Source organism: Allobosea sp. GW821-FHT09G06, assembly GCF_059416005.1.
Map to the genome: position 1 here is coordinate 1 of NZ_JBWKOI010000008.1, position 111,960 is coordinate 111,960.

General features: G+C 66.0%; 104 protein-coding genes (1 of these 104 only partly in view). 60 read left to right on the forward strand and 44 right to left on the reverse strand.

What is annotated here, in order from left to right:
* The first annotated feature begins 364 nt into the window (after window positions 1-364).
* The 21 genes from AC07NY_RS24720 (at window position 365) to AC07NY_RS24820 (ending at window position 23,464) form a co-directional block, all read left to right on the forward strand.
* A complete protein-coding gene (locus AC07NY_RS24720; RefSeq protein ID WP_494585930.1) occupies window positions 365-1,384 on the forward strand; it encodes an ABC transporter substrate-binding protein in 1,020 nt (339 codons plus the stop codon).
* Window positions 1,385-1,415: 31 nt separating this feature from the next.
* A complete protein-coding gene (locus AC07NY_RS24725) occupies window positions 1,416-3,119 on the forward strand; it encodes an ABC transporter permease (RefSeq protein WP_494585931.1) in 1,704 nt (567 codons plus the stop codon).
* Entirely contained in the window at window positions 3,116-4,210 is a 1,095-nt protein-coding gene (locus AC07NY_RS24730) for an ABC transporter ATP-binding protein (RefSeq protein ID WP_494585932.1), read from the forward strand. Before AC07NY_RS24725 ends, AC07NY_RS24730 begins: the two co-directional genes overlap by 4 nt.
* Window positions 4,211-4,215: 5 nt before the next feature.
* A complete protein-coding gene (locus AC07NY_RS24735; RefSeq protein WP_494585933.1) occupies window positions 4,216-5,058 on the forward strand; it encodes an inositol monophosphatase family protein in 843 nt (280 codons plus the stop codon).
* Window positions 5,059-5,153: 95 nt separating this feature from the next.
* Window positions 5,154-5,942: a MurR/RpiR family transcriptional regulator gene (locus AC07NY_RS24740; protein ID WP_494585934.1), complete on the forward strand. Its 789-nt coding sequence runs from the start codon at window positions 5,154-5,156 to the stop codon at window positions 5,940-5,942.
* Window positions 5,943-6,786: 844 nt separating this feature from the next.
* A complete protein-coding gene (gene gspG / locus AC07NY_RS24745; protein WP_494585935.1) occupies window positions 6,787-7,455 on the forward strand; it encodes a type II secretion system major pseudopilin GspG in 669 nt (222 codons plus the stop codon).
* Window positions 7,452-8,549: a PilN domain-containing protein gene (locus AC07NY_RS24750; protein ID WP_494585936.1), complete on the forward strand. Its 1,098-nt coding sequence runs from the start codon at window positions 7,452-7,454 to the stop codon at window positions 8,547-8,549. Before gspG ends, AC07NY_RS24750 begins: the two co-directional genes overlap by 4 nt.
* Window positions 8,550-9,110 carry a type II secretion system protein GspM gene (gene gspM, locus AC07NY_RS24755; RefSeq protein ID WP_494585937.1) on the forward strand — a complete coding sequence of 187 codons (561 nt, stop codon included), beginning with the start codon at window positions 8,550-8,552 and terminating at the stop codon, window positions 9,108-9,110.
* Window positions 9,095-9,649 carry a hypothetical protein gene (locus AC07NY_RS24760; RefSeq protein WP_494585938.1) on the forward strand — a complete coding sequence of 185 codons (555 nt, stop codon included), beginning with the start codon at window positions 9,095-9,097 and terminating at the stop codon, window positions 9,647-9,649. The genes gspM and AC07NY_RS24760 overlap by 16 nt, the downstream gene beginning before the upstream one ends.
* Before the next feature lie 232 nt (window positions 9,650-9,881).
* Window positions 9,882-12,209 carry a type II secretion system secretin GspD gene (gene gspD, locus AC07NY_RS24765; RefSeq protein WP_494585939.1) on the forward strand — a complete coding sequence of 776 codons (2,328 nt, stop codon included), beginning with the start codon at window positions 9,882-9,884 and terminating at the stop codon, window positions 12,207-12,209.
* A 50-nt stretch (window positions 12,210-12,259) separates the two neighbouring features.
* Entirely contained in the window at window positions 12,260-14,008 is a 1,749-nt protein-coding gene (locus tag AC07NY_RS24770; RefSeq protein WP_494585940.1) for a GspE/PulE family protein, read from the forward strand.
* Entirely contained in the window at window positions 14,005-15,222 is a 1,218-nt protein-coding gene (locus AC07NY_RS24775; RefSeq protein WP_494585941.1) for a type II secretion system F family protein, read from the forward strand. Before AC07NY_RS24770 ends, AC07NY_RS24775 begins: the two co-directional genes overlap by 4 nt.
* The gene (locus tag AC07NY_RS24780; protein ID WP_494585942.1) at window positions 15,219-15,677 is read left to right on the forward strand and encodes a GspH/FimT family pseudopilin; all 459 of its coding nucleotides are present in this window, start codon (window positions 15,219-15,221) and stop codon (window positions 15,675-15,677) included. The genes AC07NY_RS24775 and AC07NY_RS24780 overlap by 4 nt, the downstream gene beginning before the upstream one ends.
* Window positions 15,658-16,083 (forward strand): hypothetical protein, encoded by a 426-nt coding sequence (locus tag AC07NY_RS24785; RefSeq protein ID WP_494585943.1) that lies wholly within the window; start codon window positions 15,658-15,660, stop codon window positions 16,081-16,083. Before AC07NY_RS24780 ends, AC07NY_RS24785 begins: the two co-directional genes overlap by 20 nt.
* Window positions 16,080-16,712, forward strand: coding sequence for a hypothetical protein (locus tag AC07NY_RS24790; RefSeq protein WP_494585944.1), 633 nt, complete (start codon window positions 16,080-16,082; stop codon window positions 16,710-16,712). The genes AC07NY_RS24785 and AC07NY_RS24790 overlap by 4 nt, the downstream gene beginning before the upstream one ends.
* A 463-nt stretch (window positions 16,713-17,175) precedes the next feature.
* A complete protein-coding gene (locus AC07NY_RS24795) occupies window positions 17,176-19,581 on the forward strand; it encodes a multicopper oxidase family protein (protein WP_494585945.1) in 2,406 nt (801 codons plus the stop codon).
* Window positions 19,582-19,629: 48 nt separating this feature from the next.
* Window positions 19,630-20,595, forward strand: a complete 966-nt coding sequence (locus AC07NY_RS24800; protein WP_494585946.1) for an SCO family protein — start codon at window positions 19,630-19,632, stop codon at window positions 20,593-20,595.
* Window positions 20,596-20,792: 197 nt separating this feature from the next.
* The gene (locus tag AC07NY_RS24805; RefSeq protein WP_494585947.1) at window positions 20,793-21,587 is read left to right on the forward strand and encodes a ComEA family DNA-binding protein; all 795 of its coding nucleotides are present in this window, start codon (window positions 20,793-20,795) and stop codon (window positions 21,585-21,587) included.
* 30 nt (window positions 21,588-21,617) lie between these two features.
* A complete protein-coding gene (locus tag AC07NY_RS24810; protein ID WP_494585948.1) occupies window positions 21,618-22,139 on the forward strand; it encodes a prepilin peptidase in 522 nt (173 codons plus the stop codon).
* A gap of 261 nt (window positions 22,140-22,400) precedes the next feature.
* Window positions 22,401-22,751, forward strand: coding sequence for a hypothetical protein (locus AC07NY_RS24815; RefSeq protein WP_494585949.1), 351 nt, complete (start codon window positions 22,401-22,403; stop codon window positions 22,749-22,751).
* 401 nt (window positions 22,752-23,152) lie between these two features.
* The gene (locus tag AC07NY_RS24820) at window positions 23,153-23,464 is read left to right on the forward strand and encodes a hypothetical protein (protein ID WP_494585950.1); all 312 of its coding nucleotides are present in this window, start codon (window positions 23,153-23,155) and stop codon (window positions 23,462-23,464) included.
* A 498-nt stretch (window positions 23,465-23,962) separates the two neighbouring features.
* Here the strand turns inward: AC07NY_RS24820 and AC07NY_RS24825 are convergent, their stop codons facing one another.
* Complete coding sequence (locus tag AC07NY_RS24825) at window positions 23,963-24,382, reverse strand: VOC family protein (RefSeq protein WP_492287811.1); 420 nt, start codon at window positions 24,380-24,382, stop codon at window positions 23,963-23,965.
* 65 nt (window positions 24,383-24,447) lie between these two features.
* The gene (locus tag AC07NY_RS24830) at window positions 24,448-24,780 is read right to left on the reverse strand and encodes a cupin domain-containing protein (protein ID WP_494585951.1); all 333 of its coding nucleotides are present in this window, start codon (window positions 24,778-24,780) and stop codon (window positions 24,448-24,450) included.
* 79 nt (window positions 24,781-24,859) lie between these two features.
* On the opposite strand from AC07NY_RS24830, the gene AC07NY_RS24835 reads away from it, so the two are divergent.
* Window positions 24,860-25,753, forward strand: coding sequence for a LysR family transcriptional regulator (locus tag AC07NY_RS24835; RefSeq protein WP_494585952.1), 894 nt, complete (start codon window positions 24,860-24,862; stop codon window positions 25,751-25,753).
* Between the two features lie 186 nt (window positions 25,754-25,939).
* On the opposite strand, the gene AC07NY_RS24840 is transcribed toward AC07NY_RS24835, so the two are convergent.
* The 9 genes from AC07NY_RS24840 to AC07NY_RS24880 form a co-directional block, all read right to left on the reverse strand.
* Entirely contained in the window at window positions 25,940-27,520 is a 1,581-nt protein-coding gene (locus AC07NY_RS24840; protein WP_494585953.1) for a sulfite reductase subunit alpha, read from the reverse strand.
* Window positions 27,517-29,313: a NirA family protein gene (locus tag AC07NY_RS24845; RefSeq protein ID WP_494585954.1), complete on the reverse strand. Its 1,797-nt coding sequence runs from the start codon at window positions 29,311-29,313 to the stop codon at window positions 27,517-27,519. Before AC07NY_RS24845 ends, AC07NY_RS24840 begins: the two co-directional genes overlap by 4 nt.
* A gap of 145 nt (window positions 29,314-29,458) precedes the next feature.
* The gene (locus AC07NY_RS24850; protein WP_492287816.1) at window positions 29,459-30,250 is read right to left on the reverse strand and encodes an ABC transporter ATP-binding protein; all 792 of its coding nucleotides are present in this window, start codon (window positions 30,248-30,250) and stop codon (window positions 29,459-29,461) included.
* A gap of 11 nt (window positions 30,251-30,261) precedes the next feature.
* Window positions 30,262-31,170 carry a nitrate ABC transporter permease gene (gene ntrB / locus AC07NY_RS24855; protein ID WP_494585955.1) on the reverse strand — a complete coding sequence of 303 codons (909 nt, stop codon included), beginning with the start codon at window positions 31,168-31,170 and terminating at the stop codon, window positions 30,262-30,264.
* A 41-nt stretch (window positions 31,171-31,211) separates the two neighbouring features.
* Window positions 31,212-33,899: a nitrate reductase gene (locus AC07NY_RS24860; RefSeq protein ID WP_494585956.1), complete on the reverse strand. Its 2,688-nt coding sequence runs from the start codon at window positions 33,897-33,899 to the stop codon at window positions 31,212-31,214.
* Entirely contained in the window at window positions 33,899-35,113 is a 1,215-nt protein-coding gene (locus AC07NY_RS24865) for an NAD(P)/FAD-dependent oxidoreductase (RefSeq protein ID WP_494585957.1), read from the reverse strand. The genes AC07NY_RS24860 and AC07NY_RS24865 overlap by 1 nt, the downstream gene beginning before the upstream one ends.
* Window positions 35,114-35,116: 3 nt before the next feature.
* Window positions 35,117-36,445, reverse strand: a complete 1,329-nt coding sequence (locus AC07NY_RS24870; RefSeq protein ID WP_494585958.1) for a CmpA/NrtA family ABC transporter substrate-binding protein — start codon at window positions 36,443-36,445, stop codon at window positions 35,117-35,119.
* A 284-nt stretch (window positions 36,446-36,729) separates the two neighbouring features.
* Complete coding sequence (locus AC07NY_RS24875; protein WP_494585959.1) at window positions 36,730-37,803, reverse strand: CmpA/NrtA family ABC transporter substrate-binding protein; 1,074 nt, start codon at window positions 37,801-37,803, stop codon at window positions 36,730-36,732.
* Window positions 37,800-38,384, reverse strand: a complete 585-nt coding sequence (locus AC07NY_RS24880) for an ANTAR domain-containing response regulator (RefSeq protein ID WP_492287822.1) — start codon at window positions 38,382-38,384, stop codon at window positions 37,800-37,802. The genes AC07NY_RS24875 and AC07NY_RS24880 overlap by 4 nt, the downstream gene beginning before the upstream one ends.
* A gap of 483 nt (window positions 38,385-38,867) precedes the next feature.
* Here AC07NY_RS24880 and AC07NY_RS24885 point away from each other — a divergent pair, with 483 nt between their 5' ends.
* From AC07NY_RS24885 to AC07NY_RS24905, 5 genes are all read left to right on the forward strand, one after another.
* Window positions 38,868-39,911: an ABC transporter substrate-binding protein gene (locus AC07NY_RS24885; RefSeq protein ID WP_494585960.1), complete on the forward strand. Its 1,044-nt coding sequence runs from the start codon at window positions 38,868-38,870 to the stop codon at window positions 39,909-39,911.
* A 26-nt stretch (window positions 39,912-39,937) separates the two neighbouring features.
* Complete coding sequence (locus AC07NY_RS24890; protein WP_494585961.1) at window positions 39,938-40,795, forward strand: ABC transporter permease; 858 nt, start codon at window positions 39,938-39,940, stop codon at window positions 40,793-40,795.
* Window positions 40,792-41,538: an ABC transporter ATP-binding protein gene (locus AC07NY_RS24895; RefSeq protein ID WP_494585962.1), complete on the forward strand. Its 747-nt coding sequence runs from the start codon at window positions 40,792-40,794 to the stop codon at window positions 41,536-41,538. The genes AC07NY_RS24890 and AC07NY_RS24895 overlap by 4 nt, the downstream gene beginning before the upstream one ends.
* A gap of 26 nt (window positions 41,539-41,564) precedes the next feature.
* Window positions 41,565-42,914, forward strand: coding sequence for an LLM class flavin-dependent oxidoreductase (locus tag AC07NY_RS24900; protein WP_494585963.1), 1,350 nt, complete (start codon window positions 41,565-41,567; stop codon window positions 42,912-42,914).
* 153 nt (window positions 42,915-43,067) lie between these two features.
* Entirely contained in the window at window positions 43,068-44,087 is a 1,020-nt protein-coding gene (locus tag AC07NY_RS24905; RefSeq protein ID WP_494585964.1) for an ABC transporter substrate-binding protein, read from the forward strand.
* Between the two features lie 110 nt (window positions 44,088-44,197).
* Here the strand turns inward: AC07NY_RS24905 and AC07NY_RS24910 are convergent, their stop codons facing one another.
* Complete coding sequence (locus AC07NY_RS24910) at window positions 44,198-44,536, reverse strand: hypothetical protein (protein WP_494585965.1); 339 nt, start codon at window positions 44,534-44,536, stop codon at window positions 44,198-44,200.
* A gap of 208 nt (window positions 44,537-44,744) precedes the next feature.
* On the opposite strand from AC07NY_RS24910, the gene AC07NY_RS24915 reads away from it, so the two are divergent.
* The 6 genes from AC07NY_RS24915 to AC07NY_RS24940 all read left to right on the forward strand — a co-directional run bounded on the left by AC07NY_RS24915 (window position 44,745) and on the right by AC07NY_RS24940 (window position 52,911).
* Entirely contained in the window at window positions 44,745-45,749 is a 1,005-nt protein-coding gene (locus AC07NY_RS24915; RefSeq protein ID WP_494585966.1) for an HlyD family secretion protein, read from the forward strand.
* Window positions 45,746-48,478 (forward strand): ribosome-associated ATPase/putative transporter RbbA, encoded by a 2,733-nt coding sequence (gene rbbA / locus AC07NY_RS24920; protein WP_494585967.1) that lies wholly within the window; start codon window positions 45,746-45,748, stop codon window positions 48,476-48,478. Before AC07NY_RS24915 ends, rbbA begins: the two co-directional genes overlap by 4 nt.
* 1 nt (window position 48,479) lies before the next feature.
* The gene (locus AC07NY_RS24925) at window positions 48,480-49,613 is read left to right on the forward strand and encodes an ABC transporter permease (protein WP_494585968.1); all 1,134 of its coding nucleotides are present in this window, start codon (window positions 48,480-48,482) and stop codon (window positions 49,611-49,613) included.
* A gap of 98 nt (window positions 49,614-49,711) precedes the next feature.
* Window positions 49,712-50,833: an alpha/beta fold hydrolase gene (locus AC07NY_RS24930; RefSeq protein ID WP_494585969.1), complete on the forward strand. Its 1,122-nt coding sequence runs from the start codon at window positions 49,712-49,714 to the stop codon at window positions 50,831-50,833.
* Between the two features lie 9 nt (window positions 50,834-50,842).
* Window positions 50,843-51,790, forward strand: a complete 948-nt coding sequence (locus tag AC07NY_RS24935) for a bifunctional enoyl-CoA hydratase/phosphate acetyltransferase (protein ID WP_494585970.1) — start codon at window positions 50,843-50,845, stop codon at window positions 51,788-51,790.
* Entirely contained in the window at window positions 51,787-52,911 is a 1,125-nt protein-coding gene (locus AC07NY_RS24940; protein ID WP_494585971.1) for an acetate/propionate family kinase, read from the forward strand. Before AC07NY_RS24935 ends, AC07NY_RS24940 begins: the two co-directional genes overlap by 4 nt.
* Window positions 52,912-53,024: 113 nt before the next feature.
* Here AC07NY_RS24940 and AC07NY_RS24945 read toward each other — a convergent pair whose 3' ends face one another.
* Window positions 53,025-54,368 carry a porin gene (locus AC07NY_RS24945; RefSeq protein ID WP_494585972.1) on the reverse strand — a complete coding sequence of 448 codons (1,344 nt, stop codon included), beginning with the start codon at window positions 54,366-54,368 and terminating at the stop codon, window positions 53,025-53,027.
* 183 nt (window positions 54,369-54,551) lie between these two features.
* Between AC07NY_RS24945 and AC07NY_RS24950 the strand changes: the two genes are divergently transcribed.
* The 3 genes from AC07NY_RS24950 to AC07NY_RS24960 all read left to right on the forward strand — a co-directional run bounded on the left by AC07NY_RS24950 (window position 54,552) and on the right by AC07NY_RS24960 (window position 56,275).
* A complete protein-coding gene (locus tag AC07NY_RS24950; RefSeq protein WP_494585973.1) occupies window positions 54,552-54,950 on the forward strand; it encodes a hypothetical protein in 399 nt (132 codons plus the stop codon).
* 534 nt (window positions 54,951-55,484) lie between these two features.
* Complete coding sequence (locus AC07NY_RS24955) at window positions 55,485-55,625, forward strand: hypothetical protein (RefSeq protein WP_494585974.1); 141 nt, start codon at window positions 55,485-55,487, stop codon at window positions 55,623-55,625.
* Between the two features lie 68 nt (window positions 55,626-55,693).
* The gene (locus AC07NY_RS24960; RefSeq protein WP_494585975.1) at window positions 55,694-56,275 is read left to right on the forward strand and encodes a hypothetical protein; all 582 of its coding nucleotides are present in this window, start codon (window positions 55,694-55,696) and stop codon (window positions 56,273-56,275) included.
* Window positions 56,276-56,453: 178 nt separating this feature from the next.
* Here AC07NY_RS24960 and AC07NY_RS24965 read toward each other — a convergent pair whose 3' ends face one another.
* The gene (locus AC07NY_RS24965) at window positions 56,454-57,461 is read right to left on the reverse strand and encodes a SphA family protein (RefSeq protein WP_494585976.1); all 1,008 of its coding nucleotides are present in this window, start codon (window positions 57,459-57,461) and stop codon (window positions 56,454-56,456) included.
* Window positions 57,462-57,640: 179 nt separating this feature from the next.
* On the opposite strand from AC07NY_RS24965, the gene AC07NY_RS24970 reads away from it, so the two are divergent.
* From AC07NY_RS24970 to AC07NY_RS25045, 16 genes are all read left to right on the forward strand, one after another.
* Window positions 57,641-57,886, forward strand: coding sequence for a hypothetical protein (locus AC07NY_RS24970; protein ID WP_492287840.1), 246 nt, complete (start codon window positions 57,641-57,643; stop codon window positions 57,884-57,886).
* Between the two features lie 251 nt (window positions 57,887-58,137).
* Window positions 58,138-58,818, forward strand: coding sequence for a hypothetical protein (locus AC07NY_RS24975; protein ID WP_494585977.1), 681 nt, complete (start codon window positions 58,138-58,140; stop codon window positions 58,816-58,818).
* 140 nt (window positions 58,819-58,958) lie between these two features.
* The gene (locus AC07NY_RS24980; RefSeq protein WP_494585978.1) at window positions 58,959-60,554 is read left to right on the forward strand and encodes an arylsulfatase; all 1,596 of its coding nucleotides are present in this window, start codon (window positions 58,959-58,961) and stop codon (window positions 60,552-60,554) included.
* 73 nt (window positions 60,555-60,627) lie between these two features.
* Window positions 60,628-61,632, forward strand: a complete 1,005-nt coding sequence (locus tag AC07NY_RS24985; protein ID WP_494585979.1) for an HAD family hydrolase — start codon at window positions 60,628-60,630, stop codon at window positions 61,630-61,632.
* 37 nt (window positions 61,633-61,669) lie between these two features.
* On the forward strand, window positions 61,670-62,629 hold the full coding sequence (locus AC07NY_RS24990) for a formylglycine-generating enzyme family protein (RefSeq protein WP_494586033.1): 960 nt from the start codon (window positions 61,670-61,672) through the stop codon (window positions 62,627-62,629).
* Between the two features lie 103 nt (window positions 62,630-62,732).
* Window positions 62,733-63,716, forward strand: coding sequence for an AAA family ATPase (locus AC07NY_RS24995; RefSeq protein WP_494585980.1), 984 nt, complete (start codon window positions 62,733-62,735; stop codon window positions 63,714-63,716).
* A 12-nt stretch (window positions 63,717-63,728) separates the two neighbouring features.
* A complete protein-coding gene (locus AC07NY_RS25000) occupies window positions 63,729-64,730 on the forward strand; it encodes a DUF58 domain-containing protein (RefSeq protein WP_494585981.1) in 1,002 nt (333 codons plus the stop codon).
* A complete protein-coding gene (locus AC07NY_RS25005) occupies window positions 64,727-65,206 on the forward strand; it encodes a DUF4381 domain-containing protein (RefSeq protein ID WP_494585982.1) in 480 nt (159 codons plus the stop codon). The genes AC07NY_RS25000 and AC07NY_RS25005 overlap by 4 nt, the downstream gene beginning before the upstream one ends.
* A 2-nt stretch (window positions 65,207-65,208) precedes the next feature.
* On the forward strand, window positions 65,209-66,225 hold the full coding sequence (locus tag AC07NY_RS25010; RefSeq protein WP_494585983.1) for a VWA domain-containing protein: 1,017 nt from the start codon (window positions 65,209-65,211) through the stop codon (window positions 66,223-66,225).
* Window positions 66,225-67,136 (forward strand): VWA domain-containing protein, encoded by a 912-nt coding sequence (locus AC07NY_RS25015; RefSeq protein ID WP_494585984.1) that lies wholly within the window; start codon window positions 66,225-66,227, stop codon window positions 67,134-67,136. Before AC07NY_RS25010 ends, AC07NY_RS25015 begins: the two co-directional genes overlap by 1 nt.
* A complete protein-coding gene (locus tag AC07NY_RS25020) occupies window positions 67,133-67,765 on the forward strand; it encodes a tetratricopeptide repeat protein (protein ID WP_494585985.1) in 633 nt (210 codons plus the stop codon). Before AC07NY_RS25015 ends, AC07NY_RS25020 begins: the two co-directional genes overlap by 4 nt.
* Entirely contained in the window at window positions 67,762-69,012 is a 1,251-nt protein-coding gene (locus AC07NY_RS25025; protein WP_494585987.1) for a hypothetical protein, read from the forward strand. Before AC07NY_RS25020 ends, AC07NY_RS25025 begins: the two co-directional genes overlap by 4 nt.
* A gap of 194 nt (window positions 69,013-69,206) precedes the next feature.
* Entirely contained in the window at window positions 69,207-70,535 is a 1,329-nt protein-coding gene (locus tag AC07NY_RS25030; protein WP_494585988.1) for a DUF1214 domain-containing protein, read from the forward strand.
* A gap of 42 nt (window positions 70,536-70,577) precedes the next feature.
* Complete coding sequence (locus AC07NY_RS25035) at window positions 70,578-71,612, forward strand: DUF1254 domain-containing protein (protein ID WP_494585989.1); 1,035 nt, start codon at window positions 70,578-70,580, stop codon at window positions 71,610-71,612.
* Window positions 71,613-71,621: 9 nt separating this feature from the next.
* On the forward strand, window positions 71,622-71,882 hold the full coding sequence (locus tag AC07NY_RS25040; RefSeq protein ID WP_494585990.1) for a DUF3302 domain-containing protein: 261 nt from the start codon (window positions 71,622-71,624) through the stop codon (window positions 71,880-71,882).
* Entirely contained in the window at window positions 71,879-72,820 is a 942-nt protein-coding gene (locus AC07NY_RS25045; RefSeq protein WP_494585991.1) for an HlyD family secretion protein, read from the forward strand. The genes AC07NY_RS25040 and AC07NY_RS25045 overlap by 4 nt, the downstream gene beginning before the upstream one ends.
* 103 nt (window positions 72,821-72,923) lie before the next feature.
* Here the strand turns inward: AC07NY_RS25045 and AC07NY_RS25050 are convergent, their stop codons facing one another.
* The 4 genes from AC07NY_RS25050 to AC07NY_RS25065 all read right to left on the reverse strand — a co-directional run bounded on the left by AC07NY_RS25050 (window position 72,924) and on the right by AC07NY_RS25065 (window position 77,783).
* Window positions 72,924-74,183, reverse strand: a complete 1,260-nt coding sequence (locus tag AC07NY_RS25050) for a YeeE/YedE family protein (RefSeq protein WP_494585992.1) — start codon at window positions 74,181-74,183, stop codon at window positions 72,924-72,926.
* Window positions 74,184-74,198: 15 nt separating this feature from the next.
* Window positions 74,199-75,134, reverse strand: a complete 936-nt coding sequence (locus tag AC07NY_RS25055; protein WP_492287857.1) for a sulfurtransferase — start codon at window positions 75,132-75,134, stop codon at window positions 74,199-74,201.
* Window positions 75,135-75,705: 571 nt separating this feature from the next.
* Entirely contained in the window at window positions 75,706-76,614 is a 909-nt protein-coding gene (locus AC07NY_RS25060; RefSeq protein ID WP_494585993.1) for a DMT family transporter, read from the reverse strand.
* 11 nt (window positions 76,615-76,625) lie between these two features.
* Complete coding sequence (locus AC07NY_RS25065; RefSeq protein ID WP_494585994.1) at window positions 76,626-77,783, reverse strand: trans-sulfuration enzyme family protein; 1,158 nt, start codon at window positions 77,781-77,783, stop codon at window positions 76,626-76,628.
* Between the two features lie 126 nt (window positions 77,784-77,909).
* Here AC07NY_RS25065 and AC07NY_RS25070 point away from each other — a divergent pair, with 126 nt between their 5' ends.
* Entirely contained in the window at window positions 77,910-78,371 is a 462-nt protein-coding gene (locus AC07NY_RS25070) for an Lrp/AsnC family transcriptional regulator (protein WP_492287860.1), read from the forward strand.
* A gap of 119 nt (window positions 78,372-78,490) precedes the next feature.
* Window positions 78,491-79,654, forward strand: a complete 1,164-nt coding sequence (locus tag AC07NY_RS25075; RefSeq protein WP_494585995.1) for an AGE family epimerase/isomerase — start codon at window positions 78,491-78,493, stop codon at window positions 79,652-79,654.
* On the opposite strand, the gene AC07NY_RS25080 is transcribed toward AC07NY_RS25075, so the two are convergent.
* The 10 genes from AC07NY_RS25080 to AC07NY_RS25125 all read right to left on the reverse strand — a co-directional run bounded on the left by AC07NY_RS25080 (window position 79,651) and on the right by AC07NY_RS25125 (window position 90,279).
* The gene (locus tag AC07NY_RS25080) at window positions 79,651-80,634 is read right to left on the reverse strand and encodes an ABC transporter ATP-binding protein (RefSeq protein WP_494585996.1); all 984 of its coding nucleotides are present in this window, start codon (window positions 80,632-80,634) and stop codon (window positions 79,651-79,653) included. The genes AC07NY_RS25075 and AC07NY_RS25080 overlap by 4 nt on opposite strands.
* The gene (locus tag AC07NY_RS25085; protein WP_494585997.1) at window positions 80,631-81,611 is read right to left on the reverse strand and encodes an ABC transporter ATP-binding protein; all 981 of its coding nucleotides are present in this window, start codon (window positions 81,609-81,611) and stop codon (window positions 80,631-80,633) included. The genes AC07NY_RS25080 and AC07NY_RS25085 overlap by 4 nt, the downstream gene beginning before the upstream one ends.
* Complete coding sequence (locus AC07NY_RS25090; protein ID WP_494585998.1) at window positions 81,608-83,152, reverse strand: gamma-glutamyltransferase family protein; 1,545 nt, start codon at window positions 83,150-83,152, stop codon at window positions 81,608-81,610. Before AC07NY_RS25090 ends, AC07NY_RS25085 begins: the two co-directional genes overlap by 4 nt.
* On the reverse strand, window positions 83,152-84,048 hold the full coding sequence (locus AC07NY_RS25095; RefSeq protein ID WP_494585999.1) for a polysaccharide deacetylase family protein: 897 nt from the start codon (window positions 84,046-84,048) through the stop codon (window positions 83,152-83,154). Before AC07NY_RS25095 ends, AC07NY_RS25090 begins: the two co-directional genes overlap by 1 nt.
* 12 nt (window positions 84,049-84,060) lie before the next feature.
* A complete protein-coding gene (locus AC07NY_RS25100; RefSeq protein WP_492287866.1) occupies window positions 84,061-84,846 on the reverse strand; it encodes an SDR family NAD(P)-dependent oxidoreductase in 786 nt (261 codons plus the stop codon).
* 12 nt (window positions 84,847-84,858) lie between these two features.
* Window positions 84,859-85,716 carry a nickel transporter permease gene (nikC, locus tag AC07NY_RS25105; protein WP_494586000.1) on the reverse strand — a complete coding sequence of 286 codons (858 nt, stop codon included), beginning with the start codon at window positions 85,714-85,716 and terminating at the stop codon, window positions 84,859-84,861.
* Window positions 85,713-86,639 (reverse strand): ABC transporter permease, encoded by a 927-nt coding sequence (locus tag AC07NY_RS25110; protein WP_494586001.1) that lies wholly within the window; start codon window positions 86,637-86,639, stop codon window positions 85,713-85,715. The genes nikC and AC07NY_RS25110 overlap by 4 nt, the downstream gene beginning before the upstream one ends.
* Before the next feature lie 6 nt (window positions 86,640-86,645).
* Window positions 86,646-88,151, reverse strand: coding sequence for an ABC transporter substrate-binding protein (locus tag AC07NY_RS25115; RefSeq protein ID WP_494586002.1), 1,506 nt, complete (start codon window positions 88,149-88,151; stop codon window positions 86,646-86,648).
* Window positions 88,148-88,927 carry a GntR family transcriptional regulator gene (locus AC07NY_RS25120; protein ID WP_494586003.1) on the reverse strand — a complete coding sequence of 260 codons (780 nt, stop codon included), beginning with the start codon at window positions 88,925-88,927 and terminating at the stop codon, window positions 88,148-88,150. The genes AC07NY_RS25115 and AC07NY_RS25120 overlap by 4 nt, the downstream gene beginning before the upstream one ends.
* A gap of 152 nt (window positions 88,928-89,079) precedes the next feature.
* Window positions 89,080-90,279, reverse strand: coding sequence for an MFS transporter (locus AC07NY_RS25125; protein WP_494586004.1), 1,200 nt, complete (start codon window positions 90,277-90,279; stop codon window positions 89,080-89,082).
* 92 nt (window positions 90,280-90,371) lie between these two features.
* Between AC07NY_RS25125 and AC07NY_RS25130 the strand changes: the two genes are divergently transcribed.
* Window positions 90,372-91,124: an AraC family ligand binding domain-containing protein gene (locus AC07NY_RS25130; RefSeq protein ID WP_494586005.1), complete on the forward strand. Its 753-nt coding sequence runs from the start codon at window positions 90,372-90,374 to the stop codon at window positions 91,122-91,124.
* Between the two features lie 10 nt (window positions 91,125-91,134).
* Here AC07NY_RS25130 and AC07NY_RS25135 read toward each other — a convergent pair whose 3' ends face one another.
* From AC07NY_RS25135 to AC07NY_RS25165, 7 genes are read right to left on the reverse strand one after another with little or no spacing between them, the layout of a single operon-like run.
* Window positions 91,135-92,016 (reverse strand): ABC transporter permease, encoded by an 882-nt coding sequence (locus AC07NY_RS25135; RefSeq protein ID WP_494586006.1) that lies wholly within the window; start codon window positions 92,014-92,016, stop codon window positions 91,135-91,137.
* Between the two features lies 1 nt (window position 92,017).
* Window positions 92,018-92,953, reverse strand: a complete 936-nt coding sequence (locus tag AC07NY_RS25140) for an ABC transporter permease (RefSeq protein WP_494586007.1) — start codon at window positions 92,951-92,953, stop codon at window positions 92,018-92,020.
* Window positions 92,950-93,675, reverse strand: coding sequence for a glycerophosphodiester phosphodiesterase (locus AC07NY_RS25145; RefSeq protein WP_494586008.1), 726 nt, complete (start codon window positions 93,673-93,675; stop codon window positions 92,950-92,952). Before AC07NY_RS25145 ends, AC07NY_RS25140 begins: the two co-directional genes overlap by 4 nt.
* Window positions 93,672-94,664 carry an ABC transporter ATP-binding protein gene (locus tag AC07NY_RS25150; protein WP_494586009.1) on the reverse strand — a complete coding sequence of 331 codons (993 nt, stop codon included), beginning with the start codon at window positions 94,662-94,664 and terminating at the stop codon, window positions 93,672-93,674. Before AC07NY_RS25150 ends, AC07NY_RS25145 begins: the two co-directional genes overlap by 4 nt.
* Window positions 94,661-95,524 carry an ATP-binding cassette domain-containing protein gene (locus AC07NY_RS25155; RefSeq protein WP_494586010.1) on the reverse strand — a complete coding sequence of 288 codons (864 nt, stop codon included), beginning with the start codon at window positions 95,522-95,524 and terminating at the stop codon, window positions 94,661-94,663. The genes AC07NY_RS25150 and AC07NY_RS25155 overlap by 4 nt, the downstream gene beginning before the upstream one ends.
* Window positions 95,521-97,128 carry an ABC transporter substrate-binding protein gene (locus AC07NY_RS25160; protein WP_494586011.1) on the reverse strand — a complete coding sequence of 536 codons (1,608 nt, stop codon included), beginning with the start codon at window positions 97,126-97,128 and terminating at the stop codon, window positions 95,521-95,523. The genes AC07NY_RS25155 and AC07NY_RS25160 overlap by 4 nt, the downstream gene beginning before the upstream one ends.
* Window positions 97,129-97,187: 59 nt before the next feature.
* Complete coding sequence (locus AC07NY_RS25165) at window positions 97,188-98,027, reverse strand: MurR/RpiR family transcriptional regulator (RefSeq protein ID WP_494586012.1); 840 nt, start codon at window positions 98,025-98,027, stop codon at window positions 97,188-97,190.
* Here AC07NY_RS25165 and AC07NY_RS25170 point away from each other — a divergent pair.
* Window positions 98,008-98,904 (forward strand): glycerophosphodiester phosphodiesterase, encoded by an 897-nt coding sequence (locus AC07NY_RS25170; protein WP_494586013.1) that lies wholly within the window; start codon window positions 98,008-98,010, stop codon window positions 98,902-98,904. The two genes, AC07NY_RS25165 and AC07NY_RS25170, sit on opposite strands and share 20 nt — an antisense overlap.
* Before the next feature lie 254 nt (window positions 98,905-99,158).
* On the opposite strand, the gene AC07NY_RS25175 is transcribed toward AC07NY_RS25170, so the two are convergent.
* The 9 genes from AC07NY_RS25175 to AC07NY_RS25215 all read right to left on the reverse strand — a co-directional run bounded on the left by AC07NY_RS25175 (window position 99,159) and on the right by AC07NY_RS25215 (window position 108,049).
* A complete protein-coding gene (locus AC07NY_RS25175) occupies window positions 99,159-99,557 on the reverse strand; it encodes a helix-turn-helix domain-containing protein (protein ID WP_494586014.1) in 399 nt (132 codons plus the stop codon).
* A 249-nt stretch (window positions 99,558-99,806) separates the two neighbouring features.
* Entirely contained in the window at window positions 99,807-100,787 is a 981-nt protein-coding gene (locus AC07NY_RS25180; RefSeq protein ID WP_494586015.1) for a peptide ABC transporter ATP-binding protein, read from the reverse strand.
* Window positions 100,784-101,806, reverse strand: a complete 1,023-nt coding sequence (locus tag AC07NY_RS25185) for an ABC transporter ATP-binding protein (protein ID WP_494586016.1) — start codon at window positions 101,804-101,806, stop codon at window positions 100,784-100,786. The genes AC07NY_RS25180 and AC07NY_RS25185 overlap by 4 nt, the downstream gene beginning before the upstream one ends.
* Window positions 101,807-101,810: 4 nt before the next feature.
* Window positions 101,811-102,719, reverse strand: coding sequence for an ABC transporter permease subunit (locus tag AC07NY_RS25190; RefSeq protein ID WP_494586017.1), 909 nt, complete (start codon window positions 102,717-102,719; stop codon window positions 101,811-101,813).
* 40 nt (window positions 102,720-102,759) lie between these two features.
* Window positions 102,760-103,770 (reverse strand): ABC transporter permease subunit, encoded by a 1,011-nt coding sequence (locus AC07NY_RS25195; RefSeq protein WP_257734634.1) that lies wholly within the window; start codon window positions 103,768-103,770, stop codon window positions 102,760-102,762.
* A gap of 57 nt (window positions 103,771-103,827) precedes the next feature.
* Window positions 103,828-104,034: a hypothetical protein gene (locus AC07NY_RS25200; RefSeq protein WP_494586018.1), complete on the reverse strand. Its 207-nt coding sequence runs from the start codon at window positions 104,032-104,034 to the stop codon at window positions 103,828-103,830.
* A 17-nt stretch (window positions 104,035-104,051) separates the two neighbouring features.
* Complete coding sequence (locus AC07NY_RS25205) at window positions 104,052-105,644, reverse strand: ABC transporter substrate-binding protein (RefSeq protein ID WP_492287886.1); 1,593 nt, start codon at window positions 105,642-105,644, stop codon at window positions 104,052-104,054.
* A gap of 280 nt (window positions 105,645-105,924) precedes the next feature.
* Window positions 105,925-106,590, reverse strand: coding sequence for a GntR family transcriptional regulator (locus AC07NY_RS25210; RefSeq protein ID WP_492287887.1), 666 nt, complete (start codon window positions 106,588-106,590; stop codon window positions 105,925-105,927).
* Window positions 106,591-106,642: 52 nt separating this feature from the next.
* Window positions 106,643-108,049 (reverse strand): flagellar biosynthesis protein FlgA, encoded by a 1,407-nt coding sequence (locus tag AC07NY_RS25215; protein WP_494586019.1) that lies wholly within the window; start codon window positions 108,047-108,049, stop codon window positions 106,643-106,645.
* A 152-nt stretch (window positions 108,050-108,201) separates the two neighbouring features.
* Between AC07NY_RS25215 and AC07NY_RS25220 the strand changes: the two genes are divergently transcribed.
* From AC07NY_RS25220 to AC07NY_RS25235, 4 genes are all read left to right on the forward strand, one after another.
* Window positions 108,202-109,236 carry a 4-hydroxythreonine-4-phosphate dehydrogenase PdxA gene (locus AC07NY_RS25220; RefSeq protein WP_494586020.1) on the forward strand — a complete coding sequence of 345 codons (1,035 nt, stop codon included), beginning with the start codon at window positions 108,202-108,204 and terminating at the stop codon, window positions 109,234-109,236.
* A gap of 70 nt (window positions 109,237-109,306) precedes the next feature.
* Window positions 109,307-110,302 carry a Bug family tripartite tricarboxylate transporter substrate binding protein gene (locus AC07NY_RS25225; protein ID WP_494586021.1) on the forward strand — a complete coding sequence of 332 codons (996 nt, stop codon included), beginning with the start codon at window positions 109,307-109,309 and terminating at the stop codon, window positions 110,300-110,302.
* 171 nt (window positions 110,303-110,473) lie between these two features.
* A complete protein-coding gene (locus AC07NY_RS25230; RefSeq protein ID WP_494586022.1) occupies window positions 110,474-110,962 on the forward strand; it encodes a tripartite tricarboxylate transporter TctB family protein in 489 nt (162 codons plus the stop codon).
* A gap of 18 nt (window positions 110,963-110,980) precedes the next feature.
* Window positions 110,981-111,960: the 5' portion of a tripartite tricarboxylate transporter permease gene (locus AC07NY_RS25235; protein ID WP_494586023.1), read on the forward strand. It continues 532 nt past the right edge of the window; only the first 980 of its 1,512 coding nucleotides appear in the window; its start codon is at window positions 110,981-110,983; the stop codon falls past the right edge of the window.

Here is a 111,960-nt window from a genome sequence, read left to right on the forward strand (position 1 = left end):
ACGGGGTTTTTGCGTTCTCAGAACAAACCGCCAGAATCCACGCCAGGTCGCCGTGGAACTCGAAGGTCGACGCCGCCCAGCGTGCGGCGAAACGACGGGCAGCGCAGCTTGCGTTGATTCTCAGCAGGCGTCCGAAGCTGTCCTCGTGCCGGGCTCAGCGCTCTGCCCCTGCCGAACGCGCAGCGACTTGTCAGCAACTAGTGGCCGGTCGGCCAGTCGGAAATGCGGTCCCACCCATTTCAGCTCTGTAAGCGAGAATGTAGTAAAATTACAATTTACATTCATGCAGAAATTAAACTCCATGGCCGAGACGGACTGTGGGCCGCTTCCTGGACGGCCAACGCTCGAAAACCTCGGGGGATCTATGTTGAAGCGTGTTGCGCTGCCTTCGCTGCTTGCGGTCGCTTGCGTGATGTTCGGGGCGCTCGCTCCCGCATCGGCCGGGCCCCTCACAGTCTATTGCCCGATGTCCGACGAGGATTGCGGCTCGGTGCTGAAGGCGTTCCAGAAGGATACCGGCGTCCAGGCCAGGTTCATCCGGCTCGGCGCCGGCGAGATCCTGGCGCGGATCAGGGCCGAGAAGGCCAATCCGCAGGCCGGGCTCTGGCTTGCGGGCGCGGCCGACAACTTCATCCAGGGCGCCACGGAAGGGCTGCTCGCGCCGCACAAGGCCAAGGGCATCGCGGCGGTCGACGCTAAATATACCGATCCCAAGGGGGCCTGGACGCCGATCTCGCTCTCGCCGATCGTCTTCGCCTATAGCCAGGATTACCTGAAGAACCTGAAGGCGCAGCCGCCGAAGAGCTGGAAGGATTTCGCCGATCCGGTCTTCGCCAAGGCGGTTGCTCTGGCGCATCCGGCCGCCTCCGGCACGGCCTATGTCTCGCTGGCGACGCTGGTGCAGTTGATGGGCGAGGATCCGGCCTTCGCGCTGATGAAGCAGATCGACAAGAATGTCGTGCAATACACGCGCTCGGGCGTGGCGCCATCGCGCATGGCGGCCAGCAACGAGGTCGCGCTGGCGACCGCCTTCACGCAGGATGTCGAGGCCGCGTTGCATCAGGGCTATCCGCTCAGCTTCTCCTTCCCGGAGGAGGGCACGGGCTTCGAGGTCAATGCCGCCGCCGTCGTCGCGAATGCGCCGGAGGACCAGCGCCAGGGCGCGGCCGCCTTCATCGACTGGGTGCTGACCCAGAACGGGCAGAAGGCGATGGGCCTGACCTTCCGCGGCCCAATCGTGCCCGGCTTCAAGAACACCGATGCCAAGATCGACATCAAGAACGTCAAGCTGATCGCCTACGATCCGGTCTGGGCCGGGCAGAACCGCGCCCGCCTGCTGGAGCGCTACGAGAACGAGATCCGCCGCAAGAGCGACGCCAAGTAAACGCCACGCCACGTAAGCGCGAGGCAGCTTCATGGCCGATATCTCGCAGATGCCCGCTGCCGGTCCGGCAGCGGGCTGGCGGCGCCCGGCCGCGATCCGCAAGATCGTGGCCGATCCCTGGCTCTTCGGCATCTACCTGCTGGTCACGATCTCGGTCGTCATCTTCGCGGTGATCCCGATCCTGAGCGTGCTCAGGCAGGCGGTCTGGACCGATCACGGCCTCGACCTGGCGGCGATCGGGGCGGCCCTGTCGAAACCCTATGTCTGGAGCGCGCTCGGCAACACGCTGATGCTCGGCTGCGCCTCGGCCTTCGTCGCGACCTTCGTCGGCTTCGTCTTGGCTTTCGCGCTGACCAAGACCTCGATGCCCGGTAAGGGCTTCGTCCATATGGTCTCGCTGCTGCCGATCATCTCGCCGCCCTTCGTCATGGCGCTGGCGATCGTCATCCTGTTCGGGCGCTCCGGGCTGATCACCAAGGAACTGCTGGGCATCCGCAACAGCAACATCTACGGCTTCCATAGCCTGCTCTTCATCCAGGTCCTCGCCTTCACGCCGATCGCCTATCTGAACATCCGCGGCATGCTGCAGGCGGTCGACAGCGCGCTGGAGGATGCCTCCGCCTCGCTCGGCGCCTCGAACTGGACCGCCTTCCGGCGCCTGACCCTGCCGTTGGCGACGCCGGCGATCCTGAGCTCGATGCTCCTCGTCTTCGTCAAGTCGATCGAGGATCTCGGCAATCCGATGGTAATCGGCGGCAATTTCAACACGCTCGCCGTCGAGGCCTATTCGCAGCTCATCGGCTATTTCAACCTGAGCGGCGGCGCGCTTCTGGCGAGCATCCTGCTCATTCCCTCGCTTCTGGCCTTCATGGTCCAGCGCCACTGGCTGGCCAAGCGCAGCTACGTCACCGTCACCGGCAAGCCGACCGTGCAGGCGATCCGGATCACCAGCCGGCGCGTGGTGCTGCCGCTGACGCTGGCCTGCTACCTGCTCTGCGCCACGATCCTGCTGTTCTACGGCACGGTGCTGTTCGTCTCCTTCACCAAGCTGCCGGGCATCAACAACACGCTGACGGTCGAGCATTACCGTACGATCTTCACGGCCGGCATCGGCACGATGGGCGATTCCCTGATCCTCGCCGGAATCGCGACGCCGATCACCGCCGTCGGCGGCATGCTGATCGCCTATCTCTTGACGCGGCGGGCCTTTCCGGGTTCGGCCCTGCTGCGCTTCGGCACGGTGCTCTCCTTCGCCGCGCCGGGCACCATCCTCGGCATCGGCTATGTCGGCACCTTCAACCAGGCGCCGTTGCTGCTGACCGGAACGGCACTGATCGTCATCGCCGTGATGGTGGTGAAGAACCTTCAGGTCGGCATCGAAGCCGGCTCCAACCAGCTCAAGCAGATCGACGGCGCGATCGAGGAGGCCTCGACCGTGCTCGGCGCCTCCAATACCCGCACCTTCTTCGTCGTCACGCTGCCGCTGCTGCGGCCGGCTTTGTTCACTGCGCTGGCCTATGGCTTCACGCGCTCGCTGACGACGCTTTCGGCCGTGATCTTCCTGGTCTCGGCCAACTGGTCGCTGATCACGGTGACCATCCTCTCGCAGGTCGAGACGCAGCGGCTCGGCGTCGCCGCGGCCTATTGCGTCATCCTGATCCTGGTCGTCCTCGCCATCCTGGCAGTGCTGCAAGCCTTCCTGGCGCGCGGCGTGAAAACGGGGTCCTCCCGATGAGTGAAGTGAATTTCCGTAACGTCACCAAGCGCTTCGGCGGCCCGGGCGGGGCCATCGCAGTGAAGGGGCTCGACTTGCGCATCGAGCCCGGCACGATGGTGACGCTGCTCGGCCCCTCCGGCTGCGGCAAGACCACGATCTTGCGCATGCTCGCCGGTTTCGAGGCGCCGAGCGAAGGCACGATCGCCATCGGCGGCGCCGACATCACCCATGTGCCGGTCAATGCCCGCGGCATCGGCATGGTCTTCCAGAGCTATGCGCTGTTCCCGCATCTCACTGTCCGGGAGAATGTCGAATACGGCTTGCGCTCGCAATCCGTGCCGGCGGCGGAGATCGCCAGCCGCACGCGGGACATCCTGGAGACCATGCACCTCGCCGCGCTGGCGGAGCGCGCCCCCTCGCAGCTCTCCGGCGGCCAGCAGCAGCGCGTCGCGCTGGCGCGTGCGGTGGTGACACGGCCCAAGGTCCTGCTCTTCGATGAGCCGCTCTCCAATCTCGATGCACAGCTGCGCGAGCGGATGCGCGACGAGTTGCGCGCGATCCAGCTCAAGTTCGGCATCACCAGCCTCTACGTCACGCATGACCAAAGCGAGGCCATGGCGATCTCGGACCGTGTCGTCGTGATGCGCAACGGCGTGATCGAACAGGACGATGCGCCGCCGGCGATCTATGCGCGGCCGAAGACGGAATTCGTCGCCCGCTTCATGGGGCGCGCCAATATCCTCTCGGCGCCCGTCACCCGGCGCGAGGGCAACGAGGTCGGGCTCATGATCGCGGGCGAGACCGTCGCGGCGCCGCTTGGCGGGGGCGACTACCGCCCCGGCGACACCGTGCGCTGTGTGCTGCGGCCCGAGCATGCGCGTCTGGATGCCGGCGGAGCGCCGCTCACGGTCAGGCGCGTCGTCTACCAGGGCAGCTATGTCGAATATCTCGTCGATATCGACGGGCAGGACTGCACCGTCCTCGACACGCTCTATCACCGGAACGGCATCGCCGCGGTCGGCGAGACGATCAATGTCTCGCTTGCGGGCGCGCCGCTCTGGATCATCGGACTGGCCTCGGACGAGGCGCAAGCGGACAAGGCGGCCTGAGGCTCATGACCACGAACGACATCCACGCGGCGATCGCCGAGACGGCATGTGAAGCCGCACGCGCCGCCGGTGCCGTGGCGCGCGAGGCCTTCCAGGCCTTTTCGCCGGACACGCTCGCCATCGAGCAGAAGGACGGCTTCTTCGACGTCGTGACCGCGGCCGACAAGGAGGCCGAGGCCGTGGCCAAGCGCATCATCCTGGCGCGCGTGCCGGCCTCGCGCATCCTCGGCGAGGAGGATGGCTGGTCGGGCGAGGGCGACACCACATGGATCATCGATCCGATCGACGGAACCAGCAATTTCGCTTCGGGCCTGCCGATCTTCGCCGTCTCGATCGCGGCCTATCATGCCGGCGAGACGGTCTGCGGCGTGATCTACGATCCCGTGCGCGACGAGTTGTTCATGGCGGCGGGCGGCGTGCTCTCGCTCAACGGCACGCCGTTGAAGCCGGCCTTGCGCGGCCGCACCGACCGGGAGGTCGAGCTCCTGACCAACGCTCCCTATGAGGGCGATCCGATCGGCCGCGAGGTGCTCGATGCCTTCGCCCGGCTGGTCGGCTCGTTCCGCGCCGTGCGCCGCCTCGGCTCCTGCGCCCTGCATCTGGCCTATGTCGCCGCCGGGCGCGCCGCCATCAGCCACGAGACCAAGTTCAAGGCCTGGGACATCGCGGCCGGTATGCAGCTTGTCCGCGCCGCCGGCGGCCGGATTTTCGCCTGGGACGCGCAGGGCCGGCCGGTGGCCGATCCCTTCGCCGAGGTCGAGCGGGTGCGCAGGGTCGTGGTCAGCCATGGCGCCTTCGATTACGAAGGCTCTGCCCTGGCGGCGCTGGAGTGGCGCGCTGCAGCATGAGTCCGCCGCCTGAGGTCGGCGGGGCCGCCTTCCGCGGGGCCGGGCGAGGGGCTACAAACCGCCCGGACGCTGCCGTCCATGCAGGAGCCGTCCCGATGCTGGACAGGATCAGACAGTCCCTCTCGATCTTCACGCCGGCCGAGCGGCGCATCGCCGAGACGATCCTGGACACGCCTTCGACCGCGATCACCTGGTCGGTGGCCGATACGGCGCGGATCTCGAAGGTCAGCGAGCCCTCGGTCATCCGCTTCTGCCGGCGGCTCGACTATGATGGCTTCCCGGATTTCCGGCTGAAGCTCGCCCAGCATCTGGCGACGTTGCAGAAGATCGCCGAACCCGTTCCCGCCGCGAGCGGCGATCCGGCGGCGGACCTCCTCGACGCGGTTTTCGCCAAGGCCGCGAAATCGATCGGCGAGGCGCGGCTGGACATCGACATGGCGAGCCTGCAGCGCGCGATCGGCTTCTTCGCCGCGGCGCGCCGCATCGACATCTACGGCTATGGCGGCTCAGGCTTCCTGGCCTCGGAGGCCCAGCACCGCATGGCCGGGCTCGGCATGGCGAGCGTCGCCTATGCCGACCCGACCCTGCAGATGGTGTCGGCGCCGCACCTGACGTCCCGCGACGTCGTCTTCGCGCTCTCCTATTCCGGGCTGACGAGCTATCTGGTCTCGAATATCGAGATCGCGCGCAAGGCAGGCGCGCGGATCGTCTCGCTGTCGCCGGCCGGCTCGCTGGTGGCCGAGCTCTCGGACGTCAACATCGCGCTCAACGCTTACCGCAAGTCGAAGAGCGACATCTTCATCCCGACCGGGAGGGTCGCGATGTATGTGCTGCTCGACGCGGTGCTCGTGCTGCTCACCGCGCGCGTGCAGCAAGGCTCTTGAAAGCGAGCGGAACGAAGCTCGGAGTGCATGTGCGGGAATAGCCTGTCCGGCAATTCTACGAGGAGCCGCTGCGGCCGGTGCAGGGAGGCGGCGTCTGGCTCTACGATGCCAAGGCCAAAGCCTATCTCGGCTGCTACAACAATGTGTGCTCGGTCGGGCATCGCCACCCGGCGGTCGTCGCGGCGCTGGCCGGCCAGATACCGGCCCTAAATATCCATTCCCGCGACGTCCAGACAGCATCGTCGCCCAGGAGCGACCTGCTCGGAAAGGAGATGAAGTGTCCGTTGGCCGAACGGATTCGCGATCGATCGGCGGCGATCTGTGCCTATCGATCACGCCGGACGTCGCGTCGCCATGATCTAAACCTTTCAAACGATGCGGATATCCGGCTTTCCGGGCGAAGTTTCGAAAACCGCTCCGCAGGCTCGCCGGGTAGGGAAGAATTATCAGCGCCTCTGCCGATGAGACGATTCCGATCTGCTGTTCGGCCGTCAATCCTTTGAAAAACAAGGGAATTACGATTCGGATGCGCTCAATGCGTGAGCCGATAAGCGAGACTAAACAACAGAATCTTTCGTGGTCCTCGGAACCGATCAGCCCGCAGTCGCGCATGGCGGATACGGAAGATTCGAGAGCCCTCCATTTGGCCCGACCAAGGTCGCTACCTAGCATCGCCTCGTAGCGATATATTCGGAAATCGGGGACGGAGATTTCAAGCTTCGATGGCGTCGGCTCTTCAAGTAGCGGGTACCTCGCCATTGGATCGAGGCTTTCGTCTCACGTGACGTTGCTCAGCAGGCCTTGGGGCGTGAGCGGGGCATAGCGGTGTTGGACGGGGAGCATCGTGACAAGGATCGAAGCTTTCGCGCGAGCAAGCTGCCTCGCGGGTAGGAGCAGGTGCTTTAGCACCTCGCAGCAAAGCCGCTCCGGCGATCCCGCGGTGTATCGGATCGCTGCCAATCGCGAGTTCGGCGGCGCGGATCGAAGCGGGAACAGCTCCGGCATCTCGCGCAAGATCGGGAAAGGACCCCGCAAGCCCTTTCCCGTCTCCAGCACGACGTCCCCCTTTTTCGGACGCGAGACAAGCCAGGCTGGTTTCACTCTCGTCGAGGTCCTGGTCGTTCTCAGTATTATCGGCCTGGTCGTCGGCCTGATCGGCCCGCGTGTCGTCGGCTACCTGAGCGATGCCAAGATCGCGACGGCGCGCATCCAGGCGACGACGCTGTCGAATGCCGTCGAGCTGTTCTACATCGATAATGGCCGGTATCCGCTGAATGCGGAAGGTCTCCAGGCCTTGATTGCCCCGCCGACCAATCTGCAAAGCTGGAACGGTCCCTATCTCAAGGCAGCGGCTGTTCCGCGCGATCCCTGGGGCAAGCCTTACCATTACGTCGTGCAGAACGATGGGCGCAGCTTCCTGATCGGCTTCGACGGGAGCGACAGGCGTGGGAGCAACGAGGAGGCTGAGGTCCAGAAGCGCAATTTGGGCACACGGGGGGCGCTGCCCAGATGACTGTGCTGCACCAACTCAGCGTGGGGGCGGCACTCCTGGCGCAATGGTGGGTCAGGGAGTTGCAGATCTCGCTGCCGGTCACGTTGAGGACGTGGGGCAAGGCCAGCCGCCCGATGACACTCACCATTCGCCCTGATGAGGAGCATGTCGCGATTTCGTTTTCCGGCCCTGAAGGCAGGGACAATTTCGTCGAGCAAATCGCATGGGCGGACTACAGCCGTGCGATGCTCGATCGCTGTCTGAAGAGGGCCGCGGCCCATGCGCCCGTGAGCAAGATCCGGATTGTGCTGGCCCTCCGCAAGGCGATCACGCATTCGCAGATCATCCCTGCACGCGCCCAGGGACATGCAGGGGACATCATTCGCGAAAACATCTCGCTGAAAACCCCGTTCAAACCGGACGAGATGTTCATCGGTTACGATCTGAGGACTGCGGGAGTTGGCAGACTGGAGCTGCGCTACCTAGTATTGCCGCGCGCGATCCTCGATCGGCTTCTCGCGCGCCTTGCCGTTGCTCCTTCCGAGGTTACGACATTGGAAGGCCCGTCCATTGTTGGGCTGGAGGCCGTGACGGTGCCGTTTGCGCGCAGGCCGCAAGCATTCTCGCCTTGGCTCAAGAGGCTCGTCATCGCGCTGGTTTTCGTGTCGCTGCTCGGAGCGCTTGTCGGATATGCGGCACTTTTCTGGCGCCAGGAAGCGCTGTTGGCCGAGATGGAGGGGCGTATCGTCGAGATTTCGGCGCTCGACAGGGAGGTGACCGAGCGTTCGAGACCGGCCTCTGCGTTGGCGGAGGATATCGCGGTCTTCGTCGAGCTTCGCAGGGCGCCCGGCCTCGTCCAGGTATGGGACGAGCTGGCGCGCATTCTCCCCGACCCGACCTTTCTGACGGGGCTGGAGATTTCGGGCGGCAATCTGCGTGCGACCGGATATTCCGATGCCGCGGCCGGGCTTATCCAACTTCTGGAACAGTCCTCCGTCGTTCACAGAGCGGCCCTTTCCGGCCCGCTGGTGTTCGATCCTGCCAAGAGCAAGGAGAATTTCTCGCTGCGCGCTTCCTTGAGGAAGGCGCGCCTGCCAGCCGAGGAGCGCCGGTAGATGGGGGGGCAAGTCAGATCTTGGCTTCGCTTCACCGCCTTCATCGCGGCCAACGCCCTGGTCGTGGCCGGCGTCTACATCCTTGCGGTCGAACCGGCGATCGGGACGCTGAGAGAGCGGGAGAGCCAGATTGAGCAGAGCGCGCTGCGGCTCGATCGCCTCAATTCGGCGCTCCAGCGAAAGCAGTCGATCGTCAGGCTCGATCCAGTTGACGTGGAAATGGCGGCGAGGCGTTTTCTTCAGGGCACCAGTGAAAGCCTTGCGACCTCCGATCTGCTGACCCGATTGCGGCAGGTCGCTGACGATCATGCTGTAAGCTTCAGCTCCGTGACCGCCTTGCCGTCCCGCAGCTGGTCCGGTCGCCAGCTCGTTGGAGCACGAATCGAGTTCGCGGCGGCAACGCCACGTGCGGCCGAGGTTCTGGCGGGCATCGAGGAGGGCGTGCCTTTCCTGTTCGTTCACAGTGTCAAGCTGTCGGCACTCGTCGAAGCCGAGAGCACACGCGACAGGCTCGGGGTCATTATCGAGGTCTATGGAGTGACACGATGGTCAGACTCCTGAGCCTCGACCCGAGGACATCTGTCCTGGCGGTCGGCACGGCGGGCCTCGTCGCCACATCAGTCATTGCCGTGAACTTCGCCTGGCGAAGCATCGCAGAGCCACTTGAACCGTCGGCCGGCAGCAGGATCATGAAATCCGCGACAGCTACGAAGAAGCCTTTCGTTCAGATTGTCGAGGAAGCGCCTTTCCAGTTCGAAAGTCTGATTGCCCGCCCGCTGTTCTCGCCGGAGCGGCGCCCGCCGATGCCGGTCGAGATGCGCGCGCCGGTCGTAGCGCCGGTCGTGAGCCCGGTCGTCGAGGTTGCGCCGAGCTATTCGGTCGGCGGCATCATCGTCTCGCCCGATCTGAACAAGGCGTTGCTGCGGACGCAACGGCGTGAGGCTGGATTCTGGGTCGCGCTTGGAGAAAGGACGGAGGATGGATGGGCTGTTTCCATGATCGAGCCGGGTCGGGTGGTCCTGACCCGCGGAGACCGCAAGATGACGCTGCCGTTATACGCAGGCGACAGCGTGTCGCCTGCCGTAGCAGTTCGGCAATGAAACCGCGGTCTGGCTCCGCTTTCGGCCCGGCAGCGAAGTCCGTCGCCTTCAGGGGCTCATTGGGTGTCGTCGGTCGCTCGAGGCGCGCGTCGCGACGTGCATAAGCGCGGAAAACTGTTGATGTTGAACAGGGATTTTAGTGCCCCGAAATCGATTGGCTTTATGCGAATCCTTCGTCAGAGTTAACGCCTGTCGTTGGGTAGCAGGGTTTGGTACAGGCAGGTAGCGCGGTATGATGCGTGCATGCTATGGCGACAAAAGTCGTTCTGTCTTCGAACGCTGTCGGAGCATTGCTTCGGCGCTTGTCGTCTTGACTTGGCTGGCGGCCTGCCAGACGTCCGAGGAGGTTGTCTACGAGGGACAGCCCGATGTTTCCTATTCGAGACGTCTGGAGGATGACGGCAAGAAGCGGCCTTTCGGCCCATACGCCAGCCTGCCCGATCCGAGCGGCGCAGCGCCGGCACAGGCCAGCAAGGTATTCTGGGGAACGCCGTTCACCGGAAATGCCGAGGGGCCCCGAGGGACCGGCAGCACTAGGCCCGCGCCAGGAGGCCAGACCTATACATTGAACCTCGTCGATGCTTCTCTGGCTGAGGCGGCGAAGGCCGTTCTCGCCGACATTTTCAAGGTGAACTATACGGTCGACCCCAAGATCGAAGGACGGGTCACGCTCCAGACCACGAGCCCACTCACGCGCGAGGGTATCGGCGAACTCTTTGAGGCATCGGTGCGAACGATCGGTGCCGCGATCGTCCAGAACGGCAATATCTACCGTATCGTGACTGCCGATCAGGCCGCGACGGGAGCGAGATTGGCGGGGCGCGATGGTGGCTCCCAGGCGATCGGCAACACGGTCAAGGTCGTGCCTCTGCGATTTGTCGCCGCGGCGGAAATGAAGCGCATTCTCGATCCGATTGCCTCGTTTGGCGGCGTCGTGCGCGTCGATACCTCCCGCAATGCGCTGCTGCTCTCGGGTACCGCCCAGGAAATGAGCGCGATCGAGGAGGCGATCTCCGTTTTCGACGTCAATGCGATGAAGGGTACGTCATTCGCGCTGGTGCCGATAAGGGGCGGCGATCCCGATGCCATCGTCGAGAATGTGAACAAGATATTCCTCGCCAATGGCGACGGAGCAATGAGCGGCATGGTTCAGTTCGTGCCGAATACCAGGCTCAAATCGATCCTGATCATTTCCAAGCAGCAGCAATACCTACAGGAGGCGCAGCAATGGGTCCGCCGCCTCGATGATCAGGCTGTCGGTCCGCAGCGGGAAGTCCACAGCTATGTGCTCCGCAACCGGCAGGCCAAGGAGCTGGTCGAAGTTCTGAATTCGATATTTGCGAACGAGGTCGCTCCAGGAGATGCGAACGGCCGGGCGGGAGCGCGGTCACGCACCCAGGAAGCGGAAGCACCGGCCGTTCCCGCACAGCTGGCTCAGGCAACGGGCTCGCCGGCCGGCGGCCAGGGCAATGACCGCTTCGCGGGCGTATCGTTCGGTGGCTCCTCGTCGCGTCGGAGTTTCGATATGATCTCCGGCATGCCTTTCGGCGGGGCGACCCTGGCGAGCGGAGGGCAGGAGACCAGGGCCGAGACGGCGGCGACCGGGTTCGGGGCAGGCGGCCCCTCCGGCGAGCCGCGCATCAAGGTCGTGGCCGACCAATCGCAAAATGCCCTGCTGATCCTGGCATCGCGGGATGACTACAAGCGGATCGCCCGCGTCATCGCCAATCTCGACGTCATTCCCAATCAGGTCCTGATCGAGGCGACGATCGCCGAGGTGACCCTGAATGATGACCTGAAGTTCGGTGTTCGCTGGTTCCTGCAGAACCAACGAGGCAGCCAGTCGGCCACATTCTCGAGTGCCATCGACGGAGCGCTGAACTCCGTCTTCCCCGGCTTCTCTTATGTCTTCCGGGCTGCAAACGCACAGGTGACGCTCAATGCGCTGAACGGGGTGGGACGGGTGAATGTCCTGGCCTCACCGAGCCTGATGGTTCTCGACAGGAAGACCGCGACCCTGCAGATCGGCGATCAGGTGCCGGTCACGACACAATCGGCCGTGAGCGTGTTGACGCCGGGAGCTCCGGTCGTGAATTCCGTCTCCTACAAGGATACCGGCGTGATCCTCAACATCACCCCGCGGGTCAACGAGGCCGGGCGCGTGCTGCTTGAGATCGAGCAGGAAGTCTCCAGCGTGCAGAGGACGACTTCTTCCGGCATCGATTCACCGACATTCGCGCGCCGGCGAGTGCACACGACCGTCGTCGTTAGCGATGGCGAAGGCATTACCCTCGGCGGGCTCATCCAGGACAAGACCTCGCGGATCGCGACACAGGTACCGGTCCTCGGCGATATCCCGATTTTGGGCAATGCGTTCAAGGACAAGCAGGACCTGGTCGAGAAGACGGAGCTCGTCATCATGCTGACGCCGCGAGTCGTGCGCGATTTCAACGAGGCGCGCGCCGTCACCGACGAGTACCGGCGCAAGGTCGAGAGTTTCGCGACGACCCGCGATCCGGGCCGAATCCTGATCAATAACGCGAAGCGCGTGCTGCGATGACGACGGCAGCCTATCTACCGGCTGCCGGGTGAACTTCCTGCGGAGGGAGCATGACCGAGCACCCTCGAGCTACCTTGGCCGAAGGCGCCTCGCAGAGTGGGGCGTTCGCGGAGAAGTTCGGAGCCTTCCTGCAATCGCAAACGCTCCTGGATGCGACGTCGATCGGGCGTGCCCAACGCGCTGCGGCAGCGACCGGCGACCGGTTTGATCTTGTCCTGGCCAAGCTCGGCATCATGGCCGAGCTGGATCTCGCCGTCGCTCTCGCGCGCTTTCTCGATTTGGCGATCTACGCTCCGGGCGATGAAGCCTTGCCGCTGCTGCTCCCTGACAAGCTACCGCCGTCCTTCGTGTTGCAGAACCGCATTCTGCCCGTCCGCCTCGAGGGCGATACGCTGACTCTCGCGGTTGTCGATCCGCTTGACCAGATGCCGCTCGATGCAATCCGTTTTGCCGTCGATCATGCGATCCGCCACGAGGTCATCACGCTCGCCGATTTCGAGCGGGCCGTGGCGGCACTCTACGACGGCGAAACTGCGGTCCCGCGAGCCTCTGCGCCGGCGAGCGAGGATCCCAGCGAGCACGACCTGCAACGGTTGCGCGACAGCGCCAGCGAAGCGCCGGTGATCCGCCTCGTCAGCCAGATCATCTCGGCAGCGGTAGATGCGCGCGCCTCGGACATCTATGTCGAACCAACCGGGCATGCGCTGACCGTTCGATATCGGATCGACGGCATGCTGCGCGTCGCCGAAGAGGTACCGGCACGGCTGCGTGCCGCCGTCATCTCGCGGATCAAGATCCTGGCGAAGCTCGATATCGCAGAGCGCCGCCTGCCGCAGGATGGACGCATCAAACTCGCCATTCGTGGCAACGACATCGACTTTCGCGTCGCAACGATTCCAACCATCGACGGCGAGACGGTTACGATGCGCGTTCTCGACCGCAGTCGGGTCAAGCTCGACTTCCCAAGTCTTGGCTTTGAAGGCGCTCAGATTGCAGCACTGCACCGCGTGATGGAGCAGCCCAACGGCATCATCCTCCTCACCGGCCCGACAGGCAGCGGCAAGACGACGACACTCTATACGATGCTGAAGCACATCAACCGCCCGACGGTGAAGATCTTCACCGTCGAAGATCCTATCGAGTACCAGCTCACCGGCATCAGCCAGGTCCAGGTCCAACCATCGATCAACCTTGATTTCCCGGCCTGCCTTCGCGCCATCCTGCGGCACCACCCGAACATGATCATGATCGGCGAAATCCGTGATATGGAAACGGCGCGCATTGCCGTTCAGGCTTCATTGACCGGCCATCTCGTCTTCTCGACCTTGCACACGAACAGCGCGGCCGAGACCGTGACACGCCTGATCGACATGGGGGTCGAGCACTTCCTGCTCGGGTCCACGCTTCGAGGAATCATGGCGCAACGGCTTGTGCGGCGCCTGTGCGTCGCGTGTGCAAAGCCGCACGAGGTCGCGCATGAGGTCGCCGAGCAGCTGGTCGAGGCCGTTCCGGCGCTGCGACAGATAGGGCCGCCGAAGCTGCTTCAGTCCTGCGGCTGCGAGAGATGCGGGTTCAGCGGCTTTCGGGGGCAATTGCCGATCGCTGAGCTGCTGGTCGTAGACGAAGCAACCCAGCGAGCGCTTCTGCAACGGCTGCCTGCCATCGAAATCGAGCGCATAGCGCGACGGAACGGAGGGGGGTCGATGTATGAGGATGGCGTCGCCAAGGCTTGGCGAGGCCTGACGACAGTCGGAGAGATACTCCGCGTCACGACGGCCCTCGATGCGGGGCCGTCATGAGATTTCACTTCGAGGCATTCGATGGGGCCGGCAATCTCATCGAAGACGATGTCGAAGCCACAACGTCGGAGGAGGCGCGGCGGATCATTCGCGCGCGTGGTGTCACACCCTACGAGGTGCGGGCTTCGGGCGGCAGCGACTTCCTGTTCCGTGAGATCAGCCTGGATCGCTCGCGGCAGATAGGCGATGTCCGCTTTGCGCGCCTGGCTCGTGATCTGGCTGTCCTCCTCCAAGCCGGCCTTTCCCTCGATGCGGCGCTGCGTATCACCGCGACGATCGTCGAGAATCCTCGAGCGCGCCAGCTCGTGCTCGATTTGAGCGATGGGGTCCTGCAAGGCTCCACTCTGGCCGACGCGATGGCAGGAATGGGTAAGACCTTTCGCCCCGAGTTCGTCAGAATCGTCCAGGCGGGCGAACTGGGTGCCGATCTCGGAGGGGCCATGCTGGAACTCGCTAACCTGCTCGATCGGCGCGTCGAGATCGCGAACCGCATCCGTTCCGCAATGGCCTATCCGGCCTTGCTCATCGGGCTGGCTGTCATATCGATTGCGATCGTGCTCGGGCTGCTTGTCCCTGCGGTCACTCCTCTTTTCCTCGAGAACGGCATGCCGTTGCCGGCCATCATCGCCGCCATGGAGGCCGTCAGGCAGAACGCTTCCTGGATTCTGGCCCTGGTTGCGGCCGGGGTGGCAGCACTGGCGCTGAGCATCGTTGTTGCTCGTAGAAGCGTTGCATTGCGGACCCGGCTGGACCAACTCTATCTGTCGGTTCCCATCGTCGGCCGGATAACGGAACTGCGCGAGGCGGGGCGCTTCACGCGGACGCTTGCGACCCTGATCAAGGCCGGCGTCCCGCCGCTGCAGGCGTTTCAGGCCTCCTGTCCCCTTGTCCGGAACCATCATATCCGTGTCAGGCTCGAGCGCTCGCTGGCCGAAATTCGCGCCGGCGTCAGTATCGGCAACGCCTTGTCGACAGCCGAGGCCCTGCCGGCTGTCGTCCAGCAGATGGTCACTGTCGGCGAGGAGAGCGGGCGCTTGCAGGATATGCTGGCCCGGGCGGCCCTCATCCTGGAGCGTCAGGAAGAGTTGCGGACGGCGCGGGCACTCGCAGCGCTGACCCCGGCCATCACGATTCTCGTTGCGGGCATGATCGCGGCGATCATCCTCTCGGTGATGGGCGCCATTCTCTCGATCAACGAATTGGCGCTGCGATGAACACCTTGCGGCGCCCCGTGGCTGCCGATGCCGGGTTCACGCTCCTGGAGTTGTTGGTGCTTGTCGCGGTCGTTTCCGTTGCCACGCTCATTGTAGCGCCGTTGCTGAGCCGCCCCCCGTCACAGGCGCAACTGAGGGCGGACGCAACCCGTCTGGCGGCGGCCTTGCGCGTCACGCGGGCGGCCGCCATGGCGCAGGACCGCGAGATGGTTTTCGTGATCGATAGGGAGCGCCGCACCTATCTCTCGCCGGTGATCGGTGCTTCCCGGATCGATGCCCATATCGGTATCGACACGGACCTCGCGGAGTCGGAGCGCCAATCCCGAGGCATCGGTGGCATCCGTTTCTTTCCCACGGGCCGATCGACAGGGGGCGATATTCGTCTGCACCTCAGCAATGTCGATGCGCATGTGCGTGTCAGTTGGGCCACTGGCCATGTCACGCTCGCGCCCTAGTCATGCCAAGGAGGTGACAGGCGACAGTCGGGCGGGATACGCGCTGCTGGAGTTCCTGATTGCCTTCGCAATTCTGGTGGTCGTCCTGGCGTCGCTTCTCGCCGCGTTGTCGGTGTCGGTGCGAAGCGACCAGCAGGCCATCTTCCTGACGCGAGCGACCATGCTGGCGAAGAGCAAGCTGGCGGCGGCCGGCCAGGATTTTCCCCTCCGCCCTGGAACGTCGGCCGGTCGCTTCGACAATGGCTGGGAGTGGCGCGCCGTGTTGCGCGGCGCCAGTGACGCGTCGGGCGAGACCCGGCAAGTCGACAGCCTGTGGGTCGAGGTGACTGTTTCCGAAGGCCGCGGCACCGGTAGCCGATCGATGACGCTCCGATCGCTCGAAATCGTGCCGAGGCGCAGCCCATGACAGGCGACCGCCGGACGAGCGGCAAGACGGATGGCTTCGTTCTGCTCGAAGTGCTTGTCGGGCTGAGCTTGCTTGCGCTCATGCTGGGGCTCTTCGCCTTGTCTCTCGGCCTGGCGAGCAAGGTTGCAGAGACGGGGCGCGCCCGTGCCGAGATCGTCGAGGCTGCGACGGGGGCGGCGCTCCTGTCGGGGGCGTTGGCCAGCGCGCTGCCACTTGTGCAAGCGACGGCCCAGGGCCCTGGCCGGGTCCTGTTCGAGGGCTCGCAGAAGCAGCTGTCCTTCCTGGCTTTGAGCAACGGGGATGTCCAGGCTGGAGGAATCCGGACGATCTCGATCACCATCGAGGAGCCTGGGGCGCGTCGTGCTGGCGCGGTCGTGTTCCACTCATCGCTCGTTCCGATCGGCACCCTTGCCTTGAAGGCTGGGGGGCGGGGGGAGGTCATCATCCGCGACATTGCCACTGCGCGGTTCAGCTATTTTGGCTCTCCCGGTTCGGCCGCTCCGGAGGAGTGGCGGGAGGATTGGAAGAACGCGGAACGGCCGCCGCGCATCGTCGCGTTGCGCGGAAGGCTATCTGCAAATCAAAAATTGGAAAATTTTGAAATAATTTCCCGAGTTTTTTCTGATTGATAGATTTAATATTTGATTAATTCATAATTTTTGTTTGATTATAACTCAGAATACCGATTTATTCGTGCGCGAATGGAAATATTACTGGCTATTACGCGGATCGTTTTGTGAATAATCCTAGTTTTCACTCTGATTAAAAAATCATCAAGCGCGCTTCGATTTGTAGTGAGCTTGATACCGGAATTCGATGGTGAATTTCGCTGGACTTTTGTCTGTATTCGCGCTCGCCATTGCGAGTTATCCTGCTTTGGGTAATGAAGAGGCGCTCATGGTTTTGGAATCTCACTTTGAAGGAGTCGTGATGCCGTGTCATGAATGTACTCTGAAGTTTCAAGCATAGCGCTGATTTCCTTTGAGGTATCACCCCTGCCGAGGCCGTCCTCGGAGCGAGGGCACGTGCATTTCGAACAGCATTCGAATCACGCCAAACAATGCGGGCCTATACATATCGGGAGCAAAGGGGATGTATCTTCCGCGCGAAACCAAGGGTATCCGTCTGCGCGAAGCCGAACGCGCGCTGGAGAACCGGCTGGAGATCGTCAAGGCACTGTCGGTCGGCCAGATCACGAAGCGCGATCTTCTTCGCTGGGGTTACTTTACGGCAGCTGGACTCCTGGTCGCCAAGAACGGACTCAGCCCTTTCGCCACGAGCGCCTTCGCTCAGGCGCCGGTCGGCGCTCCGCGCAGCCCAACCTTCGGAGCGGCTAAGTTCCACGACCCGATGCCGCGTGCCGTTGTGCAGACACCCGTTCCGCTGCTGCGCAAGGCCAATGGCGATGCCGCCTGGCAGTTCGCCTCCGGAGGCTCGGAGCTGCCGGCGAAAAACCTCTCCTATCACACCGACTACAACGCTTCCGGGCGCACGGCCTTCCGCAATCCGGTAACCGGGGTAGGGCCGTTCGAAGGCCGTCCGCCGGGCGAGTTCTTCGCGCATCAGCGCTGGGAGGAACTTTACCCGAAGAAGGGCTATCTGCTGTCCCTGGGCCAGATCCGGGCCGGCAGCCGCTACTGCGACGGGATGCCCGAGCAGAATGCCAACTCGCTATGGAGCTTCGGCCCGCGGCAACCGGGCCAGGCAGGCAGCCGGGCAGGTCTTCGCACGGGCGTCGCCTCCCCGCTCCTGATCAAGGCCCGCTATGGCGAGCCGATTCTCACCCGGATTTACAATGACCTGCCGGAAGACAGGGGAGCGAACGGCGGATTCGGACGAAACGAGATCTCGATCCATTTGCATAACGCGCATAATGGCGCGGAGAGCGACGGCGCCTGCAACGCCTATCATTTCCCCGGCACCTTCTATGACTATCACTGGGCCATGGCCATGGCCCGTCGCGACATGCCCAGTGTCTGGCCGACGGGCGACCGCGACTATGCGCGCAAATCTTCAGGCCCCGATGACGGGGAGGGGCTCGTCCAGGTGCCCGGCGACTTCCGCGAGATTCAGGGCAGCCTGTGGTTCCACGATCACCGCTTCTTCTTCACGGCTGAAAACGTGCACAAGGGCATGTTCGCGTTCTGCAATATCTATAGTGGGCCTGACCGGGGCCGGGAGGATCTCGACGACGGCATCAATTTGCGCTTGCCGAGCGGTTCGCAGCTGAAATGGGGCAATGTCGATTTCGACGTCAACATGGCAATCTCGAACCCGGCCTTTGATGTCGAGGGTCAATGTCGTTTCGACATTTTCGACACCGATGGCTTCCTCGGCGATATCATCTGCGTCAACGGCACCTACTATCCCTATTTTGAGGTTCTTCCGCGGCGTTACCGTCTACGCTTCCTGAACGCGTCCATGGCGCGTTTCGTCAAGCTGGCCCTTGCAGTCAACAAGAGCAGGAAGTTCTCGCGCGGGACCAAGGTCCCGTTCCACTTCATCGCCAATGACGGCAACTTGGTCGTCAACCCGATCGCCTTGACCGAGCTGGACGAGCAAGGCCCAGCCGAGCGCTACGACATCGTCGTCGATTTCGCGGCGTTCACCCCGGGCGACAGCATCTATCTGACAAACCTGCTGGAGCAGACCGACGGACGCAAGCCGAAGGGTGCGGTGTCCATCGAGAAGGCTTTCAAGGGGCGGGACGATGATCCCTGCGTCGGCCCGATCCTCGAATTCCGGATCGTGAGTTCGCTGCAAAGCGTCGACAATCCCGCCAAAATGTACAATGCGGCCAGCCTCGGCGACAGAGATCGCAGCGTCGATCTGAATGGATCCGACTGGCGGGCCGGGACGAAGACGTTGACGACGCAGATTCCGATCGTGGCGCCTGTCCGCGAGCGGACCATCGAATTCGGCCGGTCCGGATCGGGCGATTCGCGCGATACGCCGGACGGGCAATGCGTCCCCGAATGCGGAGACTATGAGTTTTTCCCCTGGACCATCAAGATCAACGGGGAGAAGGCGCACTCGCTCAATGCCAACCGCATTTCGCTGCTGGTTCCCAAGCCGGGCGAGGTCGAGCACTGGACCCTCGTCAACGGCGGCGGCGGCTGGGACCATCCGATCCACCTCCACTTCGAGGAGGGCGTCACCATCAACCGTGGCGACGGCTCCCTTCCCGCGACGGAACGGCTCGTCCGGAAGGATACGTGGAGGTTGCGGCCGTCCGGGAAGGTGAAGTTCCAGGTCCGCTTCGGCGAGTTCGGTGGTTCTTACGTGACCCATTGTCACAATACGAGCCACGAGGATTTCGCGATGCTGCTGCGCTACCAGCTCTTGTCGGCGCCGCCGGGCCATCCCGATTACAAGGGACAGCCGCAATATGTGGTGACCATGACGCCGATTCCGACCGTGAACGGCGTGGTCTGGAAGCAGCCCGAGATCCTGCCGGAAGGGGACCCGCGGAGGGGCAGGCTCGCAGGAATGCCGTGACGCTCGGAGCGCCGGATTGTGTCGAGGCGGAGCCGGAAGGGGCGGGTCATGTCGGGGCGGCTTTTTTTGATGATCGGTGTAGTGGTTGCGCTCCTCGGCCTTGCCGCCAAGAGTCCCGCGGCCCCTGGCGCTTCGCCTTGGGGGGCTGGTTATCTGCCCAACACATCCGTGACCAACCAGGACGGCAAGACGCTGCGGTTCTACGACGATGCGATCAAGGGCAAGATCGTCGTGATTAGCTTCATCTACACGACTTGCCGGGATATCTGCCCTGTGACGACGGCGCGGCTGGCGCAGGTCAAGGACAAGCTCGGGGCCCTGGTGGGACAGAGCGTCTTCTTCGTCTCGATCAGCATCGATCCGGCCAATGACACGCCGGACAAGCTGAAGGCCTATACGGAAGCCTTCCAGACCGGGTCGGACTGGCTTTTTCTGACGGGGAGCGTCCAGGACATCGCGGTGCTTCGCCACAAGCTCGGCGAACGAAGCCGAAAGGTGTTCGAGCACCGCAGCGACATCATGCTGGTCAATGACGCAACCGGCGAATGGGCCCGGGATTCGGCCTTCAGCGACATCAATACCTTGGTCATGACGATCAGGTCGATGAATCCCGTCCTGCGTAACCAGGAGGGCCGGAGCGAGGACGGCGGCACTCGCGCCGGCGAACAGCGTGCCGCTGGTAACGCGACCGGGCTGCCGGGGCAGGCTCTCTTTATCAAGGCCTGCGCGTCGTGCCACACGATCGGCGGGGGCAAGCGCATCGGACCGGATCTGCAGGCTCTCAGCGCACGCCGCGATCGCAACTGGATCGTCAGCTATCTCACCGCGCCCGAGCAAATGCGGGCCCGGAAGGATCCGATCGCGATAGAGCTTTTCGCGAGCTACAGCGCGCGCATGCCGACCCTCGGGCTCTCGGAGGCCGACGCTGCCGATGTCATCGCCTATGTGGAGGCTCTGACCTACGCGGCCGCGGCCGCCAAGAAGAATTCGCACGACCATCATCACAAGAAATAGGTTTGTCGCAGGGCTTCGTCCGCACCAGTCCATGCTCGTCAGGCATGGTTGCTTCAGGGTCGGTAATGGGATCAAGGCAAGGCAGCGACGTCAGGGGCAGGTCAACGGAAGCTCTGCCCGGGAGTGACGGTCTCCCCAATGGCAAGACTGACGGCTTTGCACTGGTCGTGGTGATCTGGGCCGTCGGAATCCTGACCTTGCTGTTCATGACTTATATCGTCGCCGCCCGCTACCGAGCGATCGAGGCGGCGAGCCTGGCCCGGCATGCACGCGCCGAAGCGATGGCGAACATCGGCGTCAACCTGGCTGTTCTGGATCTGCTGTCCGGCGGGGCTGACGGCAAGGTTCGCAGCCGTCGGTTCGGGGTGGACGGGACGCCGGTCGCCTGCTCGTTGGGCGAAGGGTGGAGTCTCACGGTTTCCAGCGCCGACGAGGGGGGGAAAATCGACCTCAACACTGCGAATATCGAGCTGATCGAAGCGCTGATCCGGAGAATGAGTGCAGAAGCCGGATCGGCCATAGCGATCGTGCAGAACCTCAAGAGCCTGCGCGAAGTCGCGGCGGAGAACGGGGCCGCTCTGGCAGGATCCCGGCCTGCAGCGTTTCGGTCGGTGCTCGAACTCGATCAGGTCACCGGCATGGGCCGCGACCTCTTCCAAGCGCTGGTCCCCCTGGTCACCGTTCATTCCGGGAACGCAGGCCTGGACCCGGACGTCGCGCCGCTGCATCTCCTCGGCGCCGTCTCGCCCGGCGGGCTCGCGCCATCGCGCGAGGCTGCCCGGCGGGATCTGCCAAGCATCTATGTTGCTGAGACCGCGGGCACCGCCTTCCTGATCGGCAGCGAGGCCGTGGAGGCCTCGGGAGCGCGCTTCGCAAGAGAAGCCGTCATCGAGATCTCCCGCGACCACCCGACAGGCCATCGGATTCGGGAATGGCGCGAGCGAGCACCGCGTCGCGCCGACGCTGGCCGTGCCGGACTGCCGCCATGCTGACGCACCGCTTGATCGGGGACGGTTGAACCGATGCCGGGTCTAGCCCAACTCGCCGCGCTCGCCGCCCTTCTCGGGCTGACGGCGTATGCCGCGGCCGTCGATATCCGCTCGATGATCATCCCCGACCCGGTCAATGCGGCCATCTTCCTGTGCGGGATCGTAGTGTCTTTCCTTCCCGGATCCATCGGTCCGATAGCGGCGCTCGCCGGTGTGGCTCTGGGAGGCTGCGGCCTTCTGCTGCTGCAGGCGGCCTTCCGAGCCTATCGTGGCTATGACGGTCTCGGCTCAGGTGACGTCAAGTTCGCCGCAGCTGCGGGAGCCTGGACCGGCGCGGATGAGCTCGCCCTCGCCCTTGCGCTGGCTTCGATGTCCGCACTCGCCTACCTGCTGGTGCGGAAAGTGTTCGATGCCAAATTCGATGCCCGGCATCCGCTTCCGTTCGGCCCCTTTCTAGGATTGGGCGTGGTATCGGTCGTGACGGCTCGGACTTTGATCGGAATGCCTATGATCGACATTCTCGACCTGTGGCTTCTGCACCTCCAGACAGCGTAGCGCCTCGCGAAGAAGGGCTCCATTGTGGCCGCCGGAATCGGTTTGGCGACGCTGAAGGCGTTGAATGTGCCGCCCTCTTTTGCGCCGAACTGCAATCGACCATCGAGAAGAGATGGCACCGCAATCAGAACTGGCGCGCTCATGATGCGAGTGCCTTCTTGAGCGTCGTTATCCCGCGCATCGTTTCGCTTGAACGGTTTGCAAATCGACAGCCGCGCGGGACTGTGCTGAGCTTGTCCATCGTCGGTCTCAGGGGGCTGAATGGTCATGAAATTCCAGGCATTCCTCGCGTTGGCGGTGGGGGTGGGTCTATCGGCCTGCGCCAACTCCGTAATGCTGGACGTTCCTAACGGAATCGACTTTCCGACTGGGCCGATCAAGTACTCATACGATAAAATCGGCCTTTATAAGTATCTTCTGAAGGTCAAAACCGAGCGTGCCTTTGACGAGCCCCGTGCCTCGGTCGTCCTCCGTATGGATTCTTTTGCGAACCGATATGCAACGACGATTTGCCCATTGGGATTCAGCTTCAACGACAATTCTGATCCTCCAGGTGGGTTAACCGATCGCTTGCTGCAGAATTCGAAAACCTATGCGTTCGATTGCTTCTGATCCGCGGTGCTAACCGGAAGGGCTCGTCGATCACCTAACGCGATCGGGATGGTTCGGCTCGGCCGGATTGCAGGAGGTGCGGGAGGAGGCCAGCATATTTCACGATTTCGATGAGGGGCGATTGGCGCTGACCGCGCCGCAGCGCTGATTGCGGCTTGAACGGCTTGGCGGCGCTGGGCTAGACTTCGGCCAAAGGGGCGGCAAGAATGGCCCGACGAGGCGCTGCCATTTTCGCGACAATTCTGCTGGCCAGCTGTGAGCCTGGACTGGCTCAAGGTTTTGAGCCGGTATCGCGCCAAGTATTCGCTGCGCTTTTGAGTTCGTATGTGAAACAGAGAGGTGTTAGCATCTCTGCTCAGACCGACTGTGATCGCGCATGGATCAACTGTAAGGTTTTACGCTTGCCCGAGACGCTGGAAATCTGGCTTCGTCCCGACCGCAATGGGGACCTCGCGAGCGTTCAGGTCAATTTCGACGCTGCCAAAGGTAGCGCCGACGCCGTCTTTGCAAGCGCGCGCGAAATCTGCTCGGCCGCAATCGCTATTCTCGCGATCAGTGTCGTCGAACTCCCATCGCTCGAGCGCCCGTTCGAGCGCGCGCGGACGGTTGGCCATTGGGACGGAGTGATTTCAGGTCAGGCAACTTCAGTATCGATCAACACGATGTACGCGTTCGGCTCTTGCGAGGTTACGTCCGCGCGTAAATTGCATTGATCTAAGTCCTTAAAACGGGATCGCTTTGAGTCAGGGCATTTGTTGCGATCAAGCTGGAGTTGGAGTTCCCCGCCATTGCCGTGAACAGCCCACGAAGCCGGATCAACTTCATCTCTACCTCAGCCATGAACTCATGGCTCGGCGGCTTGTTGAGCGGCCTTGATGTTCTCATCCAGTGGTGTGCTTTTCTTGGTTTAGATTTCGGCTTGCAGCGAGTGTCGGCATCGGTAGTTGCTGGCCCCCGCAACCAATATCACTACCGATACAGAAAGCCCCCGCGTCAGAAATGACACGGGGGCTTCGCGTTTCTACCCGGATCGAGAGATCAGGGAGCGGGCACGAGCGAAACGCGCAAGCAGAGCCGTGTCCCCAGTGAGATAACGGCTGCTGTCGTGGCCAGTCCAACCCGCCAAGTCGGGATGGGCGAAGACCGGGGAGGGCCCTTTATATCGGTGAGGCGTGCAGGGCGCCCGGCAGGTCCGGAGCCGGCTCGCCCCGCTACTCGCCCGCCATGGCGGCGGCTTTGCTCATATCCATCGAAACCAGTTCCAGCACATGGCCGTCGGGATCTTCGACGGCACGGTTGTAGAGAAAGCCCAGGTCGATCGGATCTCGCAGATCGGCTTTCCCGCCTGCCGTAGCGCCTGCATGCGCGATCGCATCGACGTGCTCGCGGCTGTCATGGGTCAGGGCGAGGAGGACCCCGGTGGAGACATGAGCGTCAGCGATCGGCTTGGTCGTGAACGTGGAAAAATAGGCGGTCGACAGCAACTGGAACGTGATGGCATCCGACCAGACCATGCTCGACGCCTGGTGATCGCTGAACTGATCGTTCTTGCTGCAGCCGATCGCTTCGTAGAACTGCGTCGCCGCAGCAAGGTCTTTGACGGGCAGGTTGACGAAAATCATCTTCGACATTGCGTGTTCTCCACTAGTGGAACTTTGCTGACGCCGCAGCGGCGGCGCTGATTGGCGTCGCTGCCCTACAACCAGTCCGTGATGAACCGGCGGCTGGCGTGGATGTCGATCATCTCGACATCGTCGCTGACGCTCGTGAAGCAATGCGGAGTATCGGCCCCAACCACCACGATCTCGCCCGCCACGACGTCCAGGCATTCGTCGCCGACGGTGAAGCGGACGGCTCCCTTCCGGACAAGAAAAGTCTCCGAGTAGGGATGCCGATGCAGTGCCGGTCCGCCGCCCGGCTTGTCCAGCCTGGTGAATACGATCGACACATCCGAGCCAAATCCGCTGCCCTGAAACTCGCCGTTCCAGGGCGCCGAGCCGTCTGACCATTTGATGCCGTTGGTCGTCATGGCCGCCTCCATTGCCTGCAGCGATACTGGGCAGTAAAAATGCAAAAGGGATAGTGCCAGAAATGAAACGCGGGATTACGTGCAGAAGCGACTTCAATGGAACGATCTCAGCCTGATATTGGCGGTCGCCCGGTCGGGTTCATTTGCGGGTGCCGCCGCACGCCTCGGAGTCAGTACGCCGACGGTTTTCAGGCACGCCAAGGCGGTGGAGCATCGACTGGGAACCTTGATCTTTCATCGGGACACGACCGGCGTCTCCCTTACTGCCGCCGGGAGAGAGGCAGCAGGCCTCGCCGAAAGGATCGATGAGGATATCGGTGCTCTCGAGGCGCGCGTCGGCAACGAAAACTCCGATGCGGCCGGAACGGTGCGCCTGGCGACGGTGGATACGTTGATCGCCGGCCCGTTGATGCCGTTGATGCGGCGCTTCAGGATGGCTCATCCAGGGATCTTGATTGACCTGCGATCGAGCGTTGGAATGTCGAACCTGCGCCAGCGGGAAGTCGACGCTGCGCTGCGCGCTGGCGGCGAGCCGCCGGAAAACCTCGTTGGTCGCAAGCTCTGCCGGATCGCGGTTTCAATCTACCGCAAGGCGGGTGGCGACGCCGGTGTTTCAGACGATCGAGCCTGGGTCGTCCCCAACCCTGAGCTCGCGCACCTCGCATCGGTACGCTGGCTAAAGGAGTCGGGCAGGTATGCCGGGGCCGTGCTTCAGGTGAACAGCCTTTACACGCTGGCCGAAGCCGTTGCCAACGGCATTGGATTGGGCATCTTGCCCTGCTACCTCGCCGACCTCGACCCGAGGCTTGCCCGCGTCGGCGAACCCATCGATGAACTGGCAAGCGATCTCTGGTTCCTCACGCATGGCGAGCTGCGTCATACCGGGCGAATAAGGATCCTGTCGGATTTTCTCGGCAAGGAGTTCCAGGCCCTGCGGCCGCTCTTCCAGGGCGAGCGAGCTGCGAAAGGATGAAGTGGTCCTGAGCTTGCCGAATATGATGCGCCTGAGACTGCGCCGCTCCCAACGATAGTGCCGGGCGCGGCAAACGAGGAGAAAACTCAGGTTCTGGCGTCTCCTCGGCCGCGCTATTCTTCGTGATGGGAGGGCGCAGCGGCAAGAGCTTGATTGTCCCTTCGCGGAATCAGGGACGGTGATCTTCTAATAGACATCCGCCTGGTAACGCCCCGCCTTACGCAAAGCAGCGATATAGGCGATCGCATCTTCCGCCGAATGCCCACCATGTTCCGCGACCACGTCGACCAGTGCACGCTCGACATCCCTGGCCATGCGCTTGGCATCGCCGCAGACATAGAAATGCGCGCCCTTCTCGAGCCACGACCATAGCTCGCCGCCGCGCTCGCGCATGCGGTCCTGAACGTAGACTTTCTCGCCATCGCGCGACCAGGCCAGCGTGAGGTTGGTCAGGAAGCCCCGATCCTTCATCGCCTGCAGCTCGTCCTCGTAGAAGAAGTCGCAGGTGCGGCGCTGGTGACCGAAGAACAGCCAGTTGCGGCCCGGCGCCTTCGTGGCTTGCCGGTCATGCAGGAAGGCGCGGAAGGGCGCCACGCCCGTGCCCGGGCCGCACATGATGACCGGCGTCGCCGGATCGGCCGGCAGTCCGAAGCCATGGGCGCGCTGGACATAGACCGCCACCTTGTCGCCGGGTGCGACGCGGTCGGCGAGGAAGGTCGAAGCGACGCCCCAGCGCGGGCGCGAGCCAACCTTGTAGCGCACGGCATCGACCGTCAGCGTGATCCGGCCGGGCGTTGCAAGATGCGAGGACGAGATCGAGTAGAGCCGCGGCTGGAGCGGGTCGAGCGCCTCGACGAAGGCCTCGGCCGAGAGCCGGGCCTGCGAGAATTTGTGCAGCGCGCCGAGCACGTCGAGCCGGTCGAGATCGCCGTCCGGGTCCTCGCCGGCGGCAAGACGCCTCGCCTTGGCGCGGGTCTCTCCGCCGGTGACGTAGGAGATGAGCTGGAACAGTGCGTCCGGCGCCGGACCAAGCGCGCAGTCTTCCATGAGCTTGTCGCGTAGGGACTTGCCGCCGATCTCGGCATCCGGCCGCGCACCCAGCAGCGCGATCACCGCATCGGCGAGGCGCGGATCATTCTGCGCGACGATGCCGAACGCATCGCCGACGACATAGTCGAGCCCGGATTCGGAGAGGTCGAACTCGACATGCCAGGTCTCCTTTTCGGAGCCCTCGCCGTTGAGCTTGCGACGCGAGAGGAAGGTCGCGAGCGCCGGGTTCTCGCGGCAGCGTCCCTTGGGTCCCAGTTCTGTGGCCGGTGCAGCATCGGTTAGGGTGGTCGGAGCGGACGCGCCCGTTTCCTCCACCAGCGCCTTGATCTGGCGTAGGGTCTCCTTGCCGCCGGGCGCACAGAGATTGAGCCGGCCTTCGGCACCTGAGGCGATGGCGGCGGAATAGCTCTCGCAGACATAGCCGCATTGCCCGCAATCCTGCTGGGCCATGGCGGCGTAGAGCTTGCGGGGCAACGGCTTGCCTTCGGCCAGCGTCATGCGCTCGGCCATCTCCAGCGACGGATCGTGCCAGGGCGCGCCGTCTTCCGCCTCCGCCATGACGGCGGCGTTCTCGGCCGGAGACAACGCCGTCACGCCGGCATTGTCGAGCGAGAGCAGCCCGGCAAAGAAGCCGTTGAGCCAGGAGCGCTGCTCCTCGCTGAAGGGGGCGGTTTCGGGCAGCACCTGGACGATCGGGCTCGGGCTCTGCACGGTCATGCCGCGTCTCCGATCTGCTCCACCAGAACTTGAAGCGCTGCGATCTCGTGGCGGCGGGCGAAGGCGACGAAGCTTTCGTCGGGCGCTGCGCGGTGCACCTGCCAGCTGCGCAGGATCGCCTCGACCAGGGCCGGCGCATCCTCCGCCTTCACGTTGGTCCGGAATTCGCGGCCCATGCCGCCCTCGACGCCGAAGCCGCCGCCGACGAAGACATGGTAGCCGGGCACGGTGTCGCCCTCGTCATTGACCGGGACCTTGGCCCCGATCAGCCCGAGGTCGCCGATATAATGCTGGGCGCAGGAATTGTGGCAGCCGGTGAGATGGATGTTCACCGCGGTGTCGAGCGTGATGCGCGGCTCGCAATGGGCGGCGATGGCGAGCGCATCCTCCTTGGTATGGGCGCCGGCGAATTTGCACCCCGTAGCGCCGGTGCAGGCGATCAATCCGGCGCGCAGCACCGAGGTCTCGGCCGAGAGACCGATGGCCTTGAGATTGGCGAGTACGTCCTCGACCTTGGCGCCCGGCACGCCGGAGATCAGCAGGTTCTGCCAGACGGTGAGGCGGATATCGCCGTCGCCGCATCCTTGCGCGATCGAAGCAATGACGCGCATCTGCTGTACGGTCAGCTTGCCGACGGGCAGCGCCACGCCGATCCAGTTGAGGCCGGGCTGGGCTTGGCCGTGGACGCCGATATGGGCTAGCCGGTCATAGACCGGGCGCGGCTTGACGAAGGCGCCATCGAGCCGGATCAGGCGGCGGCCGAGCTTCTCCTCGACGGCGGCGAGGAATGCGTCGAAGCCCCAGGCATCGAGCACGTATTTCAGCCGGGACTTGTTGCGGTCGGTGCGGTTCCCGTTGGCGATGAAGACGCGCACGATCGCGTCCGCGACCGCGATCGCGTCGGACGGGGCGACGATCACGCCGGTGTCGCGGGCGAGGTCCTTGTGGCCGGTGATGCCGCCAAGCGCGAGGCGATACCAGATGCCGGGCGCGACGGGCTGTCCCTCGAAGGTAGCTCCTTCATCGATCTCGATGGCCTGGAAGCCGATATCGTTGGTGTCCTCCAGCGTCGCGATCGAGCCGGCGCCGTCAAAGGCGACATTGAACTTGCGCGGCAGCCCGTAAAGCGAGCGGTCGTTGAGGATGTGATGATGCCAGGCGCGGGCATGCGGGCGTGTGTCGAGCAGCTCCAGCGGATCGATGCCGGCGGTCGCCGAGCCCGTGACGTTGCGGATGTTGTCGGCGCCCGAGCCTTTCGCTGTCAGCCCGAGATCGGCGAGGCCTTCAAGAAACGCTGCGCCGTTCTCGGCAGAAATCTCCCGCACCTGGAGATTGGCGCGCGTCGTCACATGCGAATAGCCGCCACCCAGCGTCTCCGCGAGATCGGCGACGCCTGCGAACTGCCATGCTTTGAGGATGCCATTGGGGATGCGCAGACGGCACATGTAGCTGTTCTGCGCGGGGGCCACATAGAACAGGCCGTGATAGCGCCAGCGGAAATTGTCCTCGGGCTTCGGGTAAGTGCCGGAAGCCGCCTGCTCCTTGAAACGGGCATAGGCGTCGAAGGGATGCTCGGCTGCCTTCCACTTCTCCTGGTCGACGAGCTTTCCGCCGGCCGTGACCATCCGTGCCTGCGCTTCGGCATGCTCCCGGTCGGGACCGCTGGGCTTCGCCGGAGCGCCGCCGGACGTTCCGCCGAGCGGACCCAGACCCCGCGCCGTGCGGGCCGATTGCATGCCGCTGACGAAGCCTTCGAGATAGCGCTTCTGGTCGGGAGTGAAATCGTCGCTCATGGTGATCCTCGGTCATCCCGGACGACGCGAAGCGGCGATCCGGGACCGTCCTCAGAATGCAGCGCCGCTATTGGCGCCCTCTCGTCTTGCGATCCCGCATCTGCGCAGCAGCACTGTCGTGCCGCAGCGCGTGCGGGATGACGCATCACGCTGCCTCCACGAACCTGTGCCGCTCGTAGAGGAATTTCAGCACGGCTTCGCGCGCGGCGATGTAGGTGCGGTCGGAGACCAGCTCCAGCCGCTTGCGCGGGCGGGCGAGGCGCACGTCCAGCACCTCGCCGATGCGGGCGGACGGGCCGTTGGTCATCATCACGATCCGGTCCGAGAGCAGCACCGCCTCATCGACGTCGTGGGTGATCATGATCATGGTGTTGCCGAGCGTGGCATGGATCTGCATCACCGAGTCCTGCAGATGCGCGCGGGTCAGCGCGTCGAGCGCGCCGAAGGGCTCGTCGAGCAGCAGGATCTTCGGCTCCATGGCGAGACCTCGCGCGATGCCGACGCGCTGCTTCATCCCGCCGGAGATTTCGCCGGGGCGCTTGTCCCTGGCATGGCCCATCTGGACGAGGTCGAGATTGTGCATGATCCAGTCATGCCGCTCCGCCTTGCTCTTCTTGCGGCCGAAAACCTTGTTCACGGCGAGCGCGACATTGTCGTAGACGGTGAGCCAGGGCAGCAGGGAGTGGTTCTGGAAGACCACGGCACGGTCGGGGCCCGGCGCATTGACCTCCTTGCCCTCGAGCAGGATCGCGCCCGCGCTGACCGGTGACAGCCCGGCGACGAGGTTGAGCAGGGTGGACTTGCCGCAGCCGGAATGGCCGATGATCGAGACGAACTCGCCCTTGTCGATGACGAGGCTGACGTCCTTGAGCACGTCCGTCGTGGCGGCGCCGCGCTGGAAGCGTTTGTCGACATGGTCGATCTTGAGATAGCTCATCGCCTCGCTCCTCAGTTGGTCGCGGTGCCGCGGGTGACGACATGGCCGACGAGGGCGACGAGGCGGTCGAGCAGGAAGCCGACCACGCCGATATAGACCAGCGCCACAATGATGTCGGACAGGCGGGACGAGTTCCACGCGTCCCAGATGAAGAAGCCGATGCCGACGCCGCCGGTGAGCATTTCGGCCGCGACGATCGCGAGCCAGGACAGGCCGACGCCGATCCTCAGGCCCGTGAAGATGTAGGGCGCCGCCGAGGGCACCATGATCTTGTAGAAGAACTCGATCTGGTTCAGCCGCAGCACCTTGGCGACGTTGCGGTAATCCTGCGGGATGTTGCGGATGCCGACGGCGGTGTTGATGATCACCGGCCAGATCGCGGTGATGAAGATCACGAAGATCGCCGAGGGCTGGCTGTCGCGGAAGGCGGCGAGCGAGAGCGGCAGCCAGGCCAGCGGCGGAACGGTGCGTAGCACCTGAAACACCGGATCGAGGCCGCGCATCGCCCAGACCGACTGGCCGACCAGCGCGCCGAGCAGCACGCCGACGATGGCGGCGAGGCTGAAGCCGATGGCGACCCGCTGGAGCGAGACGAGGATGCGCCAGCCCAGCCCGATATCCTGCGAGCCCGCCCAGTAGAACGGCTCGACGATCAGGTCCTTCGCCTCTTCCCAGATCCTGGTCGGTGGCGGCAGCGAGGATTGTGGGCCAGCCGCCGCGAGCTGCCAGAACAGCAGGATCAACGCGACCGTGATCAGCGGCGGCAACAGGTTGACGAGCGCACTCTTCCCCCAGGGGGCGAGCCTCGTCGCAAAGGGCTTTGCCGAAGCAATCGGCAAGGCGACGACCTCCGGCTGCTTGGCGGGAAGCGTGACGACGGCCGCGCCGGCCGTCGCGCCTTTCAAGACAGGCTGACCCATGTTCCGCTCTCTCCTCTGGCCGAGATTGTCCGTCGCGTTCGTCATGCCGCCTCGCTCGCGCGTGCCTGCGCGCCGATGCGGCGGATTTCAGGAAGGCAGGAGCCGCAATTGGTTCCGGCCTTGAGTTGCTGGCCGATCTCCTCGGCCGTCGCGGCGCCCCCCTCGAAGGCGGCGCGGATGGCGTTCAGGCCGACGCCGAAACAGGCGCAGACGGTCGGGCCCGGATCGGCCCCGCCGGGAACGCGTCCCGAGAGCAGGGCAAGCCGGCTCTCCACGATCGCCGCCGGATCGGCGAAGACGGCCTTGACCGTGTCCCAGAGCGGCGCGCGCCCAGCCGGTGCGAGGAAGAGCGCGGCCTGAAGCCGGCCGTCCCGGAGCACGGCACAGCGATAGCTGCCGCCGTCGCGGTCGATCAGCTCCGTCAGCCCATCCGCGCCGAAACACTCGCGCATCAGGGTCGCTAGGGCATCGATGGAGGCATCCGTGGCGAACAACCGGCCCTCGCCGCCCTGTACGGCAAGCCGCGCCCACCAGCTCTGCTCCGGCAGCGCGAACGGCTCGCGTGACAGGACGAAGCCCTCGAAGCGATAGGCGACCGGCGCGATGGAAACCGGCGTCGCCTTCATCTCGGGCTGGCCGGAGAAAGGATCGCAGAGCGGCTGCGTCAGCGCACCGATCCGCGCGTCCGAAGCGGTTTCGCCCGACCAGTGGATCGGCGCGAAGAGCGAGCCTTCCCCGACACCTGCATCGGCCATGATCCTGAGCACTGCGCCACCATGGGCGCTGGCAAGGCGAGCGAAGCCGCCCTCCGCCAGCCCGAAGCGAGCGATATCGGCCGGATGCGCATAGACCGAAGGCTCGGCGATATGCGCGCTGAGCCGCGGGCTGAGGCCGGTCCGCGTCATCGTATGCCAATGGTCGCGGACGCGGCCGGTGTTGAGCAGCAGCGGAAAGGCTTCGCTCGTTGCCGTGGCCAGCTTCGGTGCGGCGAGCGGGCGCATCTGCGCGCGATGTCCGGGACCGAAGAAGTTGCCATCGCCGAAGAGCCGCGCGGTGCCTTGCGGTCTGGAGGTGGGCACCGGCCACTGCACCGGCGCGAGACCGTCATAGGCGGCTTTGTCGAGGCCGGCATGGGCGCCGATGTCGAAATCGCGGGTGTCGGCGTTCTCGAAGGCGGAGAGAGCCGCATGCTCGGCATAGATCTCGTGCGGGCCGGCATAAGCGAAGGCCGTCCCGAAACCGAGGCGCTTGGCGACCTCGCCAATGATCCACCAATCCGGCTTCACCTCGCCAGGCAGCGGCAGGAAGGCGCGCTGACGCGAGATCCGGCGCTCCGAATTGGTGACGGTGCCGTCCTTCTCGCCCCAGGCTGCCGCCGGCAGGATATAATGCGGCTTTGCCGCGAGCGTGTCGTTGGAGAGCACGTTCTCGGAGACGACGAAGAGATCGAGGCCGGCGAGCGCGGCCTGCGCCTTGTCCGCGTTCGGGAGGGAGACGGCCGGGTTCGTCGCCATCACCCATAGCGCGCGGATGCTGCCCTCGGCGACCGCTTCCAGCATCTGGACGGCTTTCAGACCTTCCCGCCGGGCAATGTTCGGCGCCTGCCAGAAGCGGCTGACGCGGTCGATCTCCTCCGCGCCGTAGCCTATATGGGCGGCGAGCATGTTGGCGAGCCCGCCGACCTCGCGTCCGCCCATGGCGTTGGGCTGGCCGGTCAGGGAGAACGGGCCGCAGCCGGGCCGCCCGATCCGGCCGGTTGCGAGGTGGCAGTTCAGGATCGCCGCGACCTTGTCGGTGCCTTGCGCCGACTGGTTGACGCCCTGGCTCCAGGCCGTGACGACATGGGGCGTGCTGGCCCAGAGTTCGTAGAAGGCGGCGATCTGCGCCTCCGGCAGACCGGTCGAGGCCGAAACCGAGACGATGTCGGGAGCGATCTCGCGCGCATTGGCGAGCGCCTCGTCGAAACCGGCGACATGGCGCGCAACATAGGTGCGATCGACGAGGCCGCGATCGGCGAGATGGACGAGCAGCCCTGCAAAGAGCGCGGCGTCGGAGCCCGGCTTCAAGGCCATCACCATGTCGGCGTCCTCTGCCGTCGCGGTGATGCGGGGATCGAGCACGACGATGCGCGCCCCACGCTCGCGCCGGTTGTCCTGCATCCGTCGGAACAGGACCGGATGGCACCAGGCCGTGTTCGAGCCGACGAGGACGATCAGGTCGGCACTGTCGAAATCCTCATAGGCGCCGGGCACGGTGTCCGAGCCGAAGACCCGGCGCTGTGCCGCAACCGTCGAGGACATGCACAGCCGCGAGTTGGTATCGACATGCGGCGTGCCGATGAAGCCCTTCGCCAGCTTGTTGGCGACATAATAATCCTCGGTCAGGAGCTGGCCGGAGAGGTAGAAGGCGATGGCCTCCGGGCCATGCGTGGCCATGACGGTCCGCAAGCCCCCTGCAACGGCGTCGAGCGCGCCGTCCCAGCCGACCCTGTCGTAGCCGCCGTCCCGATTGCGCCTCAGCGGGTGCAGAACCCGGCTGCCGAGCCCCAGCGTCTCCCCGAGCGCCGAGCCCTTCGAGCAGAGCCGCCCGCGATTGGCCGGATGCTCCGCATCGCCGGCAACAGCGGCACCACCCAACCCGTCCGGTGTCGCGAGAATGCCGCAGCCGACACCGCAATAGGGGCAGGTCGTGCGCGTCGCGGTCGAAGCGAGAGGGGCGTCGTGGCGCATCAGGCGGCTTCCCTGATGCAATAACTCTCGCCGAAGGGCAGGTCCGCGCGGATCGCGCTGATGTCCTGCCCCGAGCGGATCAGTCCGAGATAGAACAGCGCGCCCTGCGTATCGCCGACGAGGACGCACCCGGCGAGCCGGCCTTCGCGCAGCACGAACTTGCGGTAGATGCCCGCTGAGGGATCGCGCAGAACGACGGTCTCGGTGCCGTCGCCGGCCTCGAATTCACCGGCCGAGAAGACACCGACGCCGGAGACCTTCAGGTTGGTCGCGAGTAGCGAGCCCCGATAGGCCGCATCCTGGCCGGCAAGCCGCGCAGCCAGCACCCGCGCTTGCTCATAGGCGGGCTCGACCAGTCCGTAGGCGAGGCCGCGATGCTCAGCGCATTCGCCGATGGCGAAGATCGCGGGATCGTCGGTGGCCAGCCCGTCATCGACCAGAACGCCGCGTCCAACACTCAGGCCCACGGCCCGCGCGAGCCCGGTATTCGGGCGCACGCCGATGGCGATGACCACGAGATCGGCAGGGATCTCCGCTCCGTCGGCGAGTTCGACGGCGTCGACATGCCCTTCGCCACGAAAGCTCTTCGTCTCGGCGCAGAGGCGGACATCGATGCCCCGAGCGGCCATGGCCGCAGCGAGCAGGCCGGCGCCTTCATGGTCGAGCTGGCGTTCCATCAGGCGATCGACGAGATGCAGCAGTGTCACCGATCCCCCGGCTCTCGCGAGCCCATAGGCCGCCTCGAGCCCGAGCAACCCGCCGCCGATGACGACGATGCGGGCGCCGCGCCGGGCATAGGCCTGCATCGCGCCGACATCGGCGGTGTCGCGGAAGGTGACGACACCGGCGAGATCGCCGCCGGGGAAGGGCGGCCGGAGCGGCGTCGAGCCGGTCGCGAGCACGAGCTTGCCATAGGGCAGCGTCGGGCCGCGGCGCAGCGTCACCGTCCGCGCCGCGCGGTCGATGCTCTCGACGGAGCGGCCGTAGAAGGTGGAGATGCCGCGCGCACGCCACCAGGCAGCGGGCTTGAGTTCGATCTCGGGCTCACCGATCTCGCCCGCCAGCAGAGGCGAGAGCAGCACCCTGTTATAGGCCAGGCGCGGCTCGTCCCCGATCACGGCGACGGAGTAGCGCCCGAGCGCGCGCTGGCTGAGCTCGTCGGCCAGTCGCGTCGCCGCCATTCCGTTGCCGACGATGATCAGGGGCTCGGCCATGCGTCAGGCCACCCGCTTGATCTTCAGCGCCTTGAGGTAGTCCAGCGGCGCGGTGGGATCGAACTTCGTGCCGTCGAAGAAGGTCTCGACGCCGCGGGAATCGGCCGTCGGCGCGCCAGTGACGCCCAGCATCTTGGCCGCCTCGCGCCAGAGATCGGCGCGGTTCGTCTTGTCGACCAGCGCCTTGATGTCGATCGTCGGGTCGAACTTGCCCCAGCGGATGTTCTCGGTGACGAACCAGGTGTCGAGGCTCTTCCAGGGATAGGAGCTCGCGCCGCCTTCGCCCCAGAACTTCATGTAGAGACTGGTGCCCTTCGCCTCGCGGCCGTTACCGTAGTTGATGTCGCCGAGCAGGCGCTTGTTGATGTCGTTGGTGGGAACGTTGAACCACTGGCGCTTGCCGACGATCTCGGCGAGTTCCTGGCGGTTCTCCATCCTGTCGGCCCATTGCTGGGCTTCCATCACGGCCATCAGGATGGCCTGCGTCGCCTTCGGGTTCGCATCGACGAAATCGGCGCGCATGCCCAGGATCTTCTCGGGATGGCGGGCCCAGAGTTCGCCCGTGGTCAGCGCGGTATAGCCGATGTTCTGGTTGACGAGCTGCTCGTTCCACGGCTCGCCGACGCAGAAGCAATCCATCGTGCCGACCTTCATGTTCGCCACCATCTGCGGTGGCGGCACGACGATGACCTTGATCTCGGTATCGGGATCGATGCCGCCGGCGGCCAGCCAGTAGCGGATCCAGAGATCGTGGGTGCCGCCCGGGAATGTCATCGCGGCGGTCAGTTCCTTGCCGGCGGCCTTCTTGCGCTCGAAGGCCTGCTTCAGCGGGGATGCGTCCTTCTGGACGTTGAGGTCCTTGTATTCGTTGGAGACCGAGATCGCCTGCCCGTCCTCGTTGAGGTTGAGCAGCGTGTACATCGGCAGGGGCTGGCCGTTCTGCATCACCTTGCCGGTCGCATAGAGATGCGTCTTCGGACGCAGGATGTGGCCGCCGTCGATGCCGTTGTTCTTGAAGCCGAGCGCCATGTTGTCGCGCGTCGCGCCCCAGCTCGCCTGCTTGGCGATGTCCATGTCGGGCAGGCCGTGCTTGGCGAAGAGCCCTTTTTCCTTGGCAATGATCAGTGGCGAGGCGTCGGTGAGCGCGATGTAGCCGAGGCGCGTGCCCTTGACCTCGGGGCCGGTCCCTTGCGCGAAGGCGCCGGAGGGCAGGGCGGTCTTCGCTGCGGCAAGCAAGGCGGTTGCGCCCGACAGGTTGAGGAAGTCGCGACGGCTTGGAGCCGCCAGCCGGGCTGCGACCGCCTTGTTCCGGGTCTTGAAGCTCTGCGTCATCGATCGCCTCTCGGTTGCTGAAAAGCCGCCTGCCCGATCCAGCCCCGAATGCGAAAAACGCCGCGCGAAAGACGCCTTGGCAGGCGCATTCGACAGCGACGTTGCTGTATCGTCCGGATCGGGGGTGGCGCGGGCAGCGTTGGCCGCGTCGGGTCATTCTCTACAAGGATCGTGCCAACCGCTTCGCGGGAGCCCTAGCCTTGAATTGCAATAGATTCGGGAAGGGTGGCGCAGCATCGCTGGCTTGATTGCCTTGCTGCGGTGCACAATCAGTTCGCCTCTGCCTAATCGGTGGGCTGCTCTTGGCTTGCGGCAAGAATGCCTGCGAAAGCGGCAGGCAGGAATACGCTCCGCGCGATATCGCGCATCTGCGGCGTCACCGCGACTTGCCCGGCCCGCTCCATGCCAGAAAGGACCCAGTCGGCGTCATCGGGGTCTGGACGCAAGGCTTCCCGGTCGAAGCGGATGAAACGCTCGACCTTGCGCGCCGGCCGGCCGGCGCCTTGGATCAATTCGCCATGCAGGATGCGTTCGATGAGCGGCGCCGGCAGCGCGAGCCGGTCCGGGGCCGAGAGATGTTGCGCCATGCGCGCGAAATTCTCCGGACGGCAGGCCCAGGCACTGGCCTGCAGGATCGCGGTTCCGAGCTTCGAAACGGCGGCCGGGCGCTTCTCGACATCGTCGGCACGCCAGGCCAGCACCTTGTCATGGCAATCGCGGCGCAGGTCGACGCTGGCATGGACCATCGCGCCGACGCCGGCCGCGACGGCCGCCGCATTCCAGGGCGCGCCCGCGCAGAAGCCGTCGATCCGCCCGCTGGCGAGCGCCTCGACGGTCTGGGGTGGTGGCACGACCTCGAACCGGATGTCCTCGCCGAGCTTGAGGCCACCTTGTTCAAGCCATTCGCCGAGCAGGTAGATATGCGTCGAGAACCCGAAGACCGCGGCGAAGGTCAGCGGCGGCAGGCCGGTGGCCGTGCGGCGCGCAACCATGGCAGCGAGCGCCCGAGCCGAGACGCCGGGATCGGCCAGATCCCCATCGGCCAGCCGCGACAACTCCTCGAAACGCCGTAGCGAAAGGGTGATCGCCGCCCCATCACGATTGAGCGCCAGCGGCGCGGCCATCGGAGCTTTCACGCCACCGATGCCAAGCGTCGCGGCAATGGCCGCCGGGCCAAGCATATGCGCGGCGTCGAACAGGCGCACGTTCAGCTTGTCGCGCAGGTTGGACCACGAGACCTCGCGGACCAGCTCGAGATTGAGCCCTTCCGCCTCGGCGAAGCCCTCGTCCTTCGCCAGCACGACCAGCGCGCAATCGACCAGCGGCATGAAGCCGACCCGCAGGTGCAGCGTCGTCATTTCAGCATCTCCGCGGCGGTGATGAGGGAACGCGCGATCTCGACGAGCTTGCGCTTCTCGTTCATCGCGGTGCGGCGCATCAGGGCATAGGCCTCGTCTTCCGACAGGCCCTTCAGCCGCATGACGATGCTCTTGGCGCGATCGATCGTCTTGCGGTCCTCCAGCTGCGAGCGGGCTTCGTCGAGCTCCTCGCGCAGCTTGCGGAAGGCGTTGAAGCGGCTGATGCAGGTCTGCAGGATCGGCTGCATCCGCTCCTTCTTCAGTCCGTCGACGATATAGGCGGAGACGCCCGCCTCGACGGCCGCCTCGATCGAGGCCGAATCCGACTGGTCGACGAACATGGTGATCGGCCGGCGGACATGGCGGCTGACGAGGAACATGTCGGCCAGCGCGTCGCGGCTGGGGTCTTCGAGGTCGATCACCACGACATCGGGGTCATGGGTTTCGATCGCCGCGACGAGACCTGTCGTTGCGGAGAGGCGGACGAGCTGTTGGTAGCCCGCTTCCCGCAGGCCTTCCTCGATGATCGCGGCCCGAACCTGGTTCGCGTCCACGATGAGGATCCGCAGATTGGGCTGCATGCCGTTCGGAGGTTCCCGTTGATTGGTCCGGCCTCACCCAATCAGGAATCGTGCCATTGCAGCTTCCTGGACGGCGCTCCTGGCGTCCAAGAGGGATATCGCTGATCGAGACAGGAAACGCTCCAGCGTTTGCACCAGCGTGCGGAGGCAACGGAATACATGCAGGCTCCGATCGGAGTTTCCGGAATTCGTCGAAGCCCCAGGCTCGGCGTCTAGAGCGCGGCGTGGCCCGCTCTACCGGTGCCGCTCCGGTCGGCTGGGAGCGCGAGCTTCGGGGCATCACGCTGGCGCTGCCCGGCGAGACCAGAATCAGGCTGAACGACCTATTCCTTCCCGAATCCTCTTGTGAGTCTGGAAGGTTCTTCGGGGCGGTGCTGTATATTAAAAAGAACATTCGTTTGACTTAACGAACGATCCTTCTGCAAGATTTGGGAAGTTCGGCGCCGATCGTCGACCATCACCAATTTGCGAAAGGGGACGGCCATGGCTGATGCGACTGGGCACTCGAAGCGCTTTCAAGCTGTCCGCCGCGCACTGCTGAAGGCGTCGTTGCTTCTGCCGTTCGTCGCCCATGCCGTGGGCAGCGCAGCCGCGCAGGGAGCACTTCCCCAAAACATCCCGGCCGGCACGAAGCTGGTCGTCGCCGATCAGAACGAGGCCTTGCAGACGCTGATCCGCGCCTCGGGCGTTCAGGCGAAGCTGTCGAGCAACGTCACCTACGCCAACTTCCTCGGCGGCCCGGCGATCCTGGAGGCGTTTCGAGCCGGCGCGCTCGACCTTGCCACGGTCGGTAATACGCCGCCGATCCAGGCCCATGCGGCCGGCGAGAGAATTCCGATCGTCGCCGCGCGGGTTTCTTCCGAAACCGACTACTTCCTCGCCGTCCGTCCGGGCCTGAAGATCAACAACCTGGAGGAGTTGAAGGGCAGGAGCATCGCCTATGGCGAGGGCACCGGGCGCCAACCGTTCGTGCTGAACGCGCTCAAGCTCGCCGGCCTGACGCGGAAGGACGTCAAGCTCGTGCCTCTCAGGGCCGCCGATTTCCCCGATGCGATACGGACCGGACAGGTCGATGTCGCGGCGCTCAACGAGCCGCATTTCTCGCGCTACCTCGCCGATTTCGCCGATCGTGGCGCAAGCGCGCTGCCGAAGGCGCAGAACGACCGGCTGCCCAAGAGCCTGACCTATCTCTACGCCAGCCAGAAGGCGCTGGACGACCCGGCCAAGGCGGCGGCGATCCGCGAATTCGTCGCGGGCTGGATCGACGCCAGCCGCTGGTCGCACCAGAACGTGGATGCCTGGGTCGATGCCTACTACGTCAAGCGCCAGAACCTGAAGCCGGCCGATGCCCGCAAGATCGTCGAGTCGGAGGGCGCGTTCGAGTTCCCACTGCTGGCCAGCCTGATCGCCAAGCAGCAATCGCTGATCGACGTGATCCACGAGGCCGGCGACCTGCCCAAGCGGCTCGATGCGCGCGAGGAGTTCGACCTGCGCTTCGACGCGGTCATCGCCGCAAAGACCAACTGACGCCCTGGCCGGAGCGGATGGAATCCATGAGCCTCATCACCTACGCCACCGGCCTCCAGCCCAGCGCGGAAGCTGACGAGCGTTCCGCTGGGAGACAGGCGCTGCGGCCGCCGCAACTGGCGCCGTCGCGGCTGCCGCCGGGCGGCATCCTGTTCGGCCCGATCGCATTGGTCGCGATCTGGGAGCTCGCCTCGAGCACCGGTTGGCTCTCGCCGAAATTCCTCGCGGCGCCGTCGACGGCCGTCCTGACGGGCATCGATCTCCTGAGCAACGGCACGTTGGCCGGCCATTTCCTTGCCTCGGCGCAGCGGGCCTATCTCGGGCTCGGCATCGGCGTCGCCATCGGGCTTGCGATGGCGCTCGCGGCCGGGCTCAGCCGCATCGGCGAGGCCTCTCTCGACGGGCTGGTCCAGATCAAGCGAGCCGTGCCGACGCTGGCGCTGATCCCGCTCGCCATCCTTTGGCTCGGCATCGGCGAGGCGATGAAGGTCGCGCTGATCGCCTCCAGCGTGCTGGTGCCGATCTACATCAATACCCACGCTGCGCTGCGAGGCATCGATATCCGGCATGTCGAGCTCGCCCGCAGCGTCGGGTTGTCCCGTGGGGCGTTCCTGCGCGAGGTCGCGCTGCCCGGAGCGCTACCCGGCTTCTTCACCGGCCTGAGGCTCGCCGTCACCACCTGCTGGACCGCGCTCGTCGTGCTGGAGCAGATCAACACCACCGAGGGCATCGGTTATCTGATGAATCGCGCCCGCGACTACGGCCAGACCGATGTCATCGTCGTCGGCCTCGCGATCTACGCCATCCTCGGCCTCGGCTCCGATTTCGCGGTCAGGTCCTGGGAACGCCGGGCGCTCTCCTACCGCAAGGCGCTGGCATCATGAACGCCTCCGCCCACCCGCTCCATCTGCCGCAGGGCCATGCGCTCGCCGCCGTCAGCCTGCGCGGCGTCACCCGGCGCTTTTCCGGCCGCACCGTGCTCAACGAGGTTTCGCTCGACTTCGCGCCGGGTCAGTTCGTCGCGCTGATCGGCAAGAGCGGTTCGGGCAAGAGCACGCTGCTGCGCGCCCTGGCGGGCCTCGACGACGGCGTCGACGGCGAAGGCCGGATCAGCGTACCGGACGATCGCTCGGTCCTCTTTCAGGACTCCAGGCTGCTGCCCTGGAAGAACGCGCTGCAGAACGTCGTCTTCGGCCTGCGCCGGGCCGATGCTGACGAGCGTGGACGCGCGGCGCTGGCCGATGTCGGGCTCGGCGGACGCGAGGACGCCTGGCCGAATGCGTTGTCCGGCGGCGAGCAGCAGCGGGTGGCGCTGGCGCGCTCGCTCGTGCGTCAGCCAAGGCTCCTTCTGGCCGACGAGCCCTTCGGTGCGCTCGACGCCCTGACACGCATCCGGATGCACGAGCTGCTCTTCGGCCTGATCCGCCAGCACCGGCCGACGGTCCTGCTGGTTACCCATGATGTCGACGAGGCGATCAAGCTCGCCGACCGCGTTCTGGTCATGGAGGACGGCCGCATCATCGTCGACCGCCCGGTCGCTCTGGCGCATCCGCGCCTCAAGGACCCCCAATTCGAGACTTTGCGCGGCGACCTCCTCGCGGCGCTCGGCGTCTCCGACGCCGTCTAGAACCACATCCGGCAGGATCGATCGTCATGGCACGCGAACTTCACCTCAATCTCTTCATCAACGGCCGTGGTCACCACGAAACGGCCTGGCGCCATCCGTCCTCGACGAAGAAGGCGTTGAGCGACCTGTCCTATTATCGCGATCTCGCGCTCGCGGCCGAGGCGGCGAAGCTCGACTCGATCTTTTTCGCCGACCAGCTCGCACTCGGCGACGAACTCGCCCATGCCGCGCGCGGCGAGCTGGAGCCGGTCACGCTGCTGGGGGCGCTGGCCGCGCTGACTGAGCATATCGGGCTGATCGCCACGGCCTCGACCACCTATAACGAGCCCTACAATCTCGCCCGCCAGTTCGCCTCGCTCGACCATATCAGCGGCGGACGCATCGGCTGGAACATCGTGACCTCCTGGGCGCCGGGCGCTGCGGTCAATTTCGGCCAGGACTCTCAGGTCGGTATCGACCAGCGCTACGCACGCGCCCACGACTTCGTCGAGGCCGTCTCCAAGCTCTGGGACAGTTGGGCGAGGGACGCCATCGTCGACGATCGCGAGCGCGGAACCTATGCGCTGCCCGATCGCGTTCGGCGCGCCGCGCATCGCGGCAGCCATTTCAGCGTGGCCGGCGCGCTCAATATCCCGCGCTCGCCGCAAGGGCGCCCCGTCTTCGTCCAGGCCGGCGCCTCGACCGACGGCCGTGCCTTTGCCGCGCGCTATGCCGAGGCGATCTTCACCGCGCATCTGACCAAGGACAGCGCGATCGAATTCTATGCCGATATCAAGACACAGGCCCGCGCGCTGGGCCGGAGTCCGGATCAGATCGTCATCCTGCCTGGCCTAAGTGCCGCGGTCGGCTCGACCGAGGTGGAGGCGAAACGGGTCTGGGAGGAGTTGAATGAACTCTCCCATCCGAGCGTCGGGCTCGCCCGGCTGTCGAGCCGCTTCGGGGGCCATGACTTCTCGCATCTCAAGCTCGACGACGTTCTGTCGGTCGAGGATTTTCCCGATCCGTCGCAGGTCCAGGCCTCGCGCAGCCGGGCCCAGTCGATCACCGCGCTCGTCGCGCGTGAACGGCCGACATTGCGTGGCCTGCTGCGCAGCCTTGCCGGTGCGCGTGGCCACTTCACCGCGACCGGGACGCCGGAACAGATCGCCGACATCATCGAGGATTGGTTCAGATCGGGAGCGTCCGACGGTTTCAATCTCATGCCGCCGATCCTGCCGGCGCAGTTCGAGGTCTTTGCGAGCGAAGTCGTACCGCTGCTGCGCAGGCGCGGCCTGTTCCGGAGCGAATATGGCGACGGAACGCTGCGCGACCGGCTGGGCCTCGACCCGGTCGTCAGCCAGTTCGATCCAGCCAAGCCGATAAAGCTCTCAGCCTGAGCGTCGGTGAGCGGAGAAATCGGTTTCGTGTTCGCCCGTGCGCACGCTGGTTTCATCCTCCCTCGGCTTCGCGATTTGGAAGCAATCACCTCCGTCGCGGTGACATAACGCTGACGCGCCTCAGCCCGAGGCCGCGCGGACGTGGAGCCCTAGATGATCGACCGTAGAACCCTGCTTGCGCTGGTGGCGGGCTCCGTAGCCGGGGTCGGTCCCGGTTTCGCCCAAAGCACCGAGCTGCGCATCGGCTACGTGCCGGTCATCGGAGCGAGTGCGCTGTTCGTCCTTGCGGGCGATGGATCGGCACGCGATGCCGGCCTCGAACTCAGGCTCAACAAGTTCGATTCCGGCCCGAACGCCATCCAGGCCTTCGCCTCGGGCACGATCGATATCCTGGTCATCGGCGTCGCGCCGGTGGCGGTTGCGCGGTCCCGTGGCCTCGACACGTCCGTCATCGCAGCCGCAGCCGTCGGCGGCACGGCGTTCATGGCTGGCCCGTCCCTCGCCAAGGCCTTCGCCGAAAACGCCAATGACCCGGCCAAGGCCTTCGCGGCGTTTCGCACGGCCACGGGCCGCAAGGCCAAGCTCGGCACGCTTCCGCCGGGCGGCGTGCCGACCGTCGCGCTTCACCACTGGCTCTGGAAGATCGGCAAGGTCGAGCGGTCCGATGTCGAGATCGTCAATATGGGCATCGAGGTCGTCCAGCAGGCGATGCTCACCGGTGCCATCGACGGCGGCACGCTGCTCGAGCCTTCGGCGACGCTGGTTTCCGAACGCGATCCCCGCATCAAGCGCATCGTCAACTCGCCGGACATGTTTCCCAACATCCCGGGCGTCGTCGTTGCCGCGTCAGGAGCCTTGCTGAAGAGCCGGCCGGAGGCGGCGGAACGCTTCGTCGGGCTGTTCCACAAGGCGACCGAACGGATCCGTGCGGAGCCGGCCAAGGTCGCTCCATTCGTGCTGGCCGCGCTCGGCGGCGACCTGGTCGCCGAAGCGACGATCGCGAAGGCGCTCGTTTCGCCAGCTGTGAGCTTCGTCAACGACCCCGCAAAGATCAGGACAGCAACCGAGGCATTGCTGGCCTATCAGGTGGAACTCGGAGATTTCCCTCAGGCACCGGCGCTGGACGGCTTGTTCAATCAGGCTCTCTACGAGCGCGGGGTCCGATCCAGATGAATGTGCCCGGCGTCGCGAACCGGGCCGCGAGGCGCAAGCTGGTTCGAGACGCGACGGACGCTCGATGTCGGCTGCTGACACTCTGCGGAGAGGAAGCCGTTGGGATCACATCAGGCTCCGGAAGGTCCCGGCTCAGGCGAAGGGGCTTCCGGGACGATGCACTCCAGGATGGCCTTCGAAAACGCCAGTATGGCGGCCTCCCGGTTCTCCGCGCACATCGCCCGCGCGACTTGGATGAAGTCCTGGGTGCCGATCTGAACAACGACTTTGGAGTTGCCGCGCCCCGACGCGATGGCGCCGGTGACCGTCACGCCGCTTCTCTTCAGACCTCCGGCGCCCCGGCCTATCCACGCTCCATGGTCAATTTGAACGTTGCCCTCATATTGCCAGCGACCGCCACCTTGTAAGGGCGCCCGCCAGAGCTGGCTGTGTTCGCTCATCATCGCCACCGTTGGTATCCGTCTCGTCGGCTGTTCGTGCTGGCCTCGACCTTCGAATTCAAGCCTGATCCAACGAAATTCAAGCAGCGCCGCGAAACCGGCAACAGGCCAATCGTCATGGCGCCATGCGAAGTCGCCGCTTGGCCTGGCCGGCTGCGTCCCGCATGTTAAGGCGGTAGCCCATGCCGGTTCCGCCGCTGTCCTTCGGAGATGCAAGATGCGCCGCTTTCGAGCCGTTGCAGCAATCCTTCTCGCCGCACTCGTCCTGCCGGCGCCAGGCGCACAGTCACAGTCCCGCATCAGGGCATTGATCGAGAGGTTGCGGGGCGACACGATGCCGGAGGGCATCGTCAAGACCAACGGCCGCATCGAGGCGACGCAGGTCGACGTGTCCTCGAAATATGCCGGCCGCCTGGCGGAGGTCACTGTGAAGGAGGGGGACGAGGTCACGGCCGGGCAGGTGATCGCCCGCATCTCGTCGCCAGAATACGAAGCGCAACTGCGGTCCGCACAGGCGCAGGTGCTGCGCGCCCGTCAGGCCCTCGCGGAGGCCGAGGCGCTGATCGCCCAGCGCAGGAGCGACCAGATCCTCGCCCGGACCGATGCCGAGCGGGGCAAGGAACTTGTCGCAAAGGGCTATCTCAGCAAGCAGGTCGATGACCAGCGCTCGGCCAAGGCCGATGCGGCCGACGCGGCGCTGCGGGCTGCCCAGGCGCAGCGCGATCAGGCCCAGTTCGCGATCCACGCCTCCGAAGCCGATGCCGAGCAGATCAAGGCGATCCTGGTCGATCTCGTGCTGCTCGCGCCGCGCAGCGGGCGTGTCCAGTACCAGCTTGCCCGAACCGGCGAGGTGGTTGCGGCCGGCACGCGCGTCGTCACGATCCTCGACCTCTCGGATGTCTACATGACGATCTACCTGCCGGCCGCGCAGGCGGGGCAGCTCGCGCTGGGCGACGAGGCGCGCATCATCCTCGACCCCGTCCCGCAATATGTCATCCCGGCGACGGTGAGCTTCGTCGCGGCCGATGCGCAGTTCACGCCCAAGGCGGTCGAGACCGCCGAGGAACGCGAGAAACTGGTCTTCCGGGCCAAGCTCCAGGTCGATCGCGAGCTGCTCGCAAGGTATCACCGGCAGGTGAAGACGGGCGTGCGTGGCCTCGGCTTCGTCCGCACGTCCCCCAGCGCGAAATGGCCTGACTCTCTCGCCGTGAAGCTGCCATGACGGAGGCTGCCCCTGCCGCCAGCCTCGCGGGGGTCACGCACCGCTATGGCAAGGCAATCGCCCTCGACGCGCTGACCCTCGATATCCCCGCCGGCCGGATGATCGGGGTGATCGGGCCGGACGGCGTCGGCAAATCGACCTTGCTTGCACTGGTCGCCGGGGTGCGGGTCATCCAGCAGGGCAGCGTCCATGCCCTCGGTGGTGATCTCGGCATCAAGGCTGAGCGCGAGGCGCGGCGCGGGCGCATCGCCTATATGCCCCAGGGGCTCGGCCGCAATCTCTACCCGACGCTCTCGGTCTTCGAGAATATCGACTTCCATGCGCGGCTCTTCGGGCAGGACGCCACTGAGCGCCGCAGCCGCATCGACGAACTGCTCAAGGCGACGGGGCTCGATCCGTTCGAGGCCAGGCCTGCCGCGAAGCTATCCGGCGGCATGAAGCAGAAGCTCTCGCTCTGCTGCGCCTTGATCCATGATCCCGATCTGCTTGTCCTCGACGAGCCGACGACCGGCGTCGATCCGCTCTCGCGCGGCCAGTTCTGGGACCTGATCGACACGATCCGCACCCGCCGTCCGGGCATGAGCGTCATCGTCGCCACCGCCTATATGGAGGAGGCCGAGCGCTTCGACTGGCTCGTGGCGATGGATGACGGCAAGGCGATCGCCACCGGCACGCCCGCCGAACTCCGCGAAAAGGCAGGGCAGTCGACGCTGGAAGGCGCTTTCGTCGCATTGCTGCCGGAAGCCAAGCGCGCGCAGCACCGGGAGGTCGTGATGCGGCCGCGGGTCGTGAGCGATGATGCGACGCCTGCGATCGAGGCTGAGGGTCTGACCCGCCGCTTCGGCGATTTCGTCGCCGTCGACCATGTCAGCTTCCGCATCGGCCGCGGCGAGATTTTCGGCTTCCTCGGCTCGAACGGCTGCGGCAAGTCGACGACGATGAAGATGCTGACCGGCCTGTTGCCGGCGACCGAGGGCACGGCCAGGCTTTTCGGCCAGCCGCTCGCCGCCGACGACATGGAGACGCGCCGCAATGTCGGCTACATGTCGCAGGCGTTCTCGCTCTACAGCGAGCTGACGGTCCGCCAGAATCTCGTGCTCCATGCCGAGCTCTACCATTTGCCGCCGGCCGAGATTCCCGGCCGGATCGCGGAGCTGCTGACCCGCTTCGATCTGGCTGATGTCGCCGACGAGCGGCCCGAGAGCTTGCCGCTGGGTATCCGCCAGCGCCTGCAGCTCGCCGTCGCCGTCCTGCACAAGCCGGCCATGCTGATCCTCGACGAGCCGACCTCGGGCGTCGATCCGATCGCGCGCGACGCCTTCTGGCGCACGCTGATCGATCTCTCGCGCGACGATGGCGTGACGATCTTCCTGTCGACCCATTTCATGAACGAGGCGGAGCGCTGCGACCGCATCTCCTTCATGCATGCCGGCAAGGTGTTGGCCGTCGGCACGCCGCCGGAGCTGGTGCAGAAACGCGGCGTCGACACGCTTGAGGAGGCCTTCATCGCCTATCTCAAGGAGGCCGCCGGCATAGCGGATGCGCCTCCGGAACCGGCTGCGGTGTCTGCCGCCGCTACCCGGCCGGCGCCCCCGGCCCGCCGCTTCGATCCGCGCCGCCTCTGGGCCTGCACCCGCCGCGAAACCATGGAGCTGCTGCGCGATCCGATCCGGTTGAGCTTTTCCTTCCTCGGGCCGCTCCTGCTGATGCTGGCCTTCGGCTTCGGCATTTCCTTCGATGTCGAGAACCTGAAATTCGCAGCCTTCGACCAGGACAACTCGATGGAGAGCCGGCAACTGGTCGAGGCCTTCTCCAGCTCGCGCTATTTCGACGAGCAGGCGCCGATCCGCTCCGCCGCCGAACTCGACCAGCGCCTGCGAAGCGGTGAGATCCAGCTCGCCATCGAGATCCCGCCCTCCTTTGGCCGCGACCTGATGGCGGCGCGCGCGCCGGAGCTCTCCGTCTGGCTCGATGGCGCCATGCCGTTCCGCGCCGAGACCACACGCGGCTATGTCACCGGCCTGGCGACGCAATATGCGCAGGGTTTCGCGGCAGCGCAGGCCGCGTCGAGCCATGCGCCGTCGCCCGTCACGATCGAAACCCGCTTCCGCTACAATCAGGCCTTCAAGAGCGCCAATGCGATGGTGCCGAGCGTGATCATGCTGATGCTGATCCTCATCCCGGCCATCATGTCGGCGATCGGCGTCGTCCGCGAGAAGGAGACCGGCTCGATCGCCAATTTCCGCTCGACGCCGATCAGCCGCTTCGAATTCCTGTTCGGCAAGCAATTGCCGTATATCGCCGTGGCGATGGCGAGCTTCGTCATGCTGGCGCTGATCGCGCTCACCGTCTTCGCGGTTCCGATCAAGGGGCCGGCCTGGGTGCTGGTGCTGGCGACCCTGCTCTATGTCTCGGCCACGACAGGCTTCGGCCAGCTGATCTCCAGCTTCACCCGCACGCAGGTCTCGGCCGTGTTCGCAACCGCGATCCTGTCGATCATCCCGGCGGTCAATTTCTCCGGCCTGATGGTGCCGGTCGCCTCGCTTTCGGGCGGTGGCCGGATCATCGGCATGAGCCTGCCGCCGGCCTGGTACCAGCCGGTCAGCGTCGGCGTCTTCACCAAGGGACTGGGAGCAGCCGAGCTCTGGCCCAACCTGGTGATGCTGGCCGTCTTCTTCCTGCTCTTCCTCGTCGTCGCGCAGCTTGCCTTGCGCAAGCAGGAGGTTTGAGATGGCGGCGCTCGTCATCCATCTCCAGAACATCCTGCGCCTCGTGGTGAAGGAGCTGCGCAGCCTGCGCGCCGACCCCATCATGCTGGTGCTGGTGGCCTATACCTTCAGCATCGCCGTCTACACGGTCGCGACCGGCGTGAAGCTGGAGGCGCGCGACCTCACCATCGGGATCGTCGATGAGGACCAGTCGGAATTCTCGCGCTCGCTGCTCGGTGCCTTCGGCGCGCCCCTGTTCAAGGTCTCGAAACGCATCGCCGCCTCGGAGATCGACACCGAGATGAACTCCGGCCGGCTCGTCTTCGTGCTCGAGATCCCGCCGAAGTTCCAGGCGGACTTGCTGGCCAGGCGGCAGACGGCGCTGCAGCTCAATATCGATGCCACCGCGATGACCCAGGCCGGCAACGGCGCGGTCTATATCCAGCAGATCATCGCGGAGGAGATCGCGAACAGGCAGGCCGGGCGCGAGACCGCGCCCGCATCGCCGATCAATCTCGTGGTGCGGGCGCGCTTCAACCCCAATCTCGACTCCGGCTGGTTCAGCTCGGTGATGCAGGTGCTCAACAACGTCACCCTGCTGACGATCATCCTGACCGGCGCGGCCCTGATCCGGGAGCGCGAGCAGGGCACGGTCGAACACCTCCTGGTGATGCCGGTCACGCCGGTCGAGATCATGCTCGCGAAGATGGTGGCGAACGCCCTGGTCATTCTCGTCGCGGCGGTGGCCTCGCTCGTGCTCGTCGTCGAATGGATGCTCGGCGTGCCGATCGCCGGCTCGCTCCTCCTCTTCGTGCTGGGGACGGCGATCTATGCTTTTTCAGTCGCCGCGCTCGGCATCCTGCTCGGCACGCTGGCGACGACGATGGGGCAGTTCGGCCTGCTCGCGATCCCGGTCTTCGTGGTGACGCAGCTCCTGTCCGGCGCGACGACACCGATGGAGAGCATGCCGCTCTGGCTGCAATGGATCATGCGGGTCTTCTCGCCGACCCCGCATTTCGTCGCCTTCTCGCAAGGCGTGCTCTATCGCGGCGCCGGGCTCGACGTGGTCTGGCCCGAGATCGCCAAGATCATCGCGATCGGCGCGGCCTATTTCGCCTTCGCGCTCGCCCGCTTCCGGAAAGTGATCTTCGCGTGAGGGCGGTTTTGCCGCGGGAGCGGAAGCGGCCCGGTCGATTGTCATCGCGCTGTCGGCTTCCTAGTGTTCCGACCTGACGGGAGGAGGCCCCGCTCGACATGACCGCCCGCAAGAAGACCAACCCGGCCGCGCCGCGCGATGCCGACCGCCCCGCAGAACTCAGCCTGCCCTGGTTCTGGCCCGTCGATGCCGCGCTGCGCCTGACCGAGCGCAATCTCGATTTCCTCTCCGAAGCCGTGAAGATCACCCGCCCGCCGCCGCCGGACTGGGCGACGCCCAACACGGTGCGCCTCGACCTGCCCACCATGCGCCTGCGTGAGTTCGGCAAGGCCGTTGCCGGCAGCATTCCCGTTCTCGTTGACGCCCCCTATGCCGGGCATGGCGCCACCATCGCCGATTACGACAAGGGCCAGAGCCTCGTCGAGGTCTTGTTGGCGAACGGCATCGAGCACGTCCTCGTCACCGACTGGAAGCCGGCGACGCAGGAAATGCGTTATTTCAGCATCGACACCTATCTGGCTGAACTCAACGCTGCGATCGATGATCTCGGCGGCGTGGTGCATCTGGTCGGGCTCTGCCAGGGCGGCTGGCTGAGCGCGATGCTGGCCTCGCGCTTCCCGCACAAGGTCAGGTCGCTGGTGCTGGCGGGCTCGCCGATCGATGCCGATGCGGGCAACGGCCCGATCAAGCAGATGGCGCAGACCATGCCATTGAAGAGCTATCAAGCGATGGTGCGGGCCGGCCGCGGCCTGATGCCGGGGCGCTTCATGCTCGCGGGCTGGAAGAACATGCATCCCGAGGAGCACTACGTCGATAAGTTCGTCCGGCTCTACCAGAACCTCGCGGACCACAATTATCTCGACCGGACCGAGACCTTCGCCGCCTGGTACGAGAACCCGCTCGACCTGCCGGGCGTCTACTATCTCCAGGCCATCGAACAGATCTTCAAGGGCAATCGCTTCGCCAAGGGCGAGTTCGTCGGTCTCGGCCGGCGCCTCAGCCTGAAGGACGTGACCTGCCCGGTCTATCTGCTGGCCGGCGCCGCGGACGACATCACCACCAGCGAGCAGGTCTTCGCCGCGGAGGGCCTCGTCGGCACGCCGAAGAAGCTGATCGAGAAGAAGCTGGTGCCCGGTGGCCATATCGGCCTGTTCATGGGGCGTAAGACCCTCAGTGAGACATGGCCCGGCATCGCCCGCTGGCTCGCCACGCAACGCTAGAGAGGCGCCATGACGACGCTGACCTCCTCCGAGTATTTCCGGCTTGCGCTCGGCCGTTGCGAGGCGCTTCCGGCCGTGCGGACCGGGGTGGTGCATCCCGTCAAGGCCAATGTGATCGAGGCTGTGGCCGATGCCGTCAGCGAGCAGCTGATCGCGCCTGTCCTGATCGGCCCGGCCGGTCGCATCCACGCTGCGGCGCAGGAGGCCGGCATCGACATCTCGCCCTGGGAGATCGTCGATACCGAGCACAGCCACGAAGCGGCGGCCAAGGCGGTCTCGCTGGCCGCGGCGGGCGAGCTCGATGCGCTGATGAAGGGCTCGCTCCACTCCGACGAGCTTCTGGGCGCGGTCGTCCGATCCGATTCCGGATTGCGGACCGAGCGGCGCATCTCGCACGCCTTCGTGATGCATATCGAGAGCTACCCCAAGCCTTTCATCATCACCGACGCTGCGGTCAACATCGCGCCCGATCTCATGACGAAGGCCGATATCGTCCAGAACGCCGTCAATCTCTGGCATGTCGCGCTGAACGGCATCGACGAACTGCCGAAGGTCGCGGTGCTGGCCGCGGTCGAGACCGTCAATCCTCATATGACGGCGACGCTCGACGCCGCTGCCCTCTCGAAGATGGCTGATCGCGGCCAGATCACCGGCGCCATCGTCGACGGGCCGCTCGCCTTCGACAATGCGATCAGCGCCGCAGCGGCGAAGGAGAAGGGCATCGCCTCGGCCGTAGCCGGCCATGCCGATATCCTGCTCGTGCCCGAGATCGAGGCCGGCAACATGCTGGCAAAGCAACTCACCTTCCTGAGCGGCGCCGATGCTGCCGGAATCGTGCTCGGTGCGCGCGTGCCGATCATCCTGACGAGCCGCGCCGATAATCTGCGCGCGCGCCTGCTCTCCTGTGCGCTGGCCGCCCTCCTGGCGGAAGCGCGCCGCACGGGGCGGATCAAGTGATCGACACCGTCCTCGTCCTCAACGCCGGCTCGTCCAGCCTCAAGTTCCAGGTCTTTCGCGTCGGCGATCTCGACGTTCTCGCGCGGGGCAAGGCCGTGCGCCTTGGCGAGCCGGAACCCGCTATGGACGCGAGCCTCGCGGACGGCACCCGGGAGCGCATCGCGCTGCCGCCGGCCTGCGACCATGACACTGCTCTTGCGGCGGTCCTCGCCTTCGTCGACCGCCATGACGATGCCTGGCGGATGAAGGCGATCGTCCATCGCATCGTCCATGGCGGCGAACGCTTTGTCGATCCGGTCGTGGTCACGCCCGAGGTCTTCGCGGCGCTGGAGGCGCTTTCGCCGCTGGCGCCGCTGCACCAGCCCCACAATCTGGCCGCGGTGACCGCCGCACGGCGCTTGATGGGCGACGTGCCGAACATCGCCTGCTTCGACACCGCCTTCCACGCCCGCCACGACGTGCTCACCCATAACTTCGCTCTCGAACAGGGGCTGCGCGACAAGGGCATCCGTCGCTATGGCTTCCACGGCCTGTCCTATCAATGGCTGGAGATGGTGCTGGCCGAGCAGCATCCCCGTCTCCATGCGGGCCGCGTCGTCGCAGCTCATCTCGGCAATGGCGCGAGCCTCTGCGCCATCCTGGGCGGGCGCAGCATCGACACGACCATGGGGATGACGGCCCTCGATGGCCTCCCCATGGGCACGCGCTGCGGCGCGCTCGATGCCGGGGCCGTGCTCTACATGTTCCAGAGCCTGGGCATGAACGCGCAGGAGGTCTCGGACGCGCTCTATGAACGCTCGGGTCTGCTCGGGTTGTCGGGCCTCTCCAACGATGTCGAGACGCTGCTCAAAAGCGACGACCCGCGCGCCCGCTTCGCGCTCGACTATTTCGCGCTCAAGGTCGCGCAGTTCGCGGCATCCATGGCGGCCGCCATCGGTGGGATCGACGCGCTCGTCTTCACTGGGGGCATCGGCGAGCACGCGGCTCCCGTGCGCGATGCGATCGTCGAACGCCTGCGCTTTCTCGGCGCATTCGAGGTCATCGTGATCAAGGCGAACGAAGAGCGTGTGATGGCGCTGCAAGCGCGGGACTGCCTTGCCGGACAGGGGCAGAGACAATGACCGTCACGGCCGCTCTCGCGCTCTGAGACAGCCGATCCGGATAAGATCGCTTCTGCCTAGCGGTTTCCTGCCATGCCTTGCCGATGACGGCGCCTGCGCGATCGAGCGCCGCATCAGAAGGTTCGTTCGAGGAAGAGCTGTGCCGAGCTCTGCAGGCCGGAAAGGCTCGCCGCGCGTGCGTTTCCGGCGATGTCGAGCTTCTGCCAGGCGACGGAACCTTCGAGGCCGAGGCGCAGCCCATCGACCGGCGCCCAGACCAGGTTGGCCGCCACGCGGTCAATCTGGATTCGGCCCGCCAGCCCGGAGGCGTTCGGAATCGAGAGCCGATAGCGGCTGACATAGGCGTTGCTCGACCACTCGTCGGTCCATTCCCGTCCGATCGCGACCACGCCGGACCAGCCGCGCGTCGTCAGGTCTCCGGTCAGGACCGAAAAGGCCGTGCGCTGGTCGATTCGCGAACCGATATAGGGCGCCGCGTTCACGGCCCCGGCGACCTGGGCGGTCAGCGTCAGTGACCGGCCCAGAAGCGTCTTCTCCCAGGTCGCGCCGAGGATCGCGGCCCGGCCGACGCGGCTGGAACCGCCACCCGGCACCTCCCGTGCTGCGACGGCCCCATGCACCGTCAATCCGTCCTGTTCGTAAAGCAACCGCACGACACCGTCGGGTATCCGGCTTCCTCGCGCCGGCAACACTGTGCGCCGGTCGGCGGAGGCGTCTTCGGCCGAAAGCGACAGGCTGAGCTGTTCGGTCAGTTGGCGCTCATAGCCGATCAGCGCCACGGTGCGGCTTGGTATCCGCCCGACGAAGGCGAATTCGTCGCCGGCCCAGAAATCGAAGCGCGAGCCCGCAAGCCCGAAGGCGAACGCGCCGAAGGTGACGCTGGCCTCGCTCAGCGTGAGCTCGCTGCCGCCCTCGCTGGTCGTGTCCACGGAGAACTCGAAGGCGCTCGCCAGATAGCTGCCATCCGGAAGCGTCTGACCGGTCTCGATCCGGAAGGTAGTGCTCAGGGGAAAGCTGGTGGCGCTCTGCGGGACCAGTCCGGTCGCCCGCGCCAGTGCGTTCGCCTTGTAGTCGTCGCGCTGGATCCCGGCATTGACCGTGCCGGATACGGCGATGCAGGTGCCGGATCCCGGCGAGACGAAGCCGCGAGGGCTTTCGTCATCTTCGTCTTCGTCATCCTCATCATCGTCATCGTTTTCCGCGACGGGCTTCGACACGGTGGAAGAGGAGAAAAGCGGAGCCGGGTCCGGAGGCGCGATGGTGCAGCTGCGCAGGAACGCGGGTGGTTTGCCGGCAGCGCGTGCTTGCGAACCTGCGAGGATGGAGAAACAGATGGCGGCAAGCACCGTCACCGCATGAAACATGGCGGCGATCGAGCGCGCGCCGTGCCGAACCGGCGGGACGCGTTTCGCGTCAGACTGCATGCGTTTGGCGAAGCACATGATCTGCTCGCTCACTCATCGACATCATCCTGGTTTGCAAGCATTGGCGCTTCAAATAGTCACCCAGAATCCTTGCCTCATCATGTAACAGTTTCGATCACAAACTGCCTGCGGACTCTGATTAGCTACCGCCCATTGCGACACGCAAACAAGGTCGGCCGGACCGGTGGTTCAGTGGGCAAGGGCATGAAACGAGGCATGAAGCTTTTTGCTGCGACGCTGCTCGCCGCTGCCGCGACGATCGCGGGCCATTCCAGTCAGGCCGTCGAACGCCTGCAAGGTGCCTGGGCGACCAGCGCGGCACGTTGCGACCAGGTCTTCGCCAAGCGCAATGGCCGCCTCGTCTTCAAGAATTCGGCCGATGGCTGGTCGGGCTTCATCGCGACGGGCAAGCAGGTTCGCGGCACACAGGCGAGCTGCGAGGCGATCTCGTCGAAGCAGAAGGGCGATGTGCTGACCGTTCTGCTCAGCTGCCAGACCAAGATCATCTTCGAGACGATGAGCGTCTCCGTCCGCCTCATGCCCGATGGCGGCCTGGTGCGCTTCGATCCGGACTTTCCGGAGGTCGAGACGAGCTACAACCGATGCGACAAATGAGAGGCCGGGTATCGCGCTGCGGCGCGGTGCCATGCTTCGCGTCGCCGGTGCCCGAAAAGCTGATGAAGCACGGGAGGAGATGACATGATGTCGTTTCAAGGCGCGAAGGCGGCAGGTCGCCTTCAAGTGGCGCCGATGGCCGGTCTTCTGTCCAGGACCTTGGCTGGCAAGGCCTTGGCGGTGATGCTGATGCTGTCGCCGCTCGTGCCCCATGATGCACGGGCGCTTCCGCTGATGGCTCCTGGATTGGAGAGAGGGGAGCCCGGTCTCATCGAGCCGGCGCAATATCGCCGGGGCGTTGCGCGGGGTGGCGTCGCCGTCGGACCGAGAGGCGGCGCCATAGCCGGGCGGGGCTATGTCGCGCGCGGACCGCGCGGAGCCGTCGCCGGAAGAGGTTACGTCGCGCGCGGCCCGAGGGGGAATGTCGTGGCGGGCCGTGCGGCTGTTGTGCGCCCGGGCTATCGGCCTGCACCCGTCCCGGTCCGTCCTTGGGTCCGGCCCGCCGGCTATTGGTGGCATCCGGGCCTCGCCGTCGTGTCGGGAGCCGCGATCGGCTTCGCGACGGCCGCAGCGGCCAGGGCCTATGTCAATTCGCAGCCGCCGGCACCCGGCTATTGCTGGTTCTACACCAATCCGGAGCGCACGCAGGGCTTCTGGGACGTCTGCCCGCCCTGAGCCGGGTGGAAAGCCGCAAGAAGGGTCGAGCCGGGCAGACGTAATCCTATCCAAGGCGGGAGGTTTTGATGTCGAGACATATTGGCCTGATTGTCGCCCTCTCGATCGCCGCGGGAATCGCGGGTTGCGCTCCTTATCCGGAGATCACCAGCGAAACGGTCATCGTCGCCGGGGTCGGCCCGGTTGAGATCGAGCGGCTCAATGTCCGTGTGGTGTCGATCGACCGTGCCGATCGCTCGGTCATCGTCGAGCAGCGCGGCAACGCCTGGCGCGTCGATGTTCCGCCCGTATTCGGCAACCTCGAACGCCTTCGCGAAGGCGACATGGTCGAGATCCGGCGTGTCGAAGGCGTGCTCCTGGGCATCGGGCGCAGCAGGCGCGGGGCCAAGCCTTCGATCACCTACGCGGAGGCTGCGGGCGACCCGCAGTTCCAGAACCTGCCGGACAGATATGTCGTCAGGGCGATCACTTTGACGGCGAGGTTCGAGCGATTCGACACGGCGACGAACGTCGTGAGCTATGTCGGCCCGTTCGGCCCGCGCTCCCTCAAGGTCGCGGACCCCGCGATCAGGGCTGATCTGCGACGGCTGCGGAAGGGCGACATGGTCGACCTGAGCCTCGCCGAGGCATTCTACATCGTCCTGAACTAGACCGGCCCCGATGCCCCGGTGCCAGCTGTTCTCCAACCGTCAGGTTCAGGAGCGCGGCCGGTACCGGGGACTTGTCCACTCGACCGTCAGCAGCTAACGACCCGCGAAAGCGCGCGATCACCCGAGTTGCCCGACCTCTTTCCGCTGGAAACCGCGTTCCCGCTGGGACGGGCGGATGTCAGTGCTTGACGACCGCTGGGGCTGGAGCGGCGGGGGGCGGGACATGGCCTAGCGGGAAGGCGAGGCTGATCAGGGCGATCGTTCCCTGTGGCCGGTTCTCGACGCTGACCTCGCGCATGACCTTGAGGCGTGCCGCGACCGGCGTACCGGCGACGTTGAAATTATAGCCGATCGAGCCGCCGATGGCCGTGACGCGTCCCTTGTAGGAACCGAGCGAGGCTCCGCCGCCGCTGTCGCCGCTCACCTGCTGGTAGTGCGAGGCGATCAGGCCGATCGAGAATTCCTTGCTGAGATACTGCGTGATCGCAAGATCGGCATGCACGGCGTTGCCGCTGCGGTAGTCGGTGTCCTTGTTCCGGCCGTTGATCTCGAAACCGACCGCGGCGGAGATATCGAGGCCGATCTTGGGATCGAGCCAGGTTCCCGCCGCGAAAATATCGCCGATCCAGCGATTGAAGGCCATGTTCGAGAGCTCGCCGTCCTGGTAGGCGCCGGCCGGGATGCTCAGCGAGCCGCCGACCTGCCAGTGGAAATTGCCGGCGTGCCAGCCGATGAAGCTGGAAACGATGGGATCGCCGAGATTGAAGGTGGCATCGCGGGCGGTCACCCCGAAGGCGCGGCCAAGGCGCGGTGCCGCGATCACGGCACCGGCGCTGATCCGCGGCGTGCCGAACGGGATGGAGACGGCGAAGGCGAGATTGCCTCCGAATATCTGGAGAGGCGTGACCCAGGTCGGGGTCATGAAGTTGGCCCGCGCCTCGACCTTGACGTTGCCCAACACGGCGCCGCCGAACTGCGTCTGGGTCCGTGCCGAAAGCCGCCCGGAATAAGAGTAGAAATCATTCTCGAAATAGAAGCCGGGCGGCGGCAGCATGCCGGCTCCAGGGCCGTGAAGTCCCGGGAGATAGAGGCTCGCGCCCCCCTCGGTCGCCGAGAGCTGGGTCGGGATCGAGGCACTGCAGAGAACGGCCGTTGCACCGAGAAGGGCGGTCCGGAATCGCTTCATGGCATGCGCCCTCCGTCACGAGAACGAAGGGTCTTACGATCAATGGGGAGCGTCAAGCTGCGGGGGTAAACATCGAGCCGGGCGCGGCTGCCGGGGCTGCAACTGTATCGACTGCATCTGGAGCGAGATTACGGGCGTATATGCTTTCGATACGCCCTGCGATCCGATGGATGGCTGGTATGGAACAGGCGCAAAAACGCGGGCTTGCCCGCCTGATGCTCCGCTGGCCGGATCGACGCGCTGTCCTGCGCGAGAAATACGGCCATGACCTTCGCCTGGCGGAACTGTGCGAAGCCTACGAGGCCGCCTGCGAGGCTGCGGCCTACTGGGCGAAATCGCCCTCGGCGGTTGGCCTGGAGCGCACCGCGGAGTACAACGCACTCGCATCCGCGACAGAACAAGATATTCTGGAGAGGATTTCCTAACCTCGTCGTTCTCGGTCCTATGGCGGCGAGAACCCGTGTCTTGCCAAAATGGCAATAGTTGCGCCACTGTTACAACGATTGACGAAAGATGATTTTTCGATCCAGGCTTTGGAGGCGGAGCAATGGACGAAAAGATGTCGGCCGAGGGTGAGGAGCCCTCGTCTGAAGACGTACTTTCGGCTCTCCAAGCGTTAATTGCCAATGATGCGCTCAGGATATCGGAAAGAAACCGGCGTTTCCTGAGTTTCGTCGTGACGCAGACGATCGACGGGCGATCCGACCGGATCAAGGCCTATTCGATCGGTGTTGACGTCTTTGGAAGAGATGACAGCTTCGACCCGACGGTCGATCCCATCGTGCGTATCGAGGCCACGCGACTGCGCTCGGCCCTGACCGCCTATTATGACGGCATGGGAGGGGGGGATCGCGTCAGGATCACGATCCCGCGCGGCAGCTATGTGCCGACATTCGCATGGTCGCCGGGGATGGCTGCGGCTGGTCGCAGCCTCGAAGGCCTCGCGGACGCGATTGCCGACGGACCGCCCGCGGCGGTGGTGATCCATGACCACTCCGACCGCGCCGATCCCGAGGTCGAATTGCGCGGCGAGCTTTTCACCGACGCGCTGCTGCCGCTGTTGCGAAAGGCGCATTTCAAGACGCTCATCGTTCCGTCGGTGGAGCGCAGCGCCGCATCCGGCGCGATTCATGCGCTTTTCGCTCATCCCGGCGAGACCTATTCCCTCGACATCGCCGTGCGCCCTCTGGCGGAACGCCGCCGCTATTCCTGGCGCTTCAGCGATCTGCGCAATGGCGAGGTGCTGGCTTCGGGCTTCCGGGATTTCCTTGCGAAGGCGACACCATGCTTCGAGCTGATCGACGATCTCGCCGATGCTGCGGTGCAGTCGATTTCGGCCGTGATCGCGCCCCGCTGAGGCTGCGGCGCGTGTCGGCGATACAGTTACAGCCTTAAGCGCCCGCTACCTCCGTGCGACCTTCCCGGCGTCGCGCACCCAGGCTTGCGCTCTCGATGACGCGCAGTGCCCGGCGACGGATCCGAAACCGGGAGTGTCTCATGGGACGCCATAAATTCCTTGCCGCGGTCGGTCTCGCGGTGGGCCTGGGGCTGTCGGCAATGCCGGCAAATGCCCAGCCTGCACCCAGCCCTGCGGGCTCGGCCAAGCCCAACATCCTCGTCATCTTCGGTGACGATATCGGCCAATCGAACATCAGCGCCTATTCGCACGGCCTGGTCGGCTACAAGACGCCGAATATCGACCGGATCGCCAAGGAAGGCATGATGTTCACCGACTATTATGCGGAGAACAGCTGCACGGCCGGGCGCTCGACCTTCATCACCGGGCAGGTCTGCCTGCGCACCGGTCTCTGCAAGGTCGGCATTCCCGGAGCGACGGTCGGCCTGCAGGATCGCGACGTGACGATCGCGGAGGCCCTGAAGCCGCTCGGCTACGCGACCGGGCATTTCGGCAAAAACCATCTTGGCGACCGCGACGAATACCTTCCGACGCGGCACGGCTTCGACGAGTTTTTCGGCAATCTCTACCACCTGAATGCCGAAGAGGAGCCGGAGAGGCCTTATTTCCCGAAGAACGACACGGCTTACGTCAAGGCCAACTCACCACGCGGCGTCCTCAAATCCTCGGCTGACGGGAAGATCGAGGATACCGGGCCGCTGACCCGCAAGCGCATGGAGACGGTCGACGACGAGACCACTGCCGGCGCGATCGATTTCATGCAGCGCCAGGTGAAGGCCAACAAGCCTTTCTTCACCTGGATGAACACAACGCGCATGCATGCTTTCACCCATGTCCGCGACGCGATGAAGGGACAGAGCGGCATGCCCGGCAACGACTATGCCGACGGCATGATCGAGCATGACGGCGATGTCGGAAAGTTGCTCAAGGCGATCGATGATCTCGGCGTCGCCAACAACACCATCGTCATCTACACCACCGATAACGGTCCGAACCAGTGGTCCTGGCCCGATGCGGCAACGACGCAGTTCCGCTCCGAGAAGGATACGAACTGGGAGGGTGCCTTCCGTGTCCCGGCGATGATCCGCTGGCCCGGCAAGATCAAGGCAGGCGAAATCTCGAACGAGATGGTCTCCGGCCTCGACTGGTTCCCGACCCTTGTCGCGGCCGCCGGCGACGGCGAGATCAAGGACAAGCTGCAGAAAGGCACCGCGCTCGGCAGCAAGCAGGCAAAGGTCCATCTCGACGGCTACAACCAGCTCCCATACCTCACTGGTCAGCAGACAAAATCCGCCCGCAACGAGTTTTTCTACTTCAACGATGACGGCGAACTCGTCTCCTATCGCTATAACGACTGGAAGATCGTGTTCTGCGAACAGCGCGCACCGGGCGGGTTCACCGTGTGGTCAAACCCCTTCACCTGTCTGCGCGCCCCGAAGGTCTTCAATCTGCGCATGGATCCGATGGAGCGGGCCGACGTCGTCTCCGATCAGTACTATGACTGGCTCGCGAAGAACGCCTACCTGATCCAGTATGGCGTCTACCGGGTCGCGCCTTTCCTGGGAACCTTCAAGGACTTCCCGCCGAGCCAGCGGCCGGCGAGCTTCAGCGTCGACCAGATGGTGGAGGCCCTGATGAAGAACCTCGATCAGGCCGCGAGCAAGGCGAGCAAGTAACCACCCGCGATAGAACGAGCCGGCCCATGGGCCGGCTCGTTTCGCTTGGGAATGACGACCGGGAGGACGGGCCATGGGCCGCTTGATCGGGAAGCTTGCAAGAGGGGCAACGATCCTTCTGTCGTTATCAGCGTTCTCGGCCTTCGCGCAGCAGGCCGATCCGCTGCCTTCCTGGAATGACGGCAAGGCCAAGCAGGCCATCCTCGATCTCGTCGGAAAGGTCACGCAGGAAGGCGGTCCGGACTTCGTGCCGCCCGAACGCCGCATCGCCACCTTCGACAATGACGGCACGCTCTGGGCCGAGCAGCCGGTCTATTTCCAGCTCCAGTTCGCGCTCGACGAGATCAAGCGGTTGGCCACCGAGAAGCCCGAGCTCAAGGGCAAGGAACCCTATCGCTCAGTCCTCGTACGTGACCTGAAATCGCTCACCGCCGACCACGGCAAGGGCCTGCTGCAGGCCATGATGACGACCCATACCGGCATGACGACCGACGCTTTCGCCAGCCTTGTCGGCAACTGGCTGGACACGGCACGGCATCCGACGAAGCAGCGCCGCTATGACGAGATGGTCTATCAGCCGCAGCTCGAATTGCTGCGTTATCTGCGCAGCCAGGGCTTCAAGACCTTCATCGTCTCGGGCGGTGGCGTCGAGTTCATGCGCGTCTTCGCCGAGAAGACCTATGGCATCCCACCGGAACAGGTCGTGGGCTCGTCGGGCGTCGTCACGTACCGTCTCGATGCCAGCGGCAGGCCGGAGCTGTTCAAGCAGGCGAAGACCGAGTTCGTCGATGACGGGCCCGGCAAGCCGGTCGGCATCAACCGCTTCATCGGCCGCCGCCCGATCCTCGCCTTCGGCAATTCCGACGGCGACCTGCAGATGCTCCAGTATACGGCGGCAGGCAGCGGGCCACGACTGGCGCTGATCATTCATCACACCGATGCCGAGCGCGAATGGGCCTATGATCGCGGCTCGCCTATCGGCAAGCTCGACAAGGCGCTGGACGAGGGCCGAGCCAAGGGCTGGACCATCGTCGACATGAAAGCCGACTGGAAGACGGTTTTCCCCGGTAAACCGTGATCACGCTGCCCGGACGATCGAAGGAGCGCCAACCATGATGAATGCCGCATTCGGAGAAGCGCGTTCGATCACGGACGGCATGATCCGCATCGAAGGCGGCCCCTTCCGGATGGGCTCCGACCGGCACTATGCCGAGGAGGCGCCGAGCCATCGCGTCAGCGTCGATAGCTTCTGGATCGACGAGACGCCGGTGACCAACAGCCAGTTCCGTCGTTTCGTCGAGGCGACCGGCCACGTGACCTTCGCCGAGATCCCGCCCGATCCCAAGGACTATCCCGGCGCCCTGCCGCACATGCTGCGGGCCGGCTCGATGATGTTCGATCCGCCGACGCATGCAGTCGAAACGCGTGACTGGGCGCAATGGTGGACGTTCAAGTTCGGTGCGACCTGGCGCAAGCCCTACGGCGCCGGTTCCTCGATCAAGGGGCTGGACGATCATCCCGTCGTGCATGTCGCCTATCGCGATGCCGAAGCCTATGCCGCCTGGGCCGGCAAGGCGTTGCCGACCGAAGCCGAATGGGAATTCGCAGCCTGGGGCGGGCGCGAAGGCAGCGAGTTCGCCTGGGGCGACGAGCTCACGCCGGAGGGCCGCCACATGGCCAATACCTGGCAGGGCGCGTTTCCGCACGAGAACAGCAGGGAAGATGGCTGGGCCCGCACATCGCCGGTCCGGGCCTTTCCGCCGAACGGCTACGGACTCCAGGACATGATCGGCAATGTCTGGGAATGGACCGCCGATTTCTGGTCCGTGCGCCATCAGGCCGATGCGCCGAAAGCCTGCTGCGTGCCGCAGAATCCGCGCGGCGGCCCGGAAGCCGAGAGTTACGATACGCGCCAACCGACGATCCGCATTCCCCGCAAGGTGCTGAAGGGCGGTTCGCATCTATGCGCCCCCAGCTATTGCCGGCGCTATCGTCCGGCGGCGCGCCATGCCGAGCCGATCGACACCTCGACCAGCCATGTCGGCTTCCGCTGCGTGCTGCGCGAGAGAGGCTGACGGCCTCCGGCACAACCGTAACCGTAACAGGGCTGACTTCGCCGGGGCCTGCCGCCCAAATCCCCGGAACGACGCCGTTGTCGGCGTTCCGGGGATTTGGGCGATGGATGGAGCCGGACAAAGCGCACGCGATGCCGTCCGGGAGCTCCAGAGCCGGATCAACCAGGACATCATCGGTCAGGAAAAGGTCGTCGAGCGCATCGTCATCGCGCTGCTCGCCGACGGCAATGTCCTGCTCGAGGGTTTGCCCGGCCTCGCCAAGACCCGGGCGATCAAGAGCCTGTCGAAGAATCTCGAATCCGATTTCAGCCGCATCCAGTTCACGCCCGACCTGCTGCCCTCCGACGTCACCGGCGGCGAGATCCTGCGTCCTGACGGCCAGTTCGAATTCCGCAAAGGCCCCGTCTTCGGCAATCTCATTCTCGCAGACGAGATCAACCGCGCCCCGCCCAAGGTCCAGTCGGCCCTGCTCGAGGCGATGGAGGAGCGGCACGTCACCGTCGCCGGCAAGCGCTACGACCTGCCGCCGCTCTTCATGGTCCTGGCGACCCAGAACCCGATCGAGCAGGAAGGCACCTATCCGCTGCCGGAAGCGCAGATGGACCGCTTCCTGATGCATGTCCGGATCGATTACCCCTCCGATGCCGACGAGGTGAAGGTGATGCGGTTGGTTCGCTCCGAGAACGCGGCCGCATCCGGCAATCCGGTACCGCCTCCTGCGAAAATCCCGCAGGAGGCCATTCTGCAAGCCAGGGCCGAGATCGACCGGGTCACGACGAAGGACGTCGTCGAGACCTACATGGTCGCGCTCATCGCCGCGACGCGGCGGCCGGCCGAATTCGGCGAACATCTCAAGAGCTGGATCGCGGTCGGGGCGAGCCCGCGCGGCTCGCTCGCGCTCGACCGCTGCTCGCGAACCTATGCCTGGTTGCAGGGGCGCGACTACGTCACGCCCGAGGACGTCCAGTCGGTCGTGCATGACTGCCTCAGGCACCGTGTCTCGCTCGCTTACGAGGCCGGCGCCGACGGCGTGAATGCGGACGCGGTGCTGGACGAGGTGGTGAAGCAGGTCGCCGTCGCGATCTAGCGGAGAGAGCCCATGGCGCTGATGCGGGAGCGGGCGGGGCCGGACAGGAAGGCGAGAACGACAGGCGCACGCGCCTTCGTCACGCTCGACGAGCTCCTTCGCCTCAAGCACCGCGCCCATGGCTTCAGCTTCAAGCCCCGCCAGCCGGTCCACAGTCTGCTCGCCGGCCGCCATGCCTCGCGCCTGCGTGGCCGCGGGCTGAATTTCGAGGAGTTGCGCCACTATTTCGAGGGCGACGATACCCGCACCATCGACTGGCTCGCGACGGCGCGGCTCGGCAGCCCGCATATCCGGGTCTATTCCGAGGAGCGCGACCGGCCGGTGCTGCTGCTCGTCGACCAGCGCAGCACGATGTTCTTCGGCAGCCACCGGATGATGAAGTCGGTCGCTGCCGCGGAAGTCGCGGCGCTCGCGGCCTGGCGCGTGACCTCGCTGGGTGATCGCGTCGGTGCCGTCGTCTTCGGCGATAGCGGCGTCGTTACCGTGAGCCCGCAGGCCCGCGACCATGGCGCGGTCCGCGTCCTCTCGGAGATCGCCCGCCAGAACGCTGCCCTGAATCCTCTCCCATCGGCCGGGCCCGGGGCCGCTCGCCTCAACGAGGCGCTCGCCGCCGCGGCGCGGATCGTCGCGCATGACGGGCTGATCTGCCTGATCTCCGATGCCGCCGGCGAGGATGACGAGACCCAGCGCTTGGTGACGCGCCTCACGGCCCATAACGATGTTCTGGCAACCTTCGTTCACGACCCGCTGGAGCAGGATTTTCCGGATATCGGTTCCGCGATTTTCAGCTCAGGACCCGCGCAGATCGAGGTCGATACATCGTCCGCCGCCCTGAGGGGCCGGTTCAGCGAAGAGCGGGAGCAATGGCGCGCGCGGCTCGCAGGCCTATCGCGCGATCGAGCGATTCCGGTCCTGCCGATCTCGACCGAGCGCGACGTCGCCACGCAATTGCGCGAGCTGATCGGCCGGCGTCAGGCGCAGAGATTGGGTCGTCTCGGGGGGAGGGCGCCATGAGCAGCGACCCCGGTGATCTCGCCAACATGGCCGATCTGGCCTTGCCGGAGCCGATATCGTTCTGGCCGCCCGCAGCCGGTGTCTGGATCGTTGGCGTGACGATTGGCGCGACGCTGGCCGTCATGGCCTGGCGGGCACTGCGGCGCTACCGGGCCGATGCCTATCTCCGACGTGCGGCAGCCGAGATCGATGCATTGCGCGAGGGCGACGCCGGGACCACTGAAGCGGTTTCAGCTGTGCTGAAACGAGCGGCTATCATCGCCTATGGCCGGGAGGAGGTGGCATCACTGACTGGGGAGTACTGGGCCGCCTTCATCACGCAGACCAGTCCGGCCGGCAGCCGGACGACCGATCTGACCGAGCGCCTGGCAGACATCTCCGCTCCCGGCGGGCGCGTGTCGGAAGCGGGCGCGCTTGTGAGACAGGCGAAGAACTGGCTCCGCGGCCAGCGCGGGCGAGGGGCGAAGGAAGCGTGACGATGCTCAGCTTCGCCTATCCCTGGATCGCGCTCATCGCCCCGCTGCCGTTGCTCGTCCGGTTCGCGTTGCCGGCACATGTCGGGCAGCGTGTCGGGTTGACCGTGCCGTTTTTCGACAGGCTGGCCCGGCTCAGCGGCCAGACATCATTCTCGGGTGGTGTCGTGGCGAGGCACAGCCCCGCCAGCCGTATCGTGCTGGTGGTGATATGGTTGCTCGTCATGGCGGCACTTGCCCGGCCGCAATGGATCGAGCCGCCCCTGCATCGCGACCTGCCGACGCGCGATCTGCTCCTGCTGGTCGATCTCTCGGGCTCGATGGATACGCGCGATTTCGTCGATGCGTCCGGGCGCACGGTCGACCGGCTCGCAGCGGTTAAGCAGGTGCTCGATGATTTCCTGTCGCGCCGCAAGGGCGACCGGGTCGGCGTCGTCGTCTTTGGCGACGCGCCTTTCGCGCTCGTGCCGTTCACCACCGATCTCGATCTCTGCCGCGCCATGCTCCGTGACACGGCGGTCGGCATGGCTGGGCCGCGCACGGCCTTCGGCGATGCGATCGGCCTCGGCATCGGGCTGTTCGCCCGGAGCACGGTCAAGGCGAAGACGATCATCGCGCTGACCGACGGCAACGACACGCTGAGCAAGGTGCCCCCAGCCGAGGCCGCCCGCGTCGCGAAGGACAAGGGCATAGTCATCCACACGGTGGCGGTCGGCGACCCGCAGGCGGCCGGTGAGGACAAGCTCGACGAGGCCGCGTTGAAGGAGGTCGCGACAACGACAGGCGGCGGCTTCTTCCGCGCGCTCGATCGGGCCGGGCTCGCGCAGATCTATCAGCGTCTCGACGCGATCGAGACGCGCCGCATCGACAGCGTCAGCTTTCGACCACGCCGCGATATCTACTGGGTGCCGCTCGCCGCAGCTCTCGTTTTGACGTTGCTCGCTCAGGCTTTCGGTATGATCCGTCGGCATCGGCGGGCGATATCTGCCGGATCGGCTGTGGTTGCCGAAGCGAGGCCGTGATGGAAGCGCTCGCCGCCTTCCATGTCGAACGGCCGCTCTGGCTCCTGGCCTTGGTCCCGGCTGCCATTCTGTGGCGGCTGGCGCGCCGCAGTTTCGATCCTGCCCTGCAATGGCGCCGCGTCATCGATCCCGCACTGCTGCCTTACCTCCTGACCGGGGACGGCAGGCGTGCGCGCATCGGTCCCGCCGATTGGCTGTTCGCCGGTTGCATCATCGCGGCCATTGCGATCGCGGGCCCGGCCTGGCAGCGCGAACCGTCGCCCTTCGCCGAAGCCAAGCCGCCTGTTGCGGTCGTGCTGAAGGTCACCCCGTCCATGCTGACGGAGGACCTTGCGCCGACGCGGCTCGATCGCGCCCGGCAGAAGCTGGCCGATGTTCTCGCGGTGCGGGAGGGCGCCTCGACGGCATTGATCGCCTATGCCGGCTCGGCGCATCTTGTCCTGCCGCCGACGCCGGACGGCGCCGCTGTCATCGAGCTCGCCAAGGCGCTCTCGCCCGGGATCATGCCGAAGCAGGGCGATGATCTCGCAGGCGCGCTCGCGCTGGCGAGACGCGCGCTTGCCGGCGCCGGTCAAGGCGGGACGATCCTTCTCCTCGCCGATGAGGCCCTACCGGGCGGCATGGCAGCACAGCCGGCTGGTTCGCCGCGGGTGACGATCCTGGCCCTGCGCGATGCCACGGCCGAAGCGGCTGGGCTCGCCGAGGTGGCAAAGGCTTTGGGCGGCACGGTGGTCGCGACCACGCCCGACCAGTCCGACGTCGCGGCCATCGTCCGTCGTCTCGACCGTGGCGACAATGCTGCGGGCATCGCTGGCGAGGGAGATCACTGGCGCGAGGCCGGTTACTGGCTGGTCCCGATCCTCGCGCTTCTGGCGCTGCCCTGGTTCCGGCGCGGCTGGGGGGTGGCATGATCCGCTCGCACCGCGTTACGCCCTATGCGGCCCTCGTGTTTCTGGCAGCTCTGGCCTTGCTGGTGGCCGGGTCCTGGCTGGGCTTCCGCGATCTGTGGTTAAGCCCGGACCAACGCGGCCGCCTCCTTTTGCAACGGGGCCAGGCGGCCGAGGCCGCGCAGGCGTTTCGCGACCCGCTCTGGCGTGGGGTCGCCCTGTTCAGGGCAGGGGATTTCAAGGGCGCGGCGCAGGCCTTCGCGGTGCGCGACATCGCGGAAGCGGCTTTCGATCAGGGCAATGCGCTGGTGATGCTCGGACAATATGACGAGGCGTTGAAGCGCTTCGACCGCTCGCTTGCGTTGCGGCCGGGCTGGCCGGAAGCACTGCGCAACCGCGAGATCGCCCGCATCCGCGCGGAGCGTCGCAAGACGGAGGGTGGCGAGACCGGCCAAACCGATTCCCGGCCGGACCAGGTCGTCTTCGACAAGACGAAGCCCGGTGGCGAGGACACGACGGTGCAGGCCGCGATGCCGATGTCGGACGAGGCGGTGCGCGCCCTCTGGCTGAAACGCGTGCAGACCCGCCCGGCGGATTTCCTGCGGGCAAAATTCGCCTATCAGCTCGGCGCGCCGCCGGGAGCGGCGCCATGAGAGCCCTTCTCCTGCTTCTGTCGCTCACTGTCCCGATGATCGCGTTCGCGCAGGCGCCTGCCGAGCCGCCAATCATCCGCACGACACTCGACCCCACGAGCGGAATCGTCATCGGCCAGCCGGTTCGGCTCAACGTGGCGGTGCTGTTCCCCGGCGCGATGCAGCATCCGCCGCTCGTCAACGTGCCGGAAGCGGCGGGGGCCCAGATCCTGAGATTCGAGACGCAGGCGATTACCAGCCGCGACCGGATCGACGGCCGGGACTATGTCGGCCAGAGCTTCGAATTCGTCATCTTCCCGCGGCGCGGGGGCGAGATCGCGATACCGGCGCCGGCCGTCACGCTGCTGACGCGCGATGGCGACCCGGCGGGTTCGATGACCGGCGCAGCGACAGGTTTCAGCGTCAGCGTGCCTCCCGGTATCGACCCATCCGGCCCGGTGCTCGTCGCCGACAGTGTGAGCGCGAGCGAGAGCTGGTCGCCGGAACCTCGGGAGCGTTCGTTCCGTGCCGGAGATGCGGTGGTCCGGACGATCCGGCGTCAGGCCGCAGGCGTGCCGGCGCTCGGCATGGCCGAGTTCCGCTTCGAGGCGCCGGACGGAGTGCGGATCTATGTCGATCCGCCGGTGATCGAGGATCGCAGCAATCGCGGCAGCGTGGACGGGCATCGCACCGACAAGGTCACCTATGTCTTCGAGCAGCCGGGCAGCTTCGCGCTGCCGGCCCTGTCGCAGCCCTGGTGGAGCCTCGCCGACAAGACGGCGAGGACCGAGACGCTGCCGGGGCTGACGGTCACGATCGCGGCCGCGACGCAACCAGCCCGGCCCGGCCGATCTGCCATGTGGTCGTGGACGCTTGGAGGATTGGCTCTGATCCTGATCGCGCTGCTGGCCCTGCTGCGCGAGCGCCTCCGCGCGCTCTGGCGGCAGGCCGTCATCGGGCTTGGCGGCTCGGAATGGTCCGCACGCTGGCAGCTGCGGCGAGCCGCGAGGAGCGGGGAAGCCGGCGCAAGCTATCGTGCCTTCGCGATCTGGCATGGCCGCCTGTCCTCGGCTGACCGGGAGGCCTTGCGCAGAGACCCGCGCGTGGCGCCGTGCCTGGCGGAGCTCGAGCGGGCGACGTTCGGCGGCGGTGGCTGGAGCAGGCGAAGCGGGCGGGAGCTGGCGCGTGCCGTAGCTGGCTGGCGGCATCCGAAAGGCGGCGGCAAGGCGATGCAGGCCGCGCTTCCCCCACTCAATCCCGCCTCGTAGAAGCCGACGATCTCCACGCCCGAGCCACGCGAAACCAGCTCGGTAACTGTTACGGTCTTAAGGCCGCGAAGGCGGCGTGCGACGGTCCTGTCGCGAAGCCGGGCAGCAAGGGGCGCGCCTCCGCCCTTGCAGGTCCCTCGACAGCGCTTCCCGACAATCCAGGTCGACAGCTTACGGCCGTCATGGAGCAGGCGATGTCCACGAGCCCTTTGAAGCAGCTCCTGCTGGCCCTGACGATTGTCGTGCCGACGATCGCAGCGGCACAACCGTCGCCACCTCAGGCCCCCGACGCGAAAACCGTGGCCGACGCCTATGTCTACCTGCTCGGCCGTGTGCTGGTCATTCGTCAGGAGCAGATGGACAGCAAGGCGAAGGACTTCGCCTACAACAAGATCAGGTACAATCCGCTCGGCTCGGCTGATTTCGTCAATCCGAATTTCGACGTTGCCTATCTCGAAACCTGGGTTGCCGTCGACGACAGGACGCCGGTGATCCTGGAGGTGCCGGAGATCAAGGGGCGCTACTACACTGCGCAGATCCTCGACGAATGGGGCGAGGTGATCGCCAATATCAACGAGCGCACCTTCCCGTCGAAGCCCTTCGGCAAGTTCGCGCTGGTGAAGCCCGGCTCGCAGGCGAAGATACCAGCCGACGCGGCACGGATAGAGCTGCATTCCAGCAAGGCCAAGGTTCTCGGCCGGATCGAGCTCAAGGGCGATCCCGAAGGTGCCATCCGGCTGCAGCAGGCTTTCAAGGTCAGTACGGCAGGCAAGCCGGCGATTGCCAGGCCGGTCGCGCTGCCGATGTTCGAGAACAAGGATCTGATCGGCGCCGTGATCTTCGACAAGGTCGATGCGACGCTGGCCAGCGCGCTCGACGTTGCCCCCAATGCCGCGGAGATGCAGCAGAAGGTGCGGGCGATCTCAGCCTATGTCGCGTCGGGCAAGGAAGCTCGCGCGGCTATCGACGCGCAGCTGAAGAAGGTCGTGCCCGAATTCCAGGAATACGCCTTCACCAGGAGCGCTCCCTATCGCAATCATTGGGTCGGCGGCGCCGCGGTCGGCAATTACGGCAAGAATTTCTGGCTGCGCACGACGGTCAATTTCGCCGGTATCTGGGCCAATGCCATCGACGAAGTGACCTATTTTTCCGCGACGCGGGACGCTGGCGAGACGCTGCTCAATGGCAGCAACAGCTATGTCATGCATTTTCCCGCCGATCGCCTGCCGCAGTCGGCCGTCGATGCGTACTGGTCGGTCATTCTCGTCGGCGTACCGGATTATCGGGTGATGCCGAATCCGCTCAACCGGTTCAATTTCAATACCTATTCGAAGCTCGCGAGCGAGGCCGACGGATCGCTCAAGATCGCGATCGGGCCAAAGCCGGTTGCGGGCGTCCCGGAGTCGAACTGGCTGCCCGCGCCGGAGGGAAAGACCTTCTCGCTGACCTTCCGGACCTATGTGCCGAAGGAGATCGTCCGGAACGGCGGGTGGCAACCTCCACCGGTGACCAAGGTGAACTGACGACATTTCCGCAGGCGGCGCCGAGATCGGCAGGAGAGCACCATGAAGATCAGTCTGGCATCCCAGGTCGCGCTGTCGCTCATCATGACGGGCGTGGCTTTCGCCCAGCAAAGCAATGCGCCAGGCGGCCCCGTTCCGGTCACGGTCGACAACTTTCCGCGCGCCGAGTCCGATCTCTACATGAGCAGGACCGTTCAGGACGGCGGCCTCGGCAAATTCATCCATAGGCGGCTGCCGGCGGATATCGAGAACCAGACCATCATCCGCCTCAATCGCGACACGCTCTATTCTTCGGCTGTCGTCGATCTCGATGCTGGTCCGGTGACCGTCATCCTGCCCGATTCCGGCAAGCGCTTCATGTCGCTGCAGGTCATCAACCAAGATCATTACGTGACGCTCGTCACCTACAAGCCTGGCCCGGTGACGCTGACGCGGGCCAAGGTCGGCACCCGCTACGCCATTGTCGGCGTGCGCACGCTGGTCGATCCCAACGATCCGAAGGACGTCCAGCAGGTCCATGCGCTGCAAGACGCGCTCAAGCTTGAGCAAAAGGGCCCGGGCAAGTTCGAGATTCCGAAATGGGAAGAGGCCAGCCAGAAAAAGGTTCGCGATGCCCTTCTGGTGCTCGCCTCCACCATAGGCGGCTTCAAGAATGGCTTCGGCCAGAAGGGGCAGGTCGATCCGATCCGCCACCTGATCGTCACCGCCGCGGGCTGGGGCGGCAATCCCGACAAGGACGCGACCTATCTGAGCTTCACGCCGGCGAAGAATGACGGCACGACGGTCTACAGGCTCAAGGTCGGGGCCGTGCCGGTCGATGCCTTCTGGTCGGTCAGCGTCTACAATGCCGAGGGCTATTACGAGAAGAACGCCAACAACGCCTATTCGCTGAACAACATTACCGCGAAGAAGAGCGCGGACGGCGCCGTCGACATCCAGTTCGGCGGCTGCGACGGCAAGGTCCCGAATTGCCTGCCGGTGATGAAGGGCTGGAACTACACCGTCCGGCTTTATCGCCCACGGGCGGAGGTTCTGAACGGGCGCTGGAAATTCCCCGAGCCGCAACCCGTGCCGTGAGGCGCCGGCATGTCCGGTCTTGACATCTTCGCCTGGATCGTCCTCGTGGTGCTCGTCGCCAGTACGGTCTTCGTCGTCGTCTTCATGGCGATGTGGCCCGGCATGGTCGCCAGGCGCCGTAATCACCCCTGGGCCGAAGCCGTTGCCATCGGCGGCTGGGTGACGCTCTTCCTCGGCTTCGTGCTCTGGCCGGTCGTGCTGATCTGGGCTTATGTCGACGTGCCGGCAAACCCGCGCCATGCCACTGATGATGTGGAGACGGCGCGATGATCGTCGTTCTGCTCAACACCTATCTGGCGCTGCTCTTCATCCTGGTGAAGCTCAAGGTCGTGCCCTTCAACCTGTTCTGGAAGGTTTCGCCGGTCCTTGTTCTCCTCGTCCTGCTGATCGGGCTGTTCATCCCGATGAACTGGGGCGCGCCGCAGGGGCCGGTGCTGGTCGTGCGCAACTCGGTCGCGATCGTGCCGGACGTCGCGGGCGAGGTTGCCGACGTGCCGGTCACAGCCAATACGCCGCTCAAGGCCGGCGACGTGCTGTTCAAGATCGATCCGGTGCCGTTCCAGGCCCAGGTCGACGCCCTGGCGGCGCAGCTCAGGTTCCAGGAGACGCGCCTCGCCGAGATGACCCAGCTCCAGTCGCGCGGCACGGGCCGGACGTTCGATGTCGAACAGCGCGAGGCCGAGGTCGAACAGCTCAAGGCGCAGCTCGCCGGCGCGAAGTGGAACCTGGAAAAGACCACGGTGCGGGCACCGGCGGATGGCTATGTCACCAATCTCGCCCTGCGCAAGGGCGCGCGGGTGACCAACCTGCCGCTGGCGCCGGTGATGGCCTTCATCGATACCGCCGACACTCTCCTTGGCGTCGAGATCAACCAGATCGACGCGCGCTATGTCGCGGCCGGCCAGCCGGTCGAGCTCACCTTCAAATGGGCGCCGGGGACGGTGCAGACAGGCAAGGTCGAGAGCGTGCTCCAGGCCGTCGCGACAGGCCAAGTGCAGACCTCCGGCGTCGCAGTGGCGCCGAAATCCGTTCAGGCCGCGCCTTTCGTTGTCCGTGTGAAGCTCGACGACGAAGCCTTCGCGCGCACGTTGCCGGCCGGTAGCGCGGGCGATGCCGCGATCTTCACCGATCGGGTCAAGGCCGCGCATGTCATCCGCAAGGTGCTGCTGCGGCAGATCGCGATCACCAACTACATCAACCCGTTCTGACGCTTCTCGAAGCCCAGCTGTCGTAAGGCGGGGGATTGCAGCGGTGTTCGATGCGTGAAGGCGTTCGGGCCCTCGCGGGAAATGCCTGTCCCGCCGCCGCGAACTACAGGGGCAGTCCGGCCCGTCGTCCGAGCTTCAGCATAGCCGTGGCGCCGACGCCGAGCGCCAGCGCGAAGACCCAGCCCGAGAGCGCGCCGGCCGAGATGCCCGAGAGCAAAGTGCCGACGGTGCAACCCAGGCCGATGACGGTGCCCCAGCCGAGCAGGACGCCTCCCGTCAATCCACGTAGCGCCTGACCGGTCGTCGGCCAACGCGGTTTGAACTCGCCCGCGGCCAGTGCCGCGATCAGCGCGGCTGCGACGATGCCGGTGATGAACAGGCCATTCGGCGTCACCAGCGCGTCGCGGATGACGGTGGCGCAGCCGCGGAGGCTGTCGAGACCTTCGAGCCGAGACGGCAACAGCTCGAAGGCACCAGCAAGCTGGCGCGAGCGCGAGCCGATCTCGGCGGTCACTCCGAGAGGCGATACGCGCAGATAGGCGGCAACCCCGATCAGCCCGACGAGCAGGCCGCCCAGCCAGGCCGGCCAGCGTTGCCGGAATACAGCGACGAGAGGATCGCGCGACGGCTCAGGCTGTGGGGGAAGGTTGCCCTTGCGCAGGAGGAGCCAGGCCAGCGCGCCCAGAACGACGAGGGACACGATCAGCGCGCCGCCATAGCCGAGATGGCGCGGCAGCCACGGGACCGGCGCCCCCGCGATCGTCCAGAGATAGAGCCCGTTCCAGCTTTGGAAGCCGAGGATGAAACCACCGACGGCCCCAGTCAGGGCGAAAGGCGCGGTCGGGGAGCCTTCGCCAAGTCGATAGAGATGGGCGCTGAGGCAGGAGCCGGAAAGCGCCATACCCGCCCCGAAGGCAAGGCCCGCGAGTACGAGCGCGAGGCTCACCGGCCCGATATGGGCAGTCGGTGGCAGGCGCGTGCCCGACGGGTCCGGCAGCCAGGCGCCGAAGATCAGGGTGTAGCCGGTGATTCCGACAGCGAGCGCCGTGACGATGCCGAGTAGGCCGCGCGGGTCGCGCCGGTCGAGCCAGTCGCGCCAGATGCAGAGGAAGCAGAAGCGTGAGCGCTGGATCACGAAGCCGAAGGCCGCTCCGAGGATCAGCGACAATTGCAGCTGCGGAGCCGGATCGCCATGGCGGCCGATACCGACGATCGCCAGTGCGAGCAGGGCGGCAAGGCCGAGCGCGATCAGGGTGCCCAAGGCTGGCCCCGAAGCGGGATCAGCCACGGCAGCCGGAGCCGCCATGGCCGCTTCACGGGCGCGCTGGTAATCCAGCGCGCCGCTTTCGTCGGAGATGCTCATCGGCGCGGGGGCAGCTTACTTGCCGCCCCAGACCGTGCCAGCGGGGTTGCTGATCGGCAGGCCGACGGTGTTGCCGTATTCGGTCCAGGAGCCGTCATAATTCGCGACCTGATAGCCGAGCACGCGCGACAGGATGAACCAGGTGTGGCTGGAGCGTTCGCCGATGCGGCAGGTCGTGATCACCGGCTTCGAACCGTCGATGCCGACATTGGCATAGAGCTTCTTCAATTCCTCCGGCGATTTCAGCGTGCCGTCGGCCTGGTTGACCGCCTGAGCCCAGGGCACGTTGACGGAACCGGGGATATGGCCGGCGCGCAGCGCCAGCTCCTGGAAGCCGGCCGGCGCGATGATCTTGCCGGAGAACTCGTCGGCCGAGCGGATGTCGAGCACACGCGCCTCGGATTTCTTCTCGACGGTGGCGACGACATCGGCGAGCCGGGCGCGCAGCTTGCGGTTGGGCTCAGCCACGGTGAAGGCGGAAGCCTTGACCGCCAGCGGGTTGGTCGAGACGGGGCGCTTCTCCAGCTCCCATTTCTTGCGGCCGCCATCGAGCAGCTTCACGTTGTCGCGCAGGCCGTAGATGTCGAAGACCCAGGCGCCCCAGGCGGCAAACCAGTTATTGCTGTCGCCGTAGAGGACGATGGTGACGTCCTTGTCGAGGCCGAGCTTGCGGGCGAGCGCCTGGAACTTCTCCGGCTTGGCGATGTCGCGCTCGACCGTGTCGACGAGATCCGTGTGCCAGACGACGTTCTGCGCGCCGGGGATATGGCCACGCTCATAGAGGCCGGGCTCGACGCTGACCTCGACGACCCGCACCTTCGGATCGCTGAGGTTTTTCTCCAGCCAGTCGGTGGTGACGAGCGGACCGGAATTGGCGAGCGCGGCACCGCCCAGCAGCAGGGCCGCTGCGAGCGAGAGGGCGCTCCGGCGCAGCAGGGACAGGGCGGACATGGCGCGATCTCCTTGAGTTTGAAAGCTTTGCCATGATTTCGCCACGCGCCGGCTTGCGGAAGCCGAACAGGATTTTTTTGTTTGGGCAATCCGGAGAACGAAGAAGTTGTACGACCTTCGTTCAAGAAAATGACGTTGCGGAACGAGCCGAAACGGGGCGCCGGGCCTTGGGCTGCCGCCGCGCGACGGGCCGTCAGCCTTGCTGCGATCCGGGCCTCCTGCGCGGCCTTGACCAGACCGACGCGGGCGGTCGCTTCCTCCAGCGAGGCGGCCGGCGGATAGGCGGGCGTGCTGGCGGCGATACCGGCCTTCGCGCCGATATGCTTCTCGAAGGGCAGCGAGCGATAGAGCGACGGATCGGCAGCTCGGCGGTCTCGTCGTCATGGCTCATGAAGGCGCCACCGGCGATCGTCTCGTCGCCACGCCGCAGCAGCAGGAAATCCCCGAGCGGCGGAGCGAAGGCTTGGGCCGGATAGCGCAGGATTTCCGAGCGTGCTCCGCCCGGCCGGCTGTTGAACCCGTAGCGGCCGTCATATTCGGCGATGAGGCCTTCAGCAGGGACGGATGCGATTCAGGCTGGGCGGCGCGGAGGATCCGGTCGCAACGCCAGCGCGACGCCGCCGATGGTCAGCGCGATCGCGATCATCTCCCGCAGCCCAAGCGTTTCGCCGAGCAAGGGCACGGCGGTGATCGTTCCCACGACCGGGACGATCAGCATGCTGGTGGCGGCAACCGCCGTCGGCAGCCGCTTGAGCGCGCCGAACCAAGTTAGGTAGCAAAGGGCCATCGGGCCGATGGCCATGTAGGCCAGTCCGAGCGCTCCCGGGGCCGAGAGCGCGGCGATGTTCGGCCGCTCCAGCATGAGGCCAAGTGCGACCATCGGCAGGCAGCCGAGGGCGACCTGCCAGGCCGCGACGGCCGGTCCCGGCATGGCGAGGGGCTTCCGCGCCTTGACCGTGCCAAGCGCGAACAGCACGGCCGCCGCGAAGGCGAACAGCACGCCGGGAAGCTTGGCCGCCGTGAAGTCGGGGCCGCCCATCAGAACGACCATGCCGGTGATGCTGAGCCCCAGCGCCACCAGGCTGCGCCGGGTCGGCCGCGCGCCGAGCAAGGGCCAAGCCATCAACATCGCCCAGATCGGCATCGAATAGGCGATCAGAGCCCCTTCCGAGACCTTGAGCCAGTTCAACGCGAGCGCGGTGAAGCCCATCCAGGCAAAGACGTTGATCGAGGCCGCAATCACGAGAGGCGCGCGCGCTTCGCGTGGCACGGCAAGGCTATCGCCGCGAGCCACTGCCAGCAGGGCGAGGCAGAGCGCGCCGATGAGGCCGGCCGTCCCCCGCGCGAAGAGCGGGGGCCAGTCCTGCAGGACGAATTTCAGCACCGTCCAGTTGAGGCCCCAGCCGAAGGCCGTGGCCAGCAGCAGGACCTTGCCGACCGTCTGGCTGGCCGGCACGGAAGCGGAGCCTGTCGGGGTCATGGCATGGCGCCTTACGCGCGATGCCCGGCCTTCAGGGCCTGGTCGAGATCGGCATAGAGGTCATCGATATCCTCGATGCCGGTCGAGAGGCGCAGCAGATCGGTCGGGCAGGGCGAACCGGCGCCCTCGATCGAGGCGCGATGCTCGATCAGGCTTTCGACGCCGCCGAGCGAGGTGGCGCGCTTGTACAGTTCGACATGAGCCGCCGTGGCAATCGCCGCACCTTCGCCGCCGGTCACCTGCACAGACAGCATGAAGCCGAAGCCGTTCTCCATCTGCCGCGCCGCGATGTCGTGGCCGGGATGCTGCGGCAGGCCGGGATAGAGCACGCGGGCCACCAGCGGATGCGCCGAGAGCCGCTGCGCCAGCGCCATCGCCGAGGCCGCCTGCCGCTCCTGCCGCACATGGAGCGTGCGCATGCCGCGCATCAGCAGATAGGCCTCGAACGGGCCGAGTATGCCGCCCTGGCCCTTGCGAACCGTCTTGACCCGGTTCCAGAACTCATCGTCCTCGCGGGCGCAGAGCGCACCGGCGACGACGTCGGAATGGCCGTTCAGCACCTTGGTCGCGGCATGCATGACGATATCGGCGCCGAGCGCCAGCGGTCGGGTGTGGACCGGTGACGCGCAGGTCGAATCGACCGCGAGCTTGGCGCCGGCCTTGTGGGCGATCTCGGCGGCGGCTGCGATATCGGTGATGGCCCAGAGCGGGTTGGAGGGGGTCTCGATCCAGACGAGCTTGGTCGCGCCCGGCTTCACGGCCGCCTTCAGCGCGGCGAGATCGTCGGTCTCGACGAAATCGACCTTGATGCCCCAGCGCGTCGCCTCGTTGAGCAGCCAGGCGCGCAGAGCCCAGTACATCACCTTGGAGGCGACGACATGGTCGCCGGGCGAGAGCGCCTGGAACACGGCGGTCGCCGCCGCCATGCCGGAGCCGAACAGCAGCGCGCCGGCCTTGGCCTCCTCCAGCATGGCTAGCACGGCCTGCGCCTCATGCACCGTCTCGTTGTCCGGCCGGCCATAGATGAAGCCGGTCGAGTAGCCGTTATCCTCGTCGCGGATATAGGTCGTCGAGACATGGATCGGTGGCACCACGCCCCGGGTGGTCGGGTCGATCTTGCCCATGGCCTGCGCGGCAAGGCTTCTCTTGGTCCACTTCGTCGCAGTCATGACCCGTTCCCGTTTCGTCACCGCCGACAGGGTCGGCATCTGGATCAGATCATGCCGGCAAGCGCTTGGCGATTGTCGCCCATTTTTGCTATCAGATGACGAATTTCGCCGATCATGGGATATCAGGTGACCAAAACGGTCGATCTCGACAAGTTCGATTACGCCCTGCTGCGGGAGGTGCAGGCCGATAACCAGACGCCGGCGCGTGTGCTGGCCGAACGCGTCGGCCTGTCCCAGAGCGCAGTGTTGCGGCGGCTCAGGCGCCTGCGGGCGGAAAAGGTCATCACGGCCGATGTTTCGGTCGTCAGCCCGGAAGTCATGGGCGTGCCGGTGACCGTGCATGTCACCGTCTCGATCATCCAGGGCTCGCGCACCTATGGCGATTTCGCCCGCAAGCTCCAGGCTAGGCCGGAGGTGAAGCACGCTTCCTATGTCACCGGCAGCGCCGATTTCGTGCTGCACCTGCAAGTCGAGAGCATGGCGGCCTATGCCGCTTTCACCCGCGAGGTCTTCCACGACGATCCGAATGTCGCGGAATACCACAGCTATATCGCCATGCGCGAAGTCGTCGGCCGGGGCGCGACATAAGCGGAGCCGCCTGTCTTGGCGCCCGGCCGGCCAGCCGTTATCGATCCGATGTGTTCGCGATGGTGCGGTTCCTCTGAACCTCACCTCGCACGTGGTTTCCTCACCGGGGATATCGTCCGATGAAGCGTGAAGAAGCCGTGGAAACCGCGATCGGCTTGCCGTCGAAGGCGTGGCTTCGGGAAACCCTCATCCCGGCCTGGATCGATCGCGCTGTCCGGCCCGGCCGTGCCGGCTTCGTCGAGATGTTCGATCCGGCGGATCCGGATCGCGAGCCCGGCCCCGTGAAAACGACGCTGGTCACGGCCCGGCTGATCTATGTCTTCAGCCATGCCCATCTGCTCGACCCGCAGGGAAAGGCGCTCGCCGCCGCCCATCACGGCTTCGCCTTCCTGCGCGATGCCTGCCGGGAAGGCGGGCAGGGGCGCTTCCTGCACTCCGTCCGTGAGGACGGCACGCCGGTCGATGCCCGCACCGACCTCTACGACCTCGCCTTCGTCCTCTTCGCAATGGCCTGGTATTATCGCGCGACGCGGGACGATCAGGCGCTCGCGATCGCCGACGAGGTGATCGGCTTCATCGAAGGCGAGATGGCGCATCCGCAGGGCGGCTTCGCTGAGGATACGCTGGGCACGCTGCCGCGCCGGCAGAACCCGCATATGCATCTGCTGGAAGCGTTCCACGCGCTGGCAGAGGCGACCGGCGAACAACGCTGGCTCGACCATGCCGATGCGATCGTTCGGCTGGCGCGCGAGCATCTGGTCGATAAGGAGACCGGCACGCTCGGCGAGTATTTCACCGATGACTGGCAGCCGGCTCCCGACGCGGCCGGCCTGGTCTGCGAGCCCGGCCATCACTTCGAATGGACCTGGCTGCTGCTGCATCATTGGCGCCTGACAGGGGACACCCAAGCGCGCGATCTGGCGGAGAGGCTCTACGGCTTCGCGATCCGGCATGGCCTCGATGACGGTTTAACGGGCCCGATCGCAGCCTTCGATGTGTTCGATCGCGCCGGCCATGTCACGGCCTCGACCAAGCTGCTCTGGCCCCAGACCGAGGCGATCAAGGCCTTCCTCGCCCGGATCGAATTCCTGGATGATGCCGACGCGGCCGCGCGTCTCGACAGGCATCTCGCCAGCCTGTTCCGCTGGTTCGTCGCGCCCGAGACGGGCCTCTGGTTCAACCAGCTCGCGAAGCACGGAACACCTAGACAGACCGTTATCCCGGTGCGGGTGCTCTACCACCTCCTGCTCGCCCTCGCGGAATGGGAGCGCGTCTGCGGCTAACCGATCACCTGCCGCCCGACATGGACGCAGGCCGCCTCGGTTCCCGTCTCGCCTGCCGCTAGCGGGAAGCGCTCCTCGGCACAGACTGCGATCCGCTCCGGGCAGCGCGTCACGAAGGGGCAGCCGACCGGCGGCGAAAGCGGGCTCGGCAGGTCGCCGCTCAGGATGATCTTCTCGCGGTTGCGCTGGGCCCGCGGATCCGGCAGCGGGATCGCCGAGAGCAGCGCCTTGGTATAGGGATGCTGCGGCCGCTCGAAGATCGCATCGACCGGACCCTGCTCGGCGACCGTGCCGAGATAGAGCACCATCGCCTCGTCGGCGATATGCCGGACGACCGAGAGGTCATGCGAGATGAAGAGGTAGGACAGCCCGAGATCGCGCTGCAGTTCGAGCAGCAGGTTGAGCACCTGCGAGCGGATCGAGACATCGAGCGCCGAGACCGGCTCGTCGAGCACGAGCAGGCGTGGTGACAAAGCCAGCGCCCGCGCGATGACGACGCGCTGGCGCTGCCCGCCCGACAGCGCGCTCGGCAGGCGCTCCGCCAGCGCGGCAGGCAGGCCGACGCGATCCAAGAGTCCGGCGACGCGGGCCTTGCGGTCGGCACGGCTGCGCCCGGCGATGGCGAGCGGCTCAGCGATGCTGTCGGCGATCGTCATCTTCGGATCGAGCGCTGAGGACGGGTCCTGGAAGACGATCTGGATATCCTGCGCCAGCGCGGCCCGCTCGCGCCGCTTGAGCGCGGTGATGTCGCGCCCGTCGAAGCGGATCGTGCCAGCCGTCGCCCGCTCCAGCCCGACCACGGCATAGGCGGTCGTCGACTTGCCGCAGCCGGATTCGCCGACCAGCGCCAGCGTCTGTCCAGCCTGGAGGTCGAGCGAGATGCCGTCGACCGCCTTGACCACGCCGCCGGGCGTGCCGATGCCGCCGCGCAGCGGGAAATGCACCTTGAGGTCGCGGACCTCTAGCAACGGCTCGCTCATGCCATCGCCTCCAGCCGGTCGACATGCCAGCAGGCGGCACGATGGGAGGCGCCGACCGCGACGGCGGGCGGAACCTCGATGCAAGCCTCGTCGGCGAGTGGGCAGCGCGTGCGGAAGCGGCAGCCCTCGGGCCAGGCGCCGGCCGGCGGCACCATGCCCTCGATCGTGCGCAGCACCGTCTTGCGTGCGCCGTCGAGCTTCGGGATCGTGCCCAGCAGCAGGCGGGTATAAGGGTGGCTCGGTGCGGCGAAGATGGTGTCGACCGGGCCGCTCTCGACGATCCGCCCGCCATACATCACGCAGACATCATCGGCGAGATCGGCGACGACGCCCATGTCATGGGTGATCAGCACGACCGCGCTGCCGACCCCGTCACGCAATCGGCGCATCAGGTCGAGGATCTGCGCCTGGATGGTGACGTCGAGCGCCGTCGTCGGCTCGTCCGCGATCAGCAGCGAGGGGCGGCAGATCAGGGCTGAGGCGATCATGATGCGCTGGCACATGCCGCCAGAGAGTTCGAACGGATATTGCCGGGCGCGCCCTGCCGGATCGGGAATGCCGACGCGCGCCATGATCGCGATGGCTTCCTCGCGCGCGGCGGCGCGCGACAGGCCGCGATGCAGGAGCAATGCTTCCTCGACCTGCTCGCCGACCCGCATCAGCGGGTTCAGCGAGGCGACCGGCTCCTGGAAGATGATCGCGGCGTCGTTGCCGCGCACTTGCGACAGCTCCGCCTCGGATAGCCCCGTCAGCTCGCGCCCGCCGAGCCGGATCGAGCCGGCGGAAACCCGCGCCGCGCCGGGCAGCAGGCCGAGCACGGACAGCGCCGTCAGGCTCTTGCCGCAGCCGGATTCGCCGACGATCGCGAGGATGCGGCCGGTCTCGACGCTAAGCGAGACGCCATCGACGATGCGGTTGCCCTCGATCTCGATAGCGAGGCCTTCGATCGCCAGCATCGGGTTGGCGTGCTCGCTCATACCGAGGCTGCCGCGACCGCGGCCCAGGGGCTGGTCGGGTGTGCCATGCCGAGGAAGCCGCCATCCTTCGCCCGCATCACCGCCGAGGGAACCGAGAAATTCACGGGGTAGAGCGTGTCCTCGACGATCTCGACCGGAAAGGCGCCGGCGATCCGCGCCGCCACGTCCGGCTCGGCCCGCGCATCGACCTTGATGCGCGGCGTGGAGGCGTCGATGCGCGGCCGGTGGAAGACATCTTCGAGCGAAAGGCCGAAATCGGCCATGCCGGAGATCATCTGCAAGAGCGTCGGGAAGATCGTGCGGCCGCCGGCGGCGCCGATCGCGAGCCAGGGCTTGCCGTCGCGGCTCAGCACCAGCGGGCACATGTTCGCCAGCGGCTTGGCGCCGGCCGCGATGCTGTTGGGCTGGCCGGGGCGCGGATCGAACCACATCATGCCGTTATTCATGATGATGCCGGCGCGCGGCAGCGCCACCCGCGCGCCGAAGCGCGAGAGCAGCGTGTTGGTCAGCGAGACCATGTTGCCGTCGCGGTCGACGACGCTGACATGCGAGGTGCAACCCGCTTGCGGCGTCGCGGCATGGCCCATGCTGTTCAACCTCACCGCGTAAGCCTCGCGGATCGCGGTGGCGTAGGTCAGTGCAGCATCGGCCTGTGAGGCGTCGGGGCCGAGCCCGCACGCTTCCACCCGTCGCGCCGCGTCGAAGAAGGTCGGACCGCCGCTGAGGCCGGGAATGGCGGCGATGTCGAGATCGCGATAGCGCCCGGTCAGGGCCGGCGACCAGACCGCCTGATAGCCGGCGAGATCCTCAGTGCGGATGGCCGAACCGCCCACTTCGAGATCATCCGCGATCAGGCGTGCGGTCTCGCCCTCGTAGAAGTCGCGGGCGCCCGCTTTTGCCAATCGCTTCAGGAGCTGGGCCTTGGCCGTCATCGGCTTGAAGCGGCGGGTGTCGGCACCCGCCTTGGGCGGCTGGCCGTTATCCAGGAGGAGTGCGGAAATCACCGGGTCACGCGACAGGCCGGCGACCTCGACCGCGATGCACAGCGCCGCATACCAGTCGATTTCCAGCCCGCGTTCGGCATGCTCGATCGCCGGCTGCAGCGCCTCGCTCCAGGAGATCGTGCCATGGCGCTCCAGCGCGGCGGAAAAGCCGGCGATGGCGCCGGGCACACAGATCGCGCTGTAGCCGGCGACATTGCGCTCGCCGACGACGGCGGGCCAGGCGAACCAGTTGCCCGAACCGGCGTCGGTCAGCGGATAATCCGCCGGATCGAGACCGCGCGGCGAGCGCACGTTGAAATCGAGTGTGTCGAGCGCTCCCGTCTTGCCGTCGGCATGGATCAGGAAGCCGCCGCCGCCCACGCCCGAAAGCCAGGGCTCGACGATGCTCAGCACCAGCGCAGTGACGATCGCCGCATCCATCGCGTTGCCGCCGCGTGCGAGCACGTTGGCGCCGGCCTCGGCCGCGTGGCGGTTCTGCGCGGCGACGAGCCCGTGCGGGGAGCGGACGGCAGGGCGGCGGATGCTGAAGGTCTGCATCAGGCTTTGGTCCGGAAGCGCAGGGGCGCGCTCGGCTGTGGCAGCCGCATCGGGACGCTGAAGCGCTGCGCATTGGCGCTCGCCGCATGATGTTCCGCAAGCTCGCCCACGGTCGCGATCCAGACGCCGGGCGAGGCCGTCACCACGTCGAGCAGCTTCTCCAGCATGCGGACGCGCCCGGCCCGGCCGGAGATCCAGTCATGGACGGTGAGCATCATCATCCGCCCCTCGCGATGCAGCACCTCCCATTCGTCGAGCCAGGCATCGAGAATGCCGTTCTGGGCCGAGGGTGGGGCGCGGTCCTGCGCGCTGCCGGTGAAGCGGAAATAGACGGCGTCGTCGACGGCCCAGAGCACCGGAACCTGCGTCACCCCGTCGATAGTGTAGGGATGGTCGAAGCCCATCAGCGAGGAATCGTAGAGCCCGCGCCGCTTCACCTCTTCAAGCATGAAGGGCGTCATCTCCCAGGCTGGCGAGCGGAAGCCCTTGGGCACGACGCCGGCCTGGCTCTTGAACAGCGCGAGCGACTCGTCCATCGCGCGGGCGAATTCCTCTGGCCCGGCCTCGGTCGCGAGCTCGTGGAAATAGCCGTGCAGGCCGATCTCGTGGCCGCGCGCGACGAAGGCCGGCAACAGCTCCGGATGGTTCTTCGCGATCAGCCCCGGCACGAAGAGCGTCGCCTTGATACCGTAGCGATCCAGCAGGTCGAGCAGGCGCCAGATGCCGACGCGGGGACCGAACAGCCGCTGCTCGATCTGTCCGAGCGCGACCGGCGCGCTTTCCGGCAGGCTCCACTGATAGGGGCTCTCCGCATCGACATCGATGGTGAAGCAGAAGGCGCTCGACTTGCCCAGGGGCCATTCATAGGCCGGGCGGGCGGCGTTGGGGGCGGTCATGTCCTTGCCTCCTCAGAGCGCCTGCTTCTTGTCCTGATGGACGGCGAGCGAGCCGATCGAGTTGCCGCCATCGACTGTGAGCGTCGCGCCGGTGACATAGGCCGAGGCGTCGCTGGCGAGGTAAAGCAGGGCGTTGCCGACATCCGCGCGGGACGACGCCCGGCCGAGCGGGATTTGCGCGACCGTGTTCTGGATATGCGCATCGGTGAGGGCGCTGACCGTGCTGCCGGCGGCGAAGCCCGGCTCCAGCGCGTTGGAGCGGATGCCGTATTCGGCGAGCTCGACGCCGAAGCCCTTGGTCAATCGGTCGAGCGCGGTCTTCGACATCGAATAGACGCAGGCCGTGCGCCGCATCTTGCGCGAGGCGCCGGAGGAGATGTTGATGATCGAGCCTTTCACGCCCTTGCGCACCATCTGCGTCGCAAGCTCGCGGGTCAGGATGAACGGCGCCCGCAGGTTGATCGCGAGGATGCGGTCGAATTCGGCGGTCGGCGTGTCCAGCAGGAAGGCGCTCGGATAGATGCCGGCATTGTTGATGAGGATGTCGGCGGCGCCCCAGCGCTTCCCGATCTCGGCGGCGAGCGCCGTGATCGAGGCCTCGTCGGTCAGGTCGGCCGGCATGACGAAGCTCTCGCCGGAGAGGCCGAGCGTCTTGGCCAGCGTCTCCAGATCCTGGCTACGCGCATCGGTCAGGCAGAGCGTGGCGCCGGCCTCGTGCAGCACCTCGGCGATCCAGCGGCCGATCACGCCGCAGGCGCCGGTGACGACGGCGCGCTTCCCCTTGATGTCCTCGAACATGGGCTTAGTCCTTCAGCGATGGCGGGGATCGAGGCGGTCGCGCACGGCGTCGCCGGTGAGATTGACGGCGAGCACCAGCACGAACAGGCAGATGCCGGGGAGCGTGGCGACCCACCAGGCGGTCGCGACATAGTTCCGGCCGGTCGAGAGCATCGCGCCCCAGCTCGCGGTCGGCGGCTGGACGCCGAGCCCGAGGAAGGACAGGCCGGCCTCGAACAGGATCATCAGCCCGAATTCGAGCGTCGCCACGACGCTGACCGCGCCGACGATATTGGGCAGGACATGGCGGAACAGCACGCGCGGTGCGCCGGCCCCCATCAGTGCCGAGAGCCGGACATAGGGCATGTTCGCGACCGATAGCGTCTGGCTGTAGGCGATGCGGGCGTAGCGCGGCCAGCGGGTGAGCGCGAGCACCATGATGACGTTGACGATGCCGGGGCCGAGCACCGCGACGGTGATGATCGCGAGCAGGATCGCCGGGATCGACAGGAAGACGTCGACGACGCGCATCACCGCGATCTCGACCCAGCCGCGCCGGTAGCCGGCGATCATGCCGAGCGTCGTCCCGACCACGCCGGAGAGGACGACCGAGGCGAAAGCGACGATCAACGAAATGCGCGCGCCATGGATGACGCGGCTGAGCAGGTCGCGGCCGAGCTCGTCGCTGCCGAGCCAATAATGGAAGCTGCGCGAGACGGTGCCGGGCGGCTTCAATCGGCCGAGCAGGTTCTGCTGGTTGGGATCATAGGGCGCGAGCCAGGGAGCGAAAATCGCGACCAGCACGACGAGCGCGATGATGCCGACCGGCCACCAGCGCCACAGGCCACGGCGCTTGGCGCGCGGCATCGGGCTTGCGGCTGCGACGCTCACCGCGCCCCCTCCAGCACGATGCGCGGATCGACCAGGCTGTAGAGCAGGTCCGAGAGCAGGTTGAGCAGCACGGTGACGAAGGCGCCGAGCAGCACCACGCCCTGCACGATCATGAAGTCGCGCGCCAGGATCGCCTGGACCGTCACCTGTCCGAGGCCGGGCCAGGCGAAGACCGTCTCGACGATGACGGCGCCGGCCAGCAGGTTGGAGATTTCGAGCGCGGCGACCGTGATCACCGGGATCGAGGCGTTGCGCGCGAGATGGCGGACGAGCAGCCGCCCGCTACGGACGCCGCGCGAGCGGGCCGTGCGGACATAGTCTTTCGAGAGTTCGTCGAGCAGGGCCGAGCGCGTGATCCGCGCGAAGGTCGCCATGCTCAGCAGGCCGAGCGCGAAGGATGGCATGACGAGATTCGAGAGGTCGCCGGTGGAGGAGGGTGGCAGCCAGCCGAGCAGCACCGAGAACACCAGGATCATCAGGATGCCGCTCCAGAAGGTCGGCATGCTCTGAGCGGCGAGGACGAAGCCGGCGGCGGCCTTCGCCGCGGCCGAGTTGCGGAAGATCGCGAGCAGGATGCCGATCGGCACCCCGATGCCGCAGGCGACGAGGAGCGCGCCGGTCGCCAGCATCAGCGTATAGGGGAGACGCGAGGCGATGATCGTCGTCACCGGTACCCGCTGCACCACCGATTGCCCGAGATCGAAGCGCACGAGCTCGCCGAGGAAGTCGAGATACTGCACGACGAGCGGCCGGTCGAAGCCGAGCTGGTGGCGCAGCGCCGCGATATCGGCCTGCGTCGCCGTCTCCGGCACGAGCAGGTAGGTCGGGTCTCCCGTCAGGCGCTGGACGAAGAAGATCAGCGTCACCACCCCGAGGATGGTGACGAGCGCTTGGCCCAGCCGGCGGAGCAGGAAACCCGGCACCGCGGCTCAGTCCTTCCAGCTCATCCGGTTGATGAACAGGCTTTCGTTCGGCGTCGGCTGGAAGGTCAGGCTCTTGGCCGCGCCATAGATCACCACGGCCTGGTAGAGCGGCACGACCGGCACGTCGGCGGCGACGATCTCATGCACCTGCTTGTAGGCGGCGAGGCGCTTGCCGGTGTCGAGCGTCGCGCGCGCCTCTTCCAGCAGGGCGTCCATCTTCGGGTTGCGATAGGCCGACCAGCCGCTGCTCTTGTGCAGCAGCGGGAAGAGCACGCCGTCCGCATCCTGGCAGGCGCAGGACCAGCGGCCGAAGCTGAGCAGCGAGGTCGCCTCCGGCCCGGCCTGGGCGCGCTTGAGATAGGTCGCCATGTCCGACATCGCGATCTTCACGTTGAAGCCGGCTTCGGTCAGCATCTGCTGGATCGCCTGGACGATACGCTGGTCGAAGACCGGCGCGGTGGCGAGGTCGATCTCGGCCTTCGCGGCCGGCCCGGCTTCAGCGATCAGCGCCTTCGCCTTGGCGAGGTCGTGCTCCGGCGCCTTGATGCCATCGACCCAGCCGAAGATCGCCGGCGTCAGCAGTTCCGGCACGGGCTTGTCATGGCCACCGAGCAGGCCGTCGATCATGGCCTGCTTGTCGAGCGCGTAAGCCGCGGCCAGCCGGAGCTTGGGATTGTCGAAAGGCGGCTTGGTCGTGTTGAGCCGGACATAGGCGACGCGCTCGGTCAGGCCGATCAGGGCCTGGGCCTTGGGAGAGGACTTGAGCTGGGCGGCCTGGTCGGCATCGAGCGTGACGACGAGGTCGCTCGCGCCGGCTTGCAGATTGGCGAGGCGGGTCGCCGCGTCCGGCACGGCGCGGAAGGTCACCACCGGGAAGGGCGCCTTGGTACCCCAATAGGCGTCGTTGCGCGTGAGCTGGACGTTCACGCCGCGCTGCCAGGATTCGAACCTGTACGGGCCGCTGCCGACGGGCTTCAGGTTGAAGGCATCCTTGCCGACGGCCTCGACCACGGCCTTCGGGACGATCGAGAGCTTGACGAGCTGCGCCAGCAGCGCCGGGTAGGGGCCGGCGGTGACGAGCTTCACCTTGGTCGGCGACAGCGCGATCGCCTCGGTGATCTTGTCGAACTGACCGAGCTGGGGGCTGGCGAATTTCGGATCGGTGATGCGCTTGACACTGAAGACGACATCGTCGGCGGTCAGCTTCGAGCCGTCATGGAAGGCGATGTCGCTGCGCAGGTCGAATTCGATCTCGTTATCCGAGACCTGCTTCCAGGCGGTCGCGACCTGCGGGACGATCGCGCCCTTGTCGTCGCGGGTGACGAGATTGTCGAAGATGTTGCGGTAGACATAGTAGCTGTCCGGGTTCCACTGCACCTGCGGGTCGAGCGAGGACGGCTCGTTGACGAGGTCGACGACGAAACGCTCCTTGGCGGCGAGCGCCGGCCCGGCCGCGAGGCCGAGCGCGGTGGCGACGAGGAAGGCGGCTGCGGCTTTCGAAACACGGCTCATCGCGATTTCTCCTCGGAAAGGGCGGTGGAAGGCTTGCGGTCGTTCGTGTTCCGGCGCGCCCGGCGGCTGCGCACGGAAACGGGTTCGTTCTGCGGAAGCAGGCGGGCGGTCGCGAGAAAGCCGTGCGCCACCGCGTCGGTGAAGCGCTTCTGCTCCTCCTGGAGCGCCAGAAGCGCGGCTTCGCGGTCGCCGCGCAGGAGCGCATCGAGCAACGGGCGCGGATCGGTCGCGGGTGCCGCAGCGCCGGCCATTTCGAGCGAGCGCGTCAGGCGTTCGGTGTGATCCCAGAGATCGCGCAGCCAGATTGCGATGAAACCGCCGGTCCTTTGCGCGAGCAGATCGAGCGCCTGCCGGCAGAGCTGCTGCGCCATCGTGCGTGCGGAAGCGTCGTCCCGCCCTATGACGGCGTCGATCGCTCCGCGCAGGCTGCCGAGCAGGGCAGTGCTGCGCTCATCGAGCGGCTTCTCGACCAGGGCTGGCTCGATCCGCAAACGCGCCTCGACGATCGCGCTCGCCAGCGCGCCATCGACCGTCGCGACGCGCCAGCCCTGCCGCGCATGCCGGGCGACGAAGCCGGCTGTCGCGAGCTCGGTCAGCGCAACACGGACAGCCGCGCGTCCAAGCCCGAAACGCTGTGCGAGATCACCCTCATGGACATAGGTGCCGGGCGCGAGCTCGCAGCGGACGAGCGCCTGCCGCAGGCGCCGGCTCGCGAAGGCGATGTCGCTCTCGGCCGCTGGCGGCTTGGGAAGCGAGAAGGGCGATTGATCAAGCATGAGCCATGCTGGCTCAGTTTTTAAGATCTGACAATCGTTTTGTGAGATGTCAGAAGCGCATGATCAAGCGCAGTTGCACCCCACCGTGCATGACGGGGCTATGGGGGCGATCCTGTTTGAACGATGGGCCGGCAGCTTGCGCTGCCGGGGGCCTATTGCTCGGCTGTGATGGTGCTCGCCGCGGGCGCGGCCTGCGCCAGGAAGAAGAACGCCAGCGACGCGCACCAGACGATCAGGCCGAAGACGGTGGCGCCGGCCAGAACCAGCCCGAAGCCACCCTGCGCATGAAGCACGGCCAGCATCGGCACGACGAAGCCGCTGACGGTGAAGCCGAGGAAATAGCGCACGCTGAAGGCCTTGGCGCGGTGCTGCGCCGGCACGTAGCGGGCGACCATCGCGTCGTTGACGACGACCTGCCCGTAGATCGCGGCCATGGTCATGACGAGGCCGATCAGCAGCGGCACGCCGGAGGTCGTCGCCGCGAGCGCGAGGCCCAGCGGCTGGAACAGCGCCAGCCCGACGAACAGGGCCGGCAGCGTGTAGCGATCGACCAGCCGGCCCATCAGCCATTGCGTGGCGGCGCCGAAGACGAAGACGAGCGTCGCCAGCGAGCCGATCAGCGCCAGCGGCAGGTCGAGGCCTAGGCGCTCGTCGATGACCTTCGGCAGCGCGATGGTGGTGATGTTGAAGGTCATGCCGCCGGCGATGATCGCGACGGCGAAGATGGCGAGCAGAGCCTTCGGCCGATTGACGGGGATCAGCTCGGCCTTGCCGGAGCGGTTGGCGGACGGGTTTCCGTCGCCGGGCACGAGCGCGATGAAGGCGGCCCCCAGAACGAGGCAGACGAGGCCCGGCAGGATGAAGGCGAAGCGCCAGCCGAAATTCGCGGCGATGAGCGCGGTGACGCCGGCCGCCGAGGCCGCGCCGAGATTGCCCCAGACGGCGTTGACGCCGAGGTCGCGGCCGAGCTGGCGGGCATGGCTGACCAGCATGGTCGAGCCGACCGGATGATAGATTGCCGAGGCCACGCCGAGCACGAGCAGCCAGCCGGCGAAGGCGGCGGGCCGGTCCGCGCTGGCGACGCCGAGGCAGGACAGGCCATAGCCGATGAAGAACACGGCGAGCATGTTGCGCCGGCCGAACTTGTCCGAGAGCCAGCCCATCGGCAGCGAGCACAGGCCGAAGGCGACGAAGGCGCCGGTCGCGAGGCCGATCAGCTCCGCGTAGCTCAGGTTCGTCTGCGCGGCGATGGCAATGACCGCCGTCGGATAAATCAGCAGCACGAAATGATCGAGCGCATGGGCCGCGTTGACGAAAAGCAGGGTGCGCCTGGACAGCGTCTCGGGGCTCATGGGGGTCTCACAGCAATGATGCGTGATCCTAGCTTGACCCGTTAAGCCTGTCGGGTCGTTATTCGACATAATCGGGCCAAAAAGATCGGGTGATGCGCAGCGAGAGCGAGGCCTATCAGACGGTGCCACGTGCCGTCGCCGTGATGCCGAAGAGCTATGAGGCCGGCGCGAGCACGGGCTGGCACAGCCATCCGCGCGCGCAATTGCTCTATGCCACAGCCGGCCTGACCCTGGTGCGGGCGGAGGATGGGACATGGGTGCTGCCGGCCCGGCACGCGCTCTGGATTCCGCCACTGCTTTCGCATGAGGTCAGGATGCATGGCGCGGTCTCGATGTGCTCGGCCTATATCGCGCCCGAGGCGGTCGGGGTCTTGCCGACAGGATGCCGCGTGCTGGAGGTCTCGGCCCTGCTGGCCTCGGCGCTGGAGGCGCTTTCGGCCGAGCCGCTGCTCTATGACGAGACCGGGCGCGGTGGCCATCTCGCCGCGCTGATCCTCGACGAGATCGCGCGGGCGCCCGAGACGGCGCTGACGCTTCCCTTGCCGCGCGATCCGCGCCTGCGGCGGATCTGCGATGCGCTGTTGAAGGACCCGGCACTGGACATCGATCTCGACGGCTGGGCCGAGCGAGCCGGTGCAAGCCGGCGTACCCTGACGCGCGGCTTCCGGGCCGAGACGGGCATGAGCTTCGGCGACTGGCGTTCGCGCCTGCGTGTGCTCAGGGCCATGACGATGGCGAGCGACGGCGTGGCGCAGCACCAGATCGTCAGGGCGGTCGGCTATCACGACCAGCGTGCGTTGCGTACCGCAGCGCGACGCGTCCTCGGCCGGGTCGATCTGTCCTGACAGGGGCCGGTCAGCGCGATTGCAGCGTCGGGTCGAGCCGGTCGCGAATCCAGTCGCCGACGATCGAGATCGACATCGTCGTCAGGAAGATCGCCATGCCCGGCAGCACAGCGATCCACCAGGCGCTGGTCAGATAGGCGCGGCCGGCGCCGAGCATCTGGCCCAGGCTGGTCAGGGGCGGGCGGATGCCGAGGCCGAGGAAGCTGAGCGATGTTTCCAGCAGGATCACCTGCGGGAAATTCAGCGTGAACTGGACGATCAGCACGCTCAGGATGTTCGGCAGGACATGCCGGAGATAGACATGTCGGGCCGGCGCGCCGAGCGCGGTCACCGCCGTCGCATAGCCCTGCGTATTGGCGGCGATGACGACGCCGCGCGTCAATCGCGCGAAGACCTCCCAGCCATAGAAGCCCATAATCGCGACGAAGAGGAAAAAGCCGCCGCCGAACAGGGCTATCAGCGCCAGCGCGATCATCATGAAGGGCAAGGACGCCTGCACGTCGGCCAGCATCATGATCGCTTCTTCCGCCAGCCCACGGAAGTGGGCGGCAATGAAGCCGAGCGTGGTGCCGATGAAGGCGCCGATCAGCGTGCCGCCGAGCGCGACGAGCACGCTGAAGCGGATCGCGTAGATCAGGCGGCTGAGCACATCGCGCCCGAGCTCGTCGGTCCCCAGCAGATGCTCCGGCATCCCCCCGAGGAAGGCCGGCGGCTTCAGGCGCTTCAATAGCGATTGGGTGCGGTAATCGTAAGGCGCCAGCCAGTCGGCGAAGAGGAAGATCACGAGGATCAGGCCGAGCAGGATGAGGGCCATGACCACGAGGGTGGGATAGCGTGCCTCGGCGCGGACCGGCGCATCGTCCTTCCGGCGGAACAGGCTCGACAGCGCCATCTCAGCTCTCCGAGCGGGCGGCGCGCATGCGCGGGTCGATCAGCGTGTAGATCGCGTCGACGGCGAGATTGGCGAGCACCATCGTGATCGAGGTCATGATCAGGATCGCCTGCACCAGCGCGAAATCGCGCGAGGTCACCGCATTGACCAGAAGCCGCCCGACGCCCGGTACCGCGAACACGGTCTCGACGATGATCGAGCCGGCGACGAGATCGCCGAGCTTGAGGCCGATGATCGTGATGATCGGGATCGCCGCATTGGGCAGGGCATGCCAGAGCACGCGGCGCGGCCGCGGCACGCCCTTGGCCCGGGCGGCGACGACATATTGCTTGTTCAGCACTTCGAGCATGGCCGAGCGCGTGAAGCGGGCGAAGGTGCCGGCGAAATGCGTGCCCAGCGTGATCGCCGGCAGGATCAGGTGCCAGATCGTCTGGTCGCCGGAACTCGGCAGCATGCGCCAGTGCAGCGAGAACAGCAGGATCAGCAGAATCCCTAAGAAGAAATTCGGCAGGCTGAAGCCGAGCACGGCGAAGCTCATGACGAAGCGGTCGACCGGCCGGTTGCGGTTGAGCGCGGCGACGATGCCGAGCCCGACGCCCAGCAGAAGGCCAAGCACGAAGGCGGTGAGCCCGAGCCGGAGCGTGCGCGGCAATGCTGCGGCGATGAGCTCGATGGCGGGCCGCTGATCGGAAAGCGACAGGCCGAAATCGCCCTGCGCGATCCCTGCGACATAGGAGACGTATTGCTGCCAAAGTGGCCGGTCGAGCCCGAATTTCTCGCGATAATGCGCGATGACTTCGGCGGGAGCCTGATCGCCGACCAGCGCCTCGATCGGGTCGCCCGAGAGATTGAGCGCGACGAAGGTCAGTGTCACGATCAGCCACACGGTCAGGAGACCGCGTGCGAGTTTCGTCAGGAAAAGCCGGCCCGGCATCATGAGGCCATGCGGCTCTGCAGGCCGGTCAGCAGGTCGGGATCGTTGAGTAGAACGGCCTGCGGCGCATGTGCGAGGATAGCGCCAAGGCTCTCGCTATCGACGTCGCCGACGATGCGGCTCGTGCCTTTGCCGCCGGCGGTGACCCAGACCGGCACGCGTCCGAGCAGCCGCGCGGCGACAGGGCCGTCAAGAGCTCCTTCCCAGACGCGGAACGCACTCGCGCCTGCGGCGGCATAATGATCCGGATTGGCCTTGTCGGGCAGAAAGGCGAGGACCCGGATCCCCGGCACCGTCAGCGTGGCATGCGCGACCTGAAGCACCTCGCGCGCACCAACCCAGACCCGGTCGAGCACGCCGAGTTCCTTGATCACGCCAAGCACGGCGTCGATGATCGCAAGATCCCCGGTCTTGATGTCGATCAGCGCCTGGCGATGCGGGCAGATCGCGCTGAGCGCTTCGGCGAGCGTCGCGAGCTGCACGCCGCTGGAGCGGGCGATGGCCTTGAGGTCATCATGAGATGTCTCCGCGACCGCAGCGTCGCGGCCGGCGACACGGAGGAGATCGGGATCATGCGAGGCGATGACGACGCCGTCGGCGCTGAGCCGCGCATCGGTCTCGACGAGATCGGCGCCAGACACGATCGCAGCGCGATAGGCCTCCAGCGTGTTCTCGGGATAGCGCGCGGAATGGCCGCGATGGGCGATGACGAGCGGCCGGGTCATGACGCAACTCCCAGTTCACCAGCAAAATGGCAGCGGACGCTGCGGCCCTCGCCGAGCGGGCGCAGGCTTGGCATTTCGGCCGAGCAGCGCGGACGGGCGTAAGGGCAACGCGTGTGAAAATGGCACCCGGCCGGCGGGTTGGCCGGCGAAGGCGGGTCGCCCGCGAGGCGCACGGGCCGGGCCCCGCGCGAGGCCGAGAGGTCCGGAATCGCGGCGAGCAGGGCCATCGTGTAGGGGTGCATCGGCTGGCGATAGACCGGGTCGGTCGGGCCTTCCTCGACGATCTGGCCGAGATACATCACCGCGATACGGTGCGAGAGCTTCTTCACCACGCGCAGGTCGTGCGAGATGAAGAGATAGGCGATGTCGAAGCGCTCCTGCAGCTCCTGCAGCAGCTCCGTCACCGTCGCCTGCACGGAGACGTCGAGCGCCGAGACCGGTTCGTCGCAGACGATCAGGCTCGGCTTCATCGCCAGTGCCCGTGCGATCACGACGCGCTGCGCCTGCCCGCCGCTGATCTGATGCGGGAAGCGATCGGCCATCTCCGGCGCCAAGGCCACCGCCTGCATCAGGCGCAGGACTTCCGCATCGCGCCCGCTGCGTTCGCCGATCTCGTGCAGGTCGAGCGGCTCGCGGATCTGCCGGCCGATGCTCAAGCGCGGATCGAGCGCCGATTGCGGGTTCTGGAAGATCATCTGGATGTCGCGGCGCTGCCGCTGCCAGTCCTTCGGCGTCAGGCCGGTCAGGTCACGGCCCTTGAACAGGATCTCGCCGCCGCTCGGCCGTTCGAGCCCGACGATCATGCGGCCCGTCGTCGATTTCCCGCAGCCGGATTCGCCGACGAGCCCGAGCGTTTCGCCGATGCGCAAGGTCAGCGACACATCCTCGACGGCGCGGATGGTCCGCTGCGTCCTCAGGAAGGAGCGGCCGCCGCCGAAATGGCGGCGCAAGGCAGAGACGCGCAGCAAGGGCTCGGTCGCAGCGCTCATGACGCTGCCCGTTCGCGATAGACCGGCGCGGCGACGTCGAGACGCGGCATCGCGGCGAGAAGCTCGCGCGTATAGGGCGCTTCGGGCGCGTTCAGGAGGCGCTCGGCCGGGCCGGCTTCGACGACGCGGCCATGGCGCATCACCACCACATCATCGGCCATTTCCGCGACGACGCCCAGGTCATGGGTGACGAACAGGATCGCCATGCCGAGCTCGGCCTTGAGCTTGTTCAGGAGGTCGAGGATCTGCGCCTGGATGGTCACGTCGAGGGCGGTGGTGGGTTCGTCGGCGATCAGCAGGCGCGGCTCGCAAGCCAGCGCCATCGCGATCATCACCCGCTGCGCCATGCCGCCGGAAAACTGGTGGACGTAAGAAGCGAGGCGCTGCTCCGGTTCGGGGATGCCGACGAGGCGCAACAGCTCCAGCGCGCGGGCCTGACGCTGCGGCTCGGAGAGCGCGGTGTGCAGGCGCAGGGTCTCGCGCAACTGTGTCCCGACCGTGTGCAGCGGGTTGAGCGAACCGAGCGGGTCCTGGAACACCATGCCGATGCCGCGACCGCGGATCGTCTCAAGTTCGGCTTCGCTGGCAGCGGCGAGGTCGCGCCCTTCGAACAGGATGCGCCCTGCTGTCCGGCGCCCGTTCGCTGGCAGCAGACCAAGCACCGCCTGGCAGGAGACGCTCTTGCCGCTGCCGCTCTCGCCGACGATGCAGGTCGTCGTGCCCGGCCGTACCGCGAAGGAGACCGCGTGCAGGATGTCGGCATAGCCCTTCGCGGTGCGGAAGCCGACGGTCAGGCCCTCGACGGAGAGCAGCGCATCGCTGCCCCCCTCGGTCCCGATCCTGCGCCCGCTCCCCGTCACTTCGCGGCCAGCGAGAAGTTCGAGGGGCGGAAGTCCATGTAGTACTGGCTGTAGGGCGTCCAGTTGATGCCCTTCTTCACGCCGTAGCCGGTGACGGGGTTGTAGAGCATCGTCATCGGCATATCGTCCTCGAAGGCCGTCAGCAGCTTGGCGAAGGCGGCGCGGCGCTTGGCCTCGTCGGTCTCGGCGGTCAGCTCCTTGGCGGCGTCGTTGAAGGCAGGGCTCGCGCCATAGAGCTTCCAGGTCTTCTGGTTCTCGCTCTCGGGCCCCCACAGCGTCAGGATCGCGCCGGACGGATCGGGCACGCGATAGGTGTTCGACCAGGCGAAGACCTGGGCGCCCGGCTTGCGCACCTCCTTGAAACTATCGACGAAGTCGATGCGGGCATTGATGCCGACAGCGCGCCACATCTCCTGGATCACCTGCGCCGCCTCGACATTGTAGAGGTAGTAGTTCGGGATCAGCCGGTAGGAGATTTCCTGGCCCTTGTAGGAGCTTTCCGCGAGCAGCTTCTTGGCCAGCGCCGGATCATAGGCGTAGCCCTTGTTCTCCTTGACATAGATCGGCCCGAAGCTCGGGAGCTGGTGACCGTTCGGCGTATAGGTCTGGCCCTTCCAGAGCGCGTCGATCAGCGCCTTGCGGTCGATCGACAGGCTCATCGCGTGGCGCAGCTTCTTGTCGGCGAGCACGGGGTCGCTGGTGTTGAACTGGAGGACATGGCTGTTCTCCAGCGGCTCGGTCTTCACCGAGACATCCTTGTAGCGCTTCAAGCCATCCCATTGGTCCGGCGGCAATTCGACCGCGATGTCGAAATCACCAGCGACGAGGCCGGCAACGCGGGCCGCGACCTCGGGCACCGAGCGGAAGGTGATGGACTTGGCTGCGGGCTGGCCGCCGAAATAGCGATCGAAGGCCGCGAGCGTGATCTTGTCGTTCTTCTGGTAGTCGACGAAGCTGTAGGGGCCGGTGCCGACTGGCTTCCAGCGCAGGGCCTTGGCGGCCTGGTCCATCCAGACCTTGGAATCGACGCCCTCCTTGCGGAAGGCGTTCCACGGCTCGTCGCAGATCGCGAAGGACATGTAGCTCGACAGGCGATGCTCCATGATCGGGTCATGTTGCGCCACCGTGATCCGCACGGTGAAATCGTCGAGCTTCTCGACATTGGTGAAATTGCCGAAATAGACGCGGCCTTCAGGGTAATAGGCCTTCGGCCCCCAGAGCCGGTCGGGCGAGAAGGTCGCCAGCACGTCATTGGCGTCGAACGGGCTGCCGTCATGGCAGACGACGCCGCGGCGCAGCTTCAGGTCGAAGGTGGTCGGCGTCGTCCAGGACCAGCTTTCGGCGAGGCCGGGCACGAGACTGGCGCCGCCATCGGCCTTCGGCTTGGCGAAGTCGCGCCGGATCAGCGTGTCGAAGATCGAGTAGTAGATGCGGGTATCGACATTGCCGGTGTGCTCGCCGGGGTCGAGCGAGCGCGCGAGCTCGTTGACGGCGACGGTGAGGGCGGGCCGCTCCTGCGCGGTGGCGCTTGAGCAAGCCATGGCGGCGAGGCCTGCGCCGAGCATGACCCCCGGGATCGCCTTGCTGATGGTCGAGGTCTTCATCGCACTCTCCTGGGGAACAGGTTTTCGTCGGTGATCGGGCGGAAATGGCTGCGGCGGCCCTAACCGGGCTTGCCGCGAAACAGGCGTTGCAGGGTCTCGACCTTCGCCAGCGTTTCCAGCGAGCGGCCGTCATCGGTGCGCGACAGTTCCAGGATCAGCGTGTTGCAGATCGCCATCGGCACGGTCAGCGAATGGAACTCGCCCTGCTCGCCGCGCGCGGCGACGAGCTGCATGTCGCAGGCGGGAACGCCGGTGCGCCTGTCGGTGATCAGGAGCGTCTTCGCTCCGATCTCGCGGGCGCAGGCGACGAGGCGGGTCATCGCCGTGCTTTCATGCCGGAAGATCAGCGCGATCACGACATCGCCGACGGCAAGGCCGAGCAGCTGGTCGGCCGCCTGCCAGTCGGCATGGGCGACGACCGTTGCGCGATAGCCGGAGCGGACGAGGCGCCGCACGAACAGATCGGCGAGGCTGCTGGCATGACCTTCGCCGGCAACGAGAATGCGCCCGGCCTGCCGCAGCATGTCGGCCGCGGCGACGATCTCCGTATCGGATATCTGGCTCACCAGCGCGCCGAGCGCGCGAATCTCGCCCTCGACGACAGAGCCGAGCAGGGAATCGCCGCGCACCCGGTCGAGCCGGCGCCGCACCCGGACCGACGCGTCGAGATCGGCGACGACGGTGTCCTGCAGCGCGCCGCGCATCTCGCGATAGGAGGCGAAGCCGAGCTTGCGGGCGAGGCGCCCGGCGGTCGAGGCATGCACGCCGGCCTGCTCGGCGACCTTGTGCGAGGGCAGGAAACTGCCCGCCGTGCGGTTGGCCAGGAGAACCTCGACCAGCCGGCGATCCGACTCGGTCAGTTCGTCCTGCCGCGCCGCGATGATCTCCGTCAGGTTCATCGTCTCTTCCATGCCCGCCAGCGTAACGGAGCCTTGCGGCGCTCTGCAAGTTAAATTGCAGACTCGCCTATCGGCAATTTATGTTGCATACACAGGCATCGCTCCGCATGGTTACAGAGATATGACGGACATCGCCTCGCATCGCGGCGGCGCCAGGATCTGGCCCGAGAACAGCCGCATCGCCTTCCGCAATTCCGCGGTCCTTCCGGTCGATTTCATCGAGTTCGACATTCATCGCAGCCGCGACGGCGTGTTGGTCGTCCACCATGATCCGCTGCTCGGCCGGACGGCCTCAGGCGAAGGCGCGGTCGGTGACATGGGCTGGGCCGCGCTGCAGGCGGTGGAGCTGATCGGGACCGATGGCGAAACCATCCCGAGCTTCGATGAGGTCCTCGATATCCTCGAGCCGAGCGGCATCAGGCTGCGCATCGAGCTGAAGACGCGGCAGGGAGGGGTGCGCTATCCGGGGATCGAGGCGCAGGTCGTGGCGCGGTTGCAGGAAAAGCGCCTGCTGGATCGCACGACCTTCACCTCCTTCGACCTGCCGACGCTGGCGGAACTCCTGCGCCTTGCGCCCATGGTGCCGACGATCTGGCTGATCGCCGACAAGCTGCTGGCGCCCCCCGCGCGCGACCTTCGCGGTATCTGCCGCAAGGCGGGGGCCGCCGGCGTACCCGAGATCGCGATCCGCATCGCGCACGCCCGGGATGGCGATGGCGAGGCATGCCGCAGCGAGGCTGTGAAGCTGGGCTATTACGGCGCCCATGACGAACCGGCGATAAGGAAGGCTTACGCCGATGGAGTGAGCGCCTTCACGACCGATCGGCCGGATATCGCCATCTCAATCCGGAGCGAGTTGAGCGAGGGGCGCGTTTAGAACTTTCAGCGTCTGGCCGAAATGCGAGCTGGCCCGGCCTGGGGCCTCGGTTTCGGCGTGAGATCGACCCTCTACGCAAGCCGCCGTTGCGGGGAGTGGGCGATGAAGCAATCCAGGAGTCCGGGCTGGCCAGTTTCACTCGGTCGCCTGGGTTGCTTCGCAGAACACGCGGGGAGGAGGGGAAGCCCCGCGAGCCTGCAATGATGAGGTGGGCTCGCGGAGAGCCTGCCCGAAAAGCCGGCTCGTGCTCGTGGTCAGGCTGCTCCGTCGTCGCGGCGCGCGATCGTTTCCACGATCGCGACGGCAAGTGCGCGGTCGCGCTGCGAGCGGATGCGCCCGAACGCGGCATCGAGCTTGCTGGATTGCGGCGGCCTTTCGTCGGCCGTTGCATAATCGGCCGCGTCCTCGGCAAATCCGGCCTCGGCCGGGGCCAGGCCCTCGAAGAAGGCCGCCGGACTGGTCCCGAGAAAGCGCGCGAGCATGAAGAGCGCCCCTGCGCTCAGCCGGTCCTTGCCCTTCTCGTAGTTGCCCATCTGCTGGAACGAGACGTCGAGGACGGCCCCAAGATCGGCCTGGCTCAGGCCGCGCTTCTTGCGGAGAATGCGCAGCCGATCTCCGATATGGCGGTTGATCGCCTCAGCTTCCGTACGCATCCCGCCCTCCCGCGGTATCGAGCCGGAAAGTCATTGTGACTCCACAACCACGAATTCGTCCAGTTCATCTCAAAAGTTACACGAGAATTATCTGGGATGCGTTGCGATAGGACAAATGGCAGTGCCGGATTCATGGCAGGTCCAGATGCCGATAGTCGCGAACCCAACGGCAGCCTGCAGTCTCGGGCCAAGCTGCTCCGGCCGGCGCGATATCGCGCCGCCGGAGCCACTGAAGATGCTCAGCGCCGCTTACGCAGCCTTGGCGAGAAAGTCCTCGGCGTAGTGACAGGCGACCTTGCGGCTGTCGATCTCGCGCTTTTCCGGCCGCTCGGCCCGACAGCGATCGGTGACATGCGGGCAGCGCGTCGAGAACACGCACCCCTTCGGCGGGTTCAACGGGGAGGGCAGTTCGCCGCGCAGGATGATGCGCTCGCGCTTGCCGGCATCGACGCGTGGCGTCGAGGCGAGCAGCGCCTGCGTATAGGGATGGAGAGGCCGCGCGTAGATGCGCTCCTTCGGCCCGTGCTCGATGGCATTGCCGAGATACATCACCATCACGTCATGGGCGATGTGCCGGACGACGCTGAGGTCGTGCGAGATGAAGAGATAGGCGAGCTTCAGCTCGTCCTGCAGATCGGCCAGCAGGTTCAGCACCTGCGCCTGGATCGAGATGTCGAGCGCCGAGACCGGCTCGTCCGCGACCACGACCTTGGGCGAGAGGATCAGCGCACGCGCGATCGCGATGCGCTGGCGCTGGCCGCCCGAGAACATATGCGGATAGCGGGCATAATGCTCGGGGCGTAAGCCCACCTTGGCCATCATCGCGCGCGCCTTCTCGGTGCGCTCGGCGGCGGAGAGGTCGGTGTTGATCTTGAGCGGCTCCTCCAGGATCGTCCCGATCTTCTTGCGTGGGTTGAGCGAGCCGTAAGGGTTCTGGAACACGAACTGGACGGTGCGGCGCAGGCGCCTGCGCTCGCTCGTCGGCGGCGAGACGGCATCGAGCCCGTCCAGCGTCAGCGCTCCGGCGGTCGGCTTCTCGATCAGCGTCGCCATGCGGGCCAGCGTCGACTTTCCGCAGCCGGATTCGCCGACGACGGCGAGCGTGCGCCCGGCCTCGACAGCGAAGGAGACCTTGTTCACCGCCTGCAATTGCGCCGGCGGTTTGAAAAGGCCCTGCTTGACCGGGTAGATCTGCGTCAGCTCGCGCGCTTCGATCACGGGATGGCTCATCGCACGGCCTCCTTCGCCTGGCCGGCTTCGTCGCGGGCGCGCTCGGCGTCCCGGTTCGCATCGCCGAGCGGATAGTGGCAGCGCACGCGCCCATCGGCCCAGTTCCGGAGTTCTGGCTGGATAGTGCGCGAATGCTCGGTCGCATAGGCGCAGCGCGGCGAGAACAGGCAGCCCTTCGGCCGGTCGTTCAGGCCGGGCACCATGCCGGGAATGGTGGCAAGCCGGGTCGCATGCTCGCTGCGCTCGGGCAGGGCCGAGAGCAGCGCGGCGGAATAGGGATGCTGCGGATTGGCGAAGAGCGCGTCGACCTTGCGCTCTTCCATGATCTGCCCGGCATACATCACCATGATGCGCTGCGCGGTTTCGGCGACGACGCCCATGTTGTGGGTGATCAGCACCAGCGCCATGTTGCGCTCGCGCTGCAGCGTCATCAGCAGTTCGAGGATCTGTGCCTGGATGGTGACGTCGAGCGCGGTGGTCGGCTCGTCGGCGATCAGCAGGCGCGGATTGCAGGCGATCGCCATCGCGATCATCACGCGCTGGTTCATGCCGCCGGACATCTGGTGGGGATAAGCCTTGAGACGGCTTTCCGGCGCGGGAATGCCGACCTGTTCGAGCAACTCGATCGAGCGGCGCTTCGCGGCCTTGCTGTCCATGCCCTCGTGCTTCCTGAGGGTCTCCGCCAGCTGGAAGCCGATGGTGAAGCACGGGTTCAGGCTGGTGCTCGGCTCCTGGAATATCATCGCCACGTCCTTGCCGGTGAGCTGGCGGCGCTCGCGGGCGGACATGGTGAGCAGGTCGCGGCCGTCGAAGCGCAGCTTGTCGGCGCGGACGCGGCCGGGATAGCCGACGAGGCCCATCAGCGCGAGCATGGTGACACTCTTGCCGGAGCCGGATTCGCCGACGACGCCGAGCACCTCGCCCTCGTCGAGGGTGAGGTCGATGCGGTCGACGGCGCGCAGCGTTCCCTGGGAGGTCGGGAATTCGACGCTGAGGTTTTCGATTTCGAGCAGGGGCATGGGATCAGCGCTTCAGCTTGGGGTCGAGCGCATCGCGCAGGCCGTCACCGAGAAGGTTGAAGGCGAGCACGGTGATGAGGATGGCGAGGCCGGGGAAGGTGACGACCCACCAGGCGCGCAGCACGAACTCGCGCGCATCGGCGAGCATCGTGCCCCATTCCGGGGTCGGCGGCTGGGCGCCCAATCCGAGGAAGCCGAGTGCCGCGGCATCGAGGATCGCGGTGGAGACGCCGAGCGTCGCCTGCACGATCAGCGGCGCGGCGCAGTTCGGCAGGATCTCGGAGAACATCAGCCGGACCGTCTGCGCGCCCGAGACCTGGGCGGCGACGACATAGTCCTTGCTTGCCTCGGTGATGACGGCGGCGCGAGTGATGCGGACGTAATGCGGCAGCACGACGATGGCGACGGCGAGCATCGCGTTCATCAGGCCGGGGCCGAGGATCGCCACGATGACGATGGCGAGCAGCAAGCTCGGCATCGTCATCAGGATGTCCATCAGGCGCATGATCGCGATATCGGCGATGCCCTTGAAATAGCCGGCGATCAGCCCGAGCACGATGCCGACGACGATCGCGAGCGCGACGACCGCGATGCCGATCACCAGCGAGAGCCGCGCGCCGTAGAGCAGGCGCGAGAGGATGTCGCGGCCGATCGCGTCGGTGCCGAGAGGGTAGGCGAGCGATCCGCCCGCCTGCCAGAATGGCGGTTTCAGGAAGACCGCGTTGTTGGTCAGGTTCGGGTCATGCGGCGCGATCCAGGGCGCGAACAGCGCGCAGACCAGCACCAGCACGATGACGACGAGCCCGGCGACGGCGCCGCGATTGGCGCTGAAATAGGTCCAGAACTCGCGCAGCGGATGGGGCGGGGCTACGCTCGGCACGGCGGCCGGGGCTTGCAGGGTTTCGGTGCTCATGCGGCGAGGCTCCGATGGGAGCAAAAGGAAAAGCGGTGGGTCATTTCGCGTGCCTGATGCGCGGGTTGATCAGGCCGTAGAGCAGGTCGACGAAGAGATTGACGCTCATCACCACGACGCCGAGCAGCAGCGTGCCGCCCTGAAGCACGGGATAGTCGCGCCGGCTGATCGCCTCGATCAGCCATTTGCCGACGCCGGGCCATGAGAAGATCGTCTCGGTCAGGATCGCGCCGGTGAAGAGCGTGCCGACCTGCAGGCCGATGACGGTGACGACCGGAATCAAGGCGTTGCGCAGGGCATGCAGCGCGACGACGCGGATCGGCGCCATGCCCTTGGCACGGGCGGTACGGATATAGTCTTCGCCGAGCACTTCCAGCATGGCCGAGCGCGTCATGCGCGCGATGACCGCGAGCGGCACGGTGCCGAGCACGATCGCCGGCAGGACGAGATGCGACAGGGCCGACCAGAAGGCGTCGATATCCCCGGCGAGCAGGCTGTCGATGGTCAGGAAACCGGTGACAGGCTCGATGAAATACTGCACCGCGATGCGGCCCGAGACCGGCGTGATGCCGAGCTGCACCGAGAACAGCAGGATCAGCAGCAGCCCCCACCAGAAGATCGGCATCGAATAGCCGGTGAGCGATATGCCCATCACGCCATGGTCGAAGATCGAATTTCGCTTCACCGCGGCGATGATGCCGGCGGGGAGGCCGACGAGCAGCGCGATGATGATGGCGCAGAGCGCAAGCTCGATCGTCGCCGGGAAGAGCTGGCCGAACTCGGAGAGCACGCTGTCGCGGGTCACGATGGACTTGCCGAGATCGCCCTGTACGACCCGCTCGATATATTTGCCGTACTGGACGAGCAGAGGCCGGTCGAGACCGTATTCGGTCAGGAGCTGGGCGTGGCGGGCGGCGTCGATGCCGCGTTCGCCGGCCATGGTCTCGATCGGGTCGCCGGGAACGAGGCGGACGAGGAAGAAGGCTAGCAGCGTGATGCCGATGAAGGTCGGGACGACCAGGCTCAGCCGGGTGAAGATGAAGCGCAGCATGGTTCTGCCAGTCTTTTTGGCCGGAGCACATCCTGCGCAGCGGCTTGTCTTGTCGTTTTATTCAAGTTCGAATTTTGGCGGAGCGCAAAACACCAGATCGGGAGAAAGATCAAGGACGAAGCGTGGAAAATCGTGGATTTCGACGTTGAATTCGCAGTGGCGCGCGCCGATGCGCGCAAGACCTGAAAATATCAGCGCTGCCATGGCGCAATGATCGAAATCAGGCAGGTGCGGGCCGAGCAATAAATGCTCGGCCCGCACCAAGATTCAGGCCTGTGGCATCACTTGCCGATATCGACGCCGTAGAAGACGTGGCGGCTGAACGGCGAGAGCTTGAAGTCCTTCACCTCCTTGCGGATCGGCTTCAGCTGCACCGCATGGGCGATGGTGAACCAGGGCGACTGCTCCTTGAAGATCACCTGCGCCTGCCGGTAGAGCCTCTCGCGCTCGGCCTGGTCGGTGACCGTCTTCGCCTTCGTCACCAGTTCCTCGAAGGGCTGGTAGCAGAACTTGGCGACGTTCGAGCCGTTGGTCTTGGCCGAGTCGCAGCCGAGCAGCGTGTGCAGGAAGTTGTCCGGATCGCCATTGTCGCCGGTCCAGCCGAGCATGCCGGTCTGGTGCTCGCCCGCCTGCATGCGCTTGCGGTACTCGCCCCATTCGAAGCTCTTGATCTCGGCCTTGACGCCGACCTTGGCGAGGTCCGCCTGCATCAGCTCCGCGATGCGCTTGGCGTTCGGGTTGTAGGGACGCTGCACCGGCATCGCCCAGAGGTCGATCTCGAGGCCGTTCGGATAGCCGGCCTCGGCCAGTTCCTTCTTGGCCGCTTCCGGATCGAAGGGATCGTCCTTGATCGTCTCGTTATAGGACCACATCGACGGCGGGATCGGGTTGGTCGCCGCGACGCCGCTGGAGAGATAGACCGCGTCGATGATCGCCTTCTTGTTGATCGCCTTGTTGATGGCGCGGCGGACCTTCACGTCGTCGAACGGCTTCTTGGTGGTGTTGTAGGCGAGATAGCCGATGTTCAGGCCTGGCTGCTCCAGAATCTCGACATTGGCGTCCTTCTTGATGGCGTCGAGATCGGCCGGGTTCGGATAGGGCATGACATGGCATTCGCCCTTCTGGAGCTTGGCCCAGCGCACCGAGGCGTCCGGCGTGATCGCGAAGATCAGGTCGTCGATCTTGGCCTTGCCGGCCCAGTACTCAGGATGGGCCTTGTAGCGGATGATCGCATCCTTCTGGTACTGCACCAGGGAGAACGGGCCGGTGCCGATCGGGTCCTGATCGATCTTCTCGGGCGTGCCGGCCTTGAGCATGGCGTCGGCATATTCCTTCGACTGCACGCTGGCATATTGCATCGCGAGGTCGGAGAGGAACGGCGCCTCCGGCTGGTTCAGCGTGATCTTGACCGTGTAGTCATCGACCTTCTCGACCGATTTCAAGAGCTTGGGCATGCCCATGTCGTTGAAATAGGAATGGTTCGAGCTGGTCACCTTGAAGAACGGATGATTCTCCTTCCACTGCCGCTCGATCATGAACATGATGTCGTCGGCGTTGAAGTCGCGCGTCGGCTTGAAGGTGCGGTTGGAGTGCCACTTCACGCCCTTGCGCAGGTGGAAGGTGTAGGTCAGGCCATCCGGCGAGATGTCCCATTTCTCGGCGAGCGCCGGCTGGACCTTGGTGCCGCCGCGCTCGAACTGCACGATCGTGTCGTAGATCTGGGTGTTCGCATCGAAGGACGTGCCGGTGGTGTTGACGCTCGGCGCGAAATTCTCGGGGCTGCCCTCCGAGCAATAGACCAGCGTCTTGGCCATCAGCGGCTGTGCCGCCATCAGCGCGGCGGCCGACAGCGTCGCCAACAGAATTGTCTTCATGGATGTCTCCTTGAACGCCTTTCCGCCCGAGCAGGGCGGTGAATGGCCCCGTTGTATCGGAAGCTCCGTGGGCGGAAGTCCCCGGGCCGCCTTGTCTACAGCTTATTGAAATTAAGGAAGCGCGGATAGCCGTCTCGGAAGGCGCGAAGGCCGGCTCCGGGCGAAGGTAAACGATTGTGCAGGAACGGATTCCGCTGACGCGAGGCGGTTTTCGCCTGTCATCCGGAGCTTATTCGAAAGTCTATGGGCTCCAGACGAAGCCGGCGTTTCGGGCAGGCGCTCAGAGCACCTCGCGCACCCGCACCAGCGTCGTGTCCATATGGCGGCCGATCGCTTCCGACAGCGCGTCCGCGTCGCGCTTCAGTAGGGCGGCCATCATGTCCTCGTGCTCGGCCACGGCCCCGGCCCATTTTTCGGGGCCTTCATTGCCGACGAAGCGCAGCCGCTTGATCCGGGCCTGCAAGGTGGTGTGCATCTCGGCCAGCACGGCATTGCCGGAGGCGGCGACGATGGCGCTGTGGATCGCCTGGTTCAGCTTGAAATAGTCGAGCCGGTCGCGCGTCGCATAGAGTGCGAGCATGTCCTTGTGCAGCTTGTGGATCGCCTCGATCGTCGTGTCGCTGGCCTCAGCGCAGGCGATCCGCCCGCCGAGCTGCTCGAGGCTCTTGATGACTTCGAGGATGTCGGCGAGGTCGCGCGCCGTGAACTTCCGGACGATCGCGCCCTTGGCCGGCAGGATCTCGACCAGCCCTTCGCTGGCGAGCGTCTTGATAGCCTCGCGTAAGGGCGTCCGCGAGACGCCGAGCTGGGCGCCGACCTGACCCTCGTTGATCCGCTGGCCGGGAGCGAGCCGCCCCTCGATGATCATGTCGCGCAGGCGCTCCAGCACCTCGTCATGGAGGGTCCGCCGCATGATCGGAGTATAGTCGGCCGCCGTCTCGCTCATCGTTGCTCCATTGTTTCCGGCCACTCCGTTACGGCACGCAGCTCCCGCGCTGTCAAACGGACGTGCTCTCATCGGTGGCAAAGAGCGCATCCTGCCGCCGGCGCATTGCCAGCAGGCCGGAGTTTTCGGGGATTTCGACATCGCCGAGACGGATGGCCTCACCGGCCCTGACCGCGCGGACGAGCGGCCGGTCGGCGACCAGATAGAACGGGGCAGGGCGGTCGTTCGCAAGCGCCGCCGCGGGCCTCACCTCGGCCCCGACATTCTCGATGCTGTGATGATGCCCGCCCATCTTGAGCACGGTACCGGTCGCGAGGTCGCGCTGCGCCACCGCGACGAGGTCCTGCCGTGGCCGATAATCGTCGCCATAGCCGGAACGGCCGAGGCCGGCGGCATCGAGGATCGAGGTCGCGACCTCGACGCCCAGCAGATGGCGCGGCAGGTAGAGCGCGGCGGTCTGGCCGCTGCGGCTGACGACATGGCCCTTGCCGGCGAGCATCTCCCAGGTCTCGGCATTGTCGCAGCGCACGACGATGAAGACGCCGCCGGCGAAGCTCGCTTCCTCCGCGAGGCGCAGATGGTGGAACACGTCGATGCGGCGCGTGCCGCCCATCAACCCGCCCTCGCTGCGCTCGGCGAAGAGATCGGCGAGTTCCGGAACGCGAGCCGGCGGCGCATGGAAGCCGGCAGCATCGGCCGAGAAGCCGAGTGCATTGGCGACCAGCGTCATCTCGCAGAGATCGGGCACGGCTCGTAGGGGAAAGGCCTCGCCGAGGATGCGCGCGCGCTCGGCGGCATTGGCGACGATGGAGCGCGAACCGGGCAGCCAATGCTCCCGCAGCGCCGGCAGCGAGCGGGTCACGCCGTTGCAGGTGACGTCGCCGGTCGCGGCGTCGAGGACGAAATCATACTCGCTCGACTTGCCGGCCGCGATGATCTCGAGGCCGATGATTTCGGCCCAGCTCGCCAGCGCGATCAGCAGGCTCGGCTGGTCGCCGTCGACCGGCGTCACCACCACACCCTTGTCGCGGGCGAGCCGCGCCAGACCCGGCCCGACGACGCTGTCGGCCTCCTTCGAGACCAGCGCGACATGGCGCTTGGCATCGATCGCGGCGAGGCTGTGCCGCGTTGCGGCTTCCGGGCTACCGGTCGCCTCGACGAGAAGCGCGAAGGGCAAGTCGATCACGACATCGAGGCTCGCCGCGGCGACGCATCGTCCGGCATGCCAGGCAGCCTTCGCCTGGGCGCTGGTCTCGCACAGGGCGATCTCGGCTGGCTCGAAACCGGCAGCGGCGAAAGCCTTGCCGGCAGCCTCTGCCGTCACATCCACCGCGATGCGCGCATTGACCAATCGCGTCCGGCGCGACTGCGCGAGATAGCTGCGCCCGAAGCTGCCGCTGCCGACGAGGCAGGTTTCGACCGGCTCCGTGAGCCCGGCGTAGTGCGCATGAAAATTCATTCGGCCCTCCTCCGGCGCAGTCTGGTTCGCAGCCTGCGCCGAGCGAATAAGTATATCGATTTTGATATGCTGCATACAGCATACTTGAGCGTTCGAGCCGCCTGTGTTAGCCAACGGAGCCAGAGGAACAGACAGGCAGCGGAGTGGCGGCCATGAATGAGCGGACGAATGACGCCTTGCCGGTGATCGCCGTGGCGATGGGCGATCCCTCCGGCATCAGTCCCGAACTGACGTCGCGCATCTTGTCGGAGGCCGATCTGCGCGGCGCGGCCCGCTATGTCGTGTTCGGCGACAAGCGCCTGCTCGATCTCGGCATCAAGGATGGCGGCGCCGATCCGCAGGTCCAGGTCGTTAAGGATGGCGAGGCGCTGCCGCTCGGCGACCGGCCGGTCTTCGTCGATCTCGCGAACCACGATCCCGCCGATCTCAAGCGCGGCACCGCGACGCTGGCCGGCGGCAAGGCCGCGACCGAGAATTTCCGCCGTGCTTTGCAATTCGCCGCTTCCGGCAAGGCTGATGCGGTGTTCTTCACGCCCTTCAACAAGGCGGCGATGCGCTTCGCCTATCCCGGCTATGACGACGAGATCCGCTTCGTGCGCGATGCCATCGGCTTCGAGGGCGCGGCGAGCGAGTTCAACATCCTCGACAAGCTCTGGAACGCCCGCGTCACCTCGCATATTCCGCTGTCCGAGGTTGCGCAGAACATCACGCAGGAGCGCATCCTGCGGGCGCTGACGCTGGCCGATGCCAATCTGCGCGCCGCCGGCTTCAACCCGCCGCGCATCGCGGTTGCCGGCATCAATCCCCATGCCGGCGATGGCGGCAATTTCGGCCGTGACGAGATCGAGACGATCGAGCCGGCGGTGAAGGCGGCCAAGGCCAAGGGCTTCACGGTCGAGGGGCCGTTCCCCTCGGACACCGTCTTCCTGCGCGCCAGGAACGGTGATTTCGACGCCGTGCTGACGATGTATCACGACCAGGGCCAGATCGCGATGAAGCTGATCGGCTTCGACCGTGGCGTCACCCTGATCGGCGGCTTCCCCTTCCCGATCTGCACGCCGGCCCATGGCACGGCTTATGAAATCGCAGGCCAGGGCATCGCCAATCTCGGCGCGACGCGGGCCGCGCTCGCGCTTGCCATCAAGATGGCCCAGGACGGAAAGGGCAAGACCCGCGCCGCCGCCTGACGCTCAACCCTTCTCGACAAAGCCGCCGGCAAGAGCGGCCTCGCACAATCAGAACCCAGGGAGAGAAACCATGAAGACCATCGCCATTTCGGCTGCGTTCGCCGGCGCGCTCGCGCTTGGCGGCATCGGTGCCGCGCAGGCCTGGGAGCCGACCAAGCCGATCGAGTTCGTCGTGACTTCCGGCGCCGGCGGCGGCACCGACAATTTCGCCCGCATCATCCAGTCGATCATCACCAAGCATAAGTTCACCGAGCAGCCGATCGTGGTGGTGAACAAGGGCGGCGGCTCCGGCGCCGAAGGCTATGTCTACGGCAAGGGCGCTAAGGGCGATCCGAACCGCGTCATCTTCGGCACCAACAATGCCTATCTGCTGCCTTACGTCGCCAAGCTCGGCTACAAGGTCTCGGACCTGACGCCGGTCGCGGCGCTGGCGCTCGACGAGTTCCTGCTCTGGGTCAAGGGCGATGCGCCCTATGGCGACGCCAAGGCCTATATCGAGGCGGTCAAGGCCAAGCCGATGGGCTTCAAGATGGGCGGCAGCCAGTCGAAGGACACCGACCAGACCCTGACCTCGATGATCCAGGACGCCGCTGGCGTGAAATGGATCTATGTGCCGTTCCAGGGCGGCAGCGCCGCGGCCGTGCAGCTCGCCGGCGGCCATATCGACTCCAATACCAACAACCCCAACGAGAATATCGGCCAGTGGAAGGCCGGGCAGGTGAAGCCGCTCTGCGTGTTCTCGCCGGTGCGCCTCGCCAAGGGCGAGCCGGTCTTCGAGGGCAAGGGCTGGGGCGACATCCCGACCTGCAAGGAAGCGGGCCTGCCGCTGGAGACCTTCCAGATGCCGCGCACCGTCTGGCTGCCGGCCGATGTCCCGGCCGATGCCGTGACCTATTATGCCGGCCTGCTGGAGAAGGTCTCCAAGACGCCGGAATGGCAGGAATTCGTGACGCGCACCGCCCAGACCGCCAAATTCATGAAGGGCAAGGAGCTCACGGACTTCGTCGCCAAGGACGAGGCGGCGAACAAGAAGGTCTTCGAGAACGAAGGCTGGGTCGCGAAGTAAGCGGCTGGCCGGAGAAAACACTGAACCTGTATGTCATCCCGGGCGGCCTTCGGCCGACCCGGGATCCATCGAAGGGCGCTTGAGCTTTACGATGGATTCCGGATCTCCGCTTCGCTGCGTCCGGAATGACGGGGCGCATTCCCGCCGCTCCCGCAAGGAGGAACCCACCGCATGATCACCCGCTTCTGGGCAGAGATCGGGACGGCCGTCCTGACGCTGGTCTTCGGGCTCATCATCGTGAAGGGCTCGCTCGAATTCGGCATCGGCTGGGATACGTCCGGCCCTCAGCCCGGCGCCTTTCCCTTCTATGCTGGCGCGCTGATCGCGCTGGCGAGCCTCGGCACGATCGCGGTCACCCTCGGTCAGCGCGTCGCCGGCAAGGCAGCGCTCGCGGAGGCCTTTCTCGACGCCGAGCGCGGCAAGCGCGTGCTCGCCTTCCTCTTGCCGCTGGTCGCCTTCGTGGTGCTGAGCGCGACGCTCGGCATGTATGTCGCGACGATCCTCTATCTTGTCTTCGCGATGCGCTTCCAGGGCGGCTATGGCTGGCTGCAGAGCCTCGCCACCGCCTTCGTGACGGCGGCCTTCTTCTATTTCGCGCTCGAGAAATTCTTCCAGATCGGCCTGCTCAAGGGCCCGATCGAGCCGCTCATCGGCCTCTGAGACGGCGGGGATATCAGCATGGACAACATCGCCAACCTGATGCACGGCTTCTCGGTCGCGCTCACCACGCACCATGTCCTGCTGATGATGGCGGGCGTGCTGCTCGGCGTGCTCGTCGGCGTCCTGCCCGGGCTCGGCGCGCCCAATGGCGTCTCGCTCCTGCTGCCGCTGACCTTCTCGATGGACCCGGTCTCGGCGATCATCCTGCTGACCTCGCTCTACTGGGGCGCGCTCTTCGGCGGCTCGACCACGTCGATCCTGTTCAACATCCCCGGCGAACCCTCATCGGTCGCGACGACCTTCGACGGCCACCCGATGGCCAAGCAGGGCAAGGCGACGGAAGCGCTCTCCTTCGCCTTCCTCTCGGCCGGCTTCGGCGCGCTCGCCGGCGTCATCCTGATCACGCTGCTCTCGGGCTGGGTCGCGAAATTCGCGCTGCGCTTCTCTTCGCCCGAATATTTCGCCGTCTATTTCATGACCTTCGCGAGCTTCATCGGGCTGGGCGGCGCTTCGCCCTTCAAGACCGTCGTCTCGATGGCGATCGGCTTCGCGCTCGCGACGATCGGCATGGACTCGGTCTCCGGCAATGTGCGGCTGACCTTCGAGTTCGACGTGCTGCTCGCCGGTGTCAGCTTCCTGATCGCGGTCATCGGCCTGTTCGGCATCGGCGAGTTGCTATTGACCATGGAGGAGGGGCTGAAATTCGAGGGCGTCGCCGCCAAGGTCCGCGTCGGCGACGTGCTGCGCACCGCCATGAAGCTGCCGCGCTATTGGCTCGCCCTGCTGCGCTCCTCGCTGATCGGCATCTGGATGGGCATCACGCCGGGTGGGCCCACGGCCGCCTCCTTCATGAGCTATGCGATGGCCAAGCGCTCCTCGCGCCACCCCGCCAAGTTCGGCAAGGGCGAGCCCGAGGGCGTGATCGCGCCGGAGACGGCGGACCATGCCGCCGGCTCGGCTGCCATGCTGCCGATGCTGGCGCTCGGCATCCCCGGCTC

What these genes read in the sequence shown, in the direction of transcription:
- AC07NY_RS24720 (WP_494585930.1), top strand. Translation starts at nt 365, where the DNA reads ATGTTGAAGCGTGTTGCGCTGCCTTCGCTGCTTGCGGTCGCTTGCGTG.
- AC07NY_RS24725 (WP_494585931.1), top strand. Translation starts at nt 1,416, where the DNA reads ATGGCCGATATCTCGCAGATGCCCGCTGCCGGTCCGGCAGCGGGCTGG.
- AC07NY_RS24730 (WP_494585932.1), top strand. Translation starts at nt 3,116, where the DNA reads ATGAGTGAAGTGAATTTCCGTAACGTCACCAAGCGCTTCGGCGGCCCG.
- AC07NY_RS24735 (WP_494585933.1), top strand. Translation starts at nt 4,216, where the DNA reads ATGACCACGAACGACATCCACGCGGCGATCGCCGAGACGGCATGTGAA.
- AC07NY_RS24740 (WP_494585934.1), top strand. Translation starts at nt 5,154, where the DNA reads ATGCTGGACAGGATCAGACAGTCCCTCTCGATCTTCACGCCGGCCGAG.
- AC07NY_RS24750 (WP_494585936.1), top strand. Translation starts at nt 7,452, where the DNA reads ATGACTGTGCTGCACCAACTCAGCGTGGGGGCGGCACTCCTGGCGCAA.
- gspM (WP_494585937.1), top strand. Translation starts at nt 8,550, where the DNA reads ATGGGGGGGCAAGTCAGATCTTGGCTTCGCTTCACCGCCTTCATCGCG.
- AC07NY_RS24760 (WP_494585938.1), top strand. Translation starts at nt 9,095, where the DNA reads ATGGTCAGACTCCTGAGCCTCGACCCGAGGACATCTGTCCTGGCGGTC.
- gspD (WP_494585939.1), top strand. Translation starts at nt 9,882, where the DNA reads ATGATGCGTGCATGCTATGGCGACAAAAGTCGTTCTGTCTTCGAACGC.
- AC07NY_RS24770 (WP_494585940.1), top strand. Translation starts at nt 12,260, where the DNA reads ATGACCGAGCACCCTCGAGCTACCTTGGCCGAAGGCGCCTCGCAGAGT.
- AC07NY_RS24775 (WP_494585941.1), top strand. Translation starts at nt 14,005, where the DNA reads ATGAGATTTCACTTCGAGGCATTCGATGGGGCCGGCAATCTCATCGAA.
- AC07NY_RS24780 (WP_494585942.1), top strand. Translation starts at nt 15,219, where the DNA reads ATGAACACCTTGCGGCGCCCCGTGGCTGCCGATGCCGGGTTCACGCTC.
- AC07NY_RS24785 (WP_494585943.1), top strand. Translation starts at nt 15,658, where the DNA reads ATGTCACGCTCGCGCCCTAGTCATGCCAAGGAGGTGACAGGCGACAGT.
- AC07NY_RS24790 (WP_494585944.1), top strand. Translation starts at nt 16,080, where the DNA reads ATGACAGGCGACCGCCGGACGAGCGGCAAGACGGATGGCTTCGTTCTG.
- AC07NY_RS24795 (WP_494585945.1), top strand. Translation starts at nt 17,176, where the DNA reads ATGTATCTTCCGCGCGAAACCAAGGGTATCCGTCTGCGCGAAGCCGAA.
- AC07NY_RS24800 (WP_494585946.1), top strand. Translation starts at nt 19,630, where the DNA reads ATGTCGGGGCGGCTTTTTTTGATGATCGGTGTAGTGGTTGCGCTCCTC.
- AC07NY_RS24810 (WP_494585948.1), top strand. Translation starts at nt 21,618, where the DNA reads ATGCCGGGTCTAGCCCAACTCGCCGCGCTCGCCGCCCTTCTCGGGCTG.
- AC07NY_RS24815 (WP_494585949.1), top strand. Translation starts at nt 22,401, where the DNA reads ATGGTCATGAAATTCCAGGCATTCCTCGCGTTGGCGGTGGGGGTGGGT.
- AC07NY_RS24825 (WP_492287811.1), bottom strand. Translation starts at nt 24,382, where the DNA reads ATGTCGAAGATGATTTTCGTCAACCTGCCCGTCAAAGACCTTGCTGCG.
- AC07NY_RS24830 (WP_494585951.1), bottom strand. Translation starts at nt 24,780, where the DNA reads ATGACGACCAACGGCATCAAATGGTCAGACGGCTCGGCGCCCTGGAAC.
- AC07NY_RS24840 (WP_494585953.1), bottom strand. Translation starts at nt 27,520, where the DNA reads ATGACCGTGCAGAGCCCGAGCCCGATCGTCCAGGTGCTGCCCGAAACC.
- AC07NY_RS24845 (WP_494585954.1), bottom strand. Translation starts at nt 29,313, where the DNA reads ATGAGCGACGATTTCACTCCCGACCAGAAGCGCTATCTCGAAGGCTTC.
- AC07NY_RS24850 (WP_492287816.1), bottom strand. Translation starts at nt 30,250, where the DNA reads ATGAGCTATCTCAAGATCGACCATGTCGACAAACGCTTCCAGCGCGGC.
- ntrB (WP_494585955.1), bottom strand. Translation starts at nt 31,170, where the DNA reads ATGGGTCAGCCTGTCTTGAAAGGCGCGACGGCCGGCGCGGCCGTCGTC.
- AC07NY_RS24860 (WP_494585956.1), bottom strand. Translation starts at nt 33,899, where the DNA reads ATGCGCCACGACGCCCCTCTCGCTTCGACCGCGACGCGCACGACCTGC.
- AC07NY_RS24865 (WP_494585957.1), bottom strand. Translation starts at nt 35,113, where the DNA reads ATGGCCGAGCCCCTGATCATCGTCGGCAACGGAATGGCGGCGACGCGA.
- AC07NY_RS24870 (WP_494585958.1), bottom strand. Translation starts at nt 36,445, where the DNA reads ATGACGCAGAGCTTCAAGACCCGGAACAAGGCGGTCGCAGCCCGGCTG.
- AC07NY_RS24875 (WP_494585959.1), bottom strand. Translation starts at nt 37,803, where the DNA reads ATGACGACGCTGCACCTGCGGGTCGGCTTCATGCCGCTGGTCGATTGC.
- AC07NY_RS24880 (WP_492287822.1), bottom strand. Translation starts at nt 38,384, where the DNA reads ATGCAGCCCAATCTGCGGATCCTCATCGTGGACGCGAACCAGGTTCGG.
- AC07NY_RS24885 (WP_494585960.1), top strand. Translation starts at nt 38,868, where the DNA reads ATGGCTGATGCGACTGGGCACTCGAAGCGCTTTCAAGCTGTCCGCCGC.
- AC07NY_RS24890 (WP_494585961.1), top strand. Translation starts at nt 39,938, where the DNA reads ATGAGCCTCATCACCTACGCCACCGGCCTCCAGCCCAGCGCGGAAGCT.
- AC07NY_RS24895 (WP_494585962.1), top strand. Translation starts at nt 40,792, where the DNA reads ATGAACGCCTCCGCCCACCCGCTCCATCTGCCGCAGGGCCATGCGCTC.
- AC07NY_RS24900 (WP_494585963.1), top strand. Translation starts at nt 41,565, where the DNA reads ATGGCACGCGAACTTCACCTCAATCTCTTCATCAACGGCCGTGGTCAC.
- AC07NY_RS24905 (WP_494585964.1), top strand. Translation starts at nt 43,068, where the DNA reads ATGATCGACCGTAGAACCCTGCTTGCGCTGGTGGCGGGCTCCGTAGCC.
- AC07NY_RS24915 (WP_494585966.1), top strand. Translation starts at nt 44,745, where the DNA reads ATGCGCCGCTTTCGAGCCGTTGCAGCAATCCTTCTCGCCGCACTCGTC.
- rbbA (WP_494585967.1), top strand. Translation starts at nt 45,746, where the DNA reads ATGACGGAGGCTGCCCCTGCCGCCAGCCTCGCGGGGGTCACGCACCGC.
- AC07NY_RS24925 (WP_494585968.1), top strand. Translation starts at nt 48,480, where the DNA reads ATGGCGGCGCTCGTCATCCATCTCCAGAACATCCTGCGCCTCGTGGTG.
- AC07NY_RS24930 (WP_494585969.1), top strand. Translation starts at nt 49,712, where the DNA reads ATGACCGCCCGCAAGAAGACCAACCCGGCCGCGCCGCGCGATGCCGAC.
- AC07NY_RS24935 (WP_494585970.1), top strand. Translation starts at nt 50,843, where the DNA reads ATGACGACGCTGACCTCCTCCGAGTATTTCCGGCTTGCGCTCGGCCGT.
- AC07NY_RS24950 (WP_494585973.1), top strand. Translation starts at nt 54,552, where the DNA reads ATGAAGCTTTTTGCTGCGACGCTGCTCGCCGCTGCCGCGACGATCGCG.
- AC07NY_RS24960 (WP_494585975.1), top strand. Translation starts at nt 55,694, where the DNA reads ATGTCGAGACATATTGGCCTGATTGTCGCCCTCTCGATCGCCGCGGGA.
- AC07NY_RS24965 (WP_494585976.1), bottom strand. Translation starts at nt 57,461, where the DNA reads ATGAAGCGATTCCGGACCGCCCTTCTCGGTGCAACGGCCGTTCTCTGC.
- AC07NY_RS24970 (WP_492287840.1), top strand. Translation starts at nt 57,641, where the DNA reads ATGGAACAGGCGCAAAAACGCGGGCTTGCCCGCCTGATGCTCCGCTGG.
- AC07NY_RS24980 (WP_494585978.1), top strand. Translation starts at nt 58,959, where the DNA reads ATGGGACGCCATAAATTCCTTGCCGCGGTCGGTCTCGCGGTGGGCCTG.
- AC07NY_RS24985 (WP_494585979.1), top strand. Translation starts at nt 60,628, where the DNA reads ATGGGCCGCTTGATCGGGAAGCTTGCAAGAGGGGCAACGATCCTTCTG.
- AC07NY_RS24990 (WP_494586033.1), top strand. Translation starts at nt 61,670, where the DNA reads ATGAATGCCGCATTCGGAGAAGCGCGTTCGATCACGGACGGCATGATC.
- AC07NY_RS24995 (WP_494585980.1), top strand. Translation starts at nt 62,733, where the DNA reads ATGGATGGAGCCGGACAAAGCGCACGCGATGCCGTCCGGGAGCTCCAG.
- AC07NY_RS25000 (WP_494585981.1), top strand. Translation starts at nt 63,729, where the DNA reads ATGGCGCTGATGCGGGAGCGGGCGGGGCCGGACAGGAAGGCGAGAACG.
- AC07NY_RS25005 (WP_494585982.1), top strand. Translation starts at nt 64,727, where the DNA reads ATGAGCAGCGACCCCGGTGATCTCGCCAACATGGCCGATCTGGCCTTG.
- AC07NY_RS25010 (WP_494585983.1), top strand. Translation starts at nt 65,209, where the DNA reads ATGCTCAGCTTCGCCTATCCCTGGATCGCGCTCATCGCCCCGCTGCCG.
- AC07NY_RS25015 (WP_494585984.1), top strand. Translation starts at nt 66,225, where the DNA reads ATGGAAGCGCTCGCCGCCTTCCATGTCGAACGGCCGCTCTGGCTCCTG.
- AC07NY_RS25020 (WP_494585985.1), top strand. Translation starts at nt 67,133, where the DNA reads ATGATCCGCTCGCACCGCGTTACGCCCTATGCGGCCCTCGTGTTTCTG.
- AC07NY_RS25025 (WP_494585987.1), top strand. Translation starts at nt 67,762, where the DNA reads ATGAGAGCCCTTCTCCTGCTTCTGTCGCTCACTGTCCCGATGATCGCG.
- AC07NY_RS25030 (WP_494585988.1), top strand. Translation starts at nt 69,207, where the DNA reads ATGTCCACGAGCCCTTTGAAGCAGCTCCTGCTGGCCCTGACGATTGTC.
- AC07NY_RS25035 (WP_494585989.1), top strand. Translation starts at nt 70,578, where the DNA reads ATGAAGATCAGTCTGGCATCCCAGGTCGCGCTGTCGCTCATCATGACG.
- AC07NY_RS25040 (WP_494585990.1), top strand. Translation starts at nt 71,622, where the DNA reads ATGTCCGGTCTTGACATCTTCGCCTGGATCGTCCTCGTGGTGCTCGTC.
- AC07NY_RS25045 (WP_494585991.1), top strand. Translation starts at nt 71,879, where the DNA reads ATGATCGTCGTTCTGCTCAACACCTATCTGGCGCTGCTCTTCATCCTG.
- AC07NY_RS25050 (WP_494585992.1), bottom strand. Translation starts at nt 74,183, where the DNA reads ATGAGCATCTCCGACGAAAGCGGCGCGCTGGATTACCAGCGCGCCCGT.
- AC07NY_RS25055 (WP_492287857.1), bottom strand. Translation starts at nt 75,134, where the DNA reads ATGTCCGCCCTGTCCCTGCTGCGCCGGAGCGCCCTCTCGCTCGCAGCG.
- AC07NY_RS25060 (WP_494585993.1), bottom strand. Translation starts at nt 76,614, where the DNA reads ATGACCCCGACAGGCTCCGCTTCCGTGCCGGCCAGCCAGACGGTCGGC.
- AC07NY_RS25065 (WP_494585994.1), bottom strand. Translation starts at nt 77,783, where the DNA reads ATGACTGCGACGAAGTGGACCAAGAGAAGCCTTGCCGCGCAGGCCATG.
- AC07NY_RS25075 (WP_494585995.1), top strand. Translation starts at nt 78,491, where the DNA reads ATGAAGCGTGAAGAAGCCGTGGAAACCGCGATCGGCTTGCCGTCGAAG.
- AC07NY_RS25080 (WP_494585996.1), bottom strand. Translation starts at nt 80,634, where the DNA reads ATGAGCGAGCCGTTGCTAGAGGTCCGCGACCTCAAGGTGCATTTCCCG.
- AC07NY_RS25085 (WP_494585997.1), bottom strand. Translation starts at nt 81,611, where the DNA reads ATGAGCGAGCACGCCAACCCGATGCTGGCGATCGAAGGCCTCGCTATC.
- AC07NY_RS25090 (WP_494585998.1), bottom strand. Translation starts at nt 83,152, where the DNA reads ATGCAGACCTTCAGCATCCGCCGCCCTGCCGTCCGCTCCCCGCACGGG.
- AC07NY_RS25095 (WP_494585999.1), bottom strand. Translation starts at nt 84,048, where the DNA reads ATGACCGCCCCCAACGCCGCCCGCCCGGCCTATGAATGGCCCCTGGGC.
- AC07NY_RS25100 (WP_492287866.1), bottom strand. Translation starts at nt 84,846, where the DNA reads ATGTTCGAGGACATCAAGGGGAAGCGCGCCGTCGTCACCGGCGCCTGC.
- AC07NY_RS25115 (WP_494586002.1), bottom strand. Translation starts at nt 88,151, where the DNA reads ATGAGCCGTGTTTCGAAAGCCGCAGCCGCCTTCCTCGTCGCCACCGCG.
- AC07NY_RS25120 (WP_494586003.1), bottom strand. Translation starts at nt 88,927, where the DNA reads ATGCTTGATCAATCGCCCTTCTCGCTTCCCAAGCCGCCAGCGGCCGAG.
- AC07NY_RS25125 (WP_494586004.1), bottom strand. Translation starts at nt 90,279, where the DNA reads ATGAGCCCCGAGACGCTGTCCAGGCGCACCCTGCTTTTCGTCAACGCG.
- AC07NY_RS25130 (WP_494586005.1), top strand. Translation starts at nt 90,372, where the DNA reads ATGCGCAGCGAGAGCGAGGCCTATCAGACGGTGCCACGTGCCGTCGCC.
- AC07NY_RS25135 (WP_494586006.1), bottom strand. Translation starts at nt 92,016, where the DNA reads ATGGCGCTGTCGAGCCTGTTCCGCCGGAAGGACGATGCGCCGGTCCGC.
- AC07NY_RS25140 (WP_494586007.1), bottom strand. Translation starts at nt 92,953, where the DNA reads ATGATGCCGGGCCGGCTTTTCCTGACGAAACTCGCACGCGGTCTCCTG.
- AC07NY_RS25145 (WP_494586008.1), bottom strand. Translation starts at nt 93,675, where the DNA reads ATGACCCGGCCGCTCGTCATCGCCCATCGCGGCCATTCCGCGCGCTAT.
- AC07NY_RS25150 (WP_494586009.1), bottom strand. Translation starts at nt 94,664, where the DNA reads ATGAGCGCTGCGACCGAGCCCTTGCTGCGCGTCTCTGCCTTGCGCCGC.
- AC07NY_RS25160 (WP_494586011.1), bottom strand. Translation starts at nt 97,128, where the DNA reads ATGAAGACCTCGACCATCAGCAAGGCGATCCCGGGGGTCATGCTCGGC.
- AC07NY_RS25170 (WP_494586013.1), top strand. Translation starts at nt 98,008, where the DNA reads ATGATCTCCGTCAGGTTCATCGTCTCTTCCATGCCCGCCAGCGTAACG.
- AC07NY_RS25165 (WP_494586012.1), bottom strand. Translation starts at nt 98,027, where the DNA reads ATGAACCTGACGGAGATCATCGCGGCGCGGCAGGACGAACTGACCGAG.
- AC07NY_RS25175 (WP_494586014.1), bottom strand. Translation starts at nt 99,557, where the DNA reads ATGCGTACGGAAGCTGAGGCGATCAACCGCCATATCGGAGATCGGCTG.
- AC07NY_RS25180 (WP_494586015.1), bottom strand. Translation starts at nt 100,787, where the DNA reads ATGAGCCATCCCGTGATCGAAGCGCGCGAGCTGACGCAGATCTACCCG.
- AC07NY_RS25185 (WP_494586016.1), bottom strand. Translation starts at nt 101,806, where the DNA reads ATGCCCCTGCTCGAAATCGAAAACCTCAGCGTCGAATTCCCGACCTCC.
- AC07NY_RS25190 (WP_494586017.1), bottom strand. Translation starts at nt 102,719, where the DNA reads ATGAGCACCGAAACCCTGCAAGCCCCGGCCGCCGTGCCGAGCGTAGCC.
- AC07NY_RS25195 (WP_257734634.1), bottom strand. Translation starts at nt 103,770, where the DNA reads ATGCTGCGCTTCATCTTCACCCGGCTGAGCCTGGTCGTCCCGACCTTC.
- AC07NY_RS25205 (WP_492287886.1), bottom strand. Translation starts at nt 105,644, where the DNA reads ATGAAGACAATTCTGTTGGCGACGCTGTCGGCCGCCGCGCTGATGGCG.
- AC07NY_RS25210 (WP_492287887.1), bottom strand. Translation starts at nt 106,590, where the DNA reads ATGAGCGAGACGGCGGCCGACTATACTCCGATCATGCGGCGGACCCTC.
- AC07NY_RS25215 (WP_494586019.1), bottom strand. Translation starts at nt 108,049, where the DNA reads ATGAATTTTCATGCGCACTACGCCGGGCTCACGGAGCCGGTCGAAACC.
- AC07NY_RS25220 (WP_494586020.1), top strand. Translation starts at nt 108,202, where the DNA reads ATGAATGAGCGGACGAATGACGCCTTGCCGGTGATCGCCGTGGCGATG.
- AC07NY_RS25225 (WP_494586021.1), top strand. Translation starts at nt 109,307, where the DNA reads ATGAAGACCATCGCCATTTCGGCTGCGTTCGCCGGCGCGCTCGCGCTT.
- AC07NY_RS25230 (WP_494586022.1), top strand. Translation starts at nt 110,474, where the DNA reads ATGATCACCCGCTTCTGGGCAGAGATCGGGACGGCCGTCCTGACGCTG.